Source organism: Pseudoclavibacter sp. RFBA6 (assembly GCF_002931575.1).
GTDB classification, from domain to species: domain Bacteria; phylum Actinomycetota; class Actinomycetes; order Actinomycetales; family Microbacteriaceae; genus Pseudoclavibacter; species Pseudoclavibacter terrae.
Map to the genome: position 1 here is coordinate 1 of NZ_PSUA01000004.1, position 115,085 is coordinate 115,085.

Sequence of the window (115,085 nt, forward strand, 5' to 3'; positions counted from 1 at the left end):
AGTGCTTGCTTCTCGGCGGTGCTAAAGGGCCGCTTGACTGGCAGCGTTGGTCGTGTTCTTCGAGGTGAGGCTCCGCCGCCCACGGCTCGCGTCTCCGCCACCCACGGCTCGCGTCTCCGCCACCCACGGCTCTTGTCTCCGCCTCGTGAAGCTTGCGGGGCGATCCGCCGCGCCGCATCCGCGCCGCATCCGTGCCGCATCCGCGCCGCATCCGCGTCGCTGCCAGTCAAATGGCCCTTCTGGGAAGTCCAGAAGGGCCATTTGGCTGGCAGTGCTTGCTTCTCGGCGGTGCTAAAGGGCCGCTTGACTGGCAGCGTTGGTCGTGTTCTTCGAGGTGAGGCTCCGCCGCCCACGGCTCGCGTCTCCGCCGCCCACGGCTCTTGTCTCCGCCTCGTGAAGCTTGCGGGGCGATCCGCCGCGCCGCATCCGCGCCGCATCCGCGTCGCTGCCAGTCGAATGGCCCTTCTGGGAAGTCCAGAAGGGCCATTTGGCTGGCAGTGACGACCGCTGAGACGACCGCTGAGACGACCGCTGAGACGACGGCTGAGCGACGCGAGGGGCCATTTGGCTGGCAGCGATCGACATCAGGCCGCGTTTCCGCCTGGGCGGGGTTTCTTCAGCCGCCGCGTTTCCGCCTGAGCGGCGCTTGCCGCTAGGCGTCGTTGGATCGCCCGCCGGTGCGGGTCGCGTCGCTCGAGGACGAGCTGGAAACGTGGCCCAAGGACGTGCCTGTGTGCGTGCGCGTGCTCGTGCGCGCATCCCGCGCATCCCGCGTATCCGCCTCCTCCGCCGCGTCCGCGGCCGTCTCGATGGGCTCGCCCTGCACCGTGGAGCGCTCGGACTTGCTGCGGTCGCCGCGCGTCTTGAGGAGGCTCGCGATGGTCGCGACCGCGATGGTCGCGCCGATGAACGTGAGCGAGAACCAGATCGGAATCTCGGGCACCCACAGCAGCGGCTCGCCGCCGTTGATGAACGGCACCTCGTTGACGTGCAGGGCGTGGAAGACGAGCTTCACGGCGATGAAGCCGAGGATGACGGCGAGGCCCTGGCTGAGGTAGACGAGGCGCTCAAGGAGTCCGCCGATGAGGAAGAACAGCTGGCGCAGGCCCATGAGGGCGAAGGCGTTCGCGGTGAACACGATGTACGCCTCGTTCGTGAGGCCGTAGATGGCGGGGATCGAGTCGAGCGCGAAGACCAGGTCGATGAAGCCGATCGCGACGATCGTGAGGAGCATCGGGGTGACCCAGCGCTTGCCGTCCTTCTTCACGGTCAGCTTGTCGCCGTGGTACTCGTCGGTGACGGGCAGGATGCGGCGCACGAAGCGCATGAACGCGTTGTTCGAGGGGTCGCCGTGGTCGCCCTTGATCTGCTGGTAGGCGAGGACGAACAGCAGCGCGCCGAACAGGTAGAAGACCCAGGAGAAGTTCTCGATGAGGGCGGCTCCGACGGCGATGAAGCCGCCGCGCATGATGAGGGCGATGACGATGCCGATCATCAGCACCTTCTGCTGGTAGATCTTCGGCACCGCGAAGCCGGACATGATGATGAGGAACAGGAAGAGGTTGTCGAGCGACAGTGCCTTCTCGGTCAGGTAGCCGGCGAAGTACTCGCCGCCGTAGCGCCAGTCGGTGACGAAGCCGATGCCGACGCCGAACAGCAGCGCTAGGCCGATGTAGAAGGCGGACCAGCGCGCGGATTCGCGGATGGTCGGCTCGTGTGGTTTCCGCACGTGGGCGAAGAACTCGTAGACGAAGAAGCCGATCGTCACGGCGATCGTGATCAGCCAGACGGTGGTGGTCACCTGCATGGGGGTACTCCAAAGGGGGGTTCGGTGTTCGACAGCGACACCAAGGTCTCCTCCGCTCGACCAGCACCTCGTGGGGGTGATGCTGGTGGAGCCGGCGCCCCGGAACGTGGAATCACGCTCGTATTGACGGGCACACCGCAGACGGGAGTACTCCCCTTGCTTCGGGAGATAGTAGACAGACTTCCGTAAAGGAAACCTGGGAGAACCCTTTCGAGCGGATGCGGATGCGGATGCGGTGCGGATGGGGACCCGCACCGCCCCGCTCAGATGGCTCTGGGCGGTGCCGTCGAGAGTCGCGAGTTGAAGCTCGGGCTGAGCACGGTGCGGTGCACGGGCCTCGACGGGTCGGCGATGCGCGCGAGGAGCGTCTCGACGGCGGCCCGCCCCAGCGACGATCGCGGCGGGGTCACGGCGGTCAGCGCGGGTGTGAACAGGTCGGCGACCTCGTCGTCGTACGCCACGACCGAGAGGTCGTCCGGCACGCTGAGCCCCCGCGCGAGGGCGACGTCGATGATCGCCATCGCCTCCCGGTCGGAGTGCACGAGCAGGGCGGTGACGCCGGCCTCGAGGACCGCGTCGAGCACCGCATCCACGGCCCCCGAGAAGCGCGGGTCGCGGCGGTCGGGCAGGATGCGCTCGACGTGCTCACCTGGCGTGAGGCCCAGCTCGCGGCAGGCGGCCGACCATCCGGCGATGATCTTGCGCGACGTTGGCGAGTTCCGCGAGATGAAGAGGCCCACTTTGCGGTGGCCGAGCTGCGCGAGGTGGCGGGCTGCGAGGACGGCGCCCAGGGCGTGGTCGGTGGTGACGGACTCCGCGGGTGTGCGGTCTGGGCCGACGACGGCATCGCGCTCGGCGAGCACGAACGGCAGCCCGGACTCGTGCAGCCACTCCATGACCTCGCGGGCATGGTCGGTGTCGGTGTTGGGGGCGACGACGAGACCGGTGACGCCCTCGTGCTCGACCATCCGCTCGAGCACGGGCCGCTCATCCTGCATCTCGTAGGAGGTGCCCCGCAGCAGCAGCTTCGCGCCCTGCTCGCGAGCCGCCTGCTCCATGCCTCGGATCACACGCGGCCAGTAGAAGTCGAGCGACGGCACGAGCACCCCGATGGTGTGCTGCGCGCCGTTCGTCGCCTGACGCGACTGCAGGGCCGGGGCGCCTTCGGGCGGGAGCACCGCGCCGCCGTGCACGCGCACCAGCAGGCCGTCCGATTCGAGCTGCTGCAGATCGCGGCGCAGCGTCACCGGGGTGACCTCGAGCTCGTCGGTCAGCTCGGCGACCCGCACCGCACCGGACGCGAGCAGCCGTTCGAGGATGAGGTCGCGCCGTTCGGCGGCGAGCCGTGATCCTTGTTCCATCATTCTGCGTCCCCCACAGCGTTCATGCCCCCGAAGGGCGGTGTCGAGTGCTCCTGGCGCACGGTGACGGTCATCGTTGACCGGTCGGCGACGTCGAGGTCGAGTCGCACGAGTCTAGGGCCCCACACGTCAGCGAGCATCGGGTCGTCGAGCTCGATCGGCGTGAGGGTCGCGGAGGCGGTGCCAGTCCAGGTGACGTGGACCCGCGTGCCGCCACCCAGAGGGGTGATGATGGCGCTGTCGTCACCTTGACTGTCAGGGGTGAGGGCCACGTCGCCGGCGAGCAGCAGCCGCAGTTGCGCCGGGGCGTGTGCGGCAGAGGAGGACGTCGAGTCGGCCGAGTCGGTCGCGTCGGTCGCGTCGGCGTCAGATGCGGAAAGTTGTGGCGAGGTGCTGTTCAGCTCCTCACGGACCGCGCTTGGCCACAACTCTGTGGAGCTCGCGGTCGTGGGTGCGGCGTCGTCGTCGGGTGAGAGTTGTGGCGAGGTGCTGTTCCCGGCGCTCGCAGATGCGCTGGGCCACAACTCTGTGGGGCTTGCGGGGACGGGTGCGGGTGCGGCAGCGCGCGCGGCATCGGCGGCAGCCCAGTGCCAGGCGTCGTGGATGCGCACCTCGGCGCGTTCGCGGTCGAGGGCCACCTCGCGGCGCCACGACTCGAGCCCATTGACGTCGTAGGCGCCGGCCAACTCGAGTTCGAGCGAGGGTCCGGCTCCCGTCTGCACGCTGACGACTTCCGCCGCGTACTCGCGCCCTGTCGGCTGCCCGCGCCCCGCGATGACCGGCACGTTGTGCCATTCGCTCTGCATGGGCCACAGCTCGTAGCGGCGCTCGCTGAAGGTGCGGGCGTCGTAGCTGGGGCGCCCGGCGTCGACGATGACCGGCACGCCGTCGGAGGCGACGAGGAACGTGCCGACGTCGTTGTGATTGTGGTTCTCGTCGTTGTGGCCGCCCTTGACCGCGACCGACAAGCCCGAAGACGAGCCGTCGTGCTCGCGGGCGACGAGCATCTGCGTGGAGGGGAGCCAGGTGGATGCGGGGGCCGGGGGAGCGGGTGGGGTCAGCTGCAGCCAGACCGCATCGGTGAGCCCGCGCAGCGCTCGCCCGAGCCCCTCGGCCTCGACGACCGCGGCCTCTGATGGGCGGCGGTGGGAGGCCGCGAACGCTTGCGCGTCCGCGTCTCCAGCGCGCACGGCCGCTCGGTGCAGGGAGTGCCATGGCTGGTCGCTGCTGGGCTTTGCCTGCCCGTCGGCGGCGTTCACGAACCAGCCGCCGCCGAGGTGCATGCGGTGCGGGAAGGCCACGGTCTCGCGCAGCGAGCGGATGCTGGGCACGGGGTCGAAGGCGCCACCGGTCGCGAAGGTGAGCAGGTCGAGGGCTTCGAGGAGGCGGCAGGCGCCGTTCCACCAGTAGGCGTAGCCCTCGTCGATGGCCCCGTCTTCTGGGAGCACGGCGACGTAGCGGTCGAGCCCTTCGACGACGAGTTCCAGGATGCGCGCGCGTTCGGCGGCCTCGCTCGGAGCGTCGAGCAGTCGGAGGGCGGCGACGAGCACGTTGCCGTGGATCCACGGGTTCCAGTTGTGCGCGTCCCCGTCGAGGCCGAGCCAGTGCCAGTCGCGGCGCCGCTCGAACGGCTCGAAGACGCGCACGCGAGCTTCGTGGCGGATGCGGGCCCGCACGCCCGGGTAGTGCGCGTCGAGCTGGTCGCCGAGCAGCTGGTCGATCCAGGCGAGCTGGCCGACGACTTCGCCGGCGCCGAGGTCGAGGTAGGGGTCGGTGAGTGTTGCGAGCACTGAGCCGTGCCGGGCGAACGTGTCGTCGTGGGCGGGCCAGCACCAGGTGCTCTGCTCGCAGAGCAGGATGACGCCGTCGACGACCTCGGTGAGCAGCGACGGGTCGGCCGCAGCGGCGACCACGGTGCGGGTCAGGCGTTCCTGGCGCGCGAAGGCGGGTGTCTCCCAGGCGATCCGATTGCCGTCGCCGTGGTACCTGGCGGCGTCGCTCGCCCGCGGTTGTGGCCATGGCGTGCCCTGTTCGGCGGTGGCGCGTTCGGTCATGTCTGCGAGGGTGCGCGCGTCGGGTAGCCCGGCGTGCCAGGTGGATGCGGGTGGCACGGGGAGCGCGTGGTCGGGATCGGCGATGACCTCGTCAAGGCTCCGGCCGTCGAGCTGCTCGTCGAGGGTGCGCGAGAGGGGGCCACGGAACGCGGTGTCGCTCTGCACGGGAATGTCCGTGGTGTCTGTCATCGTCGACCTACTTCTCGGGGGTGGTGCTCGCCGCTGCTGCGGTGATGGTGGTGCCGCACGAATCGATCGTAAACGATCATGTACGATCATAACCGCATTGTTGTGATCGAGATTGATTGCTACTCTTTCGAAACGTCACCACCCCGGGGTGACCACTCGAACCCCCGGACGGCAATTCAAAGGAGAATCCGTGTCCACTGCATTCACGCCTGAAGCGCCCGCCGCTGCGGTGCCGCCAGCGTCGCAGCGAGCATGGACCCGCGACGACTGGACCGGCTACGCCGACCGCCTCCTCGCGGGCGCCATGGCCTGGTCCTCTCCGGGCAAGGGGCGCATCACCCCTCCCGGCGCCGAGGGTGGCTACGGTCACGACATCGACGGCCTCGAGGGCTTCGCCCGCACGTTCCTGCTGGCCGGCTTCCGCATCGCGGGGGAGCGGGGTCAGGGCGTCGACGACCTCATCTCCTTCTTCTCCGAGGGCATTCGCACGGGCGTCGACCCGGACGCGGCCGACCGCTGGGTCCGCCTCGAAGAGCACCCGCAGGCCAAGGTCGAGGCGGCGTCGCTCGCCCTCATCCTCGATCTCACCCGCCCCTGGATCTGGGATGCGCTCGACGAGCTCACGCGGCAGCGCGTCATCGGCTACTTCGCCCCGGCCGTCGGCGACGACACCTACCCGCGCACGAACTGGCTCTGGTTCCGCCTCGTCGTGCAGACCTTCCTCCGCTCCGTCGGCGGCCCCTGGTCGCCGGAGGACGTCACCGCCGACCTCGCCCTGCACGACTCGTTCGTGCGCGCCGACGGCTGGCTCTCCGACGGGGAGGAGCGCTCCTACGATCACTACGTCGGCTGGGCGCTGCACATCTACCCGGTCCTCTGGTCGCGGATGCGCGGGGCCGGTGAGCTCGCGGGCGATCGCCTCGCCGGCGATGTCGCCGCTCTCGACCGCTTCCTGCAGGACGCCGTGCACCTCATCGGGGGTGACGGCTCGCCGCTCCTGCAGGGACGCAGCCTCATCTACCGCTTCGCGGCCGCGGCCCCCTTCTGGGTGGGCGCGCTCGCGGAGGTTCCCTCGGTCTCGCTCGGCGCGCTCCGCCACGCGGCGGAGAACGTCGTCTCGCACTTCGCCGAGCGCGGAGTGCCGGATGAGCGCGGCCTCCTCACGATGGGCTGGCTCGGAGAGTGGCGCCAGCTGGCGCAGGCCTACTCCGGCCCTGCTTCCCCGTACTGGGCCTCGAAGGGCCTGCTTGGCATCCTTCTCCCCGCCGATCACCCCGTCTGGGCCGCCGAGGCCGAGCCGCTCCCCGTCGAGCGGGGCGACTTCGTGCGCACGATCACTGCCCCCGGCTGGGTCGTGACCGGCACGAAAAGTGACGGGATCGTGCGCATCGCCAACCACGGCACCGACCATGCGAAGCCGGATACCCTCGTCGGCGACTCGCCCCTCTACGCCCGCATCGCCTACTCGAGCGCCACCAGCCCGCTGCTCGACGACGCCGCCTGGCACGAACCCCTCGAGCAGTCGGTCGCGCTCGTCGAGAGCGCCACCACGGGCAAGGACGCCACCGCAGGCACCGAGACCGCCACGCACCGCGCCGCGATGGAGCTCCTCGCGACGACCACCGACGGTGACGCCGGCGTGGCCGCATCCACCTGGCTCGCCCACACGCTGGTTCCGAACGCGAAGCAGCAGCGCCACGGCTCCGGCCTCGACGGCGAAGCGACGGTCGTCGCCCGCCTCACCGTCGTCTCGGTGGTGCGCGGCGCCGAAGAGGTGCGCCTCGCCCGCGTCACCGACTTCGCCGCCGGCATCGACGAGAACGACTGGATGCTGCGCTGGGGTGGCTGGCCCGTCACGAGCCGACAGGATGCGCAGATCACGAGCGCCCTCCGCGGCCTGACGGCCGGCACCACGGCACGGACGGTCACCCGGACGGACGCGAGCCCGCTCGGCGCATCCACCGCGGTGCCCGTGCTCGACGCCCCAGTCGAAACCGGCACCTGGGCCGCCGCCCACCTCACGCTGGCGGGCGCTGACCACACCCCAAGCCTCACCACCGGCGTCGATCTCACGCACGAGCTCGCCGCCATCACCTGGTCAGACGGTGCGCACAGCACCGTCGACCTCACCAACTACCGCCTCTCGTAGCCCGGGCGTCGGTTTTCAGGGATCCGAAGCGGGTCCCGTTCATTGCAGCAAAGGAGCAGCACCATGAAGAAGCGCACCATGATCGCCACTGCGGGCCTCGCCGCCGCCGCACTGGCCCTCACCGGATGCAGCGGTGGCGGGAGCGTCGACCCAGACGGCCCCATCACGCTGTCGGTGTCGGGCTGGAGCGTCGCATCCACCCCCGAGTTCCAGCTGCTGGCGGACGGCTTCACGGAGAAGTACCCCGACGTGACCGTCGAGGTCATCGACTACGACCCCGCCGAGTACAACACGCTGATCACGGCTGACCTCGCGGCCGGTTCGGGCCCCGACATCATCACGCAGAAGGAGACGAAGTTCGTCACCACCTTCCAGGAAGGCGGACAGCTGCTCGACGTGTCCGACATCGAGCTGCCTGAGGGCATCAGCGGCGCTACGTCGTACGAGATCGACGGCACCACGTGGGCGACCCCGTACCGCCAGGACTCGTGGGTGCTCTACTACAACAAGGCCCTCTTCGACCAGGCGGGCGTCGCCTACCCAGACGGCAGCTGGACCTGGGACGACTACGTCGAGAACGCCGACCTCCTGACGCAGAACCTCACCGCAGCAGGCTCGACCGCCAAGGGCGCGCACCAGCACAGCTGGCAGTCGACCGTCCAGGGCTTCGCCAACGCGCAGGCTGACGGCGATATCTTCAGCGGAGAGTACGACTACTTCGAGAAGTACTACGACAACTCCCTGAAGCTGCAGGACGACGGCGCGCAGGCCTCCTTCAACACGGTCACGGCCAACAAGCTCACCTACCAGGGCGAGTTCGGCAAGCAGAAGGCCGCGATGATCCCCATGGGCTCGTGGTTCGTGGCGACGCTCATCTCGCAGCAGGCGGCCGGCGAGGCCGACGACTTCGAGTGGGGCATCGCACCCGTGCCGCAGATGGATGCATCCACCGCCGGTCTCGAGAACACGCCCATCACCTTCGGTGACCCTGCCGGCTTCGGCATCAACGCCAACATCGACGAGGGCAAGACGCAGGCCGCCAAGGACTTCCTCGCCTACGCAGCAAGCGAAGAGGCAGCCACGAAGCTCGCCGGCATCGGCATCACCCCGGCGCTCCTGAGCGACCCCGTCGTCGAGGCGTACTTCGGCGTCGAGGGCGCCCCGCAGGACGAACTCTCCTCGTTCGCCGTGCAGACGCACGAGACGCTCCCCGAGAGCCCGACCAACTCGAAGACCGCGGCCGTCCAGAACATCCTGAACGACATGCACTCCTCGATCCTCTCCGGCTCCAAGTCGGTCAAGGACTCCATCACGGAAGCCGAGACCCGAGTCGCCAACGAAGTCGGCCTCGACTAACCCCTCTCGTCGGTCGGCCGGTGCTCTCTCACCGGCCGACCGGCACCTCTCTCCAGGAGAATCATGACCACCACAACGGAACCGGCGCAGCCCAAGGCCGCGCCGGAGGGCCTGTCGCCCGAGGCGCGCAAGCTGCGCAACCGCTCACGGCTGAAGCGGACGCTCGTCGGCTGGAGCTTCATCCTCCCGAACTTCCTCGGGTTCGCCACGCTGACGCTCGTGCCCGTCATCGTGCTGTTCTACATGTCTCTCACGAACTGGAACATCTTCGGCACGTCCACGTTCGTCGGCTTCGACAACTTCACCCGCCTCATGGGCGACGGCAGCTTCCAGGTCGCGTTCGGCAACACCATCTACTACTCGGTGCTGCACATCCCGCTCACGATCGTCGTGTCGCTCGGGCTCGCGCTGCTGCTCAACAACAAGCTCCGCGGCGTCGCGTTCTTCCGCACCGCCGCGTTCTTCCCCTACATCACGTCGATCGTCGCGATCGCGCTCGTCTGGAACCTGCTCTTCAGCCCGGACTTCGGCCCCATCAACGAGGGCCTGCGCCTCATCGGCATCGACAACCCGCCAGGCTGGCTCACCTCCACGGAGTGGGCGATGCCCGCCGTGGTCATCATCAGCACATGGCGCGACATGGGCTACTACATGGTGCTCTTCCTCGCCGCGCTGCAGACAGTGCCGCCCGAGCTGCACGAGGCGGCCCGCGTCGACGGCGCGAACGCCTGGCAGCGCTTCTGGAACGTGACGCTTCCCTGCCTGCGCCCGACGATGTTCTTCGTCACCGTCATGCTGACGATCAACTCGCTGAAGATCTTCGACCTCATCCTCGTGCTCACCGAGGGCGGGCCGGGCCAGTCGACGACCGTCATCTCCCAGTTCATCTACCGCAAGGGCTTCGAGGAGAACGAGTTCGGATACGCGTCAGCGGCCTCCGTCGTGCTGTTCCTGCTCTGCATCGTCGTCACGATCATCCAGTTCATGTGGAACAAGCGGAAGGACAGCTGATGTCCCAGACCATGGCAGTCGTCCTCCCCGAGGAGACCACGACCCCCCTCTCGACCGACCACGTCGAGCCCGCGAAGCCCGCCGGCAAGAAAGAGCACAAGCTCGCTCGCGCGCTGCTCTACGTCATCCTCATCGTCGCCGCGGCCGCGATGCTCACGCCGTTCTTCTGGATGATCATGAGCTCGCTCAAGGAGGCCAACGCGGTCTTCTCGGTGCCGGTCCAGTGGATCCCTGAGGTCTTCGTGTGGCAGAACTACGTCGATATCTGGACCAAGTCGGACATCATGACGTGGATCGGCAACACGATGATCCTGTCCGTCACCGTCACGGCCCTGCAGGTGCTCACGGGCTCGTTCGCCGCCTACGGCTTCTCGCGAATCAAGTTCCCCGGCCGCGACGTGCTGTTCCTCCTGTACGTCGGCACGATCGCCGTGCCGTGGCAGTCGTACATGATCCCGCAGTTCATCCTGCTGTCGAACGCGAACCTCTCGAACACCCTCTGGGCGATCATCCTGCTGCAGGCGTTCGGCGCCTTCGGGGTGTTCCTCATGAAGCAGTTCTACGAGACCATCCCCATGGAGCTCTCCGAGGCGGCCCGCCTCGACGGGCTCAGCGAGTACGGCATCTGGCGGCGCATCATGCTGCCGCTGTCGATCCCGGCCATCGCGAGCCTCTCCCTGCTGACGTTCGTGAACACCTGGAACGACTACCTCGGACCGCTCATCTACCTGCGCGACCCGAGCCTGTGGACCATGCAGCTGGGCCTCAAGAACTTCGTCTCGAGCCTCTACGACGTCGACTACGGCGTGCTCTTCGCGGGCCTCACCATCTCGGTGCTGCCCATCGCGATCGTGTTCCTCCTCGGCCAGCGGTACTTCGTCGAGGGCATCGCGACCAGCGGGATGAAGGGCTAGGCCATGAAGCGCATCTCGCACGGCGTCTACGCGACGGCGTTCAACGTCACCTACCTGGCGCTCGCCGTCAACCTGATGCTCGCGGTCATGAGCCTGCCGTTCCTCGTGCTGCTCGTGACCACCGACCCGTCGCTGTCGTGGCCGCTGCTCGCGGCGAGCGCGGCGCTCACAGGGCCGGGCATCGCGGGCGCGTTCGCGACCTTCCGTGCGAATGCGGAGGGTGACACCGACGTGATCCGCGCGTTCATCAGCGGGGTGCGCCGCACCTGGAAGCGGGCGCTCGTGATCTCGGCGGTCACGTCCGCCGTCGTCACGGTCGCGCTCGTGGATGTGTTCGTGCTCGTCCCGACGGGCATCGGCGTCCTCCTCGTGCCCCTGCTCGTCGTCGTCACGATCCTGACGCTCGCGACCGCGGCGGTGACGCTCGTCGCCATCACGCAGGCCGAGGACACGCGCCTGCTCACCCTGGCGCGCGCATCCCTCTTCCTCGCCGTGCACCGCTGGCCGCTGACCTTCGCGTCGTTCGCGATCGTCGGCGTCCAAGCCGCCGTGCTCACGGCGGCACCGGCCATCGCCATCGGCATCACCACCGCCGCCTGTCTCTACGTCGTCTGGGCTGGCGGACGCTACACCCTGCAGCAGGCACCCGCGCGCGTCGCGGCCTGATCGACCTCTCGAACTCTCACGAAGGAACACCCATGACTTTCGCGCCCGCATCCACCTCCGTGGAGAACGCGCTGGCAGCGGCCACGGACACCGTTCGACGCAACATCGAAGCGTTCGGCGCCGCCTACCCGGACGACACGACCAGCGACAACAAGTACCCGCTGCGCCCCGCGACCGACCTCTTCGCGGAAGGCGCGAACCGTGGCTGGACCACCAGCTTCTGGCCGGGCATGATGTGGCTCGCCGGCGACGTCACGGGCGACGCCGACTTCCACGAGGCCGCGCTTGCGCACGCCGCCGACTTCGAGCGGCGCCTGTACGCAGACGAGGACCTCGAGACGCACGACCTCGGCTTCCTCTACTCGCTCTCCGTCGTCACAGCGTGGAAGCAGACCGGCGACGAGCGTTGGCGCACGGCCGGCATCAAGGCGGGCGAGCGCCTCATGACGCGCTTCCTCGAGCCGGCCGGCATCCTGCAGGCCTGGGGCGACCTCAGCGACCCCGCGCAGCGGGGCCGCGCCATCATCGACAGCCTCATGAACATGCCCCTGCTCAGCTGGGTGGGCGAGCAGACGGGCGACCCCCGGTATGCGGATGCGGTGCGCCGGCACACGGAGCAGCTGCGCACGCAGATCTTCCGTGCCGACGACTCCACGTTCCACACGTTCTACTGGGATGCGGAGACCGGCGAGCCCCTGCGCGGCGGCACCGAGCAGGGTGCGTTCGACGAGTCGTGCTGGGCGCGCGGCGAGGCGTGGGGCATCTACGGCTTCGCGCTCAACTCACAGACGGTCGGCGACCCGCGGCAGCTCGAGGCGGCCTGGCGGTGCGCCGACTACTACCTGGCGCACCTGCCGAGCGACGGCATCCCGTACTGGGACCTCGTGTACGCCGAGGGCAGCGATGCGCCCCGGGACAGCTCGGCCGCCGCGATCGCCGCGTGCGGGTTCTTCGAGCTCGCCGCCGTCGAGCCCGACCCCGAGCGCTCCGCTCGCGCGCTCCAGGCGGCGCACGCGCAGATCGACGCGCTCATCGCCGAAGCCACCCCGCAGCCGCCCGAGTCGTCCGACGCGCTCCTCCTGCACGGCGTCTATGACCTGCCGAAGCTCGTCGGCGTCGACGAGGGAACCCTCTGGGGCGACTACTTCTACCTCGAGGCGCTGACCCGCGCCTCCCGCCCCGACTGGAAGCGCTACTGGTGAGCGGCGGATTGAGCGAGGGAGTCTCCGCATGAGGATCGTCACCTGGGACCGCGCTGGTGTCAGCGTGCCCGCAGCGCTCGTCGACTCGGGCGGCGGCGACCGGCTGGTCGACCTGTCCGGGGTCGTCGCCTCGACGCTCGAGCTGCTCACGGATGAGGGGGCGCTGGCGGATGCACGTGCCGTCGTCGACGCGGCTGACCCGTCCAGCCTTCCCGCGCGCGACGGCGAGCGACTGCTCGCGCCGGTCTCACCGCGCGTGCTGCTGTGCATCGGCTACAACTACCGCGGCCACGTGGTCGCGGGCGGAGAAGGCCAGCCCGACCCCGAGCATCCGGACGTGTTCGTGAAGACCGCCAACACGACGCTCGGGCCGGACGACGCCGTCGTCCTGCCGCCGCAGAGCGACGACGTCGACTACGAGGGCGAGATCGGGGTCGTCATCGGGCGCACGGCGGCCGCCGTCTCCGCGGAGGACGCCCTCGACCACGTCGCCGGCTACACGCTGGTCAACGACGTCTCGGCCCGCGACTGGCAGAACCGCACGAGCCAGTGGACCCTCGGCAAGTGCTTCGACGGCTTCGCGCCCATCGGGCCGGCGATCGTGACGGCCGACGAGATCGCGGACCCCGCAGACCTGCTCGTCGAGGTCATCCGCGACGGGAAGACGACCGTCTCGCAGAGCACGTCGACGCTCATCTTCCCGTTCGCGGAGATCGTGTCATACGTCTCGCAGTCCATCACGCTTCAGCCGGGCGACGTCATCGCAACCGGTTCGCCGCAGAAGCTGCCGGATGCCCTGCGAGAGCACCGTGCACTCGCCGACGGGGACTCCGTGCGCATCCGCGTGGCCGGTATCGGGGAGCTCGTGACGGTGTTCCGCAGCGCCTGAGAGCCGCGGCCGCTCACGCCGCTCACGCCGCTCACGCCGCTCCCGCCGCTACGGCGTCGGCGTCTCGCTCATCGAGGGGGTCGGCGTCGGCGAGTCGGTCATCGACTCGGTCTCCTCGGGATCGGGGGAGACCGTCATCGTGTCGTCCTCGTCCGCGGTCTCCTCGGTCGTCGAAGTCGGCACCCCGGTGTCGGGGGAGATCGGGCTCTGCACGACCTCGTCGCCACCGCAACCGGCCAGCAGGAGGGAAGCAGCGAGCGCCGCGGAGGCGGCGAGGGCAGTCCGTAGGGTCTTGGATGTTGGTGTCATGCATCCAGTGAAGACAAGCCACCTGGGAAGTCCGTTCCCCTTGACACGGTGACCTGCGCTCGTTCTCACCGACCTCATCCGCCCGGAGTCAATACTGACGGGAAACTCGGGTTGGGTTCCTAGCGTTGGCGCCATGAGCGAAGCGAAGCACGACTCTGAACGGCACGAAATCTGGACAGCCCTCGGGCAGCGGACGACCGAGCACCCCGAAGCACGGGGCGTGGAAGCCGACGAGGCCTACGACGTGCTGGTCGTCGGCGCTGGGATCACGGGGCTCACGAGCGCCGTGCTGCTCGCCGAGTCGGGCTTGCGGGTGGGCGTGCTGGAAGCGCATGACCTGGCCGCTTCTGCGACCGTCAACAGCACGGGCAAGCTCTCGCTGCTGCACGGCCAGACGCTGAGCTCGCTGCGGAGCAGGCGGGGTGATGAGGTCGCGGCCGCCTACGTGCAGGGCAATCTCGCCGCCATCGACTGGGCGAGGGCGTTCTGCGCGGCGCGGCAGGTGCCCATGCAGGAGCGCACCTCCATCCTCTTCGCTCGCACGGAGCAGGGCGTGAAGCAGGTGGCGCAGCAGCGGGAGGCGGCGGAAGCGCTCCGCCTTCCCGTGGGCGCCGAGGTCGCCGCGGAGCTGCCGTTCGAGATCCTCGACGCCGTCACCCTCGACGGCGGCCTGCAGCTCAACCCGTACGAACTGATCCTCGCGCTCGTCGAACGGGCGACCGAGCTCGGCGTGCACCTCTCCCTCAACACGCGAGTCACGGGCGTCGACCACCACCGCACGCACGTCGACGTGCACGCGAGCCGCGCCGGCCGCGACCTCTCCGTGCGCGGCGGGCACGTCATCATCGGGACCGGCTTCCCCATCGTCGACCGCAGCGCCGAGTTCACGACCCTCACCGCCTACCGCTCCTACGCGCTCGGCTTCGAGACCGGGATGCCGCTGCTCACCGGCATGTACCTGGGCCTCGACCGCGAGACCATCTCGCTGCGCGAGTACACCACCGCGGGACGACACCACCTCGTGGTCGGCGGGGCAGGCCACAAGGTCGGCGCCAGCGTCTCCTCCCGCGAGCGCGTGGATGCCCTCAGCCAGTGGGGTCAGGAGACGTTCGGGCTGGTGGCCCCCGAGAAGTACCGCTGGTCGGCGCAGGACTACGAGGAGCCGGACGCGGCACCGTCCTCTGGCGTCGCGAACCCGGTCCATCCGCGCATCCTCTACGCCACCGGTTACAACAAGTGGGGGCTCTCGAACGGCATCGCCGCAGCGCACGATCTGCGCGGCCGGATCCTCGACGAGCGAGCGGAATGGATGCACACGCTCTACGACCGGCGGGTCACCACTTCGAAGCTGGGCGGCCTGGTCGCCCGCGGCGCGGAGGTCGGCGTGACCGCGGTCGGCGACTGGGCGCGGGCGGAGCTCTCCTCGCCGGAGGCGTATCCGGCGGAGGGGGAGGGGAGCGTCGGTCGTTCTGGCGGTGTGCCGGTGGCCGTGAGCACGGTCGACGGGGTCACCCGCTCGGTGTCGGCGGTCTGCACGCACCTCGGCGGCGTCCTGCGTTGGAACGACGAGGACTGCTCGTGGGACTGCCCGCTGCACGCGTCCCGGTTCGCGCCTGATGGGACGCGGATCGAGGGGCCGGCGACGTCCGACCTCCCGTCTCGGGGCGTCGACGAGGCGTAGCCGCGCATCCCGGAGCACCGGAACGCGCGCCAGGGTAGCGGTGTCAGCGTCGTTGCGCCAGGAGAACGGCGCAATTGCTGGGCGGCGACAGACTAGAGGCACCCGTCGTCGGCTCCTGGCTCGATCCCCCGACTGGGCGTCCACGATGTGGGCCCCTGGGCCAGGGGCCGTCGTCGGGGTGATCTGAGCAGGTCAGCCCGATGCCCCCGACGCGAAGCCAGGTCCTATGCGCTCCCACCCGTTCCAGCTGCTCGCGTTCGACTCGAGCGCGCTGCGGTTGCCCACCGCGTTGCCTGCGGAGCCGCCGGTGGTCGCGGCGTTCCCGTCTTCCATCGATCTGATGGTCACGGGTGCCGTGGTGAGCGTGGCGGTGCTGTTCGTCGTCGGGGTCTGGGTCGCCGCGGCGATGCGGTTGCGCAGCGGACAGCGGATGTCACTGGATCTGGTTGGACGAGTGGAGCGGGCTCAGCGGATCAACCGTGCGGCCACCATCTCGACGCTGCTCGCCTCGGGCGCGATGATCGTGCTGCTTGTCGTGTGGGTGATCGTCAGCCTGGTCTGGCTGTCGTAGGCGCGGACCACACGGCCCGGGCCGGCCGGAAGGGAGAGCGGGAGCGACCTGGTGGGCCCTGCTGGCCCGCGCGGTCAGCGCGCGGGCCCGGGGATCTTCGCGCGCGTGCGACGGGCGACGACGGAGCTCACGCGACTGGTCGACGGCATCTCGCCGGTCGAGGCGCGACGGGTGGCCAGTTGCGCCTCGCCTTCGCAGCAGGCCGCGACGAGCGATTCGATCGCCCGCTCGAGCTGCACGTGCTGGCTGATCTCGATGCCGGTGTCCACGCGTGCGCCGCGGAGGACGACGTGCACGCCCTCGACGTCGACGATGAATCCGAGTGGCATCCCTTCGCGTTCGAGGGCGACGGTGCCTGCCGTGGTCTGCGTGAGTTCGTATCCGGTCAATGCGGAGATGGGAATCATGGGGGAGCTCCTCTGCCGTTCCCAGAAAGCGTGACGGGGCGGTCTGGGAGGAGCTTGGAGGTTCGCGGGTTTTCGACCGAGGTCGGCAGCTACATCGGCGAACGCACCACCATGACCAGGCATTTTGTCGCCAGCGGCGTCGTCGCTAGCTGATCCAAGAAATTTGCGCAAGCCCCTTGGGTAATCTGGTCGCACGGCAGGGCGTGACGCGGTTGACCGCGAGATGCGCGGCAAACTGGGCGGATGCGCGCACCGATCACCCCCTGGCGACGCCGGTTCCGTCGATGGCGCGAGCACAGTCGCCTCGTGCGCGTCTGGCGTCTCGCACGCACCGCAAATCCGGTGACGTTCACGGACAAGGTGCGCTCCAAGATGCTGCGCGATCGGCGGCAGCTCATCGTGACCTTCGCCGACAAGGCCGCCGTGCGGGGCTACGTGGAGGCGGCCGTCGGCGCGCGGTACCTCCCGAAGGCCTACGGGGTGCTCGACGACCCTCGCGAGCTGGAGGCCCTCGAGCTGCCTGAGTCGTACGTCGTCAAGCCGACGCACGGCTCCGGCGCCGTGGTCGTCGTCTCGCCCGCAGCGCCGGCAGAGGCGCGGCTGCCGGAAGCCAGATGGGGGTGGGTGTACGCGCACGTGCGTCCCGAGCATGCGAACCGGGAGCACCTCGCCGCCATCGGCGAGGGGTGGGTGTCGAAGCTGTACGGCCAAGGCCCCAACAAGGAGTGGGTGTACGGGCGGATGCCGCGCCGCGTGCTGGTCGAGGAGTTTCTCGTCGGCGAGGACGGCGCGGTGCCCGAGGACTTCAAGTTCTTCGTCTTCCACGGGGTGGTGCACTTCGTGCAGGTCGACGGCGGGCGGTTTGACGAGCGGACGCAGGACTTCTTCCGACCCGATTGGACGCACCTCGACATGTCCGGCGGTCTGCCCTGGCGGTCGCCGACTCCTCCTCGGCCCGCTCGACTTGACGAGATGCTGGAGATCGCGGCGAGACTTGGCGCGGAGACCGACTTCGTGCGCGTCGACCTGTACCACCTGCCGGATCGGGTCATCTTCGGAGAGCTGACGAACTACCCGGCCGGTGGCGACAGCCCCTTCGAGCCCGAGGGCTGGAACGCGGTCTTCGGCGAGCCCTGGAGGGTCCCGCGCCGCTACCGCTGAACCACACCCGCCCGCGCCCGCGCCCGCGGATCAGCGTGCGTCCGGGTGGCACCCAGGCGATCGCAGGATGCGCGGGGGAATGTGGGGTGCGTTCGGCTCCCGGCCGGGCACTCACGACCTCCACAGCACCGCGGCGGCTGCCGCACGGAAAGGACCACGATGTCGAACGCAGATGTTCACGGCTCGCATGATCTCGACGGCCCCGAAGAAGGAAGCGTCGGCGCAGGCGGCGCGACCGCTGACGGCGCGATCGACGAAGCCCTCGGCACGGACCAGCCCCTGACCTCGAACGAGGGCAGCGTCGGTGCGGGCGGCGCCAGCGCCGACGGGTCGCGCTCGGAGTAGCCGCAACCCACTTCACGCGACGAAGGGCCGGTCGTCAGCTCAGGCTGACGACCGGCCCTTCGTCGTGCCGGACCCGGAGCGGTAGTGGCCGCCAGCCTGCCCCGCCGTCGGCAAGCGCGGTCGTAGTCCTGGTGGTCACGGACGTCGTCCTCGCAACCTGCCGACCCTATCCAGACCGAACCGGTGACGTTCCGAACGTCCACTCACACTGCGTTCTCAGGCTCCGACCTCCGCGGGCGGATAGTGCCGTTGAACTGGCGTTTTCCTTCAGGGAGCGCGAGGGGTAACAGCAGGAGGCTGGAGGTTCAACCCCGTGTTTCGGCTGCGCGCACCGCGCCACGTTGGGTAGGCAGCTCGCGCCTCCGTGTCGAGCGAGCGACCCCAATGTCACCCCCAAGTGCGAGGAAGTCATGTTCTTTCACAAGCAGGAATTGCAGTTCAAGTCGAGTCCGTCGAAGCCAGATGCAGTGTTGGCGAAGCGGATGCAGGAGATCCTCGGCGGCCAGTACGGCGAGATCACCGTCGCGATGCAGTACGGCTTCCAGTCCTGGAACGCCCACGAGCCGGGCAAGTACCGCGACCTGCTCTACGGCATCGGTGCCGAGGAGTTCGGCCACGTCGAGATGATCGCGATCATGATCGCGCAGCTGCTCGAGAAGGCGCCCATCGAGCAGTCCGAGGCGGCCATCAAGGCAGACCCGGTCCTCGGTGCGGTCGTCGGCGGCACCGACATCCAGCAGGCCATCGTCGCAGGTGCCGGTGCACGCCCCGTCGACAGCAACGGCAACCCGTGGCAGGGCTCGTACATCACGGCGAGCGGCAACATGCTCGCCGACTTCACGGCCAACGCGAATGCGGAGATGCAGGGACGCGTGCAGGTCGCGCGTCTCTACAACATGACCGACGACCCCGGCGTGCGGGACATGCTCTCGTTCCTGCTCGCACGGGACACCATGCATCAGAACCAGTGGATTGCAGCGGCGAACGAGCTGCGCGCCGAAGGCAAGGAGGACCTGCCCGTGCCGAGCAACTTCCCGCTGAACAAGGAAGAGCGCGACGTGGCCTACCAGTACCTGAACTTCTCCGACGGCGCCGCGGCCAGCGACGGCACGTGGGCAAGCGGCCCGACCCCGGATGGGAAGGGCGAGTTCACGTACCACGAGGGGCCGACGACCAGCGTCCCCATGCCGCCCCCGACGGTGCCAGACGAGCGCTTCTACGGCACCACGCCTCTGCCCAACACGATGGAGAAGGTCGCCGGAGTGGTCAAGGACACCTTCAGCAAGAAGTAGCGACTCCCGTTCCAGTCCGCACGACGAAGCTCTGAAAGGAACACCATGTCCAACAACACCCCATTCTCCGTTCCGGACACGCCCCGTCACGGGGGTGCCCTCCCGCCCGACGGCTCCCCGCAGGTGCACGAGGACGGCACCGTCTTCGAGCCGGGCGTCACGGAAGATGTGACGTTCTCGCCCACCGGCACCGGCACCGGCACCGGTCGGGCCTCTGACGGCGGTGACTCTCGCACCGGCGCCGCGAAGGAACAGGCGTCGCAGCTCAAGGACACCGCGACCGACGAAGCGAAGAACGTCACCGCCAACGCCAAGGAAGAAGCTCGCAACGTGGCCGGCACTGCCAAGGAGGAGGCACGCAACGTAGCCGGCACCGCGAAGGAGGAGGCCCGCAATGTGGCCGGCGAGGCGAAGAACCAGCTCGCATCCCTCTACTCCGAGTCGATGCACCAGCTGAACTCGCAGGCCACGCAGCAGCAGGAGCGGGCCGCGACCGGGCTCAAGTCGCTGAGCGGCGAGTTCCGCAACATGGTCAGCAACTCGGAGGGCGACGGTCTCGCCACGGAACTCGTGCGTCGCGCCGCGGACACCACCGGGGCGGTCGGCGCCTGGCTCGGCGACCGCAACCCGAGCGGTGTGCTCGACGATGTCCGCTCGTTCGCGCGTCGCAAGCCGCTCGCCTTCATCGCGATCGCCGCCGTCACGGGTCTCGTGGCTGGTCGCCTCACCCGTTCCATGGCGGAGGCCGCGAAGGACGAGAAGGCGGATGAGCTCGGCCGGTCGCTCTCGGGGACGTCCGGTTCGCGGTCCAGCGGAACGGGCGCAGCCGATTCGCCAGCAGCCTCGAGCGCTGGCGCTGGCGGCCAGTCCGAGTCCTCGGGCGGTTCCGCCCGGCAGGGCACCACGTCCTACGGCGCGGGCACCTACGACGAGGGCATCGCGAATGATGTTCCCGTCGCTCCGCCGGTGCCGCGGCCTTTCGCCGACGAGCGTCCGCTCGAGAACCCGGTCGGCGACCCGCTCGACGACCCGCTGGGTGAGCCGCGTCGCGAGGGTGACGGCTTCCCGAACCGCGGAACCGGAATCTGAGGGGGCCCGCCATGACCAGCGAGTACCCGGCACCGCCGCCGCAGCATCCGCCGCAGAACCCCGCAGACGTGTCGCTCGGCGACATGCTCGGACGCGTCAGCACCGACATCTCGACGCTCATGCGCCAGGAGGTGGCGCTCGCGAAGGCCGAGCTCACCGAGACGGCGAAGAAGACCGGCAAGGGCGCAGGCCTCCTCGGCGGCGCGGGCTACGCCGGCATCATGGCGCTGCTGTTCCTGTCGATCGCCGCCTGGTGGGGCCTCGGCTACCTGATCGGCAACGCATGGTCGGCGGTCGTCGTGGCCGTCGTCTACGCCATCGTCGCGGCGATCCTCTTCGCCGTGGGCCGCAGCAAGCTCAAGGACGTCGAAGGCGCCCCGCAGGCGGTCGCCACCATCAAAGAGATCCCAGACACGCTCAACCCGAACGGAGATCACCGATGAGCACTGACCCAGACCAGATCCGCGCCGACATCGAGCGCACCCGCAGCACCCTCGGCTCCGACGTGGACGCGCTGGCCGACAAGGTGACGCCGTCCAGCATCGTCGATCGACAGACGGAGAAGGTGAAGGACAAGCTCGGTTCGGTGCGGGACTCCATCATGGGGGCCCGGGACGACGCCGTCGACTCGGCTCGCGACGCCGCCTCATCCACCGGCGACGGTGTCGCTGAGGTGAAGCGCCAAGCCGTGCGCACGGCGACGGGCAACCCGCTTGCGGTCGGGCTCATCGCCTTCGGCGTCGGCGCGCTGGTCGCGTCGCTCATGCCGGCGAGCGAACCCGAGAAGGAGGCGACCGGCAAGGTGAAGGATGCTGCCGAGCCGCTCGTCGACGAGGTGAAGGGCGCGGCTCAGGACCTCGCCCAGGAGCTGAAGGAGCCGGCGGCGGATGCGGTCGGCAGTGTCCGCGAGACCGCGATGGATGCGGCCGAGCACGTCAAGACCGATGCGCAGTCTGCGACCGACACGGTGAAGAGCGACGCGCAGTCCGCCGCGGACAGTGTGAAGTCCGACGCCACGTCGTCCGCCGAGAACGTCAGGGGTTCCGCGCAGGAGGCCCGCGACAACGTGCAGGGCGCTGGCTCCTGATGCGCTGACCCCCACAACCAGCCGAGGACCTCCTCGGCGCCGAACTGGCAGCGGGCCGCGCATCCACCCCCGATCGATGCGTGGCCCGCTGTCATTCCATCAGCATTCTCAGCAGAGCAGAGGTACACGGAGATGGCCACGTCGAACCCGTCCGCAGCATCCACCAACGAGAAGCAGGGCGCGCCCGACCCGGATGACGCGCGGAAGCCGGACTCGCCGACCGACATCAAGAAGCGGTCGTGGAAGTACGTCTTCACGAAGACGATCCGCGAGTTCTCGTCCGACCAGTGCACCGACATCGCGGCGTCGCTCACCTACTACTTCGTGCTGGCACTGTTTCCGGCGCTCATCGCCGTGTTCTCGCTGCTCGGTGTCATCGGTCAGGGCCAGTCGGCGGCGGATGCGATCCTGGGCATTGTCGACGAGGCGGCTCCAGGTGGCGCGTCCGACGTGATCCGTGGCCCCATCGAGCAGTTCGCGTCGTCACCGGCGGCTGGGTTCGCGCTCGTGTCCGGTCTCCTCGTCGCGATCTGGTCGGCGTCCGGCTACGTGGGGGCGTTCAGTCGCGGCATGAACCGCATCTACGAGATCGAGGAGGGGCGGCCGTTCTGGAAGCTGAAGCCGCAGCAGCTGCTCGTGACGCTCATCGCGATCGTGCTCATCGCGATCGCCGGCGTGATCCTGGTCATCTCAGGCCCGGTCACCGAAGCAATCGGCGGCGCGCTCGGCTTGGGCGAGACCGTCACGACCATCTGGTCGATCGCGAAGTGGCCCGTGCTGGCGTTCGTGATCGTCCTCGTGGTCGCCGTGCTCTACTACGCGACCCCCAACGCGAAGCAGCCGAAGTTCCGGTGGATGAGCATGGGCGCGTTCCTCGCGATCCTCGTGCTGGCGATCGCCACGGTCGGATTCGGGTTCTACGTCGCGAACTTCTCCAACTACGACAAGACGTACGGGTCGCTCGCGGGCGTCATCATCTTCCTGCTCTGGATCTGGATCGCCAACAACGCGCTGCTGTTCGGCGCCGAGTTCGATGCCGAACTCGAGCGCGGCCGCCAGCTGCAGGCGGGCATCGCGGCCGAACGCGAGCTGCAGCTGCCCCCGCGTGACACAAAGCGCAGCGACAAAGCCGCAGACAAGGAGGAGCAGGATGTCGCCGAAGGGCGACGGATCCGCCTGCAGCACGGCGACGAGCGCGCTGAGGGAGCGGGTGAGCGGACAGGGCGATCGAGACATCGGGATGATGCTGGTGACGACGACACGAGAGGCCGGTAGTCTCGGAGAAGGTGCCCCCCCGTGCCCTCGAGCTGCGTTCGTCGCTCGCTCCCCGCCTCAGACCAGGAGGAAGCTCCCGTGTCCCACCACGCCCCGTCCGAGCTGCCCAGCCGTCGTCGTCTGCTGTCCGCCACCGCGTGGAGTGCGCCCGTCGTCGTGGCGGCCGCGGCCGCTCCTGCGGCGGTGGCATCGGCGGCGCTCACGGGCAGGGTCCTCTTCGATACGACGAGCGCTGGCCGCTACGTGCGAGCCGCCGGGGCGACGGCCACATCGGCGAGCGGCACGGCGAACGTCGTCCTGACGGGCGGCGGCGGTGCAGCGTGCGCCAGTCGCCTGCTCGTCTCGTTTTCGTCGCAACTCGTGCCGGGCACGGGATACGAGCTCATCACGGCGAGCAATCTGACGGCTCGCGCGGTGAACGGATCGGGTTATCTGCAGCTGCAGCAGTATCTCCGCTCGGACGCCGCACAGGCGCCCGGGGTGCGAGGGCAGACCTTGACCGTCACGTTCGCGCGTCCGGTGCGCAACCTGAGTTTCGGCCTCGGCGGCTTCACGAGCGGCAATGGCGTGGGGGCCACCGGCATCCTCTTCACGGATGCGGCCTACCTGACCAGTGCGAGCACGTTCACGTCGGGCGCGCGGGGAGCGGACGTGCTCGGGGATGGCACCTCAGCGGCTCCTTGGTATGCGCGGCGCTTCAACGTCACGGATGTGCCGGTCACTGACGCCGACACCGTCACGAACATCCGGTCCGCCGGCCCGGTGTCGAGCTTCACTCTCCAGTACTACTCGCTTACGGCGAGGGCCTCGACGACTGACTTCCAGGGCCTCTTCCTCAGCAGCATGAGCTTCAGCGCCGCTTGCTGAGCTACTGCTCGATGCGGTTGATGAAGTCGCGAAGGTTGCTGACGACGGTCTCGAGGTCGGTGCCGGTGGCCTGCGCCAGCTGACCGGCGAGCCAGCCCTGGTTCAGCAGGGCGGCGCCGAGGATGTGGCTGTCCTCGATGCTCTCGTCGAGTTCGGTTGCCGGGGCTCCGAACGGCTCGAGGGCGAGTTGGAAGGCCAGCTCCTTGGTGACGGCGTCCGACGTGGCATGCTGCGCGATGATGGCGTCCAGCTGCACATGCATAGCGCGCACGGCTTGCTCCGGCACCTGAAGGCTCGAGCTGTGGTCGGTGATCGCACCGGCGGCGGAGTCGGGATCGTGGTCCATCTCGGTGCCTTTCGTCGCATGTCGGGGGCGAGCGTTCCTGGGGTGGGAGCCGCACGTCCTTGCGGTCGGCCCGCCCTTGCACATCGCCGTCTTCGCACGCGAGGGGAACAAGCACGGCGAGCAGCCGGCTTGCGAGCCGTATCCGACCGAATTCACCCGGTTCTTCACCACGTTCCGGTTCATGCGCGCACCGTCAGCCGACGGTGATGGGCCCCCGCGTGAAGGCGACCTCACGGCCATCCGCGGCGATCGACCGCCGCGCCCAGATGCGCGCTCTTCCGACGTTCTCGACCGACCGGAATTTGAGCTGGTTGTCCAGATTCGTCTGGGGTGCTGTCGCGGTGATCGGGCGCTGGTATCGGGTCACGTACACGGAGCATTCGACCCCGTCGATCCGAGTCGAACCCGAGCGCACCGGGGTCGACCATGCGCCGGAGTTGCCGCTCACGGGCTCCCAGGTGACGTTCGCATCCGAATAGAAGGTGATGCTCGCGGCGTCCAGCTTCGTGCGCGGGCTCGTGCCGGTCACCCAGAGCCCGCGGTCAGGGGGCGTGCCGCTGCCGTCGATGGTGAGGTGGTTGACCGTGATGCGGCGGGGCCGGATGCCCTGCGTCAGCTCTGTGGTCTGAGTGGTCGTGACCGCGACCCACCCCTGGAGTCCCTTCTCGAGCTCCTGCGACGCCGCCGCGAGAGGGGCGGCGACGGCGACTGCGATGACGGGCGTCGACCAGGCAACCGCTTTGAGGATCGCCCGGCGCTGAAGATCGGGGGAGGGCGTGGTTGATGACATGGGGAAGCTCCTGTGTGTAGGCGTACTGGTCGTCGGGGAGGGATGCGCTGCCGGGGATCGGGAGACCGTTGCGCGGGATCAGCCGGCGGCGAGCAAATGAACGACGTTCACCACCATATGCTTGCAACTACAATGAATGCAAATGCATGTAGTTTGGGGCTGGCGGCCTCAGGAAAACCGCGCCCGGGTCGGGATACTCTCGTCGGCCTTGCGCTGACTGGTCCCCCTCGCCCCAGGACGCGAGCCCACCGGCGAGGTTCTGAGGCCGGAGCGCAGGCCTCCCGACCCGGATCGACGCGAATTTCACGAGACGAGGTCCGCCCTAACGCACACAGCACCCATCCGTCTGCCGACGACGACCGACGCGGCGGGCGTGCCCCAACGACTGCACCGGCGGCCCGTCGCGCCGGCACCCATCGAGCTGATCGTCGCCGCCCAGGCACGAGGCGACTGGGATTCGGTCACGCAGCTTCTCGAGCAGCACCGGTCTTCGTTGCTTCGGACCTCGCGGGACGGGATGCGCGAGGTGGTGAACGCGCTGCCGGATGCGGTGCTGGAAGCCAAGTCGCGGTGGGCCACCGTGCGGCAGTACCTGAACTTCGCCCCGGACGACGGGCGGGTGCGCCCAGCGCGGTTCGATTTCGAGGCGGCGCAGCCGAACGATGCGGGCGAGCTCATCGACGACCTGGCGCAGTACACCGGGCGGACGGGCATGAGCGATTTCACGGGCGCTTCCGGGCGGCGGCGGCGATCGCAGCAACCGCCATCGAGGCGGTCAAGCAGGCGTCGCCGGCCGAGGTGAGGACTCTGCGCCCCCTCCTGCCGGGGCTGCGCATTCGGTGGCGATCAGTCTCCTCTTCGCGGGCGACGTCCGCGAAGCGCTCGTCGCGTTCGAGTCTGCCTACGCAGACGCTGTCGCGTTCGACAGAGACCGGATGGCGACCGCGGCGGCCGGGTCGATCGCGCTCATGCACAGTCTCACGGGGGACTTCGTCGCGGCACGCTCCTGGCTCAGGCGCCAGCCCGCCTCGCTGCGCGGTGAACTCGGGGGAAGCGGTGATTTCGAGGGCGGGTCTGGCGACGCTGCGACGTTCATGGGTGTGCTCGCGGCCGCGAACCTCGCGATTGATGAGCTGAACGTCGAGCAAGCGCGGGCGTGGCTTGCGAAGGATCCCGGCGATGAGGTCGCCCCCGAGCAGTGGGCGCTGCGCCTGGGCGTCGCTTCGCGCCTGGAGGTCCTGAGCGGGGGCCCGCTCGCGCAATCGCTGCGGAACCGTGCCGCGGTGCGCGCCGCCCCGCCCACCTCGCCGAGGGTGGGCTGTACGGGTGGGCGCTCCGCTTCTCCGACGTCGGCATCCGCATCGCGTTGCGCGATGTGCGCGGAGCCAGTGATGCGATCGCGGCTCTCGACGCCAGCGACAGCGAGCTCCACCGTCAAGCGGTATTGATCGCTCGCATCTGGAGGCTGGTCCGGGTCGGCGAACACGTGCGGGCCGTCGCCGTGATGGAGTCCGTGCCCGCCGAACAGCGCAGCCTGCGGGTCGGCATCGAGCTGCTGGCGGCCGCCACGATCATCCATCTCAGCGCCGGCGCTATGGCGAGGGCCGCAGAACTGTTCCGCACCCTCACGACGATGATCGCCGAACAGGGATTCAACGGGGTGCTGATGCGCTTCAGCGAGGAAGACTACGAAGCCCTGTGCGCGAGCAGCGGCGTGCGGCTGGAGGTTCGCCAGGCGAGGCGGGCGCTGGGCGGCGAGCTCCACACGACCGCGCAGGCCGCAGTGTCGGACATCAGGCTCACCGAGCGTGAACGCGTCGTGCTCCGTCACCTGCTCCAGTCAAGGAAGCTCAACGACATCGCCGCCATCGAGCACGTGTCACCCAACACCATCAAATCGCAGCTGCGGACCCTCTTCAAGAAGCTCGGCGTCTCCTCCCGCGACGACGCCATCGAGGTGGGGCGACGCAACCCGGGGCTGTGGCCCGACGTGAGACTGAGAGTTTCGGCTCAAGGCGGGCGTCGTGGTATCGAGCGTGACGCATGATGTGGGCATGCGATTCCTGCGCGTGCTTGCCCTCATCGTCGCCGTATCCGTTGGCCTGACTGGATGCGCGTACAACGACGACCTGCCCGGTCGCGAGGCAGGACCGGTGTCAGAGAGCGGCGTTGAGCTTCCGCCCACTAGCGGCGCCTTCGACTACCAGCTGGGGGAGCCCTACGAGGTTGACGGCAGCCTCGATGCCGTAGCGCTCGACTCGAGCCAGACACCACCGGAAGGCGTGTACGGGATCTGCTATGTGAACGGGTTCCAGACGCAACCAGGGGAGTCGGCCGAGTGGCTCTCGAAGCGAGGAGACCTGCTGCTGCGCGACGCTTCGGGCGCTCCGGTCGTCGACCCCGACTGGCCTGACGAGTACATCCTCGACCCCTCGACCAGCGAGCAGCGGGAGGGGATCCTCGCGGTCCTGGAACCGTTCATCCGCGGATGCGCCGCCGCCGGATTCGACGCCGTCGAGATCGACAACCTCGACACGTTCACGCGCTTCGACGGAGCGGCCGAGGTTAGGGGAGCATCGATCGATGAGAGCGGAGCGCTGGCCCTCGCTGCACGCTACGTCGAGATCGCACACCATGCGGGTCTTGCGATCGGGCAGAAGAACGCTGCCGAGCTCGCCGACCGAGGTCGCGAGGAACTCGGTTTCGACTTCGCGGTCGCAGAGGAGTGCGGTGCCTTCGACGAGTGCGCGATCTACACCGCGGCCTACGGGCCGCAGGTGCTGCAGATCGAGTACACCGACAACCTGCCGGGCGGCGCGGAAGCGGTCTGCTCGGACCCGCAGCGCGCTCCGCTCACCGTCATCCGCGATCGGGATCTCGTTGCCGCTGGGGCTCCCGGGCATTTCCGGCAGCAGTGCTGAGCGAACGCGTCTCGCTGTCCGGGTTATTCTGCTGAATTTTTCTCCGGGCGAGTGGTGCAGACCTGTCGAAATGTGGTGCGCGAGCCGAAAACCTTTCGGGAGACTTTCATCGGCCTGATCTGGGGTTTATTTCGGGTCATCACCGCTTCACCAGGTATCTATCTAGCTGAACTACTCATATTTGTCCGGGACGGACTAGGGTAATTGGACTCCCACCAGGTAAGGCCGCACCAGCGTCCTCACCCCTCGCGATGACGCAGCCGGTCTCGGATGCTTCGTCGCGCCCGAAAGCTGGTTCGTTCGCGGGAACGATCCGAAACGGACAGCATGAACGACGATCTTCGTCCCGAGACCGCCACCAACACCAGCCGCCGCAACGTCCTCACCGCCGCAGCATGGTCGGCACCCGTCATCGCCGTCGCCGCGGCGACCCCCTTCGCTGCAGCCTCGCGCTGCTCGGCCCAGAACGTCTCGCTCAACTGGCTCAACACCAGCGCATCGGGGCCGATCCCCGCTGAGAACACCAACGCCACGATCACCCGCAACTTCGTGTTCACCCAGACCGCGCAAACATCGCCGGTGCTCCCGAACCTCAACGTCTCGGTGACCCACAGCTTCAACGGCAACGCGCGCTCCGCGAACGTCACCACCTCCGGAACCGTGCAGGTGCTGGCACAGAACGCGACACGCACCACCCCGGGCGGAAACGGCATCGGCAACGTCGGCGGCACGGGCCAGCCCGGCTACACGGTCTCGCAGCGCATCACGGCGAACGCGGCGACCCCGGGAGTCGGCGCTGTCACGGCGAACGACTACCAGGACGTCACCATCAACTTCAACGAGGACGTCTCGAACGTGCGATTCGCTGTCGCGGACATCGACCGCACCTGGAACGCGACGACTCGTGACTTCGCCGACGGTGTCACCGTGGTCGCGACCACCTCGGCGGGCGTGAACGTCCCCGTCGTGCGCAACCCCGCACAGCCGAACGCCACGATCGTCGGGGCAGGCACCGCAACGGACCCGTACTACCGCAACGTCGACGGCAACATCTCCGAGGCGACCGCGGGTGGCAACCTCTCCGTCATCGCCGCGGGCCCGCTGCGCACCATCCGCATCCGCTACCGCAACCGCGGCTACCTGCTCACGCCCACCACGACGTCGAGCAACACCGACAACAACCAGACCATCTTCATCACCGGTCTGACCGTCGACCGCGGCGCTCGCCTCTGCTGAGCACCTTCGTCCGCTCCATCCGCTCTGTCTGATGCTCCGGCACAGGCAGAGCGGATGAGCCCGCCCTGTGATGCCCGGGATGCGCTCGTTCGCACGTCCGTCCGGGCCAAGGTCCCTCGACCGAGAGTTCTCAGCGTAAATTCATGACCAAGCAGCAGTTCGAACGCATCCGCGGTGTGTGGTTGAACACCGACCAGCCGGCTCCGTTCGCGCACGCCGCGGCCCAGACTGGCGTGCGATTCTCGAATGCCACAGTGCCAACGCGCATCAGCGTCAGCGCGCTCCGCGGCAGGGACTTCATCTCGATCTGGCTCGAGTGCTCCCCCGTGGAAGCGACCATCCTTCGCGATGTCCCGGAGCGGCAAGCGCGGACCGTGTTCGTGTTCGTCAACAGCGGGCAGGTTCGCCTCGACGTCGGCCACATGAGCCGGACGTTGCAGAAAGGGCACGTGGCGGCACTGAGGCCCGGTGTCGAGCCCATCAGCTTCACAGCGCTCGGTGATCAGAGCGACGTGCTCGTGTTCAGCATCAAGAGCATGCTGGGGCTGACGATGCGACGAGCTGATGAGGCTGCGATCCAGGTGCTGCCGGAGCCTTCGCTCAATGCCTTCGCGTTCGGTGCGTGCTTCGGCCTGGCCCAGGCTGTTCCGCCGAGGACCCGGCAAGCGGAACGAGAACTCGATGACGCAGCTGGCGCGGTCGCTCGTTCGCTCCTCAAGCAGTGGGTGGTGTCGCGGGAGGGGCAAGCGGACCTCTACCGGGCGGCAGTGCGCTTCATCCGTGTGCACGCCATCGACCAAGCACTGACACCTCGGCAGGTGGCGACCGAGTTCGGGGTCTCAGAGCGCAAGCTGCAGGCGCTGTTCCAGCAGGCGGATGAGACCATCGTCAGGGTCATCCGACGAAGCCGCGCTGAATTCGCCAGCATCCTGCTCGATGACGACCCGGGCCACGACGCGGCCGTCGTAGCGGCGAGGTCCGGCTTCACCTCGGCGAAGCTCATGCGTGCCGCACTTCACGAGCACGCGGGCGGCGAGGTCGACGTGCGCCGAGCCGTCGCGTGAGATCAGCGCGGCCGTCGATGTCGCCGCGTCGAGGCTGAGCGACCAGTCGGTTTGCGTATTTCGACGGCTATTTCCGCACCCGACCTCCTCCGCTCACGAGCGGAACCTAGTGTGCTCATGCACCCGGGCAGACCGGGTGCCTCCCCCCATCTCGTGGACTGCTGCGTTGACGCGCGTCCCACAATGAACGGATTTCTATGCCCGAGCGCTTTGAGCTCACCCCCGCCTCCGAATCCATCAACCGTCGCGGTGTCATGAAGGGCGCCGCGTGGAGCGTGCCCGTCATGGCCGTCGCGGTCGCGACTCCAGCGGCATCCGCGTCCGCCTGCGCGCAGACCTACGCAGGAACCGTGCGCTTCGCGGCCGTCGATGCAGCGCCCGTGAACTACACGCGCGGCACGGGTGCGAACGCAACCCTCGCCGGTGCGGCCAGCGTCGCACTGCCAGCCGTCAACGGCTTCACGACGGGAGCGGTGAACGTCACCTTCAGCAGCAGCTCGCTGACGAGCGCAGCCACCGGCGGCACCTACGCCCGCGACACGCGGAACTTCGCCGCCGATTCGACCGTCGCTCCCGGCAAGTTCGCCATCGTCCAGACGGTGACCGGCGCGAGCGTCGCGACGCAGAACCCGGTGCGCGGACAGACGGTCGACATCGCGTTCTCGCGACCCGTGACGGGGCTGTCCTTCAGGCTCGAAGGGATCACCGCGGGCACCACGTACAACGACGCGGTGACGCTCACCACGGTCACCGGTGCTGCGCTTGCTGCGACAGCCTCCTCCGTCGGCGCCCAGGTCGCCGGCAACGGAACCGCCGCGAACCCGTGGCGCTCGAACGCCGAGAATGCGAACCAGGGCACCATCACGGCAGCCAACTCGCTCGTCGTGACGATTCCGGGAACCATCTCCTCGCTCCGCCTCCGCTACAACTCGTGGGGCGGGACGACGACCACCGCCCAGGCGCAGGGCGTGTTCCTCGGCAACATGACGTTCACCACGCGCTGCAGCTGACGATCTCGCGCGACAGCTCGACACTACCGAGCACGACCGAGAGCGTCATGGTCGACGAGAGCCTCTGATCTCAGATCAGAGGCTCTCGTCGTGTTGCGGCGCATCGCGCTGCATCGCGCTGCATCGCGCTGCATCGCGCTGCATCGCGCTGCAGCGTCCATCCGATGCCGTGTCATCTGACCTAGATCCAATGGCGATCGCGGAGTGCCGTCAGAAGTGCGGCTCGATTGTGCACAGATTGCCCGCCTACCTTCTTGCGCACGTTGGCGATATGCGTGCGGATCGTGTGAGGGCTGATGTCGAGGGAACCGGCGATGTCCGAGATCGTCAGATCTGGATCGGCGGCGATGCGCTCGATGATCTGGTACTCCCTGCTCGTCAAGCCGTCGCGGGCATCATCGAGTGCCATGGCCCATCGGTTCACGCGACTGGTCTGGGCGGAATCGAGTCGCACGAAGGCCGACATGATGGCATTCACGATCAGCTCATCGGGCGTCTCGATATCGATGACCAGGTGAGCTCCGGCGAGCAGGGCGCTGCGCGCCGACTCGAGCTCCTGCGTGGTGCTGTAGAACACGACGCGGCTTCCCTGCGCGTTGAGCTGCTGGATCGTTCGAGGGATCTTCCTCGCGGGCAGGCTGCCGGAGCTCATGACGACAACAGCAAAGACATTGCCGGGGTCGCGAAGCTCGTCAGGCGTGACGACCGAGATGTCCACTCCGGGTGCGCTGGCCGAGGCCTTCCGCAGGAGCACGGCGAGCGCATCTGATTCGAGTGCGTCTCTTCCGCACACGGCCAGCCCGCGGCGACGCGTGCTCTCGTTCTCCTGCACGTTTCACTCCGCTCGCCCGGCTGGCCCACTGAGGCCATACTCTAGCGAGGACGCGACTGGAGGTGCGGATGCCCATCGAAGTTGACCTCGTGGACGACACCCCGTTCCTGCCGGGGGCGCTGAGGGCGCGCGCGGAGGTGCTGCAGGACCGCTTCCACGTGAAGGTGCACGCCCGCACATGGCTCGACTACGATCTCGACGCGGCCATGAGCGCTGACGTGGTGATCTTCAAGGCGGAGCTGCGAGATCATGTGCCAGCCGGCCTCAAGGTACGCGCGCTCAGGCGCCTGGGGGTTGCAGCGGTCGTCCTCCTGGCAGGGGAGAGCGAACCGCATCGCCTGCAGCTGGCCGGGGAGGGCGCCACGGCCGTGCTCAGCCGAGCGAGCGGCTATGCCACGCTCGAAGACGAGCTGCTCCGTCTGGAGGCGGACGGTGCGCGAGCGGTCGCCGACGACATCGACCCTCCTCTTCTGACGGACCGTGAGCTGCAGATAGCGTGCATCTTCGCCAGTCGAGCAGCGCCCTCGGCTCGCCACATCGGGGAGCTGCTGGATCTCAGCGGTGAGACGATTCGTGCCCACCTGCAGCGCGCGCGAGGCAAGCTCCAACGCTCGGGGCACGCGGTCGGCACCCGGAACTCCCTGCGCCTGGCTCTCTACGACGCGGGGCTCCTCTTCCCAGAGTCGTAGGCCAGGGCCTGTCTCTGGGGCACCGTCTTGGATGCTCGGCGGTGAAGAACTCTGGCCACTAACGCGATGTAACTAGCTTGTTTGGGTTAATTGCTCTCATGCTGAAAGTCCGCCGCATAGTCTCGGACCAATCGAGCGTCGCCCTCGCAGTGCGAAGGCAGGCACGAGCCCAGACCGCCGGAATTCTCTCCGGACGCGGTCGAGATCCCCCACCCTCTGTCGAGTGCGCCCTCGTGGCGCGCTTCACTGTCGCGCGCAAATTGGAGCACCACAATGACCGAGCAGACCCCCCAGCCCCAGTCCCTCAACCGCCGCAGCCTCATCAAGGCCGCAGCATGGACCGCCCCCGCCGTCGGCGTCGCCATCGCCACGCCGCTGGCCGCCGCCTCCATCAACAACGCCAGCATCGACTGGAGCGCGAGCCAGACGGACCTGCTCAGCCTCCGCGTCCTCGACTCCCAGACGGTGATCACCGCGCAAGCACTCATCACCGTGCCAACGCAGGTCTCCTTCATCAACGGTCCTGGCGCGATCTCGGCCCAGTCCGCGGTCGTCACGATCACGGTCGGGCGCCCCACGGGCATCAACCTCACGCTCGGCCGCGCTCGCGGCTTCGGCGTCTACTCCTACAACGGCGTCGTCACGACTCCCGCACAGCGCTCCGCGGTCTACCAGACCGCGGCGGGCATCCCATTCGGCTTCCCGCTCACGACCTGGAGCGGCACCCAGTCGATCACCGTCGCATCGAACGGAACGCTCAACATCCCCGTCGTCTTCGGCCTGGCCGGCGTGAACTCCGGTGTCGGCGTGAGCGCACTCGCCACCTTCCCCGTCGCGATCACGATCGTCGCAGGCGGTCGCACGTTCAACGATGCGACGAATATCTCGGTGCCGGTCGGCGCCGGGGTCCTCTAACCCCTCGATCGACAGCCGCGGGTGCTCACCCGCGGTCATGATGGCCTGCGCCTGGTCCCGAACCAGGCGCAGGCCATCTGCACATGCTCCGCCGAAATGCTCCTCTCATCTCGCCCGAGAAAGCCCTCCTCATGAGCACTCCTGCCGCCTCCCGACCACGACGTCCACACAGCGAAGTCGACTCCGGTCGTCGAGCGATCCTCCGCGGCAGCGCCTGGGCTGTTCCCGCCATCGCGGTGGCCGTCGCCGCCCCGCACGCGGCGGCCTCGACCGCCGAAAACCTCGGCGCATACTCGCTCACCGGCACATGCGGTGTCCTGGGTCTCGTCGGGCCTGGATTCCTCCTTCGGGCCTCCTCGACCTCATCCCTGCCGGCCGACACCACCGTCACCGTCATCGGCAGCGGCATCGCGAACATCGGGTTCTTCAGTGTCACCGGCGGGACAGCCCGCGTCGCCGTGCTCAGCGGCACGTCGAGGCAGATCACTCTCACGGCACCGCTGGCAGCAGACGCGACGCTCGCGATCCGGACAACGCTCTCCATCAGCGACGCCTTCACCCTCAACGCCGTGACGGCGCTGCCGACAGGGTACGTCGCAACCGGCGCCAAGTCCGCAGGCTCCGTGTCGTCGACGCGCATCCTCTGCAGCGGGACCTGACCGCGCGACGCGTCGCGGAAGAGCGCCTCGACGCATCCGTCGGATCCGACGGATGCGTCGAGGCGCTCTTCGCTCTGCCGGCTTTCCGCAGCCGCACCCACCCGAGTAGGTCGTCGTCAGCCCGTCTCAGAAGCTGAAACGGGCTGAGAGCGACCCAGCTGGGGGAGCGGGGTGGATGAGAGGTGTGCGCCTAGCGGCCCGTCGGCTGGTACTCGCTGACGGTGTCGGCGGCGAGGTGCTTCTTCAGATCCGCGATGCTCACCGTGTCGAGGAAGACGACCGACTGGTCGCCGACCATGCCGGTGCCGTTCGTGGGCAGCGTGAAGCTGCGGACGCTGCTGCCGCGGATGTCCCGCATCGAGATGCCCAGGTCGATCATCGTCTGGAGCGTGAAGGAGTCGTCGACACCGATATAGGGCGAGAACTTCGTGATGATCTCCTGCACCTTGCCGGGATTCGTCAGGGTCTCCGTGGTCAGCATCTTGTCGAGGACGGCCTTGACCCAGGCCTGCTGGTTGCGCACGCGCTGGTAGTCGCCGTCCGCGAAGGCGTACCGTTCGCGCACGAAGGCGAGAGCTTCCTCGCCATTCAACGTGATCGGGCCAGCTGCGAACTGGTGCCCAGCCTTGTGGGACGAGGTGAACGCAACGTCGTTGTTGATCGTCACGCCGCCGAGCGCATCCGTGATGCCCGCGAAGCCGTCGAAGTCGACCACCGCGACGTGGTTGATGCGCTGTCCGAGCAAGCCCTCGACGGTCTGCACGACCAGGGGAACGCCGCCGAACGCGAGGGCGGCGTTGATCTTCGCCTCGCCGTGACCGGGGATCGCGAGCCAGCTGTCGCGCATGATCGACATGACCTGCACGTCGCTGCGGTCTGCCGGGATGTGCACGAGCATCATCGTGTCGGAGCGGCTGCCGAGGTCGGTCATGATCGACGGGCTGCCGGGCGCGCGCGAGTCGCTGCCGAGCAGCAGGATGTTCACGGGGGCTCCAGCCTCGGTCTCGATCTGCGCTGGTCGGCCGGCTTCGTCTGGGAAGACGTCCTCGATCTTCTCGATGCCATCCCAGGTGCTCTTCACGTTCCACCAGATGATGCCAGCCGTCGCGATGGCGACGACGAGGACGCCCACGAGCGTCCACAGCAGGATCTTCGGGCCGCGCCGCTTCTTCCTCCCGTCTTCGCGGGAACCTCGGCGAGTGCCGTCGGAGCCACCCGCGGCGTCGTGCTCGAAGAGATCTGAGAGGGCATCGTCGTCGCTTCGAGGGCGCGACGAAGATTGGCCTGGGGTCTGCTCCATGCAGGCGAGTATGACACGGGGCGTGTTTCGGTCGCGATTCGCGCCGTCGGTGGTTGTCGGCCGACCGTTTACGTCCTGAAGCACACCGAACATGTTTCGGGCAGGAAAACACGCCCTCGATGCGGAAAAAAGACCGGGGTAACCCTTTCGTTATGCATGAACGTTGGGATAGTCTCAGCTGGCACCCAGGATCTCTATGACGAGCCACAGGCCCGTACAGAGAGCGGCCCGTGGCCGCGGAGACCCGAGCGCATAGCCGTAGCCCCCGAGCGGTGTGCGCACCAAGAAGTACTCATCTCTTATTGGAGCACACGTGACGCCACCTTCCTCAGGCCCAGCGACCGCGCAGATCCCGGTCGTGACGGCCGACGATCTCCGCGACAGCAGGTCAGTGCCCTCGGTCGAGCCGCACTTCGCGCAGGATACGGCGGAACCGAACGCGCGCCTTCAGCGCAGCAACAAGCGGCGAGCGAATTGGCGTCAGGGCTACGCCCGGCTTCTCGTCCTCACCGATCTCGCCGTTCTCGCCGTGGTCATGATGGCTGCTCAGCTCCTCTGGCTGGGCGGCGGCAACGCGGCGGTCCCGTCGGGCGCCAACGCGTTCATCAGCAACGAGGTCTCCTACTGGCTGGTCTCGGGCGTCATCGTCGCAGGATGGGCATGGATGCTCTCGCTCTTCGACACCCGCGACTACCGCATCCTCGGGTCCGGCTTCGAGGAGTACCGCGGCGTCTTCAACGCATCGCTGATGCTCGCGGGAATCGTCTCGATCTTCGCCTACCTCACCGCGTTCGAATTGGCCCGCGGCTACGTGCTCATCGCCTTCCCTGTCGGAACAGTCGCGCTTCTGCTCTCGCGCTGGATCGGACGCCAGTGGCTCGTGCGCCAGCGCAAGGGCGGCAACCTGCAGGCTCGCGTGCTGCTCGTGGGATCGCGCTACTCGGTCCTCGATCTCAACCGCGACCTCTCGCGTCGAGAGGCCGCCGGCTACAACGTCGTCGGTGCCTGCCTCATCGACGGCAAGAGCGGCGAGCTCGACCCCAACTCGCCCGACTTCCTGCCCGGCACCGACGTGCCGATCGGCGGCAATCCCGAAGATCTCGCCGGCTCCCTCGACGCCATCGGCGCCGACACGGTCGTTATCGCGGGCAACGACGTCACGTCGACGCAGTGGCTGCGCGAAGTGGGCTGGGACCTCGACCCCGACCGTCATTTCCTCATCGTCGCGCCTGGTCTGCTCGATGTGGGTGGACCGCGTATCGTCACGCGCCCGGTCGCCGGACTCCCGCTTCTCCACGTCGACTCGCCGAAGTTCACGCGCATGGGTCTCCTGCTCAAGCGAGCCTTCGATGTGCTCGTGTCGGGCCTGCTCATCCTCGTCCTGTCTCCGCTGCTCGTCGGCACGGCGATCGCGGTCGCGGCTACTTCGCCCGGCGGCGTGTTCTTCAAGCAGGAGCGTGTCGGCTACAGCGGCAACCGCTTCACGATGTGGAAGTTCCGCAGCATGCGCGCAGACGCGGAAGAGGTTCTGAAGAAGCTGCAGAGCGAACGACGCGACGCTGGCAACGACATCCTGTTCAAGATGAAGGACGACCCTCGCATCACCAAGGTCGGCAAGTTCATCCGCCGCTACTCGATCGACGAGCTCCCGCAGCTCTTCAACGTCTTCGGTGGCTCCATGTCGCTCGTCGGCCCTCGTCCGCCGCTGGACCGCGAGGTCAGGCAGTACGAGGACCACGTCCACCGTCGCTTCATGGTCAAGCCGGGTATCACGGGCCTCTGGCAGGTCAGCGGACGATCCAACCTCACGTGGGAGGAGACGGTTCGCCTCGATCTCTACTACGTCGAGAACTGGTCCATGGCAGGCGATTTCGTCATCCTCTTCCGCACGGCTCGCGCGGTCGTGGCAAGTGAAGGCGCCTACTAAACGGCACAAGCGATGCGAAGCGGCGGCACCCCTTTTCCCTGGGCGTGCCGCCGCTTTCTTGCGAGTGCAGGTTCGGGGCGCCCTGCCCGTCCGCTGAACAGTAGGCTTGCAGGATGGACCAGGGTACCGACGATGAGCGTCGTGAAGACGAGGAGCTCCTCGAAGCTGTTGTCGCACCCGTGGCTGCGGTAGCAGCGGTGCGGGACGACGAGACCGGAGAGCTGAAGGTACTGGCGCTCGACGACCGAGAGTGCAAGCCCCTGGTCTTGAGCGGCACGGCTTCAGTGATCTGGGATGAGCTCGACGGGGTCCGCTCGTTGCGGACCATCGTGGCCGATCTCGCGGCCGACTACGAGCTGGACGAGCAGGTCATCGGCGACCAAGTGGTCGCATTCGTGACGCAGCTCCTGTCAGCGCGCCTTCTGCAGACGCGCGATTCTGCCGGCGCATCCGCGTAGCCACGAACCGTCAGGCAGAGACAGACCTCAGCGCTCGTCGAAGGCCTGAAGGTCACGCCTGGCCTGCACGAGTCCGTGCATGCCACGGCTCACTCGACGCCACCAGGCTTGGCGGAGGGTGATCACGCCGTTGCGCAGGTCCGGGTCGATCGCTTCGAGATCCGCACGGGCGGGGAAGAACGCTCGCGCGGCGATGCTCGGCTTCTCGAGCAGGGGAGCCCGCTGGAGCTTCAGCATCCATCCCGTCATGGCGTGCTCGGCCTTGGCGTTGAGGCGCCAGAGCCTGAGGGCTTCGCTCGCGGTGGAGTTCGGGACGAGCGGCACGTCGTGGCCGAGATCGATGAGGAAGCGTCTCGCGGTCTGCGTGGAGTCGGTCCCGACCGCGTCCTGGAGGATCTGCTCGGTGAGCGATGCGGAGATCCGGCTGTCGGAGACGAACTCCGAATCAGCGCCTTCCATCGTCTTCAGCGCTTCGACGAGCTCGGCGTACTCCGTCATCTGCCGGGAATCCACTGATACCTGACCCTCCTCGCGCAGGGAGTGAAGTGCGAGGACCAGTGCGCTTCCGGCGAGATCTGGCGCCTCGATGGGGTGCCCCGCCACTTGGACCTGGATGCGATGCAGCCACAGTCGATCGAAGGCGACCCTGGGGTCGCCGAGGAAGCCTGGCCAGTAGTGGTGCACGTCGATGTCGTTGGGCCATGACTCGTGGATGAGCGTGCGTGAGTGCTGCTCGAGGAGCTTCGGGAAGTCCGGCCAAGGGCGCGGGGTCCACCCGTACTCGCCGAGCGCCGCTATGAGGTCCTTCGCGCGGTCCGGCTCGACGACGATGTCGACGTCGGTCGAGTGCCTGCGGGTGCGGAGGCCCAGATCGGCGGAGATGGGGCCCTTGATGACGAGCATGCGGATGCCGTGCTGCCGGGCCACGTGCTGCGCCAGGGCCGTCGACAGTGCAACTCCATCGCTCACGGAGAACGCGATGGTCCCGGCGTCCGGAGACGCGTCAGCTGCTGTCACTGCGGTCCTTACATGTGATCGGCGAGCCTGGAGGACCCGCCAGGGCGAGCATATCGAGGTCTGGGGCCGGATGTGCGTGCGTGTGGCTTGTTCTTCGTGGTTCCTCTACTGGATGCCGGCCAGGGGAGTGGTGCCCTGGTCCGTTCCAACGCCAGCGTAATTGGTAGGGTGGCCGCTATGACGAGAACACTGCGCCTCACACCCATTGGCGTGGACGTCGAGCTCCAGCTGGACGAGAGCATCTCTCCACAGTTCGAAGCCGACCTGCGGGAAGCCTGGACCGACGTCACGAGCGCGCACGGCGATGGGGAACCAGACGAGAGCCACCGTCTGGCGCTCACGCCCTTCGAGGTGCCTGAGCTGGGTGATGTCGTGCAGAGCACGCCAGAAGAGCTGGCCTCCCTCATCTCGACGATCGTGACGCTCGATGCGATCGAGCACAACGGCGGGCGCCTCGTGATGCTCCATGCTGCGGGCATCGCGCTCGATGACGGCCGCGTCATCGCCTTCGTCGGACCGTCCGGGCGGGGGAAGACGACGCTCGCGAAGACGCTCGGCCGCGAGTTCGGCTACGTCACCGACGAGACGCTCGCGATCGACTTCGACGGCAACGTGCTGCCGTATCGCAAGCCGCTCTCCGTCATCGTCGATCCGACCGAGCCGAAGGCGCAGCTGTCGCCCGCGCGGCTCGGGCTGCGGCCGCTGCCGAGCGCACCGCTCAAGATCGCCGCCATCGTCCTGCTTCACCGTGTCGAGGCCCACGAGCTCGAAGACGGGCCTCAGCTCTCTCCTGTCGCGACCGGCAGCGCCATCGGATGGATGGTCCCCGAGCTCAGCTACCTTCCCGCGCTCCCGGACCCGCTCGTGCAGCTCGCGCAGCTCATCGACTCCACGGACGGCGTGCGCCGGGTCACCTATTCGGAGGCGTCCCAGGTCGTCGCCCTGGTCCCTCAGATCCTCGACACGCACGGCGACATCCAGGCGTGGATGTCGGGGCACAGCGCGCCAGACGATTCCGCGGTGCCCGTCAGGCTCAGCGAAGATGCCTACCGCAGGGCGCCGGGGGTGCATTGGCTGCTGTTCGAGAACGAGGCCGTCACGCTCGAGTCGCGCATCGTCCGGCAGCTCGCAGGAATCGCTCCTGGCCTCTGGGAGCTCCTCGGTGACTGGACGACGCTCACACAGCTCACGGCCGAGCTCATCGCGCAATACGGCGAGGTGCCGGATGCGCGTCAGCTGGTCCAGGTCGCCCTCGACGGGCTCGTCGAGGCGAACCTCGTCGAGGTGAACCTCGTCGAGCAGGGCGAAGCCGCCGTCGTCGGAAGTCCGGCGGGGCAGTGAGCGGCGGGGAGCTTGCGAGTCCTCCGGCGAAGCGGGCTCCACGTTCTCGGCTCCGGCGAGTCACCTCGCATCCGCTGTTCCACCTTGTGGCCGCGTTCGCAGTGCTGGCCCTCGTGCAGGCGTTCCTCGTGAAGGTGTACGCCATTCCGTCGGCGTCCATGGATGACACGCTCGCCGTCGGCGACCGCATCCTGGTGAACCGTCTCGCGTACCTCGGCGAGGCTGCGCCCGAGACGGGCGACATCGTCGTGTTCGCCGCCTCTGACACCTGGGATGAAGCGCCCCCGGAGCCGCCGAGCGACCCTCTCCGGTTCGCTGCGAGAGCTGTGGGCGAGGTCTTCGGCATCGGTCAGGGCTTCTCGCACATCCTCGTCAAGCGCGTCATCGCCACGGGAGGGCAGACCATGGCGGTCGACCCCGGCACGGGCGGCATCGTCGTGGACGGTGTGGCGCTCGACGAGAGCTCGTACGTCGACCTCGATTTCGAGTTCGTCCCGGGGACGCTCGACTGCTCGACCTCGCCGGCATCACTGCGTTGCTTCGACGAGTTCACGGTGCCTGAGGGGCAGATCGTGGTGCTCGGTGACAACCGCACCAACTCGTCGGACTCGCTTGCCGCCTGTCGAGGTGGCGGCGTGGATGCGTCGTGCCTGCGCACCGTCCGCGACGGCGATGTCGTCGGAGAGGTGTTCTCGATCGTGTGGCCGCTGCCGAGGTTCGGCGGAGTCTGACCGGAGCCGCGTCGCGACGATCTGACGCGCGGAGCTATCTGACTCGCTGCTGGATGGGGAAGAGAGCTCCCTCGACCTCGGGACCGGCGGCCGCCTGGCGAACGGTCCAGGAGGCGTGACGCTGCGAGTAGATGCTCATGCCGATGCCGATCGTGATGAACGTCGGGAGGGTGATGAAGACCTCCCCGAGGCGGAAGGAGCAGAGCAGGATGACGATCGTGGCAGCTTCCACGATGCGCGCTTCAGGCGTCTGCTTGCCCTTCCCCAGGAACTGGAAACCGGCGAACGCGAGGAAGGCGAGCATGACGACGAGGAACGCGTAGCCGCCCTCGGTGATGAGCCCCCAGTAGGAGTTGTGGTAAAACCACGGGTCTCCCACGACTTGGACTGTCGCCTCGCCGAGCCCGTGACCGTACCAGGGGGCGGACAACGTCTTCTCGAGAGACGCCGCGTCGATGCGCTCGCGCAGCTCGTCCGAGCCTTCGCGGGCAGCGTAGGCACCGACCTGAGAGAGATTGTTCTCGGCGAAGAAGAATCCAGAGAGGAGCAGCCCGGCCAGCAGGATCCGGAAGAAGGGTCCGAGGAACCGCGCGCAGAGCAGCCAGATGAGTGCCGCGGCGAGAGCGGCCATAGAGGTGCGCGAGTCCGTGAGCACCACGGCAGCCGTGCCAGCTCCGGCGAGCGCGATCCGGGTCCAGGTCTTCGTGTAGATGATGAAGAGGAGAACGGTCATGATCGCGTAGGTGAACCCGGCGACGTTCTTGTCGTTGAGGAAGCCCGTCAGGAGTCCGCCGTAGGTATCCGGGGCGATGCCGGCGTAGAAGAGCGGGATGTTCGCGAGGAGGCCGACCGAGAAGCCCTTGAGTCCCGAGATGATGTCGATGCGTCCGCTGGCGATGAAGCCTGCGAGGAGCAGCATGATGAGGATGCGCCCCAGTCTCGTGACGTCGGCTTGGCCTGGACCTGTCGCGATGGCGACGATCGCGAGGAAGCTGACCAGGAAGATGCTGCCTGCCGTGAACCAGGTCGTGCCGCTCAGCTGCCTGGCGGGGCGGCGGAAGGCCGCGATGGCGACGAGCAGGAGGCCTGCGACGTCGTTCACCGGGAGTCCGATGCCGGGTGTCGCGATGCGGACGACGAAGAACATCATGAGCACGGCGTCGATGATGCGAGTGTTTCCGACGGCAAAGAAGGAATCCCGGACGAACGCGGGAGTTTTGCTGCTGGCCCCGGCCAGGGGAGAATTCTCGGTCACGTTCCGATGCTACGGTGTTGTCCCGGTGCTGACCAACAGCGCCGATGCAGCTCGATTCCGGGGGGAAGTCGAGCTGCGCACTCTCTGCTTTCCACCCGCAGCGCCGGCCGCCGCATAGGATGTGCGGAGATGGGCCACCGGGTTCCGAGTGCCCGCTTGCGGGGATCGTGCCTATCACCTCCTATTGGTGCCCAATGACTGAAAACCGAGGTGATCGGATGCGCGCGACTGAACCCACGCGTCCGCGAGTGGCTATCGCCCACGACTACATCACGCAGAGGGGCGGGGCCGAGCGCGTCGTGCTCTCCCTGAGTCGCGCGTTTCCTGAGGCGCAGATCTTCACGACGCTGTACGAGCCGGAGACGACGTTCCCGGAGTTCCGCGATCTCGACATCGTCACGTCAGCACTGAATCACATCGCTCCCCTGAGGAGGGATCACCGCAAGGCGCTGCCGTTCCTCGCCGCCGCGAGCTCCAGCATCCGCATAGATGCAGATGTCGTGATCGCGTCGACGACCGGGTGGGCCCACGGGTTCAACGCGACCGGGCGGACGATCGCCTACTGCCACTCGCCCGCGCGCTACCTCTACCTCAGCGATCAGTACCTCGGTGACGCGGGCCCCCTCTCTCCTGCTCGCCTCGGGTTGCGCGCGCTGACGCCGTTTCTCAAGAGATGGGATCAGCGGGCGGCCGCCCGTGTCGACACCTACCTCACGAATTCGTCGATCGTGCAGCGGAGAGTCGAGGATGTGTACGGCCGTTCTTCTGAGCTGCTCTTCCCGCCGCACAGCGTCGACGTCAGCGGGCCGCGCACTCCGATGCCTGAGCTGGAACAGTTCGTCGGGGAGGGTGGTCACCTTCTCCTCGTGTCTCGTCTGCTCCCGTACAAGAACGTCGATGCTGCGATCCGCGCGATAGCGGGGCTCGCCAACGAGCGCCTCGTCATCGTCGGTGATGGGCCCCAGAGAGCCGAGCTCTCGGCGATGCTGCCGGAGAACGCCCGCCTGGTGTCCGGCATCAGCGATGAGCACCTCCGTTGGCTCTACGCCAGGAGCCGGGCGCTCGTCGCGCCCTCGCATGAGGACTTCGGGCTGACGGTCATCGAAGCGGCGGCGTGGGGAAAGCCCAGCATCGCCTTGCGAGCCGGTGGGTACCTGGATACGGTCCTCGAGGGTTTCACAGGACGATTCTTCGCCGAGCCGACTCCGGCCGCGATCGCTGAGGCCATCGCGGCGTCTCGATTCCAGGTCTGGGACGTGCCCGCCATCAAATCGCATGCCCATGAATTCTCTGAGCAGGCGTTCGCGCAGCGTCTTCATGAGCTCGTCGACGGAGCCTCGTTCCCTCGTGAGGGCAGGTGACATGAAGGCAGTCGGTGATTCGTGGCTGGAGCCTCGTCCGATGCGCCACCAGATGGCGCTCAATGCATCCAGTTGTTACTGTGAGTTGTCCTCGCGCACGGGTGCTATTCCCGTGCGCGGAATGTTGTGTCTAGGAGAGGCGTACGCGCTGTGACGGTACTCGATTTCTTGCGTCTCACCGGCAAGAGCTGGAAGATCCTCGCTGTTGGAGCGATCGTGGGCCTGCTGGCGGCGTTCGGCTACACGCAGATCCAGCCCAAGGAATACGAGGCCAATTCTGCCGGGTTCGTCGTGGCGAGCGGAAACGCCGAGCTCGGCTACATCAACGGCTCCGAGGCCGCGATCGCCAAGGCGAACTCCTATATCCCGCTCATCACGAGCCAGCCCGTCTACGCGAAGATCGCGGAGAACCCTGACTCCGGGCTGGCGGAGGGTGAGACGCTGAACGGACGACTGTCCGCGACCGTTGCGCCGAACAGCAACCTCATCAACGTCCAGGCGACTGCCAGCACGCCTTCGTCGGCCGTCGCTCTCGCGAACGGCGCGCTGCAGGCTATGGCCGACGTCATCACGGAGATCGAGACCCAGGTCGGCGGCGGAGCCTCCGGGGTCACGGTCGTCGAGCTGCAGAACGCGGTCGAGCCGACCTCGCCTGTCAGTCCCAACCTCCGCAACAACCTCATCATCGGCGGTGCGATCGGCCTCCTCCTGGCCTACGCCTTCGCACTGCTTCGTCGCTCGCTCGACGTGAAGGTGCGCGACTCGAAGGACCTCGCCGCCGCCTCAGGCGCCGGCACGCTCGGGCGCATCCCGAAGTCGCCGCAGCTCATGGGCAAGAACCGCGGCACGAACGACGCCGACGCGATCGCGGCCGAGTCGTTCCGTCGCCTGCGCACCAACCTCCGATTCGCGAGCGTCGACGAAGAGATCCGCTCGATCGTCGTCACCAGCGCGAACGCAGGTGAAGGAAAGTCGACGGTGTCGACATCGCTGGCACAGGTCCTCGCCCAGTCGAACACACCCACGATCCTCATCGATGCCGACCTCCGACGCCCGACGGTCGCCACAGTGCTCGGCATCGATGGGAAGATCGGTCTCAGCGAGGTGCTCAGCGGGCAGGTGTCGCTCGAGGACGCGCTCGTCGGATCCAAGATCCCGGGCCTCTACGTGCTCCCGTCGGGTCGCATCCCCCCGAACCCCTCGGAGATGCTCGGCTCAGAAGCCATGAAGTCGATCGTCAGCCTCCTCTCCAAGGACTACATCGTCGTCATCGACGCCCCTCCTCTGCTGCCGGTCACCGACGCGGCCGTGCTCTCCACGCGCGTCGACGGCGTCGTCCTCGTCGCCTCCGCCGGACGAACGCGTCGCGAAGACGTCTCGGCGGCGCGCGACATGCTCAAGCAGGTGCACAGCCGCATGCTCGGCACGGTGCTCAACATGGTGCCCCCGCGCGACACCGCCGATGGGTACGAGTACCGCCGCAACCGCAGCTACTACGTCACTGCCGACAAGAAGGGCATGCCCAAGTTCAAGGCGGTCAAGGGGCACGCAGACCCCTCGGAGCAGTTCAGGGCCCAGAACGACGCGGTCCCGGCGCAGCGCGAATCGCTTGCGCCGTCGCAGCCCGCGCAGGTGCGATCGGCACCTGTCGTTCCGGCCCAGTTGGAGACTCAGTCTGCGGAACCGGTGAGCGAGCAGCCCCAGAGCCGCCGATCGCGCAGAGGCGCTTAGTGCCGAGCCTGCTCTTCGTCTGTCACGCGAACATCGCGCGCTCGGTCTCCGCCGAGTTCATCGCTCGCGCCCGCCTCGGGTCGGCGAGCGACTGGCAGGTGTCGAGTGCCGGCGTGCGGGCCCTGGTCGGCGAGGACATCGATCCCACGATGGCAGATGCCGTCCGTGGGATCGGCGTCGAGACCACCCCGCACGTGGCCCGTCAGGTCGATCTGGCGATGCTCAAGGACGCCGACCTCGTCCTGGCGTTCGAGGGCACCCATCGTTCGTGGATGCTCAGCGAATCGCCCAAGGCCGTTCGGAACACCTTCACGATCCGCAGCGCGGCCCTGCTCCTCGAGACGATCCCTCGCCGGGCCGCTCCGCTGCCCTACCTCGCACACACGAAGACACCTCCGGGTGGGGATGTCGACTTCGCCGACCCGTATGGGCGGGGCGAAGCGGCCGCCAGGCAAGCCGTTGCAGAGATCGATGCTCTGCTGGCCACCATCCTTCCGGGCATCGACGCCGTAGCGCGCACGGCCCGCCTCCAAACAGCCTGATCTCGAGGGAATGAACGTGAACACGTCACGCTGGCAGTGCGCGACTGCGACTTCATGCGATGCGAGGGCTGGCGCATGGTGAGGCGGCTGCTCATCGTGAGCCCGGACTTCCACGGGTACTGGCGCGCGGTCGCCGCTGCGTTCGAGTCGATCGGCTTCTCCGTGAGCGTGCACCGGTACGACAGCCACAGCACGGTCGTGGACCGAGTCCGCAACAAGCTGCAGCACGAGCTGCCGGAGGCGATGCGGTCGCGGACGGCTGAGGAGAAGGCGACGCTCCGTGCTGTCGAGCATCTCGGGTCAGAGCGCTTCGACGCCGTCCTCGTCATCAAGGGCGATCAGCTCGGCGATATCTGGTGGGAGTCGCTTGGCGCGAGCGGCGTGCGGTCGGCGACGTGGCTCTACGACGAGATCCGGAGGACCAGGTACACGCCGGAGTTCCTCGCCGCGACCGGCCCGGTCGCGAGCTACAGCCACGACGACGTGCGGCTCCTGAACGAGCACGGAGCGCAGGCAGCCTTCGTGCCGTTGGGGTTCGATGCGAGCCAGGGGTTCTCCCGCGTCGACGTGCCCGCGGTGACCCTCGTCGGCGCCCGCTACCCGAATCGCGAGCGGCTGGTGCGCGACATCCAGGATTCGGGAATACCCGTTCGCGCCTATGGGCGAGACTGGTCGCGGAAGCTCACTGATGTCGCCAGGACGCGCCGCTTCAGGTCTGCGGGAGTACCAGCCAGCGGGGACCTCGCTCGGGATGGCGCCTACGGGGTCATGGCGGGAAGCCTCGCCACTCTGAACGTGCACGCAGACCAGGATGGCTTCACGATGCGCACGTTCGAGGCGGCTGGAGTCGGTGGTCTCGAGCTCGTGGATCGGGCAGACGTGCACGAGTTCTACGACGTCGGCGAAGAAGTGCTCGTGTTCGACACCGTCGAGGAGATCGTCGAGCTGGCACGGCGTGCACAGCGAGAGCCGTCGTGGGCGGCTGGGATACGGGAAGCCGGACGCAAGCGCACGCTGGCCGAGCACACGCTGATGCACCGAGCCCGATCCCTGGAGGCGCTATGGGTCTGAACATTCCCGAGGACCTCGCCGCGTGGCAGCGATGGCAGAATTCTCGATCGATCAAGCGACAGATCATGTCCAGGGTGCGTCCGTCCTCCAATGCTCCGGAGTTCACCCTCATGGTCAACGGGCCGGAGCCGCGGCTGCTCATCCTCATCGACGTGCCGACGCCGAGCGCGGTTGCCGCCTACGCGGAGCCCCTGCGGTTCCTGGAGGGAGAGCAGATCGCGGTGCTGGCGCCCAAGGACCTCAGTGGCATGCTGGCCGGGCAGTGGACCAGTCGACGCCTCGAGGGCACCGCTCTGCCTCGGGAGCTCCGAAGCGTTCGAGCCGTCTTCGCGGCCGGACATTTCCTTCCAGCGGGAGCCATCGGCTACCGCTGGAGCAGGGAGCTCGGCGCACGCTTCGTCGTCGCCCAGCACGGACTGACGACTCCGTTCGCCCCACCCCTGGCAAGCGGCAGCCACCTCCTCGCGTTCTCCGAGGACGACGCGGAGTTCTGGAAATCTGGACGCGCTGATGTGACGCACGAAGTCGTGGGAGCCCAGCTGCTCTGGCATGCTGCCGGGCGTGGCCGCGCCCGGCCGGTGTCGCAGGGCCCCACGGACACGACACCCGTGTTCCTCGGACAGCTGCACGGCGCAGAGCTCTCCCGCTGGGCATCGGCGAAGACCGCCCGCACCTTCTGCCTGACGACCGGTGCAGAGTACCGGCCGCATCCGGCGGAAACCGACCGGCTCTCCCGTCTCCAGCATCGTTCCTGGCAGCGTCGGGGCGTGCGCTTCGAGAGCTCGGGGCTGTCGCTCGCGGACCTCGACCGGCCTGTCGTCTCGGTCTTCTCCACGGGCGTCCTCGAAGCCGCGGCCGCCGGCCGGCAGGCTTGGGTGACCTGCATCGACCCGCCCGAGTGGGTGAGCGACTTCTGGTCACGCTATGGTCTTTCGATGTGGGGCAGCGAACCGACTCCTGCCCCGCCTGTTCCCCCGGCAGAGCCAGCACAGTTGATAGCCGCGAGTATCGCGCGCATTCTGGAAGGAACAGTATGAGGATCTTGTGCGTCATCCCCGTGAGGGGCGGATCCAAGGGCATCCCCGGCAAGAATCGGCGCATCGTCGCCGGCAAGCCGCTCGTGGCGTGGACGATCGAGCAGGCCCTCCAGGCTCGTCCCGTGATGGATGTGCTCGTCTCGACCGACGACGAGGAGCTCGCCGCCATCGCTCGGGACGCCGGGGCACAGGTGCCCTGGCTGCGGCCCGCCCACCTGGCGGAGGACACGACGGCGACCGAACCGGTCGTCGAGCACGCCATCGCCGAGTACTCGGCAGCCGGGCGACGACCAGACGCCGTCATGCTCCTGCAGGCGACATCGCCGGTCAGGCTTCCAGGCACGCTGGATCGCGCCATCGCGCAGTTCATCGAGTCCGGTGTCGACTCCATGGTCGGCGCTGTCGCGCAGACCCCGTTCCTGTGGCAGCACGGAGCGGACGAGGGCGATCAGCCGAAGGCGCACTTCACCGTGGACGCGAGACCGCGAAGGCAGGAACTGGAGCGCACGCAGATGTTCTACCGCGAGACGGGCTCCCTCTACCTCACGAGGACCGAGACCTACGAACGAGACCACAACCGGCTCGGCGGCACCATCGGCATCTTCGAGATGGATGACGTCGAAGGGGTCGACATCGACACCGAGCTCGACCTCTCCATCGCAGACCATCAGCTCTCTCAGCTCCACCGTGACGAGGGCTCAGCCTCGTCACCGGAAACCGCAGCACCAACAGACAAGGACTCCGCTCAGTGATCATCGAGCGCAACCTCACCCCGTACATCGTCTTCGCTGAAGACTCAATCGTCGTCGGCCTCCAGAAGATCAGCGCCAACCAGCAGCGCATCGTGTTCTGCGTCGACGAGCACGGACGCCTCAAGGGATCGCTCTCTGACGGCGACTTCCGACGCTGGATCGTCGCGAACCCGACCGCTTCGCTCGACGTGTCGTGCGTCGAGGTCGCGAACACGAACACGCGCACCGCATCGGCGACCTCCACCCCGGCTGATCTCGCACCGCTGCTCGGGCACGGTGGCGTGAGCCACCTCCCGCTCGTCGACGCGACCGGCCACCTCATCGCCGTCGCCATCGACCGCAACGACGTCCTGCGCATCGGCAGCCACGAGATCGGCGCCGGTCACCCCGCGTTCGTCATCGCCGAGATCGGCAACAATCACAACGGCTCCGTCGACCTCGCGAAGCGACTCGTCGACCTCGCGGCGGACGCGGGCGCAGACGCAGTCAAGTTCCAGCTGAGGGACATGGACGCCCTGTACCGGCAGAGCGGAGCATCCACAGCCGGTGAGGACCTGGGCGCACAGTACACGCTCGACCTCCTCTCCAGAGTCTCTCTCCCAGCGGAAGACCTCTTCACGGTCTTCGACCATGCGCGCGACCGAGGCGTCGACCTCATGTGCACGCCGTGGGACTCGCCGAGCGTTCAGGCACTCGTCGACTACGGCATCGAAGGCCTCAAGATCGCGTCGGCGGACCTCACCAACCACGAGCTGCTCAGGGACGCAGGCTCGCGCGGCCTGCCGCTCATCCTCTCGACGGGCATGTCGCGGGAATCGGAGATCCTGGAGACCGTGAGCCTCCTGCGCTCGCTCGGCTCGAGCTTCGCGCTCCTGCACTGCCAGTCCACCTACCCTGCGCCGTTCAAGGACATCAATCTCGCCTACCTCGATCGCCTCGGCGAGATCGGCGACAGCATCGTCGGATACTCCGGGCACGAGCGCGGCTGGCACGTCCCGGTCGCCGCCGTCGCCCGTGGGGCACGCATCATCGAGAAGCACTTCACCGTCGACCGCACCATGGAAGGCAACGACCACACGGTGTCGCTCCTGCCAGACGAGTTCGCGCAGATGGTCGAGCAGATCAGAGACATCGAGCTGTCGCTCGGGGACGCGAGCCCGCGCGAGGTGTCGACGGGCGAGCTCATGAATCGCACGACGCTGGCGAAGTCCCTCGTCGCCGCCAGATCACTCCGCGAAGGCGAAGTGCTCCGTGCCGAGGACATCGCCGTGAAGAGCCCCGGACGTGGCCTCCAGCCCAACCGAATCGATGAGCTCATCGGCCGCAAGGCGAACCACGACATGGCGGAAGGCGAGTTCTTCTTCGAGAGCGACCTCACCGACACCGCATCCGTCGGTCGGGAGTTCGAGTTCCGCCGACCGTGGGGGCTGCCTGTGCGCTACCACGACTACAAGAAGCTCATCGAGAAGTCCACGCCGGACTTCCTGGAGTTCCACTTCTCCTACAAGGACCTCGAAGTCGACATGGACAGCTTCTTCACGGAGCCCCTCGACATGGACTTCACGACGCATCTCCCCGATCTGTTCGCAGGGGACTTCCTCGTGGACCTCGCGTCGACCGACGACGAGCACTGGGAGCGTTCGATTCGCGAGGTGCAGCGCACCATCGACACGACGCGCGCCCTCAAGAAGTGGTTCACGCGATCGAGCGAGCCGATCATGGTCGTCACCATGGGCGGGTTCACGAAGGACAAGCACGTGCCCGCCGAAGCGCGCACAGCCATGTACGACCGCATCGCAGACGCGGTCAAGCGTCTCGACACCGATGGCGTCCGGATCGCCGCGCAGACCCTGCCGCCATTCCCGTGGCTCATGGGTGGGCAGCAGTTCCACAACCTCTTCCTCGACCCGAACGACACCGCGGAATTCTCCGCGACGACCGGCACCAAGCTCTGCTTCGACGTGTCGCACTCGAAGCTCGCCGCCAACTTCCTGGGGATGCCCTTCTCCGAGTACACCGAGATCATCGCCCCGCACAGCATCCACCTGCACCTCGTGGACGCGACCGGAGTCGACGGCGAAGGCGTTCAGGTCGGTGACGGCGAGGTCGACTGGCCCCTCCTGGCAGGGCAGCTGGACGAGTTCGCGCCGACGGCGCCGTTCATCCCGGAGATCTGGCAGGGACACATCGACAACGGTCAGGGCTTCTGGACAGCGCTTGATCGGCTCGAAAAGTGGCTCTAGAGGCAGACGGCACCTCGCCGCGGGACACGGCAACCGACAGTGCGACAGGAAGGCCCCTCGCGCTGTGGGTCGTTCCGGTCGCTGATCTCGGCGGCGTGGCCCGACACCTCCTGGACGTCGTGCGGGTCGGGATCCCCGGGTTCGATCTCGTCGTCCTCTGCCCGGAGGGGCCGCTGGTCGCTCGACTCAGAGAGGCCGGTGCGCGCGTCGCAGTCGGCCGCCTCGGACCCTCTGCCGGTCTCCTGCGTTCGATCCGGACTCTGCGCGCCGCCGCCGCTCGGCTTCGGCCGGACGTCGTGCACTCGCACCTCGCCTACGCCGATATCGTCGTCGCCGCGACGCCCCTCCCGAAGGGCACTGTCCGTGTGACCACGGAGCACGGCATCGCAGGGGACGACAGCGTGTACCACAGCTCGTCCGCCAAGGCCCGGCTCATGGCGTCCGTGCATCGAGCACGCCTCGCCCGATTCGATGGAGCCATCGCGGTTGCCGAGGCGACGAAGCAGGCCATGCTCGCGAAGTGGGCTCCGAGCCTCGAGATCGAGGTCGTCCACAATGGAGTCGACCCCCTGCGGGGTCACCGCCACCGCTCGAGTGCCGCTGGGACGCGCGAGCTGCGCATCCTCGCGCTGGCCCGACTGTCGCCCGAGAAGCGCATCGACCAGCTCATCGCCGCCTTCGCTCGAGTGCACGCCGTCAGACCGGACGCGCATCTGACCGTCGCCGGGGTCGGAGACCTGGAGCAGGCGCTCAGACGACAAGCGCAGTCGCTCGGGCTCGAGAAGGCCATCGACTTTCCCGGTTTCGTCGACCCGGACGAGGCGATGGCCCAGGCCGACGTGCTCGCGCAGCTGTCGATCTGGGAGAACTGCTCGTACTCGCTGCTGGATGCGGCCAATCGCGGCATGCGAGTCGTCGCGTCGCGAGTGGGTGGAAACCCCGAGATCGTGACCGAGCAGGCGCTCGTGGATGCAGACGACGTGCAGGCGATCGCGGACGCCCTGCTCGACGAATCCGCGATGACGAACCTGACCGCCTGGCCGACAGTGGCCCACATGAACGCGGAGATCGCACGCGTCTACCTAGCTGCCGGAGCACCATCCGGCAGGGGAACGGTGTCGCGGGTGACGATCGCCACCAACAACGGCGATATCGGTGGCGGCGAGGTGATGCTGCTGAACATCGCGGAGACCCTGTCCTCGCTCGGCGTCGACGTCACCATCGTCGGCCCGCGCGAGCCCGGGGATCTCGTGGCGACGGCACGTCGTGAAGGCTACGACGTCGTCGAGCTCGATGCCAGCGGACGACGCGAGTGGATGCGAGCGCTCAGGGAATGGGATGCGCAGCACCGTCAGGGGGTGCTCTGGTGCAACGGCCTCGTGCCCGCGGTCGCGACTGCTGGCCACCGTGATCGGATCGTCCACCTGCACCAGCGTCCGCAGGGTGTGCAGAAAGCGCTCGAGACGATCGCCCGCCCGGGAGCGCTCACCACGATCGTGCCATCGAGATCGATGGCGGAGGCGATCCGCGGCGCAAGGGTCCTCCCCAACTGGAGCCACGCCGCTCCGCGCGCGGCGCACCGTGAACCTGACGACAAGATCGTTCTCGGCTTCCTCGGGCGCCCCTCGACGGACAAGGGCGTGGATGTGCTCGCCCGCGCACTCAGCGTCCTGGAGGCACGAACCCCAGGACGATACCGGCTGCTCCTTGCCGGGGAACCGCGATTCGTCTCGGCAGAGTCGCAGCGTCTCGTCGAGGCGGCGCTCCAGCCGGTCGCCCATCTGCTTGATCGACCCGGTTGGATCGACCCCGCCGATTTCTTCGCGAAAATTGACCTGCTCATCGTCCCCTCAGTCTGGCCCGAGCCGTTCGGGCTCGTCGCCACGGAGGCGATGTCGGTCGGCATGCCGCTGCTCGTCAGCGATGCGGGGGCGCTCGCTGAGATCGTTCCTCCCGAGACCGGAGACGTGTTTCCGGCAGGGGACGAGCGGGTGCTGGCAGACGCGATCGAAGCCAAGGTGGCTCGGGGACTGGACACCAACATCTCCACGCTCCAGCGCATCTGGGAGCAGCGGTACTCGCCAGCCGCGGGGCGACGCTCGGTCCAGCTGCTCCTCGCTTCGCTGCCGTCTTCCGCGCGCGGCTGAACAGAAAGACCCACGTCGACATGAAGCTCGTCTATCTGAACGACAGCGCCCTGCACATCACGAAGGACGGCAAGCTCGGCATCTTCGCGAAGTCCATGACCGGACTCGCCGAGTACGCCGAGCGCTGGCCGGGTGAGCTGCTCGTCTCTTCCCTGGAGGCACCGCGACTCGTCGAGGAGACGAACCGATCGAAGTGGGAAGACGACCCGCTCGCCGCGAAGCTCACGTTCGTTCCCCAACTCGACCCTGCCGGCCTGGAACAGCTGGGCACGGACCTCGTCCTGCACTCCGTCGTCGGTCCGCTGAGCGCGACGCTGCTCGATCGCGACTTCCGTGTCGTCTTCACGGACGACTGGTCTCCTGAGGTTCGTCTCGAGGTGGGCCTCGTCACGAGCAAGGGCATCCTCGACCGTGCGCGCATCCGTGCCGGTGCGATCCGGCGCACGCGGCGCCTGGACGCGCTCGCTGCTCGTGCCGATGGCTTCCAATGCAACGGCCATTCAGCGTATGAGCACTACCGGGGGGTCAACTCCTCGACGCACATGTTCTTCGACCACCGTATGAGAGCCGAGGACATCGCCAGTGCCCGCGACCGGGACGTCTGGTCGGGCGGACGGCCGCTGCGCATCGCCTACTCCGGTCGTCTCACTGAGATCAAGGGCGTGACTCACATCGCTCCCTTCGTGACCGAGCTGGAGCGGCGGGGCATCGACTTCGAGTTCACGATCATCGGCGGTGGCAATCTCGAAGAGGAGCTCCGACGAAGCAGCTCGCCGCGTGTCAGCTTCGCCGGGTTCATGGACTTCGAGACCGAATGGAAGCCGTTCGCACGGTCTCAGATCGACCTCATGTTCCTGCCTCACGTGCAGGGTGACTCCGCGAGCACCTACTTCGAGGCCATGGGCTCTGGAGTGCCGGTGCTCGGCTTCGAGAACCGGACACTGACTCCGCTCCTCGCGGCAGGCGGGGGAGGCTGGGCCGGACCCAACCCCGATGTCGCTGCCGCCGTCGACACTGTGGCGCGTCTCGTCGCCGACCCGTCCGAGCTGAAACTTCAGGCTCGGCGTGCATTGGAGTTCATGGAGACGATCCCCTTCGAGGAGACCTTCGACGGACGGGTTCGACACTTCGTCGCCACGGCGGGAACCTCTCCGAATCGCTGACACGAGGGCCGACTGCGGCGGGGCGGGCTCCGGGCCGCCCCGCGTCAGCGTCCGAATGCCGTGAGCGAACGGATGCGCTCGACGGCGCTGTACGACACCCCGCACCGGGCGAGGAGACCGTAGGCACGCGCGACGATCGCATTGTCTGCTCCTCGACGAGTCTGTGTGAGGTAGGCGACGACACGCTTGCTCGGGCCTTCGAGACGCCACAGTCTGATCGCGAGGGTCCAGCACTTCGGAGCGATCATCTCGTCGATCTCGGGAGAGAACCCCAGGTGCTTCGCGAGGATCTGCAGGTAGGCGACGACGAATCTCGGGCTCTGGTCCTGGAAGGCCTGATGGCCGAGCGATGAACCCAGCTCACGGAACGCGACGAGTGGCTCGTCGACGCACTCGAACTCGTGTTCGCGCGCCAGGCGGAGCCACAGGTCGTGGTCCTCGAAGAACAGGTCCGGGTCGTAGCCGCCGAGGTCTCGCACGGACGCTGTGCGAAGCAGCACAGACGGCGCGGGGAGCCAGTTGTAATCGCTCATCTGCAGATAGACCTTGCCCGAGCGATGCTCCGGCCACAGGTAGGCGCTCTTGAAGTCCTTCTCGAGCTCCACGTCGTGTTCGTCGACGCGGAGGGCGTTCGAATAGATCACGGCCACGCGCGAATCTGCGGCTCGTGCGACGGAGAGCTGGCGTTCGAATCTGGTGGGCAGCATCCAGTCGTCCGCCGAGATGTACGCGTAGAAGTCGGTATCGATGTCTGCGAGCGCGGCGTTGAGGTTCGCGCACAGTCCGAGGTTCGTGGCGTTTGCGCGCACCTCGACCTGCAGGTCGCTGTTCGCGAGGAACTCTTCGGCGGCCGACGCGGTGAGACCCGCCGGATCGTCGTCGATGAGGATGATGCGTGCGGGGCTCAGGGTCTGGTACTCGACGGTCTCGAGGAGCTTTGCGACGTACTCCTCGTGCTTGTACCCGACGATCACGAGCGTCAGGTCCTCGGCGATCACGCGCGTGACGCTTTGCGCTTCGCCGCAACCTCTGAGGCGACGGCGTGCAGTGCTTGTGGCCAGGAGGCGGTCAGCGATGAGTCGCGCTCTGCGACAGGTGATGGCCCGTCGGCGAGCGCGAGCTCGCTGATCTTCGCAGCCATCGCTTCGATTGTCGGCGCGGTGACGTGGATGAGGGGGGAGTACCTGCCCAGGTCCTGCTTCGTCTCCCATGCTGTCGTGATGACGGGGATGCCGAGGTGCGAGAACTCGAGCGTCGGATAGTTGGGGTGAGGGGCGAGCATGGCCGAGATCGCCAGATCGGCCGTCAGCATGAACTCCTGATACGCGGGCAGCGACATCTTGCCGAGCCGTTGGAGGGTCACGCCGCTCTCGAGCCGCAACGGTGGGATGGCCGCGTTGCCGGCGAGCCAGACTTCCCAGTCGTCGGCGAGCTGCGGATTCCTGGTGAAGGCCTCGTCGATCGCCAGCAGGCCGGCGTAGAAGAGATTGCGTTCCACGCTGGGACGGGCATAGAAGAACAGCCGCTTCTTCCGTCGGGTCGCCACGGGCGCGGTGCGGGGCAGGACACTGACGGCAGGTTCGAACACGAGCGCCTCTTCAGCGACGCGTGTGTGCCGGGACTCTCGGAAGAAGTCGTGGAGGATCGACGTGTTGAGCACCGGGATGAATCCGTCGGCGTCGTAGGTCGATGCAGCCCAGAGCTGCATGTCGCCGTTCGCGTAGAAGATCGGCTCGTAGTCCTGGATGAGATAGATGAACGGGTGCGGCGCGGCCATTCGTTGTATCGCGAAGGCATCCCACCAGGCGCTGGCGACCAGCACGTCCTCGTCGTGGAGGGGAACCTCGGCGCCCTCGGCTCGTCGAGACGTGAGGTCGAGGTGGTGGATGCGGGAGGCGTCGAAGTCGATGCCCTGGCCGCGAAGGAAGCCGACCACGTCGCCTTCGCCTTCGAATGACGCCGTGTGCACGAGGCGCAGGTCGAGATCGAGCTCTTGAGCGATCACGGCGCTGAGGGTGATGAGCGTCGCGATGCCTCCGAAGAATCCGCTGCTGTTGAAGAAGCCGAAGACCGACACGGCGGGGCGCTGCCCGCCCGCCGGCGGTGCCGCGTGCAGGGGCCGGAACGCGTGGAATTTCGTGGCGACGAGCTGCGAGGGCGTGATGGTCGCCGTGGCGGCGCCGTCGAGCCGTTCTCCGGCGCGAGCCTCGAGTCGCCCGAAGGCCTCGCCGCCTCGTCCGAGACCTGCTTTCGCGAGGTAGGCGGCCTTTCGGGTCGCTTTGAGTGCGACGTTTCGCAGGGTGTTCTTCGCCAAGTCGTGGTTCCTAACGTGGACGGACTATGCCGTGGGTTCGGTTGCTCTGGACTGCGCGCGCGCCGTGCGCAGCAGTCCGAGCTCGTAGTTCAGGGTGGCTTTGGCGTCGATGTCCCGACCGGCGAGCTGCCGGCTCGCGTTGACCACGAAGTTCGCGATGCTCGCGACCGCGAGTGCCGACGACAGTGTGGCGTCGCCGCCCCATTTCACGGCGTACCGCTGGCGAGCCGTGACGAGCCATTGGCGTCGCTTCGACGAGTCGGAGGAGCCGCCGCCGACGTGGGTGACGCGCACCGGATTCGCGACGAATGAGTTCACTCCGACGCGGGCCAGCCTGAGCTGGAGATCCACTTCCTCGGAGGTCATGTGGTACCGCTCGTCGAAGCCGCCGACCTGGCGGAACTCGGCGACGGGAATCAGCAGGGCGGCGCCGATCACCCAGTCGGCGCGGTCGACGCCGTCCTCCGCGAGGTCGGTGACGTGACCGACGGCGCGGTGCATGAAGGGCAGGTGGCGCCATCGCGCCAGCGGGCTGAGCCACTCGACCACGTGGTGGCGCACGCGCGGGAAGCGCCGGGCTGTCCACTCGGGCTCCCCACTCGGCTTCACGACCTGGGGGCTCACGACCGCCGGCTGCAGCGGGGCTGCGGCGTCGAGGAGCTCGCGCACGAAGGTGTCGCCGATCTCGAGGTCGCTGTTGAGCACGAGGATGAGGTCGGTCGTCGCTTTGTCTGCGCCCGTGTTGACTGCTGCGCCGAAGCCGCCGTTCTGAGCACGCCGGACGACTGTGACGCCCTCGGTGGCCGGGAACGCGATGGGCGATGCGTCGTCGGCGACGATGATCTCGGCGACGCCCTCCTGCTCGCGGAGACGATCGATCAGCGCGAGGGTGTCGGCGGGGTCGCCGTAGTAGGGGAGAACGACGCTCGCGTGCTCTCGGTCGATCGACGGACGGGTCACTGGGTACACCTCGGTGATGGTCGTTGAGAACTGGGCTGGACCGAATTCGTCGCTCACCGCGGCAGCAAGCTCGCGAGCCCTGCCACGGGCCTCGATCGGGTGTCGAAGCGCTGCGGCTGTCGCGCGGGCGAACCCGGGAGCATCGTCGACGACCGCTTCGATCCGGTCGGCGGCGACCACGCCTTCAGCTCCGACGGATGTGGTGACGGTCGGCACACCGTGCGTGATCGCCTCGATGGTCTTGAACTTCACGCCTGAGCCGGACCGAAGCGGGACGACGACGACTGAGGCTCGCCCATAGGCTGCCGCGAGGTCGTCGACGAAGCCGGATGCGGAGACGCCCTTGGCCTCGTCGAGCAGCGGATCGAGCCTGCCCTCCGGGTCGGCTCCGACGAGTTCGACGGTCGCGTCGGGCGTCTCGGATCGCACGAGGGGCCAGACTTCGCGGACGAACCATTCGGCGGCCTCGACGTTGAAGGCCCTGCCGAAGTACGCGAGGAAGACGACTCTGGGGGCCGTCGGGGTCGGGAGCGGCGTGATCGTGGTCGGCGTGCGCGGGGCGAGGGGCGGATTGACCACCACGACCTGCTCTGCCCCACGCTCGCGAAGGAGGCTCGCGTCCTTGGCGTTGAGGGTCAGTACCGTGTCGAGCGTGCGCAGCGAGTGCCGCTCGTTTCGTGCGGCGGTGCTGGCCGCTCGCTGCCAGCGTGCGGCCTCGCTTGGGCGCGTCTCCGCGTTGCGGGTGTAGAGCTGGGAGAGCACGTCGTGGAACGTGCCGTTGATGCGCGCGTTCTTGGCGACGCGGCGGATGTGCGGTGCGAGCCTGATGAACTCGAACCACTGGAGGTCGATGCAGTCGGCACGGCGCAGTTCGTCGCGAAACGCACGGTCGAAGTAGACGGCTGCGACGAACGTGAGTGGCGGCAGCGTCGGGTCGAAGCGCCGCAGGAGCCGATCCCCGACGCCGAGTGCTCTCGCGAGGAGCCTCTGCGGCGTGCTCTGGCCGTCGGCCCACCGCCCGATCAGTCGCACATCGAGCCGCGGGTCGGCGGAGTCGAGCGCCTCGAGGTTCGCCGGGTGGTCGGGGGCAGCGAGTGTCACGCTGCCTCGACTCAGGAGTTCCTGTGTGAGGCGCTCGAGGTAGACCCCGCCAGCGTGCCGCACTCCGGGATATGGGACGGCGCCGCCGAGGGTGAAGGTATGCATTCCGGGCGCCTCCGCGTCGATCACGGCGTGACGGGGTCGCTGTCGCTGACCTTCAGCAGGCCGAGTTCGACCTGCCGAGCGAAGTCTGCATTGCTGGAGCGGACTTGCTCGAACGTGCCGTAGCCGGCGACCTGGCCGTCTTTCATGTACGCGAGGGCATCCGCTTCGCGGACCGTGGAGAGTCGGTGGGCGACGATGACGACGGTCACTTCGCCCTTGAGCCCATCGATCGTCTCGATGATTCTGTGTTCCGTCTCGTTGTCGAGCGCGGAGGTGGCTTCGTCGAGCACGAGCAGGGACGGTCGGCGGTACAGGGCGCGGGCGATGCCCACGCGCTGGCGCTGCCCACCAGAGAGGCGAGAGCCGCGATCTCCGACCGAGGATTCGAGTCCGCCGTCGAGCGAGTCGACGAGATCCTGGAGCTGAGCTCGTTTCACGACTTCTGCCAGGAGCTCTTCGTCGATCTCATCCGATGCTGCATCGAACGCGATGTTCTCGCGGAGGGTCGTGTCGAGGAGGAAGACCTCCTGCGGCACCATGGCGACGTGGTGCTGCCACGCCTTGACCAGGTCGTCCTCCAGGTCGATGCCGTCGACGCTGAGTGTGCCTTCGGTGGGGCGGTGCAACCCGAGGATGATGTCGACCAGTGTGCTCTTGCCGGCTCCGCTGGAGCCGACGAGTGCAAGCGTTGACCCTGCGGGGATGCTCAGGTTGATGTCGGTGAGGACGTCGTCGGAGGCGTCAGCGTAGCGGAAGCCGAGGTGCTTCGCTTCGAGCGTCTTCGTGAAGTCGAGCGTGCCGTCGTTTGCGGCGGCCAGCTTGGCGCTCGCCTCGTATTCCTGCGCACGCTCGAGCTCTGAACAGACCTCGTCGAGTGCCGGTGCTCCGACGCGGAGGTTGGAGATGGAGGCCAGCAGTCGTGAGAGGGAGGGCAGCAGTCTGAACCCGGCCGCGCCGACGAGGCCGATCGAGGTCACGGCGGCGATGCCACCGCCCGTGTTCAGCAGGTACATGATGAGTCCGCCGAGGCCCAGGATGAACAGGGCTTCGAGGAGGTACTTCGGGACTTCGGCGAGGAAGCCGACGAGGCGCAGCGCCTGCGCGTGCTTGAGCTCGACTTCTTCGTACACGTTCACGAAGTGCGGCTGCGCGCTGCGGATCTTGATCTCCTTGACGCCGCCCAGCGCGTGCAGCGCCGCACGGTAGCCGTGCGTGGCCGCATCCATCTTCATGCGACCGGCTGCCTCCGCCTTCGGACGGATGACCTTCGCGAAGATGAACATGGCGATGCCGAAGTAGACGAACGCCATGAGCGTCTCGATGGGCATGACGATGAGCATCGACACGAGCAGAGCGACGATCGTGATGCTGTCCGTGATGGCGTTGAGCGCCGCGATGACGCCGAGTGAGTAGAGCTGGCCGACGGACGTACCCATAGTGCGCAGCAGATCAGCGGTGCCGCGGCCGAGGTGCAGGCTGTAGGGCGCGTGCAGGTAGTAGTTGAGGATGCGCGTCGCCGTGCGCGCCTGCTCGCGATTGATGAAGCCGAGGATCCACCAGCGGAACGCGATCGAGAAGATGTCCTTCAGCACGAAGCCGACGACGACGCCGCCGAGCAGGTACATGATCAGGACTTCCGGTTCCGGGTTTCCGAAGAGGTTGGCGACCGTTCCGAGCATGCCCTCGCTCGTCGAGCTGCCGGCGAGGATAGCCAGGAGCGGTCCGACGAGCAGCACCGAGCCCGTCTCGGCGAGCGCGACGATGACCGAGCCGATGAGACCGATGATCAGCTTTCGGCGGGCGCTCTTCGAGAAGATGAGCTGCAGTTTGGCGCGCAAGTTCGTAGTCACCTCAAGTGGACCTCGTATGTGAAGGAGCAACATCATCCGTTGAGCCCCGCACGGAGGATATCACCCGGGAAATGCATCGAGATTTCGTTGCGGAAACTGTTCGAGTCGACCTCGCGCAGACCGTTCGGACCAGGACCTGGAACGTCTCAGGTTCCCCGGCCTGACCCCTGCGGTCGAGGTCAGCTGATCCAGAGGTCGCGCGGGAAGGAAGCCAGGAGCGCATCAGGTTTCGCAGCGATTGGCGGTTCACCTCCGAGTGTCAGCGCTTCCTCGACGGAGCTGGCGGCGGTGAAGCCGGGTCGTCCGGTGCCGAGGTAGTAGTCCTCGTACTTGAATCGGTGCTCGGACCCCGGCAGCACGAGCCTGGCTGGGATGCCGAAGGCTTCCGCGACGATGATGCCGTGCAGCGAGGTGCCCACGACGAGCTCTGCGCCCAGCATCGCGTCCACGATCGACGCGAGCGGAGAGACAGGACTGACGAAGTTCCGGTGTTCTCGGTACCGTTCGAGCTCGTTCAGGTTCGGGATGACGACGTACTCGGTCTGCGTCGCCTTCTGCGTTCGCGCGGGCGGGAGGAGCTGCGGTACCAGCAGGCCCGGGTCGCCGTACACCTCCGGCACGTGCTCGACGCCGTGCTGGAGGAGGAACTCGCGCGTCAGGGGTCCGCGCACTGCTCGGACGTCGAGCTCCGCCGTGTAGGGGACATGCTGGGCATTGCCGTTGACCCCGGTGCCCCAGGCGACATCACCCGCTTCGGCGAAGTGCAGGATCGAGCCGACGGTCAGCAGACGCTTCCCGCTCTTCGAGGCCGATCCGAGAGCGAGGCTCCCGTGCTGCGCGCGCGTCAGCTGCGGACCGAGGAGGTCGCCGAAGTTGCGGACACGAGGCGCCCAGGGGAGGCGCATACCCCACTGCATGAGGCGCCGCGGGCGACCGTGGAAGGGTCTGCGCGGGTTCCAGTGCATGACCTGGACCCCGTGGACATCGGCCCCCACGTACTGGTCCCGGATCATGCTCTGCGATCCGTCCTCAGGAAGGCGTCCGCTGGCTTCGTCAGGACGTCCCTGGTGGAGGGGGCGAGTGCGGCGAGTTCCGAGTGCAGGGTCGGAGCATTCGCACCGAAATCGTCAGCGACGACCTTCAGCCGGTGGCGCCAGTCGAGAAGGCGGGCCGCGAGGCGGCGATTGTTCTGTGCGATCGCGGGAGTCCAGTTGCGCACGGCCTCGGTGACGGCCTCGAGGCCAGCATCTCGTTCGATCGTGGGCAGCTCGAGCGTCGCATCCGGCCAGAGGAGTTCCCGAGCGACGCGAGTCTTGGGGACGATGCCGGCGACCACGGCTCCCGAGCCGATCGCGTCGAGCCAGCGGCCCGTAAGGTACTCGCGCGTCGGATGCGTGTAGCTGGCCGGGCTGGCACCATTGCTGAAGGCGAGCACGTACTTCGCCTGGCGGTAGGCCCGGGAGACGTTCGCCTGGGATTCGGCGTCGGTGCTGCCGAACTCCGGCCGTCCGGCGTACCGGAGTCCGTGGGCGGCAGCGGCAGTCGCAGCTGCCCCGTCGTCTTCCCACTGCGGGGGCTGGCGGCCGACCCTCTGAAGGTCCACGACCTTCTTATCTGGATCGGGCGTGCCGAGCACGTCCGTGCCCCACGGCAGGCAGGAGACGGGGCGTCCGGTCTCGGACTGCCACTGCTCCTGGTCCTCGTGGTCGATGACGTAGAGGTGGTCGTAGTGGCGCGCGGTCTTCGCGGCCCGGGGGATCTTGTCCGTCCAGAAGCTGTCGATCGTCCAGCCTGCGATCCCTGCATATCTCCGACGAAGCTCCGGGGCCTCCAGGATGGCGTTGAGGTGCACGGGCGTTGGGGCGATCACGAGGCAGCAGTCGCCTCGGGAGGCGCGAACGCGCGGCAGGAGCGTCCGTGCCCGGAATGTGCGCGAGTACCCGGTGTCGGTGTACCGGTGCAGCTCCCCTCCGAACGACCGTGCTGCCAGCTCTGCCAGCACTTCTATCGGCGCCCAGCCGCGGCCGCCGGGTTGGGTATAGACGACATCCAGCGAAGAAGAGTGCACGTGGTGGCTCCTGGGGGGAAAGCGTCGCGTGGGCGTGGGGGAGTGGGGAACGATGTGGCGAGACTCGAATGTGTCACCGAGGTCTGTCGACCCGAGATGGCGGACTGGTACGGGTGAGCTGGGATGGGGGAGTTGGGGTGGCGCATCGTCCGAGATGGAGCGTCAGATGCACAGGTGATTCGACGCTAGCGCACGTGCGCGACCGGCGTCGACCCTTGTGCGCTTCTGCTTCGACGCCAGGAGTCGATCCGAGCCGTGAGTCGGAGACGTGAACTGTGAGGTCGGCCTGACTCGGGGTTACACCGGTGCTGCCGTGTCGCGGTGGTCTCGGTGGCGGTCCCACCAGCGCGTCAGCCCAGTGCGCCAGGCGGAACTGACCCGGACTTCGGCGAAGGCGTGCATGCCCCATGCGAGCAGCGTCACGGCGCCTGCTGCTGCGGCGGTGGCGAGATCGCGCCCCAGCACGGGCCAGAGCAGATCGATGAGGGCGTACCCCACGATGACGTGGACGATGTAGAGCGAGTAGCTGATCTTGCCGAGCCACAGCAGGGGGCGCACCCTGAGGATCGCTGTGCCCGTGCGGAGGGCGACGACCGTGAAGACCAGGCAGATGAGCGCGACCACGCCCGCGTAGACGGGCGAGTGCAGCAGCAACGCGGTCAGCACGGCGGAGAGCGCGGCGGGGAGCGCGAGCCATTCGATCCTGCTGTTCCTGCGCGACATGAAGAGGAGCATCCCCAGCGAGAACAGGGGGCCGTATTCCGAGAGCGTCGCGTTCACCACCACTCTCACGAGCACTGGCGCGGTCGAGATATCGGCGCCGCCTGTCGCCGTCGCCGCCCAGGTGGCGGCGCCGACGGCAACGAGCAGCCAGATGCCCACCAGCCAGCGCAGGAGGACGTCGTCGAGTCTGCACTTCGTGATGAGCAGGATCACGAGCACGATGACGTAGAACTGCATCTCGACCGCGAGTGTCCAGAACGCACCGTTGACGTCGGGCACGAGCAGCAGGCGCTGCACCATCGTGAAGTTGAGCAGCATCTCGAGGGGAGTGAGGTCCGTCCCCGGAACGTCCGCGAGGAGTCCGACGCCGATCGAGATGAGGACCGCGGACCAGTAGGCAGGGTACAGGCGCGCGAACCGTGAGATGGCGAAATCCGACGCACGCCGCGCCCGCTCAGCGGTCATGAGGATCACGAAGCCGCTGATGATGAAGAACAGCTGCACACCGAACTGCCCGTAGGCGAAGTTGACCGACGAAGTCGGAGCATCGGGGTACAGCGAGGTGAAGGTGGTCGTCAGGTGACCGACGACGACGGCCCCCGCTGCGAGACCGCGGAGGCCGTCGAGCTCGATGAAGCGAATGGACATTGCAGCTCCTGCCGTCGCTCGAGGTTACCCTGAGCGCGCCGTCGTGCATTAATCCATCTGGTATCGAGAGCGACTCCGATGCTGCCTCCATGCACTTCGAGTGAAGAGGAAATCACGCAGCTTGAAGCTCGGCCGAGTGCTACGTGGCGCAGCGCTTCGTGTGGATCTGCGGCTGCACGGTTCCCGTCTCCCCGATCGTCACGAGCTTGACGTTCGGGTACTTGCCCATGAGCACGCTCTGCGCGGCCGGAATGCACGTGGTCGTCGTGAAGACCACCGGGTACCCGCTGCGGGCAGATACGGCGAGAGCGACCGCGACGTCACCGGGGCTCGTCGGGTTGGCGATGGTGAACCCTGCGATCGTCGGCTTCCGCTGCGAGTACTCGAGGAGGAGCTCGGAGTTCAGTGCGAAGTCCTGCGAGGCGTTCACTCGATACGTGTGCGCCCTGCTGGACTGCAGCACCGAGAACACGTCGTCGGAGACGCTGGTGCTCGTGCCAGCCACCTTGATGGTCCCGATCGGCGCCTTCGTGATGTAGTCGATGACCGGCTGCCCGAGCGTGTCCGCCTCGGTCAGCAGCACGGGCGACTGCGTCAGCGCGGATCGGGCCGCGGCGTTCGCGACCTCGGAATAGCTGTTGGCATTGGCGACGAATGCACCCATGGCGCTGGGGAAGAACTTCTGCGCCACCGCCGCGGACGTCGCGGTGCTGCTCGCTCCGCCGACGCTCTGCACGGATGGCGTCAGTGCCGCGAGCTGGGCCTTCACGGAGTCCGTGAGGTTCCCGATGGCGTAGATCACGGGAGGCTGCAGTCGCTTGATCTCCGTCGCCACGTTCTGCGGGAGCAGATTCTGCCTGGTGTGCAGGACGGATGCCCCGAGCTTGGCGGCGGCGGGGGCCGCCACGAGGGAGTCCACCGACGACTCGCCGTCGGCGATGATGAGAGGCTTCCCGACGGTGTTGAAAGTCTTCGACGCCGAGACCGAGGTGATGAAGACGTTCGTGCCGTTGTGCCTGGTGGCGGTGCCCGTCGGCATCGGACCCGTGGGAACGTGGGCCGGTGGTGGGGTTGTGGTCGGAGTCGGCGTCGCGGTCGTCGTGGGGGTCGCTGTGGGTGTCGGGGCCGGAGTCGTGGTCGGCTGCGGCTCGGACGGGACCTGCTGGTCCAGGTTCGTGCTCGCGCTGATCTCACCCCACTTCGTGAGGTTCCAGGGCACCTTGTTGATCAGGCTCACGTCGCCGTAGGCGCGGTGCACGACGCCGCCGATCTTGTACGGGTTGAGCTTGCCCTGCGATGTGGAGGTGACGGGGTGCTGGAGGTTGAGCGCCATGGTCCAGTAGTTCTGGTCGGTGATGATGCCGCCGTACTCCTGGAGGTTCTTGACGACGACCTTCTCGAACTCCGAGAGTCCGAGTGCCGCGATCTGGGCGTTCGTCTCCTCGTCATCGGGCAGCCAGAAGCGCTGCCCCATCTTGGGGGCCTCGGCTTCGGTCAGCTTGCCGTCGCTCTGGTAGGCCGGCCACATCGCCTCGCCGGACTTCGTCGACGGGAACGTCCAACTCGTCACGTGATCGATGGAACCCGCGGCGATCTCCTCGGCTCCCGCCATGAGGAACTCGTTCATCACTCCTCCGACTGAGCTCGTCCCTCGCTCGGCCTGCAGCCAGTAGTTCTCGTCGAACCAGTTCACGTCCTCCGGGTTGTCCAGCGTGGTGAGGTATCCACCGCCCATGACCCAGCTGCCATCCGTCTGCTTCTTCGCCTGGTAGTAGCCGCGAACGATCCCCGTCGCCGTATCCACGACCGTCATCGACAGGTCGCCTCCGGGATTCGGTCCTCCCGGGACGGCGTAGTCCGGCAGCGCGACTCGGCCGTAGTTGGCATCCGTCTCTGCGATCGGTGCGATCTCGAAGCCGTACGTGCCACCCGTCGCCGAGGCAGTTGCTTTCCCCTCGAGCACGGGGTGGATGTCCTTGTAGGGGGCCGTTGCGAGCATTTTGACTCCGACCCAGTTCGAGTCGGCGAGCGAGCTGTCCACGGTGTAGATCGGGATCGTGAAGTTCTCGGTGTTGGTCGAGGTCTTGAGGCGCCCCTTCCATTGATCCGAGAGATACCTGTCCGGCAGCGTGTTGACGAATTGCGCGGTCTGCTCCGACAGGGCCGAGACGGGGGCGTCCTGCGGGTCGGTCGTGGCGTAGCTGCCCTTCGCGACGTACGAGGACGGGGACATGACGTCTTGCCCTGGCCGTCCGAATTCGGCTGCCTGCGCGGAGAACGGAACGGTGGCGGTGAGGGCTGCGGCGCAGACCGCGGCCGCCAGGAGGAGAGAGAGCTGTTTGCGCATGCGGAGCGTCCGTTCTACGTCAGCGGAGCGTGACTTTTGGGGGAGGTGCAGCGAGAACCGATCGGCGAACCGCCGGCCCACGAGTGCCCGGCCGGGGAGAGCCGAGGTCGCTAGGGTGAATTCTAGGGTGAAATCAACGTTTTCGACCGCTTCGCGTCAGACAGCGCACCGGGACCGTCGAGGACAGCGAACTGCACCGTCGTGCGATGTCATCCAGTGCGCTGGGCGAGCAATTTCGGCGAGTACCCTTCCTCCGCCCGCCGGTGCCCCTAAGCTCGCCATGTGAATGACAGCATCACCGTCCTCGGCCTCTTCGATCATGACGGGCTGCCCTCGCTCGAGGCGGGGTCATCGGGCAGTTCTGAGCTACGCGGCCCGTACTGTGCGGAGATCCTGGCTCGATACGTGAATGTCGAGACGGTTTCGATGCCGGCCTCGAGGGTCCACGTCAAGGTGAAGAACATCATCGAGCACCGGACCGGAGTGCCAGCGGACCTGGCGTTCAGGGGAGCCCGGGCCGCCAGGCGCGCGGACGCCGTCCTGGCTGTTCTCGAGGACAAGGCAGTCCTTCCCGCGACGCTCAAGCGGCGCGGTCTGACCGCATACGCAAGGACCCACATCGCGGTCGTCTCCTGCTGGTGGGCTGAGGAGCTCAGGTCAGGATCCCCCTCGCGGCGTCAGTCGATCGCTCGAGTGCTGCAGGGGGTGGACCGCGTGTTCGCCTTCTCGCAGAACCAGGTCGATATATTCGCCGGGTTCGGCGCAGGGGCGAAGGTCGTGCCGATCAGCTTCGGGGTAGAGCACACCAAGTACCTGCCGGACACCTCGGTCGAGCAGCGCTACCAGGTGTTCAGCGGTGGACTCGATGCCGGCCGGGATTTCGAAACGCTTGTCGAGGCGGCGCGTCTCCTGCCCCACATCGACTTCAATCTCGTCTCTCACCTCGATCGTTTCCGCGACCTCGATCTCCCGGCGAACGTGACGACGAGTGGGCCGAGCGACGGGCCGACGCACAAGCAGAATCTGCTCGCGGCCCAGCTCGTCGTCGTCCCCACGCATGATCTGGCGTACCCGACGGGACAGAGCGTGCTGCTTGAGGCCATGTCGTCCGGCAAGGCGTGCGTCGTGACGGAGACGGATGCGATGCGCGAGTACATCGACGAGGGAGTGAGCAATTTCGGCATGCCGCTTCATGACGCTCCAGGTGTTGCCCGCGTCATCGAGAAGTTGCTGTCTGATCCTGAGTCGCTGATCGCAGTCGGACGCGCTGCACGCGAGGCGGTGGAAGCCCGTTACACGTTCCAGCACATGTGGAAGTCGATAGCGGACCAGCTCGCACGTGACGTCCGGTAGCACCTCACACCGCTGACCGCTCGACGCTCAGAAGAGCATCGTGAACGTCAGCCGCAGTGCCTCCTCAGTGAGCACAGCCGCGGAGCTGAGCCCCGCAGAGGCGAGGAGAGCTCCTGGATGTGCCAGCCCGACCACGAGGGAACGGAGTCTGGGCAGGTGGGCGAGGAACGCATCCGGAACGCGTGAGCGCTCGGGCGACGGATGCTCTCGCCATCCGCGGAGCTTCGCCAGGAACCAGGCGCACCGCAGGAGGAAGACGAGCCAGATCGCGAGGACGACGGGCAGCATGAGGCCTGCGAAGAGCTGGATGCCGGAGTACGTGATCTCGTCTTCGCGGTTCTCCGCTATGAGCTGCAGGAGCGTCGACAGGCTCGCGCTCATGATCACGGAGATGGTCCAGGCGACGAAGCCGATGACGAGGGTGATGAAGCGCACGAAGAAGTGTCCGAACACGGAATCGTGCTCGTCGAGGTGGCTTCGGGGGGTGTGCAGCAGCAGCGCGATCGTCGCCGTCAGCGAGGGCATCGATCCGACGGCCACGACGAGCACCCACACGGGAACAGGCCAATCCGCCAACCACGAAGCGATGGTTGCGCCACCGAAGAGGACGAACCACGCCCAATTCCATCGCAGGGGGTGCGAGATGAGTACGGAGGGGAGGTGGTTCTCGAGCGCGCGGAGAAGACGTCGGGGTGCTGGCTCCGGCGGGAGAGTCATGCGGTCATGCTATTGCCCGATCGTGAGACGTCGAGTTCTCTCGGAGAGACCGCTTGTGTCTCTGGCTCCACGGCCTTCAGAGAACTTGCGACCCCCTCCCGGATGGAGGTGTCCACAGGGCAGTACTTCCCTCACATGGACCGGAACATCCAGGCTAACGTGGGTGCTCGTCACGTCGGCTCACGAGGGGGAACCAGTCGTCGGCTGACACGACGCGGGGGAGCTCTCCGCATGTATCGAAGGGGGAGAAGGCAATGGCAGCACCTGAACAAGCGGATGGCCGAATCGGCCGGATCGCAGAGCGACGCGCTCTGCTGAGCGCGGCCGCCTGGGCGGCGCCGGTCATCGCGGTCACGATGGCAGCACCCGCCCAAGCGGCATCCGGGACGGAGTCCCCGTCCTGACCGTCGGTCGAAGCGCTCCAGCGTCCGACGTCACGTAGCCTGGGCTGGTGATCGCACGCAGACGAGGGCCAGCGCGACGCGCGATCACCATCGCCGGCGCAGCGCTGGCCCTTGTCGTCGCGATCATCGCGGCGTGCTTTCCACTCTTCGTGTTCCCATCCACGGATGAGCCACGCGAGGTTGACGCGATCATCGTGCTCGGTCCGCCGCGAGAGGCGCGCATCCAGGCAGCTCAGCAACTCATCGCCGATGGGTACAGCGACACGCTGGTGATCGCGGTCGACGACTACGGCATCGACTCCGCGATCAACGTCGACGCCTGCTCCCTGAGCGACGGCGCCAGGTCTGCAGGCACTGTCACGCGCTGCCTCATCCCGGAGCCCTTCACGACAGCTGGCGAGGCCCTCATGGTCGAGCGCCTCGCGGCTGCCGAGGGTTGGGAGACGGTCATGGTCGTCACCAACGTCACGCACATCTCGCGCGCACGCATGATCTTCACCGACTGCCTCGGCGGTGGGGTGCTCGCCGTCGCCGACGGGACAGGAGTCGGGGACTCCACGTGGGCCTGGCAGTTCCTCTACCAGTCGGGTGCGTTCGTGAAGGCCCTCGTCTCGCCGACCTGCTGAGCTGGGCTGGGGCGTCGAGGGCGGCGAGCCTGTCGGCACCCCGGGGCGAGCACCGTCTCACGTGCAGGTGTCGGCCGAAAAGTCGCTCGACGCGGTCCAGAAGTCTCAGGTTCCGCTACTGATGCGTAGCGCTCAGGCGTGTTCGGTCGGGCATGACGAATCACATGACGCCGTCAGGCGCAGTCGATGAACCGGCGAGCGCTACCGACCGATGGGCCGGAATGGCGCGGATCGGGGCAGCTCCATCGCCGGATTCGAGCTGAAATGCTCGCAGACCGAATGCCTTGCAACACGGTCGGTTGACACCTCCAGCGAGTATTGCCGTGCTCCAAGGAAGAACAGAATCAGCCGTAGCTTGATGACTTCGCGGGGAGCACATCGCTGCCCGCGGGCTGGGACTTGACCAGCACAGCTACACGAGGAGTGAAACTTGACTTCAAACACTGAAGGCCGCCCCGAGAGCACCGTCGGACGCCGCGCGATCGTCGCGGGAGCCGCCTGGACCGTCCCGGTCCTGGCGATGAGCGTCGCCGCGCCCGCGCAGGCGGCATCTGGCAGCCGAATCCTGACCCCGTTCGACCCGAATGCGATCATCCTGCTCGAGGAGCGCATCGGCGCCGTCCAGGCGCTCTACGGTGGCGACATCGAGACGAGGCTCACGAGCTCCACCACGGGTCTGCCGATCTCTGGCGTGCTCGTGACCTACACGCTCGTTCCCGGGACCGGAAGCGCCTCGTTCACGTCGTACACCTCGGGTGTCTTCGTCTCGACGGACACCACCGATGCGGCGGGCCGCACCGACTCGCTCAACATCTACGGCGTGGTCGCGGGTGACGCGACGCTCGTCGTGACCGCTCCTGGCGCGAACACCCTCACCTACCCGATCCGTGTCGCAGCGACCTCGGTGCTCGAGTACGAAGCGACCGACGTCGACGACTCCACGATCGCCGCCGGTCAGACCTTCGTCCTGGGCTCGCGCATCGACCTCGACCTCGGCGTCAACACCGACAACGAGTTCCTGCCCATCTCCATCACACTGCAGAACATGCCTGAGTCGATCTTCGGCACCCCGGTCATGGGTCGTCCGACCGGAGAGCAGAACGACTCGCCCAACTGGACGGTCTCACGAGACGGCGACAACATCGTGCTCACGAGGACCGGGACGTTCACGCGTCTCGACCTCGATGGTACGGATGGCTGGAACTGGCTCACCTTCACGCGTCCAGCCGGCACGGTGGCGCAGACGTTCGCCATCACTGCTGTCCTCGCTGCGGAGAACCCGTACCGCAACGTGAACCCGTCCACGCAGACGTTCGACTTCCGTTACGTGTAGCGAGCGGATGCGTCGGCGCCTGGCGTCGGCGTGAGTGAAACCTAGATCGGGGTGCAGCTGCCACATGCAGCTGCACCCCGATCGGCGTTCAGGGGGCGTCATCACCTCGAGTTCTCAGCGGGTGGCACGGCGACGCGCTGGCTCGGGTCGAGAAGCACCTGGGTCAGGTCGTCGCCTGCGACGATGGCGAGGACGCGAAGGCCCGCCGCATGCTGCGCGCCGACCTGAATCCAGCTGAACGCGCGATGAGTTCCAGATCGAGGGCCCCGCCGGCCGTGTCGTCCAGTCGATCCGTCGCCAGGGAGAGCCGCGTCTCGCGGACCAGGTGCCCCGGGGTGGTGCCGGAGGATGAGAAGCTGCGATGCAGCTGACTCGTCGACACGTTGAGTCGCGTCGTGAGCTCCGCGACCGAGAACTCCGGGTCCGACGCTCGGTCTCTGACGATGTGCGTCGCCAGCGCGACCAGGTCGCGATCTCCGTCGCGAGGATGCTCGGCCTCCAGTGCCGTGATCCACACGGCTTCGAGCAGCTGCTCCAACCCGCGTCGCATGGCAGGGATCGCGAGATCTCCCTCGCCCAGAGGAGTGTTCAGCCAGGAGGTGGCGGTCACCACCAAGGTCTGCCGCGCAGCCGGGTTCGGTCTCAGGACTCGATCGACCGCGCGATCCTCGTCCGCGAGCACGCGGAGTCGATGCTGGCCCGTGCCGATGCAGAAGTGCGCGCTCGCAACGGTCGTCGTGATGCTCCGCAGATCCCGGCCTCGCACGGCAAGGACATCACCTGTCTCGATCTCGAACCCGCCGGTCGTGGTCTCGACACGGATGCGCTCCACCAGGGGGATGAACATCATGATCTGGGGTCGGGGGAAAGCGGGTTCGCGCGAGATGAGCTGGACGGGCGTGTGCCAGATCCGGCTCAGGAGAAAATCGCCCGTCGCGAACCGGTCAGTGAACACCTGCAGAGGCGCCTTGTGGGATTCGACGCTCCAGCCGTCATCGGTGAACCAGGCCTCCGCCTCGATCTCCGTGAGTGCCACGTCGGACTGCATGCTCATCTTCAGAACGCCCCTGCTTCTCGCCGCGCGCGTCACCCGCTCGATACCGGGTGGATCGCGGTGTCACTCGTCATCTCCTCGCCGTCTCGATGCGAACAGACGGTCACATCTGACGGCGCGAGTGAATGCTACGACACACGGAGGCGACCAGCGTGCGGTGTAGAGCGGACGTGGCCGAAGGCCCGAATATGCAGGCCACATCCGGGATACGGCCCCGTTCAATCCACTCGTTCCGCGCCACTGGGTACGGTAGGAGCATGACGACACGTCGCAACGAGGGGGCCGCATGACCGCGCTCGACCACAGCACCGTGCACTGGCGCAGAGTGTCGCCCAAGTACATCTGGTCCGAGCTGATCGGCGCGTTCTTCTGGGCGCTCATCTCTCTGGCCGCAGTCGTCGTGCTCCTGGTGATCCCGGAGGTACCCAAGTGGATCGCCGTCATCCCGGGCGTGCTGCTCCTCGCGATCCTCGTCTCCATCCCGTTCGAATGGCGTCGCGCGCGCGCGATCGGCTACCAGCTGCGCCAAGACGACCTCGTCTTCCGTCGCGGTCTCTTCTGGAGCCGCATGGTCGCCATCCCGTACGGCCGCCTGCAGCTGGTCGACATCCAGCGCGGCCCGCTCACTCGGATCTTCGGACTCTCCTCGCTGAAGGTCGTGACCGCAGCAGCCGTCACCAACGTGACGATCCCCGGCCTCGGATGGCAGGACGCCGAGAAGCTTCGCGACGACCTCGTCGCCCTCGCCGAGACCCGCCGAGCTGGGCTCTGATGAGCGCGCCGACACCTCCAGGCAACTGGCGGCAGCCGAGCCCGCAGCAGCCCATGGGCGGCGCACCGTACGGTGCCCCGGCGGGGGGTCCGCCGCCGGGACCGGCGCTCGGGCAGGGCTCCGACCTCATCGACGGCGAATGGCACAGGCTCCACCCGCTGACGCCGCTCCTCCGTGTCGGCGTGTTCGTCATCGCCATCGGTGCCTTCCTCATCAACCAGTCGTGGCAGACGATCACGAGCTTCCTCTTCCCGCAGCTCGACGAGTACAGCGGTGCAGAGTACGACCCGACCAATATGGTGCTCCGCAACGAGGGCTGGCTCCTGTGGGTCGCCCTCGGCATCCTGGCCGTCATCCTCGTCCTGGGACTCTTCAGCTACCTGTCGTGGCGCTTCTCGCAGTTCCGAGTCAGTGACACCACCATCGAACTGCAGACCGGCGTGCTCTTCCGCAAGAGCCGCCAAGCGCGACTCGACCGCGTGCAGGACATCAACATCCAGCGCCCTCTCGTCGCCCGCATCGTCGGCGCCTCGAAGATCGAGATCGGCGTCGCTGGCGAGAACGCGAACATCCAGCTCGTCTACGTGCGCACACGAGACGCCGACGGCATTCGCGCCGGAATCCTGCAGCGCGCATCCGGTGCGAAGCGCAACGAGCGCCAAGCCCAGGCGCAGGGCTACGCTTACGCCGGGCAGACAGGCGCACCGGGGTCAGCCGACGGCAGCCCGTCGGCGCCCGGATATGGTCCCGCTGGCGGCTCGAGCGACTCAGCGTCGCAGCCACAGCAGAAGCCGCCGACCGCAGAGCAGCTGCGCACACGAGCATCCGAATTCTTCGCCCAACGAGTCGAAGAGCTCACGAGCCCTGAACTCGCCCCAGGCGAGGCCGCACCGCAGTCCGTCGTGCGACTCCCACCATGGCGGCTCGTCGTCGCCAACCTCGTCAACCCGTGGCTCATCGTCATCCTCGTGGCCCTCATCGCCGGCCTCATCGTCACCTTCACCTTCGGGTTCTGGTGGCTCCTCTTCTCGATCCTGCCCCTCGGCGCCGTCTTCTTCGCCGTCACCGTCGGCCAGATCCTGCCGTCGCTGAACTACAGCATCGCGGCCACCCCGGACGGCGTCCGCGTCGGTCGCGGGCTCCTCACCACCAGCAACGACACGGTCCCACCCGGCCGCATCCACGCTGTCCAGGTCTCGCAGCCGCTCTTCTGGCGCCCGTTCGACTGGTGGATGGTTCGCATCACTCGAGCCGGCACCGAGCAGGTCTCCTCCGACGGGTCGCAGAACCAGGCGGCGCTGACCCGCAACCTCGTGCTTCCCGTCGGCACACGCGCGGAGACGGAACGCGTCCTCGCGCTGCTGCTCCCGATGCTCGTCGACGACGAGGTACGCCGACTCATCGAACTCGGCATGTACAGCAAGGGCGACGACGACTACTTCGTGACCGCACCAAGACGCGCCGCTTGGATGCGACCCTTCTCCTGGAAGCGCCACGGCTTCCGGCTCGACGCTCGAGCGCTCTACCTGCGCTTCGGGGCCTGGTCGCGCAAGCTCACGATCGTCCCCGCAGAGCGCATGCAGTCCATAGGGCTCGACCGCGGGCCGATCGGGTATTTCGCGAACGTCGTCAACCTCCACGCGCACACCGTGCTCGGGATGGGCGTCACGACGCGCATCGGCATGGTCGACGGCGACATCGGCATCCGCCTCTTCGACGACGTCTCCGCCGTCGCCATCCGTGCCGCGAACCTCGACACCTCCCACCGCTGGCGGGAAGCCGCCACGCTCAGCGCCATCGCAACCGCGCGCATGCGCGTCGCCGACGCGGCAGCGCGCGGCATCCCCGTCGACAGCCAGACCACCGCCGTCCTGCAGGCGGAACGCGAGTACCAGCATGCGCTCGCCCAGAGCGGTCTCCAGGAGACCTCGACTCCACCCGTCGCGCAGCCGCAGGCGGCACAGGACGCCGCTCCGGCCCCGGACCTCTCCCGTATCCCCGCCCAGTTCGGCTCCGTGGGAACCGCGACCGTGGGAGCCCCCGCGCAGCCCACGCGATTCGAATCCAACGAACCCCCGACGACGGATGCGGCGACGCCCGCGCCCAGGCCCTCGCCCCCGCAGATGGGACCCGTTCCGGGCGCGCCGGCGAACGGGGCCTGGGCGCCGGTCTCGTGGGAGCCCGTCGCCACGACGCCGGCCGCCTCAGAGTCTGGGATCGACACGACACCGACACCGATTCAGACCCCCGCGACGATCGGACCCGCACCGGTCGGTGCCGCGCCGCAGGTGCCGAGCCCGCCGCGCATCCCGACCCCACCGACCGGACCGGCGCCGTCCACTCCGTCGGTCCCAGGAGCCACCGCGCCGGCCGACCCGCTGGTCGGCGAGGCGCCGCAGCCGGGAGGCACCGCGCCGGCCGAATCGCCGATCGACGAAGCGCCACAACCGCTCACGCGTCGCCAGCTGCGCGAGCAGCGCCGGAACGGGATCATCCCGCCATCGGATCCAGCACCACACCGCGGGCAGGCTTCGGAGGACGGCGCGTGACCGGCAGAGAAGGCCGCCTCGGCATCGGCCTCGTCGGAGACTCGCCCACAGGACTCATCGTCGCGACCGCCCTCGCAGCGGCAGGCCACGCGCTCGTCGGCGTCGCCAACGAGTCCAAGGAGGCCAGCGAGCGCGCATCCGCGATGCTGCCCGGTGCCCCCAAGCTCACGCAGCGCCAAGCCATCGAGCGCAGCGAGCTCGTCATCCTCGCCTACGACGAGCTCGACCTCGAAACGCGCGTGCTCGAGCTGTCCGAGGCACGCGCCTGGGTTGCCGGGCAGCTCGTCCTGCACACCGTCGCCGGGCGCGGCACCGCAGTGCTCGGCACCGCCCTCGACCGAGGCGTCATTCCACTCGCCGTGCATCCCGCCATCGAGATCACCGGCACGAGCCTCGACCTGCACCGCCTCAAAGAAGCGTGGTGCGCCGTCACCGCACCCCGCCCAGTGCTCCCCATCGCGCAGGCCCTCGTCGTCGAACTCGGTGCCGAACCGGTCATCATTCAAGAACAGGACCGCCCCACCTACGCTGAAGCACTCCACACCGCGACCGAGTTCACCCGCTCCATCGTGAAGCAGGCGACCGAGCTGCTCTCCGGAATCGGCGTCGAGAACCCAGGCTTCATGCTCTCCAGCCTCGTCCGCTCAGCCGCAGACAACGCCCTCAGCGACGCCAACCCGCTTCCCCTCGACCCGCTCGACGGTACGCTTCCTGAGGCGGACCCGCGCTCGTAGCAGCAACCGCCGGTTCCAAGGAGGGCACTTGCCACACGTTCTGACCACGATCGCCGAAGCCAAGGAAGTGCTCCGGGAGATCGCGAAAAGCGACACCATCGCACTCGTCCCCACGATGGGCGCCCTCCACGACGGGCACCTCTCGCTCGTCGACATCGCCAAACGCAGCGCCACCAAGACCGTTGTCTCCGTCTTCGTGAACCCCATGCAATTCGCGCCAGGCGAAGACTTCGAACGGTACCCGCGCACCTTCGACGACGACCTCGCCAAGCTCGACGAAGCCGGCGTCGACTACGTCTTCGCGCCAGCCGTCGACGACATGTACCCCGACGGCGTCAAACAGACGCGCGTCGTCGGCGGATACGCGGCCGGACTCCTCGAGGCGGCGCACCGCCTCTCGCACTTCGACGGCGTCCTCACCGTCGTGACCAAGCTCTTCAACATCGTCCGCCCGAACGTCGCCGTGTTCGGCGAGAAAGACGCGCAGCAGCTGTTCCTCGTGCGCCGCCTCGTGCGCGACCTCAACCTCGACATCGACGTCGTCGGCGCGCCGATCATCCGCGAAGACGACGGCCTCGCCCTGTCCAGCCGCAACCGCTACCTCTCCACAGAAGAACGCGCCGCCGCGCTCAGCCTCGTCCGCGCCCTCACCGCCGCCGCATCCAACGGCGACCGCGGGATCCGAGAGATGATCTCCCAGGCTCAAGGGGCGCTCATGGACGAGAAGCTCGTCAAGATGGACTACGTGTCCATCGTCGACCCCGAGACGTTCGCGCTCGTCAACGAGGCCTACACGGGCAAAGCGCTCGTGCTCGTCGCCGCCAAGGTCGGCACGACCCGCCTCATCGACAACATGAGCGCGTACGTCGGCGAGTACCGCTAGTCCGCTACGACCCGCGCCGCACATCCGCACATCCCGACGCGCATCCAGCGCGTCGCTAGTCTAGAGATCCGCCGACCCAAGGGGAACACACATATGAGCTTTCGCATCCTGACGGTCTGCACCGGCAACATCTGCCGCTCACCGCTCGCAGAGCAGCTCCTTCGCGACGGCCTCAAAGACCTCCCGGACGTCACCGTCGAAAGCGCCGGCACCGGGGCCCTCGTCGGCAGCGGCATGCCGCAGCAGGCCCTCGCCCTCGCCGCCCAGTACGGGGTGACGGATGCGGAAGCCCACATCTCCAGGCAGCTCACGGAAGACATCGCCCGCGGCGCAGGCCTCGTCCTCGCGCTCTCCCGCGACCACCGGCAGCGCATCGTCGAGCTCGCCCCCTCCGTCGTGCGCCGCACCTTCACCCTGCGCGAGTTCGCCCACATCGCCAGCCAGGTCACCGCCGAGGACCTCGAGGAGACCTACGAAGCTCCAGGCGCCAGCACAGGCTCACGCCGCTCGCGTCGCGAAGCGCTCGACGGCGCCGGGGACGCGGCGGGCTCCGGAGCCTCCGACGGGGACATCGTCGCCGCAGCGCTCGCTGCGGCAGTCAGCGCGGCTGCACCGCTCCGCGGCGTCGTCGCCCCGCTTGAGAACGCGAGCGACTACGACGTCGTGGACCCGTTCCGCCGCTCCGACGAGACCTACCAGCGCTCCGGACGCGAGCTCGTACCCGCCGCCGAGACCATCGTCGCGTACCTCGAGGGCGTCGTCGACTGGGCCCGAGCCCGCGGCTGATCAGGGCGCTCGAGGGCGTCCGCCGATCCGCCTGTGCCGGGGAGGATCGGCGAGCAACGGCTCCGCGTCCAGAGGAGGCGTGACTGCCAGCGGGCGCGCGCGGTCGCAGCGACGCTCCCGCCACGTGGCGATCAGGTCACTTGCCGCAGCGAGCTCCCACGTCCGCTCATGACGAGAACCGTCGAGCAGCCGTGGTCGGCTGCACGGGCTAAGAGCAGGTCGCCAGGCTCGGGACGCTCACGCGGATGTCGTCGTTCGCCGCGTCCGCGTTGAGACGGGGCGACACCGTCACACGGTACGTCAGCGTCGTGAGCCCGGTAGTCCCCGCGACGAAGGACACCGTGTGGTCTTCGTAGGGCACGGGGTCGATCGGCCAGGCTGTGCGGTAGATCTGTGGCCACTCTGCGGAGGGCTCCCGCGTCGTGCCCTTGTACAGGCTCTGCGAGCCCGCGAGCACCTCGATCCGCATCCAGTTCGAGGATCCGTTCGGGTAGCCGTAGTTCGACTGGATTCGGAAGTCGAACTCGTAGGTGCTGCCCGCGATCGTCGAGATCTCCGCTGTCAGCGTCAGCGTCGCGGTACTCGAGGATGAATTGTTGTCGGACATGATGATGAACGTGGCCGGCGTGCCAGGCACCCAACCGACGGGCCCCGTGCTCGCATCGAAGCTCCCACCCGTTCGTGTCACCACCCAGCTCGAGAACTCGTTGAGGTGCGCGCAGCCGGAGGCCACGGCGAATGGCGTGGCTGCTGTCACCGCGATGATCGGCGCGCTCCATGCTGCGCCCTTGAGCATTGTCCTTCGTGACGAAGTCGTCATCCCTGTACCCCCTGATCGTCGGTGCGCGCGCGGAACCCTCACGCGCGAGTGCCGCCCCCCCTGGGGTGCTCGCATCCAGAGCCACTCTAGGCAGACCCAAGAGGGCGTCTAGCCCGTATCAGCGTCTATACCTCAGGGAAATAGTCCGCCTGAGACGCGCAGACCGAGCCCCGACGTCTTCGCGCCACCATCCGGAGGCGAGTTCGCGTGCGCGCGCCGAGTGCCCCAAACTGGAACCCTGCGTTCCCGCGCCATCCGACGCGGCTCCGGGCACGCGACCACGACCTCACCCACGAACCGCAAGGAGCCCGAATGGCTGACGCGCCCACCCAAGACGCACTCTCCGAGGCGGAAGCCTCCGAGCAGAAGCAGGTGCGTCTCGACAAGCGCGCGCGGATGCTCGAGTCGGGCATCGCCCCCTACCCGCTGACGCTCCCCATCACGCACACCATCGCCGAGGTGCGCGCCGCCCATGCAGAGCTCGAAGACGGCGCCTCCACCGGCGAGCGAGCCGCAGTCGCGGGCCGCATCGTGCACCTCCGCAACACGGGCAAGCTGTGCTTCGCGAGCCTGCAGGCCGGTGACGGGGCCCGCATCCAGATCATGCTCTCGCTCGCGGTCGTCGGCCAGGAGCAGCTCGACCTCTGGAAGGAGTACGTCGATCTCGGCGACCACGTCTTCGCAGCCGGTGAGGTCATCTCCTCACGTCGCGGCGAGCTGAGCATCATGGCCGACGAGTGGAAGATGGCGTCCAAGGCCGTCCGACCGCTCCCCAACCTGCACAGCGAGCTCAGCGAGGAGACGCGCGTCCGTCAGCGCTACCTCGATCTCATCCAGCGGCCCGTCGCCCGAGATGTCGTCGTCGCGCGCGCGAAGACCAACGCGTCCCTGCGGAAGACGTTCGCGGACCACGAGTTCCTCGAAGTCGAGACGCCCATGCTGCAGACCATGCACGGTGGTGCTGCAGCCCGCCCGTTCGTGACGCACTCCAACGCATTCGACACGGAGCTGTTCCTGCGCATCGCGCCCGAGCTGTACCTGAAGCGCGCCGTCGTCGGCGGCCTCGACCGCGTCTTCGAGATCAACCGCAACTTCCGCAACGAAGGCGCCGACTCTACGCACAGCCCCGAGTTCGCGATGCTCGAGGCCTACCAGGCGTACGGCGACTACACCTCGATCGCCGACCTCACGCAGGAACTCGTGCAGAACGCCGCCCTCGCCGTGTCCGGTTCGCACGTCGTCACGTGGACGGACGGCACCGAGTTCGACCTGGGCGGAGACTGGGACCGCGTGTCCATGTACCCGTCGCTCTCCGAAGCCGTCGGTGTCGAGATCACGCCATCGACGCCGCTCTCCGAGCTCCTCGCCCTCGCCGAGAAGGTTGAAGTCGAGGTCAGCCACCCCACGCACGGCAAGCTCGTGGAAGAGCTGTGGGAGCACTTCGTGAAAGAGCACCTCACGCGCCCGACCTTCGTCATGGACTTCCCCGTCGAGACGTCCCCGCTCACCGCATCCCACCGTTCCATCCCCGGCGTGGTCGAGAAGTGGGACCTGTACGTGCGCGGCTTCGAGCTCGCCACGGGCTACTCGGAGCTCATCGACCCCGTCGAGCAGCGCGCCCGCTTCGTCGAGCAGGCCGCCCTGGGCGCGAAGGGCGACGTGGAAGCGATGCGCGTCGACGAGGAGTTCCTCACAGCTCTCGAGCACGCCATGCCACCGTCGGGCGGCATGGGCATGGGGATCGACCGCCTCCTGATGGCGATCACGGGCCTCGGCATCCGCGAGACGGTGCTCTTCCCGCTCGTGAAGTAGGTCGCCGCCACCTGCCCCGCAGTGCCGAGGGCGGTGTTGTGGTCGTCAACCTCGAGAGATGACGACCACAACACCGCCCTCGGTAGTGGAGGCGAGTGCTCCTGTGCACTCTGCAGACAGCGGCGCTGTGTGGTGGCGGTCGAGCAAGCTCTTCGCGCGACTGCGGGTAGCGATGCTCGCCCGATCATCCTGAGGCCCCGCCGGCGTCCGCGCCTAACGACAGCAACTCCGCTCTGACATCGAACCGCGGAGTCCGCGGCGGGCGTATGGTCTTCAGATCGCGGGTTTGACGACCACAAGACCGCCCTGCGCGGAGGTACATGAAACTCGCGGCGGCGCGCCATGGTCGGCGCTGCCAGCAGACGGCTCAGCTCTCGGAGCTGGCGTGCTTCTGCCCGTCGAGGCGGTACTCGACCTCGGCGACGATCTTCCGGAGCGCGTAGATGGTGACCGTCCGGCGCTGACTGGGTGGGTCCCACCCAGTGTGGTGCGTGAATTCCAGCTGCTGCAGATCTTCGAGGGCGGTGGATGCGGCGCTGAGTCGTGGGGAGAGGTCGTCGTCGGGGTCTTCCCACGCGCGCATGAGCTGCGCGATCTGCTCGCCCGCCGCGGCGAGTGCCCGACTCGACTCCGCTTGCGCCTCGCTCCAGGACCGCTCGAGGAATGGCTCCTGCAGTTCGGCGATGTGCCGGACGATGCGGCTGAGGCTGTCGAGCTGGCCTTGGGCCGAGTTGCTGTCGAACTTCGACCGGAGTCGCCGCGCGTTGCCTCGCAAGTTGTCCTGGACTTCGCCGACGAGGGACTTGGCATCGGTGAGCTGAGTCTCGAGGCGACGAAGCGAGGCACGCCAGTCATCGAGCGCGTCCTGGGGGAGCTCCTCACCGGGGAGCTCGGTGGCGCGTTTGATGGCATCGGCGGCCGCGGTCTTGACCGTGCCGAGGGCCTCGAGCGCCTGCTTCGTGCCGGTCGTCGGGGGGATCAGCAGGTTCAGTCCCACGCCGATGGCTGCTCCGACGGCCATCTGCACGACGTAGCCGATCGAGAAGCCGTCCGGGTTCGCGCCGCCGACGACGAACACGAAGAGCGCCGCGATCGGGATGTAGTCGCGTCCAGCTCCGAAGGCGGGGATGCCGGCCAGCAGCGTCCCGACGCCGACGGCGACGGGAACGGCGAGCGCGACGGGGGTCCCCAGGGTGACGAGCGCGCCGGATGCGAGCACGCCGAGGAGCACTCCCACCACAACCTGGATGCTCGAGCGGACCGACCCAGCCACGGTAGGAACGCTTGCGACCAGCGCGCCGAGAGGTGCGTAGTAGGCGTATGCGTTTGCTTCCCCGGGGACGAGGTGACCGGCGTACCAGGCGAGGGTCGCCGCCGCTGCCGTCTTGGCGACGTGCAGGAGCCGGGACGGGGTGACGGCGGGGAGGAGGGCGCGGACGATTCTGTGCATCGACTCAACTCTGGCGGTTGCGACTTCGGGCACGCTCAGGGTTGACACGCGCCGAGAGTTCGGGGTGCGAAGCAACGGCGAAGGCGGGGCGGATGCCTGTGCATCCGCCCCGCCTTCGGTCCCGATTCGAGTCCTGACTATCGTTCGGTCGGGCTCCCAGAGCTCGCATCCGTGTCAGACGAGGATGCGGCAGAGCCCACGATGGGCATCTGGTTCGTCTGAGGTCCGGCGACGGGCACACTCATGACGGGTGCACGCCGCAGCCACGGGAACTTCGGCCGCTTCGGCTCACGCTCGACGGGCTCTTCGACTTCGAGGCCGTAGAAGTCTCCGATGTGGTCGACGAAGGCGGCGCGGCGCGCCCGCTCGTACGCTCGCTTCTCGCGTGCGAACGCGACGGCCGTCGCCCAGCAGGTGAGCAGGAGCACGATCGAGAACGGGAGCGCGATGCTGATTGCCGCTGTCTGGAGCGCGTTGAGTCCACCGGCCAGCAGCAGCGCCGTCGCGAGCACGGAGGTGATGACGGCGAAGAAGGCTCGCACCCAGTTCTTCGGCTCTGCCTGTCCGCCGGAGGCGAGCATCCCCATGACGAGGGCGCCGGAGTCTGCGGACGTGATGAAGAAGATGGCGATCAGGATGATCGCGCCGATGGTGAGCACGGTGCCACCTGGGAGCTGTGCGAGCATCTGGAACAGCGCACCCTCGACATCGACCGAGCCGTCGGACTGCACGAAGTCTGTCACGCCGTTCAACTGCATCCACAGGGCCGTGCCACCCAGTACTGCGAACCAGAGGAACGTCACGAGCGTCGGTACGAGCATGACGCCCGTCACGAACTCTCGGACGGTGCGGCCACGCGAGATGCGGGCGATGAAGACGCCGACGAAGGGCGCCCACGACATCCACCAGCCCCAGTAGAAGGTGCTCCAGGACGACTGCCAGTCGATTCCGGCCTCACCGGAGAACGCGCTGGTCGAGAACGTGAGGCTGACGAAGTTCTGCAGGTAGTTTCCGATTGACTGCACGAAGTCGCGCAGCAGGAACTGGCTGGGGCCGACGATCAGGATGAACAGGAGCAGACCGGCTGCGAGGATCAGGTTCGTGTTCGAGAGCCATTTCATGCCCTTGCCGACACCGGAGAGCACCGAGAACAGCACGAATGCGGTGATGACGGCAATGATCGCGATCGACGCGGTGGTCGACGGCTCGAGGATGCCGGCAGCGTCGAGACCGGAGCCGATCTGCAGGACGCCCAGTCCCAGAGAGGTCGCCACGCCGAAGATCGTGCCCACCAGGGCCACGACGTCGATGAGGTTGCCCCAGCCGCCACGCACACGACGGCCGAGGAGCGGTTCGAGGGCCCATCTCACGCTGACCGGTCGTCCGCGGCGGTGGATCGCGTACGCGAGCGCGAGCCCCAGCACGATGTAGATCGACCAGGCGTGCACGCCCCAGTGCAAGTAGGTCTGCGAGAGCGCCTGCTGGGCGAGCTGGTTCTCAGTGCCGCTCACTCCGGGCTTGGGCTCGATGAAGTGGCTGAGCGGCTCGCTCACGCCGTAGAAGACGAGACCGATGCCCATCCCCGCCGCGAAGAGCAGAGAGAGCCAGCTCAGGTTGGAGAACTCGGGCTTGTCGTCGTCCTTGCCGAGCTTGATGTCGCCGTACTTGCCGAAGCCCATCCAGAGGCTGAACGCGACGAAGAACGCGGCGATGAGTACGTAGTACCAGCTGAAGTTGCGGACGATCCACGATTGCACTGCGCTGAAGACAGTGTCTGCGGCGCTCGGAGCGACGATGGAGAAGCCGGCGAAGGCCAGGACCACGATGGCGGCGGGCCAGAACACCCACCGTTTGATCGCAGGCGGGGCTTGTTTGTCAGTGGCGGATGCAGCCGTCAGGCCAGGGGAATCTGGTGTGGGGGAGCTGGAAGTCACTGCGTCAATGGTACGCGAGCTGCGAGAAATCGCTAGTCGGCCTAGGTATCTAGGACGTCGAGGGTCAGGAGGGCTCGCTGCGGACCAGTTCGTGGACACCCGAGATGATCTCGTCGGGACGGAATGGATACCGCTCGATCTCTCGCTGATCGCTGATGCCGGTGAGCACGAGCACGGTGTGCAACCCGGCCTCCATGCCCGCGACGATGTCGGTGTCCATCCGGTCGCCGATCATGGCGGTGTTGTGCGAGTGGGCGCCGATCTTGTTGAGCGCCGAGCGGAACATCATCGGGTTCGGCTTGCCGACCACGTAGGGCTCGCGGCCGGTGGCCTTCGTGATGAGCGCCGCGATCGCACCGGTTGCCGGCAGCGGGCCGTCAGCGCTCGGACCCGTGGCATCGGGATTCGTCACGATGAAGCGCGCACCGTTGCCGATGAGGCGGATCGCCTTCGTGATGGCATCGAACGAGTAGTTGCGCGTCTCGCCGACGACCACGAAGTCCGGGTCGGTCTCGGTCATGATGTAGCCCGCTTCGTGCAGGGCGGTGAGCAGCCCGGCCTCGCCGATGACGAACGCCGAGCCGCCGGGCAGCTGCTGCTTCAGGAAGTCCGCCGTGGCGAGCGCGGAGGTCCAGAGCCGATCTTCGGGAACGTTGATGCCGCCCGCGCGGAGGCGAGCTGCGAGGTCACGCGCCGTGAAGATGGAGTTGTTCGTGAGGACGAGGTAGGGGGTGTCATCACGCTGCCACTGCGCGAGCAGCTCCACCGCGCCGGGCAGGGCTGCCTGCTCGTGCACGAGCACGCCATCCATATCAGTGAGCCAGCATTCGACGTTCGAGCGATCGACCATGCCCTCAGCCTAGGTGGACCCACCGACATCGGGGCGGTCGAGCCCAGACTCGCCGGGGCGGGGAGGGCATCGCGTAGACTCACTCCATCATGGACTTCTTCCTCAACGCACTCTGGTCGATCATCCCGACGGTGATCATCGGGGCCGCGTTCTTCTGGATCCTGACGTCGATCCTCTCCGGCGATCGCCGCGAGCGTGCCATGGCCGACAAGATCGAGCGCGAAGAACGCGCCCGCCTCGGCCTCCCGCAGCTCGACGCGAACAGCTAGCACCTCCCTCCTCTCCACCCTGACCTCCTCGCCGAAGAGGGGGTCAGTTCTCGTCGTCTGGACCCGACCCATGTCTTTCCTGCTCAACTGGGCGTCGCCCAAGCCCCTCGGCACGCCGTTCCGCTTCCTCCTGTCGTCGTCCCTGTTCTCCAACCTCGCCGACGGCATTCTCATCGCGGCGGGACCCCTGCTGGTCGCGAGCCTCACGCAGGACCCGCTGCTCGTCTCGTTGGCGCTTGTCGTGCAGCAGCTGCCCTGGCTCGTGTTCGGTCTCTTCGCGGGTGTCGTCGCGGACCGTCTGCCGCGGGTTGCGATCATCGTCTCTGGGGCGCTGAGCCGCGTTCTGATGCTTGCGATCATCGGCGTGCTGGTGCTGACCGGCACGATCAACCTGCCGATCCTCTATGTCGCCCTGTTCCTCGTCGGCTCGGCTGAGGTCTTCACCGACAACGCGTGGACGTCGATCGTCCCCGACCTCGTGCCGTCGAAGGAGCTCGGCATCGGCAACTCGCGTCTCATCGCGAGCCAGACCGTCATGAACCAGCTCGCTGGTCCCGCCATCGGGGGTGCAATCTTCGCGCTCGGGCACGCGATTCCCTACGGCGTGACGGTGGTCTCGCTGCTCTTCGCAGTGGTGCTCGTCTCCCGCATCACGTCGCCTCCGGTCTCGACCGCGACGACGGGCCCGATCGAGACGGTGCGCTCGGTTGCGCGCGTCCGCCGGGACATTGCGAAGGGCTTCGCGTGGCTCTGGCAGAACCCGCCGGTGCGCACCCTCGCGATCATCCTCTTCGCCTTCAACATCACGTACGGCATGACCTACGGCGTGCTCGTGCTCTACGCGAAGCAGCGCCTGGGGCTCGACGATGCGGGCTACGGTCTGCTGCTTGCGGTCTCCGCGCTCGGCGGCCTCGTCGGAACGGCACTCTACGCGAGGCTCGAGCGGCGGTTCTCGTACACGAGCCTCATGCGCGCCTGCCTGGCGCTCGAAACGGTGCTGCACCTCGTGCTGGCCGCGACTGCCAATGTCATCGTCGCAGGCATCACGATGTTCGTCTTCGGGATGTACACGGTCATCTGGGCGACGCTCGCGAGCACGATCCGGGGGCGTGCGGTGCCGAGTCGGATGCGCGGACGGGTTTCGAGCGTGTATTTCCTCGGGATGATCGGGGGGATGGCAATGGGCTCGTTCGCGGGTGGGCTCATCGGTCAGGGCTTCGGCATCGTCGCCACGATCTGGGTGGCGTTCGGGATGAGCGTCTGCATCCTGGCGCTGGTCTGGCGGTCGCTCGTCAACGTTGGTCAAGCGGGTGCTCTGAGGGAGCACCCAGATAGCTTCGGGGAGCGCGGCGTAACCTGATCGGCATCGTGCTGGATCGAGGACGCGGAGGAGGGTGCTGACGATGCCGCGTTCTCTCCTGCCTGCCCTTATCGCGGCCGTCATGATGACGATGCTCGCCGGATGCGCGTCGGGGCCCTTCCCGGCGGTCCAGTCGGCCCTCGATTCCTTCAATCAGACCCTGCGATCACTTCCAGGCGTCGAGGCGTCGAGCCTCGACCGGCCGCCCGTCGACGGGGCCGTGAAGATCGACCTCATCGTCACGTTGACCGACGACGTGACGGAGGCCGAGCTGGCCGATATCGGCGACTTCGCGTCGACGTTCCCGACCGTCCAGCTCGGCCAGGGCCAGTACCCCGGCGCAGTCGAGCTCCGCCTCGCAGGTTCGGCCTACTCGTACTTCGACCTGCCCACCCCTGAGGCCCTGCACGCGCAGCTCGCCTACTGGCGCCAACTCGTCGCGGTGGGGTTCGAATCGATCTCGACACGCACCTACTCCGCGCCGGTGACTGCCGGGATGCTCGAGGCGACCGACAGCGTCGCCGGTGACCCTTCCGCGGACCGTGCCTCGCAGCATGGCGAGTTCGCGCAGGAGGAGGCGCCTCCCACGAACTCGCCGGGGCTCTCCGCGCCGGAAGCGACCCCGACGGCCTCCAGCGCGCCCGCGCTCACCTCGGCGGCGCGGGGTCGACTTGTCGTAGTCGAGCTCTCGAGCGACGAGCGCGACGACGGCGCGCGCACCGCGCAGCTGCTCGACGCCGCCCGCTCGCTCGACGATCCCGGCGCCGCGACGGGGGAGTGGGACCTCATGGGGCTCGCCCCGTTCACGACCGGCCAGTTCGTCCAGTCCGCGCTGCCGACCGCTGACCAGATCGACTTCGTGCGCGAGACGAGGGCCGTGTTCGATGAGTCGGATCAGCTCGCGAGCGTGCACGTGCGAGTGGACGATTCCTCGGCGGGCAGCACGCAGGTGAACGTCACCGCCTTCGACGACACCATGGAGGGTGTCAAGTCCGCGGATGCGGCCGAAACGTTCCGCGAGACGGCCGAGTGGTCTGAGCTCATGCAGCTGGTTCCGGAGCTGCAGCAGGCCAACCGAGACTTCAGCGTCAACTTCGTCGGCAACAACCTCACCGGGCTCGGAGTGTTCGAGCTCAAGTTCGGCGTCCGGGACTGCGGCTTCTGGTCCGGATCGCAGTGGCCCGACCTGTCGCGGGACCTCGAGATGGCCTGGGCTGCCAGCCTGCAGGGCGCAAATGCTCCGACCGCCGCTGCACAGGTCTGCGCAGCACAGCGCTGACCTTCCTCCGGATCTGGTTTCGAGCTTAACCGGGTGGATCAAGGCGCGCATAGCCGATGCAGGGGGACAATCCCGGAAAATGCTCAATTATCCGGGTGTCGTCAAACTCGAGTTCTGGGGCTAGAGTCATGACCACCCATTTGGTAGGTGAATTGTCATGAAGTTGAGCTGGGGTGAACGGGATGCACGCAGCGACGCGTGAACTGCTGGTCAGAGAGCGGCTCCTCCGCGCGCTCGATGACGACACGGCTCGCATCACGCTCCTGCACGCGCCGAGCGGGTATGGCAAGACCACGCTCCTGCGCATGTGGGTCGATGCTGGCCGTCACACCGGGCGCCTGCTCTGGGTCACCTTCGGCGCATCCACGACGACGCGCAACAGCGTGTGGGAGCAGATCGCACGCGCCGCCCTGCGCGAGGGGCTGATCACCAGTCTCCAGTTCGACGACCTCCTGACGCTCATCAACACCGACGACTTCGAGAAGCGAGACCTCATCGCCGCCATGCGCGGCGAGGGGGCGTTCACCATCATCCTCGACGGCTACGAGCGCCTCGGCGACCTCGCACGAGTCATCGACGAGGACCTGCTGCGCGGCACGGAGCACGTGCCGGGCATGCGTGCCATCGTCGCGGCCCGCGGGCGAACGACACTGGACCAGCAGCGGCTGCAGCTGCAGGGCCGTGTCCACATCATCACCAACGTCGACCTCGAGTTCACCGAAGCGGAAGTCGACGAGTTCTTCACGCTCGTCGTCGGCGAGAGCCGCCACGCCGCGCCGCGGGACGTGTACGAGGCGACCGGCGGGTACGCGATCGCCGTCCGCGCCGCCATCCTCGAACTCTCGCGGTCCGGCCCCCGCGCGGCGCACTGGCGAGAGAACGCGCTCAACTCGACCAATCTCTCGGGGCAGCTGCCCAACGAAGAGCTCGCGAACTTCGCCCGCATCACCAGCGTCGTCCCCTACTTCGACACGTCCCTCGCGCGAATGCTCGTTCCGAACACCGACCCGGACGCCGCCATCAGCGTCCTCGAAGCGGACGGGTTCGGGAGGCACATCGCGTTCACGCGCACGAGTCGTGCGTTCCAGTACGTGACCGCGCTGCGCGAGGCGCTGCACGAGGAGCTGCGCACCGAATCGCCTGCCGAGTACAAGCGCGCGGCATCCATCGCCTCCGCCTGGCTCGGTGGGAACGGCGACCCTGAAGGTGCGCTCGACCTGGCCCTGGAGGTCGGGGACTACGAGCTCGCCTCGCGCATCTGCGCGCGCCTCCTCCTCTCCGTCGTCGAGGCGTACACGACCGACCGCTACGAGACGCGCCTTCGGCACCTCCCGCAGGAAGTCCTCACGGCGTACCCGATCCTCGCGTTCGTGCTCGGCCTCGCGCGCCTCGCCAACCCCGTCCTGCGCAGCGGGGCGAAGCCGCTGCTGCAGATGGCGGCCGGGATGCGCATCCCGAACGGCCTGTCACCGGAACGGCGCACCGAGTACCTCTGCTTCAAGGTCTTCGCGTCGCGGACACTCGGCCGGTACCAGGAGTCGGCGGAGCTCGCACGGCAAGTGCTCGACGCGGTTGCGGCGCAGGGGGCGGCAGGCTCGTCGACGACGCTCTCTCCGGTCTTCACGCGGGGTGCAGCGCTCTCCCTCTTCCTCGTCGGAGATGTCAAAGGGGCGCACGCGGCCGTCGCGAGCACGTTCGTCGTGCCGCAGTCGCAGAGCTCCCGCAATCTCTCGTTCTCGGACGCGGCAGGCTACAAGGCCATCGATGGTGACATGCCGGCGTCGAGAGCGATGCTCGCGCAGATCGATGACGGGGCCTGGACGACCACCAGCGAACGAGGTCACCTCGGCACGTTCGGGCACATCGCCCGGTCGTACGGATACCTCGAGGACCGGGAGTGGGCGATGGCGCGAGCCACCCTCGAAGACATCGAGCGCCACACCGTCACCTCCGACCTGTGGCCGCACCTCCAAGAGCCCATCATGCTCGCGAGGCTCGCGCAGGGCGAGGCACTCGCCGAGGCGAGACGCGTCGAAGAGATGCTCGACGGGCCACTCGCCACCCCTGGGAACGCCGAGAGCCTCGGGCTCTTCAGAGTGAAGGCGTTCCTGGTGGTGCTGTGGCTCGCGGCCGGGCGACCCGCGCGGGCGCGCAAGCTGCTCGACGGGTATGCGGCGGACGACTTCCGCACCCTCCCCGCGAGGGCGCTGCTCGCCCTCGTCGATGGAGACGCCGACCAGTCGATGCGGCTCGTCTCGCGCTCGCTCGACTTCGTGAAGACGCCGAGGATGCGCATGTCGGTGCACGCGCTCGGCGCAGCCGCGTCCCTTCGGGCGGGGGACCGGGACGTCGCACTCAGCATGGTCGGTCTCGCCTCGAGCCTCGGGCGCGAGTACGGACTCGTCTCGCCGTTGCTGCTGCTGCCGGACCGCGATCGCGAGGCACTCGCGACCCTGAGTCGCGAGTCGGGTGGCGCGGACGACGTGGCCATGTTCGACGCTCTCGACGTCGCGACCACCATCCAGGAAGTGAGTGCGATGCCGCAGTTCACGGAGCGCGAGCGAGTCGTGGTTCACGCGCTCGCACGGCATGCGTCACCGGCCCGGATCGCGGAAGAGCTGTTCGTCTCGCCCAACACCGTGAAGACCCAGTTGCGCTCCGCGTACAAGAAGCTCGGCGTGCATTCCCGGCCAGAGGCCCTCCGTCGCGCGGAGTCGCTAGGGCTCCTCCGCGACAGAAGTGACGACTAAGCCGTCTCCATCTTCACGCGCAAGCCACCTCGGGGTGAAGCCCGGGGTGGTTTTCTCGTTGCTGACAAGGTCATTGGTCAGTCGTTTATTTGTATCTACAAATTTGGGTGAAGTCCGGGGTGACTTCGCGGTGAAGAAGCCGTATCCGGGGTGCTATTGACGCGCCTGGCGCTCTCAACGGTGACGCCAGCGCAGGACGCGCCACTCCGGCGCGGAAGCACTCACCCCAATGCGCCGAAGAGGTTCCCCCTTGTCTGAAACCCCCAGCTCCCCAGTCGTTCCCGCCCCATCCACCGCGGCCGGCACATCCACCCGCCGCTCAGTCCTGCGCGCCGCCGCGTGGACCACGCCCGTCATCGCGCTCGCGTCCGCCGCTCCCGCATTCGCTGCTTCGATGTCCACGCGCGGACTACAGGGCTGGGTCGAAGTGCAGTGGTCCGACGGGCGCATCACCCTCGACGGTCGCGGCTCACGCCCTGATCGCGGGCTCTGGATCACCGACACCAAGGTCGGCGACCAGATCACGAACGTCTCGATCATCTTCTACCTGCGAGACACCGACGCGGTCGCGTGGGCAGTGCGTCCAGGCGACAGCGGCGCGTGGACCCTCCCCGTCGACCAGGGCATCAGCACGCCGTCGGACATCGGCGTGCCAGTGCGCGGCTTCAAGATCACCTACCAGCTGCCGATCACCGCCACGAACACGATCACCGAGCTCAACAACAACCTCGTGTTCCGGACCACGAGCAATGCCGTCTCAGGCTCCGCTCTCTGGGCACGGCGGTCTGTCAAGGTCAACGGCACCGACATCACGTTCCTTCGTGGCCCCGTCTCGCCGAACAACAGCTCGCGGTCGCGTTCAGCAGCGCCGGAGAACACCGACCTCGTCCAGGGGGCGTCCGCGCTCTGACGCGAACCAGCTGACAGAGACGCGCCGCCGCGCGGTCCGACCGGACCCGCGGCGGCGCGTCTCTGTGCCCCGGGTATGCATCCGCACGCCCAGGGCGAACAGGGGAGGGTTTCGGGGGTGGTCGCCGTTACTCTCGGTGTACACGGCCCCCGACCCTGTAGCCAGGTGTCGAGGTCAGGGAGTCGAAGGAGAAACGGATGTTCGAGAGATTTACCGACCGCGCCCGGCGCGTGATCGTCCTCGCCCAAGAAGAGGCGAAGATGCTCAACCACAACTACATCGGGACCGAGCACATCCTCCTCGGCCTCATCCACGAGGGTGAAGGGGTCGCCGCCAAGGCGCTCGAATCCCTCGACATCTCACTGCCTGCCGTTCGCGAGCAGGTCCAGGAGATCATCGGCCAGGGGCAGCAGCGCCCAACGGGGCACATCCCGTTCACGCCGCGCGCCAAGAAGGTGCTCGAGCTCTCGCTCCGCGAAGCCCTGCAGCTCGGCCACAACTACATCGGCACCGAGCACATCCTGCTCGGCCTGATCCGCGAGGGCGAGGGTGTCGCAGCCCAGGTGCTCGTGAAGCTCGGCGCCGACCTCAACCGGGTCCGTCAGCAGGTCATCCAGCTGCTGAGCGGCTTCCAGGGCAAGGAGCAGGTCGTCGCTGGCGCAGACCAGCCGCAGCAGGCAGCCCAGGGCTCCGCCGTGCTCGACCAGTTCGGCCGCAACCTCACGCAGGCCGCGCGCGAAGGCAAGCTCGACCCCGTCATCGGGCGCGAGAAGCAGATCGAGCGTGTCATGCAGATCCTGTCGCGTCGTTCGAAGAACAACCCGGTCCTCATCGGCGAGCCCGGCGTCGGCAAGACCGCCGTCGTCGAAGGCCTCGCCCAGGCGATCGTCACCGGCCAGGTGCCCGAGACGCTGAAGGACAAGCAGCTCTACTCGCTCGACCTCGGCTCGCTCATCGCCGGCTCCCGCTACCGCGGTGACTTCGAAGAGCGCCTCAAGAAGGTCACCAAGGAGATCCGCACGCGCGGCGACATCATCGTCTTCATCGACGAGATCCACACCCTCGTGGGTGCTGGTGCCGCCGAGGGTGCGATCGATGCCGCGAGCATCCTGAAGCCGCTCCTCGCACGAGGCGAGCTCCAGACCATCGGTGCGACGACGATCGACGAGTACAAGAAGCACTTCGAGAAGGATGCGGCGCTCGAGCGACGCTTCCAGCCCATTCAGGTGGAAGAGCCGTCGATCGCGCACACGATCAACATCCTCAAGGGTCTCCGCGACAAGTACGAGGCGTTCCACAAGGTGTCCATCACCGACGACGCCATCGTCGCCGCGGCCACCCTCGCAGACCGCTACGTCTCCGACCGGTTCCTTCCGGACAAGGCAATCGACCTCCTCGACGAGGCGGGCGCACGCCTCCGCCTCTCCGTGCTCTCGTCGCCGCCTGAGCTGCGCGAGCTCGACGAGAAGATCGCGATCGTTCGCGCCGACAAGGAGCAGGCCATCGAGCTGCAGGACTTCGAAGGCGCCGCGTCACTGCGCGACGACGAGAAGAACCTGCTCGGCGAGCGCCTCCGCCTCGAGAAGCAGTGGAAGTCTGGCGACGTCAAGTCGACCGGCACCGTCGACGAGGGTCTGATCGCCGAGGTCCTCTCGCAGGCCACCGGCATCCCCGTCTTCAAGCTCACCGAGGAAGAGACCGCGCGTCTCGTCTTCATGGAAGATGCCCTGCACCAGCGGGTCATCGGCCAGAACGAGGCCATCGCGGCTCTGTCCAAGACCATCCGCCGCACCCGTGCCGGACTCAAGGACCCGAACCGCCCATCCGGCTCGTTCATCTTCGCCGGCCCCACGGGTGTCGGAAAGACGGAGCTCGCCAAGGCGCTCGCGGAGTTCCTCTTCGACGACGAGTCGGCGCTCATCTCGCTCGACATGTCGGAGTTCGGCGAGAAGCACACCGTCTCGCGGCTCTTCGGTGCCCCTCCAGGGTTCGTCGGCTTCGAAGAGGGTGGCCAGCTCACCGAGAAGGTGCGCCGCAAGCCGTTCTCCGTGGTCCTGTTCGACGAGATCGAGAAGGCCCACCCGGACATCTTCAACTCGCTCCTGCAGGTGCTTGAAGAAGGGCGTCTCACCGACGGCCAGGGTCGCGTCGTGGACTTCAAGAACACGGTCATCATCATGACGACCAACCTCGGCACGAAGGGCATCTCCGGCGGCCCCGTCGGCTTCCAGCTCGAAGGCGACGCCTCGGTGTCGTACGACAACATGAAGTCGAAGGTCAATGAAGAGCTCAAGAAGCACTTCAAGCCCGAGTTCCTGAACCGCGTCGACGACACGATCGTGTTCCCGCAGCTCTCCACCAACGAGCTGCTGCAGATCGTGGACCTCTTCATCGGTCGCCTCAGCGAGCGCATGCTCGACCGCGACATGACCGTCGAGATCACCGAGCTGGCCAAGCGCAAGCTCATCAAGGTCGGTTTCGACCCGACGCTCGGCGCCCGACCGCTGCGTCGTGCCGTACAGCACGAAGTGGAAGACCTCCTCTCGGAGAAGATCCTCCGCGGCGAGCTCAAGGCCGGCGACCACGTCGAGGTCGACTACCCGGACGACGAGTTCGTGTTCAACGTCACGAAGCGCCTCGTCCCCGAGACGGTCGCAGCAGGCGGCGTCACCTCGCAGGCCGAAGGCATCATCGCCGACTCAGGCGAGGGCGACGCGCAGACCGCGTAACCCGCTCGCGCAGGGAGAACGAAGCCCCCGCATCCACCGGATGCGGGGGCTTCGTCGTGCGTGCGTTCCTGCGCCTGCCGGCGCGTCGCGGCGCGTGCCCGCGAGCTAGCGCGTGGCCTTCCGGAAGCCGTCCCAGATGTCCCAGACGCTGGTGGTGACGACCCCGAAGGCGACGAGAACCGAGACGATCGTCGTCACAGTCGCCGCACTGTCCGCGCTCGGGATGATCGTTGTGAAGAAGTCCGGATTCAGGAGCAGGCCGCGACCGAGCGCCGTGAGCAGCAGGGACATGAACAGGACGGCCAGCACAGCGTTCGCCCAAGCGAGAGGCAGCGTCACGCGCCCGGCCCGGTACAGGGCCACGCTGTAGACCGCTTCGAAGATGAACAGCACGAGCAGCCCCAGCGCCCACCACGGCCAGAGATCCTGGCCGAAGAACGACAGTCCCGGCTGGGTCGGCACGAATCCGACGAAGTGGTCCCACGCGATCGCGCCCGTCCCGAGCACGAGGAACACCAGCGACGCCACGAGTTCGGACGCTCCAGCCCCGGTCTGGCGGATCTCCGGAAGGTCGGCGACGCTCCACCTGCCGTCCCTTGTCGGGGTGTCGGTGCGGTCGAGGATGAAGAAGACGAGGGTCGTCCAGAAGGTGACGTGCATGATCACGCTGAGGATGATCACCACGACCTCCGCGATGATCTCGCCGATGCTGCTGCCGAGCAGCGTCTGCGCGATGGCGACCCCGAGCGCCGCGCATGCGGGGGTGATCCAGAGCAGCACCTTCAGCAGGCGCCACCACATGAGGTAGTAGCGCGGGCCGATCAGATACAGCTTCCTGTCCGTGTAGCTCGCGGCCAACAGCTCCGGGTCGCCGAGGTCCGTGAGCACGGCTGCTTCCGCGACCGTGGCCTGCTCGCCGGCCTCGGTGCGCGCATCCACCAGGTCCTGGATGGAGGCGCGCAGCTCAGCCTCGAGGTCCGCCCGCTGGTCGTCGGGCACTGTGCGCATCGCGGCGCTGACGTAGCGCTCGGTCAGGGTGTCGTTGATAGCGGTCATGTCAGGCCCCTTCTGGGAGATGCTCGATCGCCTCAGCGAGGGAGCGGAATTCCGTGGTCATCGCGGTTGCGAGCGCCGTGCCTGCCGGGCTCGCGCGGTAGAACTTGCGAGGGCGGGCCTCGTCGGTGTTCCACTCGCTCGTGAGGTGCCCCTGCTTCTCGAGTCTGCGAAGAAGCGGGTAGAGGGTGTTCGCGTCGGTGTCGAAGCCGCGGGATTGCAGTGCTTCGAGGAGGCCGTAGCCGTAGCCGGGTTCGGCGAGGAGGCGGAGGCACGCGAGCACGACGGTGCCCCTGCGCAGCTCCTGCAGGTGGATGTCGTGGGTCTCGTCGTCGCTCATGAATCACACCATAGTGTGTGACACACACTGTCGTCAATGGCACGGTGTTGTGAGTCGTATGAACCGAGCTTTCCAACCGGTGGCACCACGCCCGCCCGCACCACGGGCTTACGCTGGAGGGCGTGCCTGCATCCCCCTCTTCCTCGCCGAACGGCAAGCCGAAGAAGGAGGCAACGCTCGCGCAGGTGACCCTGCTGGCGCTCCTGCCGTCGTTCGTCTTCGCGATCGGCGAAGGCGCGATCATTCCGATCATCCCGACCGTTGCCGTCACGTTGGGGGCCGGTATCGAGCTGGCAGGCTTCATCGCGGGGTCGCTCATGATCGGTCAGATGCTCGGCGACCTGCCTGCCGGCGCGGTTGTCCAGCGTCTCGGCGAGAAGCGGGCGATGCTCGCGGCGCTCGCGGTGAGCCTGGTCGGCATCCTGCTGTGCGCGTTCGCGGTGGCCCCGTGGATGCTGCTCATCGGCGTCGTCGTCATCGGTATCTCGGCAGCCAACTTCAACCTCGCACGTCACGCGTTCCTTACGACCTACGTGCCACTGCGCTACCGGGCGCGCGTGCTGTCAACGCTCGGAGGGGTCTTCCGCGCCGGGTTCTTCGTCGGCCCGTTCATCATCGCCGGCATCCTCGTGCTGTTCGATGCGCCGCAGTACGGGTTCTGGGTGTTCGTCGTCTGTGGCGCCATCGCCGCGCTCATCCTGCTCTTCGCGCCCGATCCCGAGACGGTCGCGCGTCCCGCGCACTCCGCGAAGGCGGTGCCGGACGCTGGCGTCGGGGACGTCGGCGTGCTGCCACCGAAGCGACTGGGCGTCTTCGCCACCATCCGGGTGAACGCCGGCGTGCTCGTGCGCCTCGGGACCGGCGCCGGCATCATGGCCGCGCTCCGGGCCGCCCGCAACGTGATGCTGCCACTCTGGGCGCTTTCGATCGGGATGGATACCGCAGCGGCCGTGTTGGTCATCGGTGTGAGCGCGGGCGTGGACTTCGCCCTCTTCTTCGTGTCCGGCTGGGTCATGGATCGATTCGGCCGTGTCTGGGGTGCGGTCCCGGCGCTGCTCGGCTTGGGCGCAGGCTTCCTCGCGCTGGCGTTCACCCACGACCTCGCCGGTGACGCCTCTCAGCTGTGGTTCACGTTGCTCGCGATCTGGCTGGGCTTCGCGAACGGTATCGGCTCTGGCATCCTCATGACGCTCGGCGCCGATCTCGCGCCGCGGCAGGATCCGGCCCCGTTCCTCGGCGCGTGGCGGCTGATCACCGATTCATCGGCGGCGTCGGTCCCTGTGATCGTTGCGGCCGCGACGGCGCTGGTGTCGATCTCGTTCACGTCGGGGATGCTCGGCGTGCTCGGCTTCGTCGGCGCGGCCCTCATGGGCTGGCAGATCCCGAAGCACGTGCCGCGTCAGCGGCGCTGAGAGCAGGGCCCGCGTCAGCGGCGCTGAGAGCAGGGCCCGCGTCAGCGGCGCTGAGAGCAGGGCCCGCGTCAGCGGCGCTGAGCGCGGAACTCGCCCCCTCGCCCCCTTGCGCCCTCGCCCCCTCGCGCCGGCGTCAGAGTCTCGGGATGGAATCGTCGCTTCGTTCTGGGAATCTTCCTGCAACGAAGTGAGTTCAGCATCCCGAGTCGGGAATGCTCGCGATGCGGCGGTTACCGGGGCAGGCGGTCGAGGTAGTCGAGCAGGACGCCTTCGCGCATAGCCCAGGGGGAGACGTCGAGCTGCGTGATGTCGAAGACGTGCATGACCTCGGACAGGACGACGCCGCCTGCCACGATCTGCAGTGCACGGTCGGTCGTGATCCCGGGCAGCGCGGGCCGCGCCTCAGAGTGGAGCTTGGCGAGGCGCGGCACCCAGTCGTCGAGCTGCCACTTCTGCAGCGTCGTGCGCTGTCCCGCCCCGATGCCGTCGATCGACGAGCCGGCGAGGCGGGCGAGGGAGCGGATCGTCTTCGACGAGCCCACGAACTGGTCTGGGCGGGCGCCGTCGAACGTCTCCGCCGCCTCCTTGATGAGCTTGCGCGCGTACTTGCGCAGCTCATCCACCTGGTCTTCGGTTGGCGGGTCGTTGTGGAGGAAGTTGACGGTGCTGCGGCCGGCGCCGAGGGGCACGGAGATGGCGTGCTCGGAGAGCTCGTCGTCGCCGACGGCCAACTCGAGCGAGCCGCCGCCGATGTCGACGAGCATGATCCGACCGGCTGCCCAGCCGAACCAGCGGCGGACGGCGAGGAACGTGGTCCTGGCTTCCTCTTCGCCGGTCATGACCTGGAGGTCGATGCCGGTCTCCTTGTGGATGCGCTTCAGCAGCTCTGGCCCGTTCTTGGCTTCCCGGATGGCGCTGGTCGCGAGCGGCATGAAGTGGTCGAGCTTGCTCTTCTTGACGGCGTCGGCGGCTCGGTGCATGGCGTCCATGATCTTGGCGACGCCTTCGTCGGAGATCGAGCGGTCTGGCTGCAGGTACCGCATGAGGCGCAGGATGCTCTTCTGGGACGTCTCCGGCACGGGCTTCGCGCCGGGGTGGGCGTCGACCACGATCAGGTGGACGGTGTTGGATCCGACGTCGAGAACTCCAAGGCGCATGCCTGGATGTTACCCGTGCTGTCGCTCAGGGCGGCGTCCCCGCCTGCCCGCGCGTACGCTGGACGGATGCAGGAGATCACCATCAGGAGGGCCACCACGCACGACATCGTGGGTATCAGCGAGCTGATCCAGCCGCTCGTCGACCGGAACGTGCTGCTGCGGAAGGAGCTCATCACGCTCTACGAGGCGGTGCAGGAGTTCCGGGTCGCAGTCGATGAGCACGGCAGTCTGGTGGGGTGCGGCGCCTTGCATGTGCTGTGGCGCGACCTGGGCGAGGTTCGCACGATCGCGACCTCGGACTCCGTGCGTGGAACCGGCGTGGGGCACGTGCTCCTCGACCGTCTCATGGCTGACGCCCGCCACCTGGGCCTCGAGCGCCTCTTCTGCCTGACGTTCGAGACGAGCTTCTTCGAACGGCACGGCTTCGTGGTGGTCGGCGAGCAGATCGTCGACGCGGAGACGTACGAGATGATGCGCCGTTCCCCGGATGAGGGTGTCGCCGAGTTCCTCGACCTCGCGCACGTCAAGCCGAACACGCTCGGCAACACGCGCATGCTGAAGGTGCTCTGAGCGCGTCACTGACCTGCGCACCCGACCGCTTCGCCACGGCAATCGGTGCGCCTCACGGGAGTCGCAGGACCGGGTCCGTACCCTTGGCGAGTGAGTTCGACCCGCAGACCAAGCAAGGCCGTCTACCGCCGTCGGCGGCTGGCGCTCCTCATCGTCTGCGTGCTGGTCATCGGCCTGCTGATCTGGGGCATCTCGAGTCTTCTCGGGGCCAGAGGCGACGAGCAGGGCGGCGGGCCCGCATCCGTTTCCCCGTCCGCCTCTGCGAGCGTGTCGGCGTCCGCTGAGACGGGTGAGACGCCCGCCGCCACACCGACCGCCACACCCACGCCCACGCCGACGGGGCCGGCTGAGTGTGCGGCGCCGGAGCTGGTCGTCTCTGCGATGCTCGACGCCACCAGCTACGCGGCTGACGTCCAGCCGCAGCTCTCCCTCTCGATCGCCAACACGGGTGCGGAGCCGTGCGTCATGAACGTCGGCACCGCCGTGCAGGTCTATACGATCTCGAGCGGCGCCGACGTCATCTGGGTCTCGTCGCACTGCCAGACCGACCCGGCGGACGAGATCGTCACGATCGGTGCGGGCCAGTCCATCGCGGCCCCGCCCATCTCCTGGGTGCGGGAGCGCTCGTCGCTGGACACCTGTGGCACGGACCGGGCGGATGCTGTTGCCGGGGGTGCCTACTACCAGCTCGTCGTCAGCGTCAACGGCATCGCATCCCAGCCCGCCACGTTCGTCCTCGACTGAGCAAGGACCACTTCGGGGTTTCGCGATAATCCCCTGAACGTTAACCTTGAAGACAGTGTGAGCTGAGACGATCCTCTCGTTCCGCACAATCCTGTCCCTCCGTCGATCTCCAGGAGACTCATGACGACGCCCACTCGCAAGCGAGCAACCGCTGCCGCTGCCGTCCTCGGCACGGCAGCTCTTGTTTCCGCCTTCGCAGCACCAGCGGGGGCCGCCGTGCTGTCCCCGAGCTTCATCGAGCCCACCGCCGGCGCGAAGCAGATCAACCTCGTGGGCTTCAACGACTTCCACGGTCGCTTCCTCGACGCCGACCTGTTCGCGGCCACCGTGCTGCAGGCCCAGCAGGGCTTCGGCGAGGAGAACAGCCTCGTCATCTCCAACGGCGACGCCGTCGGTGCCAGCCTCTTCGAGTCGTCGATCCAGCAGGACCAGCCGACGATCGACGTGCTCAACACGATGGGCGTCGATGTCTGGACGCAGGGCAACCACGAGTTCGACCAGGGCATCGACGACGCGACCGGCCGCCTCGCATCCGCCACGAACGGCCCGGACCTGGCCGCGAACGTCACCCTCGCCGACGGGTCGTACCCGTTCGACACGCACGCGATCTTCGAGGTCAACGGTCTCAAGGTGGCCGTCATCGGCGCCGTCACCGAAGAGACCTCGGCGCTCGTCTCGCCTGACGGCATCGAGGGCGTCACCTTCGGCGACCCCGTCGAGGGCGTCAACAAGGTCGCCGCTGAGCTCACGGCCAGCAAGGCCGCCGACGTCATCATCGCCTCTTACCACGAGGGTGCGCCGCTCGACGACGCGCCGATCGCTGACAACGAGCAGTCGGACACCTTCCGCCACATCGTCGAGGACACGGCTCCCGAAGTGGACGCTATCTTCAACGCGCACACGCACCGCCAGTACGCGTACGACGCGCCCAACGGCGCATCGACCCGTCCCGTCATCCAGGCCGGCCAGTACGCGGAGAACATCGCGCAGGTCGCGCTCACCGTGGACGCCTCCGGCAACGTGACCAAGTCGGACAGCTCGATCGTCCCGACGCTCGAGGCGGTTCCCGAGGCGCTCGAGAGCGACCCGCGTATCGCTGAGATCCGCACGATCCGCGATGCTGCGGTCGCCGAGGCCGACGTGCTCGGTGCCGAGGTCGTCGGCACGCAGACCGGCGATCTGTCGCGCGGCAAGGAGTACGAGCCCGGTTCGCTCGTCGTCGCCGAAGACGGCACCACGTCCGGTGGAATCGTCACGACCGCCGACAACCGCGCGGAGGAGTCGTCGCTCGGCGGCATCATCTCGCAGTCGATGCTCGAGACGGTCGCAGCCACCGGACGCGACGTCGACGCGGCGATCATGAACCCGGGCGGTCTGCGCGCTGACCTGCTCGACGACGACGGTCAGATCACCTACAAGGAGGCCGCGACGGTCATCCCGTTCGCGAACAACCTCTCGGTCGTCTCGCTCAAGGGCGTCGATGTGAAGAACGTGCTCGAGGAGCAGTGGCAGCTCACCGCTGACGGCGAAGTGCCTTCGCGCCCGTACCTGCAGCTCGGCCTGAGCGACAACTTCACGTACATTTTCGACAGCTCGCGTCCCCGCATGGACCGCATCGTGGGCCTCTCCATCGACGACGAGCCCGTGCAGCCGGACGAGACCTACAACCTCGTCATGCCCACGTTCCTCGCAGCCGGTGGCGACAACTTCCACTCGCTCGCGAACAATGTCGGCGTGCAGGACACTGGCCTCATCGACCTCGACGCGTTCGTGACCTGGATCCGCAGCGAGACCTCCGCTTCCCCGGAGGGTGTCACGCCCGACGTGAAGCGCAACGGCTTCGAGATTCTCGGGCTCCCCGAGAACAACACGTTCGTGGCAGGCGAGACCTACACGCTGACCGTCTCGAAGTTCAACCTCACGTCGCTCGGGTTCACGCAGAACCTGTCGATCGTCGGCTGGATCGGCCAGATGGAGCTCGGCGCGCAGACCGTCGACCTCTCGACGCCGAACCAGGTGGAGTTCACGTTCACCGTTCCGGAGAACGGCATCGCCGAGACCTCGGAGTCGCGGCTCGCGTTCCTCGCCAGCCAGTCTGGCGCGGTCGCCTCCCTGCCGGTCATCGTCCCGCCGCTGGTCGAGCCGACCCCGACGGCGACGACGGAGCCGACGGCCACGGCTGAGCCGACGCCGACGGCGAGCGCAACGGCGGCGCCTGTTCCGACGACGACGTCCCCGGCCGCTGATGGTGGCTCGCTCGCCACGACGGGTTCCGACGAGAACGCCATGTTCGCGGCCATCGCAGGTGCACTCGCACTGCTCGTGGCCGGTGGAGCCGCGCTGCTGCTTCGTCGCCGTGCTGGCAGCGACGCGTAGTCCTCGGACGCAGCGCTGAGTCGGCCGACGGCTGATTCGCGAAAGGCCCGGAGCGGATGCTCCGGGCCTTTCGCATGCGCGCTGCTGGAGGGCCCAGCCGTTCGCTCGCACGCAGCTGCGCAGGACGGCGAACGGGTGCCGCGGAGGCGGGGGCTTCGTCAGTTGCCGAGCGCCGCGGTGAGTGCGCGGTCGATGCTCCCGATCGAGGGGTCGACGACGTGCGCCAAGCCCATGCGCTTGGCTTCCGCCGCGCGCAGATTCGCGGATGCGACGCGGCGGATCTCGCCGGCGAGGCTGACCTCGCCGAAGACGACGGTGCCGTCGCGGACCGGACGGTTGCGGATGGAGGAGGCGATGGCGATGGCGATGGCGAGGTCGGCCGCCGGTTCCTGGAGCTTCACCCCGCCGACGGTGGAGACGTAGACGTCGTACTCGGACAGCTTGTGCTTGGTGCGCCGTTCGAGCACGGCGAGCAGCATCGCGACCCGGCTCGTGTCGACGCCGTTGGTGACCCTGCGCGGGTTCGGGGCGTTCGTCTTCTGCACGAGGGCCTGGATCTCGACGGGCAGCGCGCGCCGCCCCTCGAGCGCGACGGTGACACAGGTTCCGCTGACCGGCTCGGGCCGCTCGCTGAGGAACAGGCCGGACGGGTCTGGCACCTCGGTCATGCCCTCGCCGGTCATCTCGAAGCAGCCCACCTCGTCCGTCGGCCCGAAGCGGTTCTTGATCGTGCGCACGAATCGCAGTGCCGTGTGGCGGTCGCCCTCGATGTGGGCGACGACGTCGACGAGGTGCTCGAGGAGGCGCGGGCCGGCGATGGTGCCGTCTTTCGTGACGTGGCCGACGATGATGACGGGCACGCCCCTGGTCTTGGCAACGCGGATGAGGGCTGACGCGACCTCGCGCACCTGGCTCGGCTGCCCCGCAAGCGAGTCGACGGTGTCGCTGGAGACGGTCTGCACGGAGTCGACGATGATGAGGCCGGGGTCGAGGCGCTCGATCTGCCCGAGCACGGTCGACAGGTCGGTCTCGCTCGCGAGGTACAGGGTGTCGTGCAGGGCATTGGTGCGCTGGGCGCGCATCCGCACCTGGTTCACCGATTCCTCGGCGGACGCGTACAGCACGGTGGTGCCCTTCGCGGCGACCCGGGAGGCGAGCTCGAGGAGGATCGTGGACTTTCCGACGCCAGGCTCGCCGCTGAGCAGGATGGCGGCACCTGGAACCAGCCCGCCGCCGAGGACCCGGTCGAACTCGCCGATTCCCGTCGGGCGGTGCGCGACGTTGTCGACGGGCGCCTCGGTGATGGGCCGTGCGGCACGCGACTCGCTGATCGTGGCCGCCTGGATGCGCCCGGCGGTCTGCGATTCGAAGCGGTCGACGAGGGTGCCCCAGGCCTGGCATTCGGGGCACTGCCCGAACCACTTCAGCGATGCGGCACCGCATTCGGTGCACTTGAACGCTGGCTGCTGCTTGGTCTTGGGAGGCATGCGTCAAGGCTAGGTGCGACCACCGACAACGGGCCCCAGCACGCGCTCACGGCAAAGAGTCCCTATCCTGAGGAGGCTCACCGCCGTACGCGCCCCCTGCGTGCACCCCCGACGCGGGGAGCCACGTCTGGAGGATCAGTGACGATACGAACGCGCGCCCGCACGACGACGGCCCTGCTCGCCCTGGCGGCGATGACCGGACTCGCAGGATGCGCCCCCGGCCCGATCATCGAGGACGGACCGGGCGAGGCGGGCACCCTGGAGGTGCAGAAGGTCAACCCGGCCGACTTCGCTGGCCAGAGCATGAGCTACGTCTACTTCACCGACGGCCCGGATGAGGCTGCAACGCGTGAGCTCATCGCCTCCTTCGAGGAGGAGTACGACGTGACCGTGAACCTCGAGGTGCTGCCGTACTCGGACCTCGTCACGAGTGTCCAGGCCCGCCTCTCCGGCGGCAATGCGCCTGATGTGGTGCGGCTCACCGGCCTGACCGACTTCCGCGCCGACCTGCTCGACCTGCGCACCTACCTCGGCGAGGACTATGCCGAGGAGTTCGTCGACGGCCCCGTGAAGGGCGTGCTCGGGGAGCACGGCGAGATGCTCGCCGTGCCGTCGGATCTGACCCTCAACGGGCCGTTCATCAACGTCGACCTGTTCAACGAGGCCGGGGTTCCGCTGCCCGATCCAGAGGATCCCTGGACATGGGACGAGATGATCGACGCGGCCACGAAGGTGCGGGACGCGACGGGAACCGAGTACGCGTTCGCGATCGACAAGTCCGGGCACCGCATCAGCACGGTCCTCAGCCAGTACGGCACCGCGCTTGTCGGCGACGATGGCGCCGTCCTCGATGAGGCGAAGGCGGTGGAGGCGCTCCAGCCGCTTGTCGACATGATGGCGGACGGGCGCATGCCGCGTGACTTCTGGCTCGGCTCCGGCAGCCGCTACGAGGGTGCGAACGACATCTTCCTGGCACAGCAGACGCCCGTGTACCTGTCCGGGAACTGGCAGGTGGGGCAGTTCGCCGACAACGCCGACTTCACGTGGTCCGCGGCACCGAACCCGTGCGCCGACGAGTGCGGTGGCTTCCCCGGCGGGAAGTACATGGGCGCGCTCGCGGAGGGCCCGAACCCTGCGCTCGGCGCGTTCTTCGTGCAGTACATGAACACGACCAAGGCGCAGCAGAAGTTCATCGTCGCCGGCGGCTTCCTGCCCACGCGGGTTGACCTCACCGAGCGCGGCGTGCAGTACCCGGTCCGTCAGGAGGACATGGACGTGTTCTTCGCCGACCTCGCTCGCACCCCGGACCTCGGCTATGAGGCCAACAGCCAGCCGTCGTACACGGGCGCGTCGCTCGAGCTGGTCGACCAGCTCGCGCTGGTCGTCGCGGGGGAGAAGGACACGACGTCAGCGGTCTCCGACTTGCAAGCGAAGTCCGAGCAGCTCGTCGAGGAGCTGCAGCCGTGACCGCCGACCTCAGCGCCACGACCGACGCACAGCGCGTCGTCCAGCCACCCGGTCCGGATCGGCGACCCGGGAAGCAGCAGCGCGGGTCGACGAAGCCGTGGCAGCTGCGGCTCGCTCCGTACCTCTTCCTCCTGCCCAACATGGCGATCTTCGGCGTCTTCACGATCTGGCCGGCGATCAACGGCTTCAACAACTCCCTGTACTCCTCGTCGAACGGGCGCACCTTCCGGCGGGAGGGGCTCGGCAACTACACGCGCATCCTCACCGACCCTGAGTTCTGGGGCGTGGTGGCGCAGACCGCCGTGTATGCGGTTGCGTACGTCGCCCTCTCAGTGGTCCTCGGCATCCTGCTCGCCGTGCTCGTCGAGCAGCAGCTGCGCGGGCGCGCGTTCTTCCGGGCCGTGTTCTTCATCCCGGTGCTCGTGTCGCCGGTCGTCGCGGGCCTCGTCTGGAACTGGATGCTCGAACGCGAGGGCGGGCTCGTGAACACGGGGCTCGGGATGCTCGGCGTCTCGCCCGTGCCGTGGCTCGTCGAGGGGCCGTGGGCGATGGTCGCCATCGTCGGCGTCGGCGTCTGGCTGCAGGCCGGCTTCTATATGCTCATCCTCATGGCCGGGCTGCAGAGCATCGACCCCACCCTGCACGAGGCGGCCTCCATCGATGGGGCCTCGCGGTGGCAGCAGTTCTGGGGCATCACCCTGCCCCTGCTGCAGCCGAGCGTGCTCGTCGTGGTGGTGCTCGCCACCATCCACGGCTTCCAGGCGTTCGACTACATCTTCACGCTCACGGGCGGCGGCCCGATCGGGGCGACCACGCTCATCGTGCAGTACATCTACGAGAACGCGTTCGTGTCGCCCATCCGGTACGGGCTCGCCGCCGCCGGCAGCGTGCTGCTGTTCCTCGTCGTGTTCTCGATCACGCTCGTCAACTACTTCATCGGCCGAAAGCGAGACGCGGTATGACCACGGACACGGCCCTCCTGAACTCCGTCGGCACCCAGAAGCCGGGCAAGCCGACGTGGACCACGACGAGCTCAACGCGCGTCACCTCCACGGACGCGCTGCGCGTCGTGATCCTCATCACGTTCGCGCTGCTCGCCCTCATCCCCATCGTGTGGCTGCTGCTCGGGTCGTTCAAGACGCAATCGGAACTGGCCGCAGGCGCGAGCACGCTCTTCCCATCGTCCTGGTCGTTCACGAACTACACCGAGGCGCTCACCCGCTTCAGCTTCGGCAGCTACCTGCTGAACAGCGTCGTCGTCACCGTCGCGGCGACGGTCCTGACGCTCGCCGTGAACTCGATGGCCGCGTACGGCCTCGCGAAGTACAACTTCCGCGGCAAGACGTTCCTGTTCATCGTGACCCTCGCGACGATCATGATCCCGCTGCAGGTCATCCTCATCCCCGTCTACCAGGTGGTGGCGTCGCTCGGCCTCGTCAACTCGCTGTGGGGCCTCATCATCCCCGCCGCGGCGACCCCGACGGGTGTCTTCATCCTGCGCCAGTACATGCTCTCCATCCCGGACGAGCTCATCGAGGCGGCCCGCATCGACGGCGCTGGCGAGTTCCGCATCTTCGCGTCCATCGTGCTCCCCATCTGCCGGCCCGCGCTCGCGGTGGTCGCCATCCTGTCCGTCATGTGGCGGTGGAACGACTTCCTGTGGCCGCTCATCGTCGCGCAGAGCGAGTCCGTCTACACGCTGCCCGTGGCGCTCGCCCGGTTCAACGCGGAGGAGACGGTGCCGTTCAACCTGATCCTCGCGATGAGCGTCGTCAGCATCCTGCCGATCGTGGTGCTGTTCCTCTTCTTCCAGCGCCAGGTGACGACGGGGATCGCGAATACGGGTCTGAAGTAGCGCGCGCCGCCCGGTTCGGGCAGTATCAGAGCGTGTCAGCGCGTCGCGTGGTGTGCGCCGTGAACCCGTCGGCGGGGCAGGGCGTGCCCGGCGACCTCGGCCGCAGACTGGCCGGGGGAGTGGGCGGCGGTCCGCTGCCCGACCTCGAGGTGGTGCTGGTGACCGCCGGCTCCATGCCGGAGCTCCGGGGTCGCGCCGCCGCCGAGCTCGCGCACTCGGGCGGCGTGGATGCGCTGGTCGTGATGGGCGGCGACGGCATGGTCTCCCTTGGGGCGGGTCTCGTCGCGGGCACGGGAGTGCCGCTCGGGATCGTGCCGGCCGGCACGGGCAACGACTTCGCGCGCGGCGCTGGGATCAGGCGGGGTGCGCCCGCCGTCGGGATCGAGCGGATGCTGACAGGCCTGCGCACCGGCGAGGTCGGCATTCGCGAGGTCGACGTGGTGCGCTTTGCTCTCGACGGTGTCGAGCACGTTGCCCTCAACTCGGTGAACATCGGGTTCGATGCGGTGGTGAACCGTCGCGCGAACGAGCTCCGACGTCTGCCGGGGACGGCTCGCTATATCGCCGCCCTGCTGGATTCGGTGCGGAGCTTCTCGCCTCGCGAGTTCGGCGTCTCGGTCGACGGCGGTCCTGCGCGCGGCGTCGCCGCCGAACTGCTCACGATCTTGAACGGGTCCTCGATCGGCGGCGGCATCAGGGTCGCGCCCCATGCGGTCGTCGACGACGGCGTCCTCGACCTCTTCATCGTCGGACGGCTCTCGAAGCTCGGGCTGCTCACCCTGTTTCCCCTCGCGATGGTGGGCCTGCACACGCGGCTGCCCGCCGTCTCTTTCGAGCGGATGCGGCGCGTCCGCGTGCAGGTGCCGGCCGGCGTCCTCGTGTACGCCGACGGGGAGGAGCTGCGCGGGCCCGCCCGGGGCGCGTGCACGCTCGATGTGCGGGTGGACCCGGGCGCGCTGCGCCTCGTCCAACCCCAAGGGCCGGCCTGACGCGCCGTCGTCGACCGCCGATTTGCATTCGACCCCATGGGTCGTACTAAGATTCCCCACGGTGACGTGTCCGAGCGGCCGAAGGTGCAACACTCGAAATGTTGTGTAGGGGCGACTCTACCGTGGGTTCAAATCCCACCGTCACCGCCACTCGAAAGGCCCCGACTTCCCTGCGTTCGCAAGGAAGCCGGGGCCTTTCTGCTGCCCTCATCGCGACGGCTCTGCCTCGTGGTGGAAGGAAGTCGAGGAAGCCGCGGTGATCCGCCCGCGGATGAAGATGATCGCCAGGAGACCGAAGAGGATCACCGCGATGTTGCCGAGCCCCGCGAACGCCGTGAGCGGCCCGGCGCCAGGGTGCGCGGTGAGCAGGAAGATGCTGGGGTCAGTGCTCGCGTGCAGGAGGATCGGCCAGATCAGGTTGCCCGTGACGCGGAGCGCGAGGTACATGCAGATGCCGAACGCGAACGTGTAGAGCACCTGGACCGCCGTCGTGAGGAGATCCTGCCCATCGAGCAGATTGCCGGAGTGCATCGCGGCGAAGAGCGCAGCTGACACGAGCGCCGTCGCGATCTCCGAATGGCCCGCCTTGCGCATGAGGTTCACGACGTACCCGCGGGTCAGCACCTCCTCGGCGAAGCCGATGCACAACCCCGTGACCAGCCAGGCCGCGACCAGGCCCAGGCCGGCCGAGTCGTCGTCGAGCGCCGCGAACCGGAGCACGTTGAAGATCAGCACGACGGCCACGGCGATCCACATCCACCCCCTGCCCCGAATCGGTTGCGGTGCGAACAGCTCGCGCAGCCACCCGAGCGAGATCGCGAAGGCCACGAGGAGGAGGCCACCCAGGGCGATCGGCAGTGCGAAGCCCACGATGAGCGCGCCCGCCGAGCTGGGCTCGAGGCCATCCAAGAGCGGCAGGAACAGCAACCCGCCCAGCTGGTACAGCACGTAGTAGGCGACAACCAGCGCGACGGCCTTCCACCACCCGCCCCGCTCCCAGAAAGCTCTCCAGCGGGATACCTCGGGTGCGTGTCCGGGGTCGTCGGTTCGGCCGCTCATGGGCGCACTCCAAGAGTTCGGGGGAGGGGCCGCCTGGGGCTTGGCTCGGCCTGAGCACCGAGCCTAGTGAGCACAGACCCTACTGAGCACGGGGCACGCAGGAGAGCGAACTTCACCAGCCGTGCGTGTTCATCCACTCGCGACGCTGGTCGGCTTCGTCCCTGCTGATGTCTCCGCGCCAGGAGTCATGCTCGGCGAGCTCACCGCCCTCAAGTGTCACGAACGCGAAGCAGACCGGGCAGATCGCCCTGCCGTGAGGGAAGCCGTCGGCGAGCGGCGGTGCGGGGGTCGCTTCGGTTCCGCCTGCCGGGCAGCGCGGCGCATCGGCGTTCACGTCGCTCCACAGGATGCTCGAGCCCGTCCGATTGTGCAGGCCGGCGTGCCCGGCCCGTCTCGTGCAGATCTCGCCGTCGCGGCGGCTGAGGCACAGCATGCGAGCCGCACCGGGCAGCTGCGCGATCGGACGGTTGCTCATCGCTCTCCGATGAGGTTGAGCTGCGTGCCGTCGATGTCGACGAGGTAGCCGACCCTGCCACCCCATGCTTCCCGGGCGACCGGATGCAGGCGGGGGAACCCGACGCGCCCCTCTGGCACGCCCGTCGCCAGAATGGCCGCGTACAGCGCGTCGACGTCGGCGACCCGGATGCTGCACATCGCGGCGCTCGAGTACGGATCGACCTTCGGATGCGGGAAGAACTCGAGCACGACGGTTCCCCTCGCCAGGATCATCCACCCCTCGTCGAGGAAGCTCCGCTCGAAACCGAACGAACCGTAGAAGTCTGCCGTCGCGTCGAAGTCTCGGGACGGGAGATTGGGCACCGCACGGTCACGCATCCGGCCAGCCTACGGCCGCGAATCGTGGGTCTCCACAGGACCGGCGGGCTCTCGCACACCCCGGGTATGCTCTGTCTGCTGCGTTCCGCGCGGCGACAGAACACCTAGGAGAACACCGTGCCCGTTGGCCTGCTCGCCGTCGTCGACGACATCCTCACCGCCGCGCTCAAGGCCTCGGCCAAATCGGCGGGTGTCGTCATCGACGACGCCGCCGTCACCCCGCAGTACGTGCAGGGCATCACGCCCGCCCGCGAGCTGCCGGTCGTGTGGAACATCGCCAAGGGCAGCCTCTTCAACAAGTTCGTGATCATCATCCCGATCGCCCTCCTGCTGACGGCGTTCGCTCCATGGGTCCTGCCGTTCCTGCTCATCATCGGCGGCGTGTACCTGTGCTTCGAGGGCGCAGAGAAGGTGACCGAGTGGTTCGGGCACCACCATGCGCTCGACGAGGATCACCCGCGCGACGAGAAGAAGCTCATCTCCGGCGCGGTGCGCACCGACCTCATCCTGTCGACCGAGATCATGCTCATCTCGCTGTCGAACCTCGACCCCGACCTCGGTTTCTGGATGCGACTCGCCGCGCTCGTCGTCATCGCTCTCGCCATGACCGCCCTCGTCTACGGCGCCGTCGCCCTGCTCGTCAAGATCGACGACATCGGCCTGCACATGGCGACCCGCAGCGACCGCCGCACGCGCCACCTCGGCGTCCGCATCGTCCGCTCCATGCCCGCCGTGTTCCGCTTCATCAGCATCGTCGGCACCGTCGCCATGCTGTGGGTCGGCGGCCACCTCGTCATCATCAACGTCGGCGAGGTCGGCTTCCACGCGCCGGCGGACCTGCTGCACGAGATCGAGCACGCGCTCATGAACACCGGCCCCGTCGTCGTGTGGCTCGTCGACACCCTCATCTCCGCGATCGTCGGACTCATCGTCGGCCTCGTGGTCGTCGGCGTCGTGCTCCTCGTCGGGCGCATCCTCCCGAAGAAGTCGCAGGCCGTGACCGCCGCTGCCACCCCTGCGCCAGCAGGTGAGTCACCGAAGCCTGGCGCCCACTAGCCGTTTCGAGTACGCGCTGCCTGTGTTTGCAACCTCCCGGGGCGTCCCGAGGGGTGGAAGAAGCACAGGCAGCGTTCGCGTTGGTAGCTAGCGCTCACGGCGCAGAAGACCGATGAGCTCGTTGTAGGTGACCGTGAACCCGGAGCGCAGGATGCACCAGACGAGCGTGGCCGCGATGGCGATCGTGATGCCGGCGCGCAACGTCGCATCCATCGGCACCAGCCTCGACTTCGTCGACAGGCCGTTTTCGCGTATCTTCGCTAGTCGTTCACGTTCTCGACAGCAACCCTGAGAAGGTCGTGCATCCACACGGGTAGGCACGTCGCTTCCAGAAGGAGTCACCGCCCATGTCCGACCTGACCTTCCAGCTCATCGCGCTCGCGATCTACTTCGCGGCCATGGTGGGGATTGGGCTCTACGCCTTCCGACAGACCAAGGACCACGAGGACTACATGCTCGGTGGCCGCAGTCTGAGCCCGGGGACAGCGGCACTGAGCGCCGGCGCCTCCGACATGTCCGGATGGCTCATGATGGGTCTCCCAGGCGCCATCTTCGTCTCCGGCCTCTTCGAGGCTTGGATCGGCATCGGCCTCCTCATCGGCGCCTACCTCAACTGGCGTTTCGTGGCTCCGCGCCTGCGCGCCTACACGGAGGTCGCCAGCAACTCGATCACCGTCCCGAGCTACTTCGAGAACCGCCTGCACGACAAGTCGCGCGCGCTGCGCATCGCCAGCGGCGTCGTGATCCTCGTCTTCTTCACGTTCTACATCTCTTCCGGCATGGTCGCAGGTGGCGTGTTCTTCGAGAGCAGCTTCAGCGGCGACTACCTGACGGGCATGCTGCTCGTCGCCGGGGTCACACTCGCCTACACCCTCTTCGGCGGCTTCCTCGGCGCGACGTTCACCGACGTCGTCCAGGGCCTCATGATGCTGGTCGCGCTCATCGCGATCCCGGTCGTGGCGATCATCTCGCTCGGCGGCTTCGGCGGGGTCAGCGAGGCCATCGTCGCCTCGGGCGTCGACCACACGGGCCTCATCCCCGAGGAGCTGAGCTGGCCCGTCATCATCGGCATCATCTCGGCGCTCGGCTGGGGCCTGGGCTACGTCGGGCAGCCGCACATCATCGTGCGCTTCATGGCGCTGCGCGACTCCCATTCAGCGATCGCCGGTCGTCGCATCGGCATCTCGTGGATGTTCCTCTCGCTCCTCGGCGCCGTCACGGCAGGGCTCGTCGCCGTCGCCTACGTGCAGGAGAACGGCGTCGATGTCGCAGATCCCGAGACGGTCGTCCTCCTCATGGCGCAGGTCCTCTTCCACCCGCTGGTCAGCGGGTTCATCCTCGCCGCAGTGCTCGCGGCGATCATGAGCACCATCTCGAGCCAGCTCATCGTCTGCTCGTCTGCCCTCGTCGAAGACCTCTTCATGGTGGTCGCCAAGAAGAAGCCGAGCGCGAAGACGCTGGTGCTCGCAGGCCGTGGAGCCGTCCTGGGTGTCGCCCTCGTCGCGGGTCTGCTCGCCATCAACCCGTCCGACTCGATCCTCGCGCTCGTGGGCTTCGCCTGGGCTGGCTTCGGCGCCGCGTTCGGCCCGATCATCCTGCTCAGCCTCTACTGGAAGAAGCTCACCAACTGGGGTGCGCTGGCGGGCATGGTCGCCGGTGCCGCGACGGTCTTCATCTGGTCAGCGCTCGGCACCGACCTGTACGAGATCATCCCGGGCTTCATCCTGAACCTCGTCGTCTCGGTCGTCGTCAGCCTCCTGACGCACAAGCCGGGAAGCGCAACCGATGTGGACGTCGAGCGAGAGTTCGCGGAGACCGGCGCGCTGGCGGTCGTCAAGCCGCAGAAGTAGCCGCCTCTCGCGGCCCGGCGCGGTCGGTGCGATTCAGAGTCTGGGCGTGCGGGGAGGCTCCGTGCGGCGCTCGCCCGTCGCCTCGAAGGCCGCGGCGAGCCGCAGGAGCGCCGTGTCGTCGTAGGCGCGGCCCGCGAAGGTCAGGCCGACCGGCATCCCGATGTCGGCCATCGTGCCCATGGGCACGGTCACGGTCGGGATGCCGAGGTGCCGGATGGCGAGGTTGCCGTTCGCGACCCACACGCCGTTGCGCCAGCCCAGGTCGGCCGACGCTTCGTCGACATCCATGTCGGCCGGCCCCACGTCGGCCACCGCCGGGAAGGCGACGGCGTCGAGGCGCTGCGCGAGCAGCCACTCGTCAAGGTCGATGCGCCGGGTCTCCTCCAGGCCGCGAACGCCGCCGGCCAGCTCCGGGATGTCGGTGAACGAGGCGACGGGATGCTCGCGCACGTGCTCGGGGTACGTCGCGATGTCATCGTCGAAGCCCGTGTAGCGGTCGGGGAGTGCGCCGTCGGGGTGCGGGAAGATGCGGGTGCCATCGACCTGCGTGAGCGAGTTCAGCTTCGGGTCGCCGTTGGCTGCGAGGAAGTCGTCCCAGCCCCACGCCGACAGGTCCACGATCTCGCGCTTCAGGTACTCGGGGGAGACGAGTCCGCGCGTGGAGATCTTCGGGGCTCCGGGTCGGTCGCCCTCGTAGTTGGACACGACGGGGAAGTCGACCTCGACGACGGTCGCGCCGGCCGCCTCGAGGTCGGCGCGCGCGGCCTCCCAGAGCTCGACGATGGATCGACGCGTATCGATCTTCTGGCCTGTCGGCCCTCCGACGCCGGGCTCCTCGGACGTGCCGGCGTCCGGGTCCGCGTTGATGTACATGCGGGGCACCCCGATGCGGGTGCCCGCGAGCGTAGCGCGGGCATCCGCCTGGTTCGAAGGCAGCAGGGCCGCGTACGAGGCCGGCCGCACCTCGGAGGCGCGGGGGATGCGCACCCAGGGCTGCGCTCGCCAGAAGTCTCCGCGGGTGTCGTGGTCGTCGGCGACGACGACGTCGAGCACCTCGAGCAGGTCTGCCATCGACCTCGTGTGGGGCACGACGACGTCCATGGTCGGGACGAGTGGCCAGTTGCCGCGCACGGAGATGATGCCCCGTGACGGCGTGTAGGCGCAGAGCGCGTTGTTGGACGCGGGCGCACGCCCGCTCGACCAGGTCTCCTCGCCGAGGCCGAATGCCGCGAAGCTGGCCGCGGTCGCGGTGCCGGATCCGTTCGACGAGCCCGACCCGAAGGCGCTGGTCAGGAACTGGGCGTTGTACGGGCTCTCGGCCCGGCCGTACTCGCCGCGCTGCATGCCGCCGTTGGCCATCGGCGGCATGTTCGTGAGGCCGAGGCAGATCGCGCCACCGCCCCGTAGGCGCTCGATCGTGAACGCGTCCCGTTGCGCGACGAGGTCCGCGAACGCGGGGCTGCCGGATGCGGCGGTCAGGCCCTTGACCAGGTAGCTGTCCTTCGCCGTGTAGGGGATGCCGTCGAGCGGTCCGAGCAGCTCGCCGGCCGCGCGACGTGCATCCGACGCTCGAGCCTCGTCCAGCGCCGCCGGGTTGCTGACGACGACCGAGTTCAGCGCGGGACCCGCCGCGTCGTATGTCGCGATGCGGGCGAGGTACGCCTCGGCGAGCTCCTCGCTCGTGACCTCGCCGTGCTCAAGGGCGGCGCGCAGCCGCGCGATGCCCGCCTCGACGACGTCGAAGCTCATCGCGGGCCCCCGTCGGCACTCGGGGTGTCGAGGCTCGGCTGCTGCTGGGTGATGCAGTGGATGCCGCCGCCGCGAGCGAACAGCTCTCGCGCATCCACCGACACCACCGTGCGGCCGGGGTAGACGGACTCGAGGACTTCTCGCGCTCGTGCATCCGCAGCCTCGTCGTCGAAGCCGCACGCGACGACGCCGTCGTTCGTCACGAGGTGGTTGACGTAGCTCCAGTCGACGAAGCCCTCCTCGTCCCGCAACGTGCTCGGTGCGGGGATGCCGACGATCTCGAGCTGGCGGCCGGCAGCATCGAGCTGGCCGGCAAGATGCTCGCGCAACTCGGCGACCACGGCGTGGTCGGGGTGCTCGGGATCTTGTTGCTCATGCAGCAGCAGGGTGCCGGGCGCGGTGAGGGTCGCCACGATGTCCACGTGCCCGTTCGTCCCGAACTCGTCGTAGTCGCGGGTGAGGCCGCGCGGCAGCCAGATCGTGCGGGTCGCGCCGAGCGTCCGAGCGAACTCGGCCTCGACGCGCGCCATGTCGGCGAGCGGATTCCGGCGTGGATCGAGCTGCACCGTTTCCGTCGCGAGGATCGTTCCCTCGCCGTCGACGTGGATGCCGCCACCCTCGTTCACGAGGAGCGAGCTCACGAGCTCCGCGCCGCTCGCCTCCGCGACGATGCGGCCGATGCCCGCCGACTTCTGCCACTCGGCCCAGGCCGGGGCGCCCCAGCCGTTGAAGATCCAGTCGACGGCGCCGAGCACGCCTGGCCGTTCGTCATCGGCGACGAACGTGGGCCCGATGTCGCGCATCCAGAACTCGTCGAGTGGTGCCTCGAGGATCTCGATCTCGTCGCCGAGCATGCGGCGCGCTCGGGTGAGCTCGCTGGGGTCGACGACCATCGTCACGGGTTCGAAGCGCGCGACGGCATGGGCGACCGCGGTCCAGGCGGCGTACCCTGCCTCGCGCTGCGCGGCGGTGTCGCCGAGCGTGATTCCCTCGCGGGGGAAGGCCATCCATGTGCGATCGTGCGGCGCCGTCTCAGCGGGCATCTTCCAGGCCATGTCCGGGTCCTCCAGGTTTCGGTGCGACCTTTGTTGATCAAGTGATCAACAAGTGCTCGAAGAGTACGTAGACTCGGGACATCGTGTCAAGAGCCACCAGGAAGCCAGCCGCCGAGCGCCGCGCCGACATCACCGCGGCCGCGACCGCCCTCGCGCTCGAAGAGGGGCTCGCCGGCGTCACCATGCGCGCCGTCGCCAGTCGCATCGGGGTTGCACCGGCCCTGGTCGCCCACTACGAGCCGAACATGGACGAGCTCGTCACCTCGACATTCCGCGCAATCGTCGGCGGGGAGCTCGACGAACTCGAGGTGGAGCTCGCGCC

At 67.7% G+C, this 115,085-nt stretch carries 102 protein-coding genes and 1 tRNA gene (1 of these 103 running past the window's edge); 68 read left to right on the forward strand and 35 right to left on the reverse strand.

What is annotated here, in order from left to right:
- Positions 1–652: 652 nt before the first annotated feature.
- The 3 genes from C5C17_RS02345 to C5C17_RS02355 all read right to left on the reverse strand — a co-directional run bounded on the left by C5C17_RS02345 (position 653) and on the right by C5C17_RS02355 (position 5,411).
- Positions 653–1,807 (reverse strand): TerC family protein, encoded by a 1,155-nt coding sequence (locus C5C17_RS02345; RefSeq protein ID WP_104251786.1) that lies wholly within the window; start codon positions 1,805–1,807, stop codon positions 653–655.
- Between the two features lie 263 nt (positions 1,808–2,070).
- Positions 2,071–3,171 (reverse strand): substrate-binding domain-containing protein, encoded by a 1,101-nt coding sequence (locus C5C17_RS02350; protein ID WP_104251787.1) that lies wholly within the window; start codon positions 3,169–3,171, stop codon positions 2,071–2,073.
- Positions 3,168–5,411, reverse strand: a complete 2,244-nt coding sequence (locus tag C5C17_RS02355; protein WP_104251788.1) for a heparinase II/III family protein — start codon at positions 5,409–5,411, stop codon at positions 3,168–3,170. Before C5C17_RS02355 ends, C5C17_RS02350 begins: the two co-directional genes overlap by 4 nt.
- A 190-nt stretch (positions 5,412–5,601) precedes the next feature.
- Between C5C17_RS02355 and C5C17_RS02360 the strand changes: the two genes are divergently transcribed.
- From C5C17_RS02360 to C5C17_RS02390, 7 genes are all read left to right on the forward strand, one after another.
- Positions 5,602–7,560 carry a DUF2264 domain-containing protein gene (locus tag C5C17_RS02360; protein ID WP_258065832.1) on the forward strand — a complete coding sequence of 653 codons (1,959 nt, stop codon included), beginning with the start codon at positions 5,602–5,604 and terminating at the stop codon, positions 7,558–7,560.
- A gap of 63 nt (positions 7,561–7,623) precedes the next feature.
- On the forward strand, positions 7,624–8,916 hold the full coding sequence (locus tag C5C17_RS02365; protein ID WP_104251789.1) for an ABC transporter substrate-binding protein: 1,293 nt from the start codon (positions 7,624–7,626) through the stop codon (positions 8,914–8,916).
- Between the two features lie 63 nt (positions 8,917–8,979).
- Positions 8,980–9,927 (forward strand): carbohydrate ABC transporter permease, encoded by a 948-nt coding sequence (locus tag C5C17_RS02370; protein WP_104251790.1) that lies wholly within the window; start codon positions 8,980–8,982, stop codon positions 9,925–9,927.
- Positions 9,927–10,841, forward strand: coding sequence for a carbohydrate ABC transporter permease (locus C5C17_RS02375; protein ID WP_208851778.1), 915 nt, complete (start codon positions 9,927–9,929; stop codon positions 10,839–10,841). The genes C5C17_RS02370 and C5C17_RS02375 overlap by 1 nt, the downstream gene beginning before the upstream one ends.
- A gap of 3 nt (positions 10,842–10,844) precedes the next feature.
- Positions 10,845–11,507, forward strand: a complete 663-nt coding sequence (locus tag C5C17_RS02380) for a ferredoxin-NADPH reductase (RefSeq protein ID WP_104251791.1) — start codon at positions 10,845–10,847, stop codon at positions 11,505–11,507.
- Positions 11,508–11,539: 32 nt separating this feature from the next.
- Positions 11,540–12,709 carry a glycoside hydrolase family 88 protein gene (locus tag C5C17_RS02385; RefSeq protein WP_104251792.1) on the forward strand — a complete coding sequence of 390 codons (1,170 nt, stop codon included), beginning with the start codon at positions 11,540–11,542 and terminating at the stop codon, positions 12,707–12,709.
- Between the two features lie 28 nt (positions 12,710–12,737).
- Positions 12,738–13,598, forward strand: coding sequence for a fumarylacetoacetate hydrolase family protein (locus C5C17_RS02390; RefSeq protein ID WP_104251793.1), 861 nt, complete (start codon positions 12,738–12,740; stop codon positions 13,596–13,598).
- A gap of 48 nt (positions 13,599–13,646) precedes the next feature.
- On the opposite strand, the gene C5C17_RS02395 is transcribed toward C5C17_RS02390, so the two are convergent.
- Positions 13,647–13,907 carry a hypothetical protein gene (locus C5C17_RS02395; RefSeq protein ID WP_104251794.1) on the reverse strand — a complete coding sequence of 87 codons (261 nt, stop codon included), beginning with the start codon at positions 13,905–13,907 and terminating at the stop codon, positions 13,647–13,649.
- Between the two features lie 133 nt (positions 13,908–14,040).
- Here C5C17_RS02395 and C5C17_RS02400 point away from each other — a divergent pair, with 133 nt between their 5' ends.
- Positions 14,041–15,588: an FAD-dependent oxidoreductase gene (locus C5C17_RS02400; protein WP_104251795.1), complete on the forward strand. Its 1,548-nt coding sequence runs from the start codon at positions 14,041–14,043 to the stop codon at positions 15,586–15,588.
- 226 nt (positions 15,589–15,814) lie between these two features.
- On the forward strand, positions 15,815–16,159 hold the full coding sequence (locus tag C5C17_RS02405; RefSeq protein WP_104251796.1) for a hypothetical protein: 345 nt from the start codon (positions 15,815–15,817) through the stop codon (positions 16,157–16,159).
- A gap of 74 nt (positions 16,160–16,233) precedes the next feature.
- Here C5C17_RS02405 and C5C17_RS02410 read toward each other — a convergent pair whose 3' ends face one another.
- The gene (locus tag C5C17_RS02410; RefSeq protein WP_104251797.1) at positions 16,234–16,566 is read right to left on the reverse strand and encodes a hypothetical protein; all 333 of its coding nucleotides are present in this window, start codon (positions 16,564–16,566) and stop codon (positions 16,234–16,236) included.
- A gap of 243 nt (positions 16,567–16,809) precedes the next feature.
- Here C5C17_RS02410 and C5C17_RS02415 point away from each other — a divergent pair, with 243 nt between their 5' ends.
- The 8 genes from C5C17_RS02415 to C5C17_RS02450 all read left to right on the forward strand — a co-directional run bounded on the left by C5C17_RS02415 (position 16,810) and on the right by C5C17_RS02450 (position 23,682).
- Entirely contained in the window at positions 16,810–17,727 is a 918-nt protein-coding gene (locus C5C17_RS02415; RefSeq protein ID WP_104251798.1) for an ATP-grasp fold amidoligase family protein, read from the forward strand.
- A 159-nt stretch (positions 17,728–17,886) separates the two neighbouring features.
- A complete protein-coding gene (locus tag C5C17_RS02420) occupies positions 17,887–18,072 on the forward strand; it encodes a hypothetical protein (RefSeq protein ID WP_104251799.1) in 186 nt (61 codons plus the stop codon).
- Positions 18,073–18,482: 410 nt separating this feature from the next.
- Positions 18,483–19,364 (forward strand): manganese catalase family protein, encoded by an 882-nt coding sequence (locus tag C5C17_RS02425; RefSeq protein WP_104251800.1) that lies wholly within the window; start codon positions 18,483–18,485, stop codon positions 19,362–19,364.
- Positions 19,365–19,409: 45 nt separating this feature from the next.
- Positions 19,410–20,453: a hypothetical protein gene (locus tag C5C17_RS02430; RefSeq protein ID WP_104251801.1), complete on the forward strand. Its 1,044-nt coding sequence runs from the start codon at positions 19,410–19,412 to the stop codon at positions 20,451–20,453.
- Between the two features lie 11 nt (positions 20,454–20,464).
- Positions 20,465–20,896, forward strand: a complete 432-nt coding sequence (locus tag C5C17_RS02435) for a phage holin family protein (RefSeq protein WP_104251802.1) — start codon at positions 20,465–20,467, stop codon at positions 20,894–20,896.
- Entirely contained in the window at positions 20,893–21,540 is a 648-nt protein-coding gene (locus tag C5C17_RS02440) for a DUF3618 domain-containing protein (RefSeq protein WP_104251803.1), read from the forward strand. The genes C5C17_RS02435 and C5C17_RS02440 overlap by 4 nt, the downstream gene beginning before the upstream one ends.
- 132 nt (positions 21,541–21,672) lie before the next feature.
- Positions 21,673–22,815 (forward strand): YihY/virulence factor BrkB family protein, encoded by a 1,143-nt coding sequence (locus C5C17_RS02445; RefSeq protein ID WP_104251804.1) that lies wholly within the window; start codon positions 21,673–21,675, stop codon positions 22,813–22,815.
- Positions 22,816–22,893: 78 nt separating this feature from the next.
- Complete coding sequence (locus tag C5C17_RS02450; protein ID WP_104251805.1) at positions 22,894–23,682, forward strand: hypothetical protein; 789 nt, start codon at positions 22,894–22,896, stop codon at positions 23,680–23,682.
- A 1-nt stretch (position 23,683) separates the two neighbouring features.
- Here the strand turns inward: C5C17_RS02450 and C5C17_RS02455 are convergent, their stop codons facing one another.
- Both C5C17_RS02455 and C5C17_RS02460 read right to left on the reverse strand, forming a co-directional pair.
- Positions 23,684–24,028 carry a hypothetical protein gene (locus C5C17_RS02455; protein ID WP_104251806.1) on the reverse strand — a complete coding sequence of 115 codons (345 nt, stop codon included), beginning with the start codon at positions 24,026–24,028 and terminating at the stop codon, positions 23,684–23,686.
- A 193-nt stretch (positions 24,029–24,221) separates the two neighbouring features.
- Complete coding sequence (locus C5C17_RS02460) at positions 24,222–24,818, reverse strand: hypothetical protein (protein ID WP_104251807.1); 597 nt, start codon at positions 24,816–24,818, stop codon at positions 24,222–24,224.
- Positions 24,819–25,191: 373 nt separating this feature from the next.
- Here C5C17_RS02460 and C5C17_RS02465 point away from each other — a divergent pair, with 373 nt between their 5' ends.
- The 7 genes from C5C17_RS02465 (at position 25,192) to C5C17_RS02495 (ending at position 31,049) form a co-directional block, all read left to right on the forward strand.
- Complete coding sequence (locus C5C17_RS02465; protein ID WP_104251808.1) at positions 25,192–25,620, forward strand: hypothetical protein; 429 nt, start codon at positions 25,192–25,194, stop codon at positions 25,618–25,620.
- Between the two features lie 37 nt (positions 25,621–25,657).
- Positions 25,658–26,266, forward strand: coding sequence for a hypothetical protein (locus tag C5C17_RS02470; RefSeq protein WP_104251809.1), 609 nt, complete (start codon positions 25,658–25,660; stop codon positions 26,264–26,266).
- A complete protein-coding gene (locus tag C5C17_RS18870; RefSeq protein WP_104251810.1) occupies positions 26,263–26,865 on the forward strand; it encodes a helix-turn-helix transcriptional regulator in 603 nt (200 codons plus the stop codon). The genes C5C17_RS02470 and C5C17_RS18870 overlap by 4 nt, the downstream gene beginning before the upstream one ends.
- A gap of 7 nt (positions 26,866–26,872) precedes the next feature.
- Positions 26,873–27,739, forward strand: a complete 867-nt coding sequence (locus C5C17_RS02480) for an endo alpha-1,4 polygalactosaminidase (protein WP_104251884.1) — start codon at positions 26,873–26,875, stop codon at positions 27,737–27,739.
- A gap of 327 nt (positions 27,740–28,066) precedes the next feature.
- The gene (locus C5C17_RS02485) at positions 28,067–28,975 is read left to right on the forward strand and encodes a hypothetical protein (protein WP_104251811.1); all 909 of its coding nucleotides are present in this window, start codon (positions 28,067–28,069) and stop codon (positions 28,973–28,975) included.
- Positions 28,976–29,118: 143 nt separating this feature from the next.
- On the forward strand, positions 29,119–30,039 hold the full coding sequence (locus C5C17_RS02490) for a helix-turn-helix transcriptional regulator (protein ID WP_104251812.1): 921 nt from the start codon (positions 29,119–29,121) through the stop codon (positions 30,037–30,039).
- A 197-nt stretch (positions 30,040–30,236) separates the two neighbouring features.
- On the forward strand, positions 30,237–31,049 hold the full coding sequence (locus C5C17_RS02495) for a hypothetical protein (RefSeq protein ID WP_104251813.1): 813 nt from the start codon (positions 30,237–30,239) through the stop codon (positions 31,047–31,049).
- Positions 31,050–31,230: 181 nt separating this feature from the next.
- Here C5C17_RS02495 and C5C17_RS02500 read toward each other — a convergent pair whose 3' ends face one another.
- A complete protein-coding gene (locus tag C5C17_RS02500; RefSeq protein ID WP_104251814.1) occupies positions 31,231–31,881 on the reverse strand; it encodes a LuxR C-terminal-related transcriptional regulator in 651 nt (216 codons plus the stop codon).
- A 68-nt stretch (positions 31,882–31,949) separates the two neighbouring features.
- Here C5C17_RS02500 and C5C17_RS02505 point away from each other — a divergent pair, with 68 nt between their 5' ends.
- From C5C17_RS02505 to C5C17_RS02515, 3 genes are all read left to right on the forward strand, one after another.
- Positions 31,950–32,570: a response regulator transcription factor gene (locus C5C17_RS02505; protein WP_104251815.1), complete on the forward strand. Its 621-nt coding sequence runs from the start codon at positions 31,950–31,952 to the stop codon at positions 32,568–32,570.
- 273 nt (positions 32,571–32,843) lie between these two features.
- Positions 32,844–33,485: a hypothetical protein gene (locus tag C5C17_RS02510; protein WP_104251816.1), complete on the forward strand. Its 642-nt coding sequence runs from the start codon at positions 32,844–32,846 to the stop codon at positions 33,483–33,485.
- Positions 33,486–33,616: 131 nt separating this feature from the next.
- Positions 33,617–34,144 (forward strand): hypothetical protein, encoded by a 528-nt coding sequence (locus C5C17_RS02515; protein ID WP_104251817.1) that lies wholly within the window; start codon positions 33,617–33,619, stop codon positions 34,142–34,144.
- Between the two features lie 190 nt (positions 34,145–34,334).
- On the opposite strand, the gene C5C17_RS02520 is transcribed toward C5C17_RS02515, so the two are convergent.
- Positions 34,335–35,444 carry an LCP family protein gene (locus tag C5C17_RS02520; RefSeq protein WP_104251818.1) on the reverse strand — a complete coding sequence of 370 codons (1,110 nt, stop codon included), beginning with the start codon at positions 35,442–35,444 and terminating at the stop codon, positions 34,335–34,337.
- Positions 35,445–35,757: 313 nt separating this feature from the next.
- Here C5C17_RS02520 and C5C17_RS02525 point away from each other — a divergent pair, with 313 nt between their 5' ends.
- Positions 35,758–37,371, forward strand: coding sequence for a sugar transferase (locus C5C17_RS02525; protein ID WP_258065836.1), 1,614 nt, complete (start codon positions 35,758–35,760; stop codon positions 37,369–37,371).
- Positions 37,372–37,484: 113 nt separating this feature from the next.
- Entirely contained in the window at positions 37,485–37,829 is a 345-nt protein-coding gene (locus C5C17_RS02530) for a PqqD family protein (protein WP_104251819.1), read from the forward strand.
- Between the two features lie 27 nt (positions 37,830–37,856).
- Here C5C17_RS02530 and C5C17_RS02535 read toward each other — a convergent pair whose 3' ends face one another.
- On the reverse strand, positions 37,857–38,846 hold the full coding sequence (locus C5C17_RS02535; RefSeq protein WP_104251820.1) for a nucleotidyltransferase family protein: 990 nt from the start codon (positions 38,844–38,846) through the stop codon (positions 37,857–37,859).
- A 177-nt stretch (positions 38,847–39,023) separates the two neighbouring features.
- Between C5C17_RS02535 and C5C17_RS18475 the strand changes: the two genes are divergently transcribed.
- Positions 39,024–40,187 (forward strand): ATP-binding protein, encoded by a 1,164-nt coding sequence (locus C5C17_RS18475; protein ID WP_181028447.1) that lies wholly within the window; start codon positions 39,024–39,026, stop codon positions 40,185–40,187.
- An 86-nt stretch (positions 40,188–40,273) separates the two neighbouring features.
- On the forward strand, positions 40,274–40,918 hold the full coding sequence (lepB, locus tag C5C17_RS02540) for a signal peptidase I (protein ID WP_181028448.1): 645 nt from the start codon (positions 40,274–40,276) through the stop codon (positions 40,916–40,918).
- Between the two features lie 34 nt (positions 40,919–40,952).
- Here the strand turns inward: lepB and C5C17_RS02545 are convergent, their stop codons facing one another.
- Positions 40,953–42,173 carry a hypothetical protein gene (locus C5C17_RS02545; protein ID WP_104251822.1) on the reverse strand — a complete coding sequence of 407 codons (1,221 nt, stop codon included), beginning with the start codon at positions 42,171–42,173 and terminating at the stop codon, positions 40,953–40,955.
- Positions 42,174–42,391: 218 nt separating this feature from the next.
- On the opposite strand from C5C17_RS02545, the gene C5C17_RS02550 reads away from it, so the two are divergent.
- The 9 genes from C5C17_RS02550 to C5C17_RS02590 all read left to right on the forward strand — a co-directional run bounded on the left by C5C17_RS02550 (position 42,392) and on the right by C5C17_RS02590 (position 54,220).
- Positions 42,392–43,534 (forward strand): glycosyltransferase, encoded by a 1,143-nt coding sequence (locus C5C17_RS02550; protein ID WP_104251823.1) that lies wholly within the window; start codon positions 42,392–42,394, stop codon positions 43,532–43,534.
- A 150-nt stretch (positions 43,535–43,684) separates the two neighbouring features.
- Positions 43,685–45,265 carry a polysaccharide biosynthesis tyrosine autokinase gene (locus C5C17_RS02555; protein WP_104251824.1) on the forward strand — a complete coding sequence of 527 codons (1,581 nt, stop codon included), beginning with the start codon at positions 43,685–43,687 and terminating at the stop codon, positions 45,263–45,265.
- Positions 45,265–45,807 carry a hypothetical protein gene (locus tag C5C17_RS02560; RefSeq protein WP_181028449.1) on the forward strand — a complete coding sequence of 181 codons (543 nt, stop codon included), beginning with the start codon at positions 45,265–45,267 and terminating at the stop codon, positions 45,805–45,807. Before C5C17_RS02555 ends, C5C17_RS02560 begins: the two co-directional genes overlap by 1 nt.
- Positions 45,808–45,882: 75 nt before the next feature.
- The gene (locus C5C17_RS02565; RefSeq protein WP_104251886.1) at positions 45,883–46,878 is read left to right on the forward strand and encodes a glycosyltransferase; all 996 of its coding nucleotides are present in this window, start codon (positions 45,883–45,885) and stop codon (positions 46,876–46,878) included.
- Positions 46,869–47,915, forward strand: a complete 1,047-nt coding sequence (locus C5C17_RS02570) for an RNA-binding protein (RefSeq protein ID WP_104251826.1) — start codon at positions 46,869–46,871, stop codon at positions 47,913–47,915. Before C5C17_RS02565 ends, C5C17_RS02570 begins: the two co-directional genes overlap by 10 nt.
- Positions 47,912–48,667 carry a cytidylyltransferase domain-containing protein gene (locus tag C5C17_RS02575; protein ID WP_104251827.1) on the forward strand — a complete coding sequence of 252 codons (756 nt, stop codon included), beginning with the start codon at positions 47,912–47,914 and terminating at the stop codon, positions 48,665–48,667. Before C5C17_RS02570 ends, C5C17_RS02575 begins: the two co-directional genes overlap by 4 nt.
- A complete protein-coding gene (locus C5C17_RS02580) occupies positions 48,664–50,910 on the forward strand; it encodes an N-acetylneuraminate synthase family protein (RefSeq protein WP_104251828.1) in 2,247 nt (748 codons plus the stop codon). The genes C5C17_RS02575 and C5C17_RS02580 overlap by 4 nt, the downstream gene beginning before the upstream one ends.
- Before the next feature lie 95 nt (positions 50,911–51,005).
- Positions 51,006–53,057, forward strand: coding sequence for a glycosyltransferase family 4 protein (locus tag C5C17_RS18315; RefSeq protein ID WP_258065837.1), 2,052 nt, complete (start codon positions 51,006–51,008; stop codon positions 53,055–53,057).
- Between the two features lie 20 nt (positions 53,058–53,077).
- Positions 53,078–54,220 carry a glycosyltransferase gene (locus tag C5C17_RS02590; protein ID WP_104251829.1) on the forward strand — a complete coding sequence of 381 codons (1,143 nt, stop codon included), beginning with the start codon at positions 53,078–53,080 and terminating at the stop codon, positions 54,218–54,220.
- A 44-nt stretch (positions 54,221–54,264) separates the two neighbouring features.
- Here C5C17_RS02590 and C5C17_RS02595 read toward each other — a convergent pair whose 3' ends face one another.
- The 8 genes from C5C17_RS02595 to C5C17_RS02625 all read right to left on the reverse strand — a co-directional run bounded on the left by C5C17_RS02595 (position 54,265) and on the right by C5C17_RS02625 (position 66,336).
- On the reverse strand, positions 54,265–55,218 hold the full coding sequence (locus tag C5C17_RS02595) for a glycosyltransferase (RefSeq protein ID WP_181028450.1): 954 nt from the start codon (positions 55,216–55,218) through the stop codon (positions 54,265–54,267).
- Entirely contained in the window at positions 55,215–56,534 is a 1,320-nt protein-coding gene (locus C5C17_RS18480) for a glycosyltransferase (RefSeq protein WP_181028451.1), read from the reverse strand. Before C5C17_RS18480 ends, C5C17_RS02595 begins: the two co-directional genes overlap by 4 nt.
- 24 nt (positions 56,535–56,558) lie before the next feature.
- The gene (locus C5C17_RS02600) at positions 56,559–58,700 is read right to left on the reverse strand and encodes a glycosyltransferase (RefSeq protein WP_146079052.1); all 2,142 of its coding nucleotides are present in this window, start codon (positions 58,698–58,700) and stop codon (positions 56,559–56,561) included.
- A gap of 20 nt (positions 58,701–58,720) precedes the next feature.
- Complete coding sequence (locus C5C17_RS02605; RefSeq protein ID WP_181028452.1) at positions 58,721–60,538, reverse strand: ABC transporter ATP-binding protein; 1,818 nt, start codon at positions 60,536–60,538, stop codon at positions 58,721–58,723.
- A gap of 191 nt (positions 60,539–60,729) precedes the next feature.
- Positions 60,730–61,563, reverse strand: coding sequence for a polysaccharide pyruvyl transferase family protein (locus tag C5C17_RS02610; protein ID WP_104251833.1), 834 nt, complete (start codon positions 61,561–61,563; stop codon positions 60,730–60,732).
- Positions 61,560–62,618 carry a glycosyltransferase family 1 protein gene (locus C5C17_RS02615; protein ID WP_146079053.1) on the reverse strand — a complete coding sequence of 353 codons (1,059 nt, stop codon included), beginning with the start codon at positions 62,616–62,618 and terminating at the stop codon, positions 61,560–61,562. Before C5C17_RS02615 ends, C5C17_RS02610 begins: the two co-directional genes overlap by 4 nt.
- Before the next feature lie 297 nt (positions 62,619–62,915).
- Positions 62,916–63,989, reverse strand: coding sequence for an acyltransferase (locus C5C17_RS02620; RefSeq protein WP_104251835.1), 1,074 nt, complete (start codon positions 63,987–63,989; stop codon positions 62,916–62,918).
- A 139-nt stretch (positions 63,990–64,128) separates the two neighbouring features.
- A complete protein-coding gene (locus tag C5C17_RS02625) occupies positions 64,129–66,336 on the reverse strand; it encodes a cell wall-binding repeat-containing protein (protein WP_104251836.1) in 2,208 nt (735 codons plus the stop codon).
- A 282-nt stretch (positions 66,337–66,618) separates the two neighbouring features.
- Here C5C17_RS02625 and C5C17_RS02630 point away from each other — a divergent pair, with 282 nt between their 5' ends.
- Complete coding sequence (locus C5C17_RS02630) at positions 66,619–67,689, forward strand: glycosyltransferase family 4 protein (protein WP_146079054.1); 1,071 nt, start codon at positions 66,619–66,621, stop codon at positions 67,687–67,689.
- A gap of 27 nt (positions 67,690–67,716) precedes the next feature.
- Here the strand turns inward: C5C17_RS02630 and C5C17_RS02635 are convergent, their stop codons facing one another.
- Positions 67,717–68,406: a hypothetical protein gene (locus tag C5C17_RS02635; protein WP_104251838.1), complete on the reverse strand. Its 690-nt coding sequence runs from the start codon at positions 68,404–68,406 to the stop codon at positions 67,717–67,719.
- A gap of 254 nt (positions 68,407–68,660) precedes the next feature.
- On the opposite strand from C5C17_RS02635, the gene C5C17_RS18485 reads away from it, so the two are divergent.
- The 3 genes from C5C17_RS18485 (at position 68,661) to C5C17_RS02645 (ending at position 70,769) form a co-directional block, all read left to right on the forward strand.
- The gene (locus tag C5C17_RS18485; RefSeq protein WP_181028453.1) at positions 68,661–68,810 is read left to right on the forward strand and encodes a hypothetical protein; all 150 of its coding nucleotides are present in this window, start codon (positions 68,661–68,663) and stop codon (positions 68,808–68,810) included.
- 47 nt (positions 68,811–68,857) lie between these two features.
- Positions 68,858–69,436, forward strand: coding sequence for a YdcF family protein (locus C5C17_RS02640; protein ID WP_181028454.1), 579 nt, complete (start codon positions 68,858–68,860; stop codon positions 69,434–69,436).
- Between the two features lie 430 nt (positions 69,437–69,866).
- Complete coding sequence (locus C5C17_RS02645) at positions 69,867–70,769, forward strand: hypothetical protein (protein WP_104251840.1); 903 nt, start codon at positions 69,867–69,869, stop codon at positions 70,767–70,769.
- Between the two features lie 163 nt (positions 70,770–70,932).
- Here the strand turns inward: C5C17_RS02645 and C5C17_RS02650 are convergent, their stop codons facing one another.
- A complete protein-coding gene (locus tag C5C17_RS02650) occupies positions 70,933–71,823 on the reverse strand; it encodes a helix-turn-helix domain-containing protein (protein WP_104251841.1) in 891 nt (296 codons plus the stop codon).
- A 286-nt stretch (positions 71,824–72,109) separates the two neighbouring features.
- Between C5C17_RS02650 and C5C17_RS02655 the strand changes: the two genes are divergently transcribed.
- From C5C17_RS02655 to C5C17_RS02675, 5 genes are all read left to right on the forward strand, one after another.
- A complete protein-coding gene (locus C5C17_RS02655; RefSeq protein WP_104251842.1) occupies positions 72,110–72,595 on the forward strand; it encodes a PH domain-containing protein in 486 nt (161 codons plus the stop codon).
- Positions 72,595–75,144 (forward strand): PH domain-containing protein, encoded by a 2,550-nt coding sequence (locus C5C17_RS02660; protein WP_181028456.1) that lies wholly within the window; start codon positions 72,595–72,597, stop codon positions 75,142–75,144. Before C5C17_RS02655 ends, C5C17_RS02660 begins: the two co-directional genes overlap by 1 nt.
- Entirely contained in the window at positions 75,141–75,878 is a 738-nt protein-coding gene (locus C5C17_RS02665; protein ID WP_104251844.1) for a Rossmann-like and DUF2520 domain-containing protein, read from the forward strand. The genes C5C17_RS02660 and C5C17_RS02665 overlap by 4 nt, the downstream gene beginning before the upstream one ends.
- A gap of 28 nt (positions 75,879–75,906) precedes the next feature.
- Entirely contained in the window at positions 75,907–76,761 is an 855-nt protein-coding gene (gene panC / locus C5C17_RS02670; protein ID WP_104251845.1) for a pantoate--beta-alanine ligase, read from the forward strand.
- A 93-nt stretch (positions 76,762–76,854) separates the two neighbouring features.
- Entirely contained in the window at positions 76,855–77,547 is a 693-nt protein-coding gene (locus tag C5C17_RS02675) for a low molecular weight phosphatase family protein (RefSeq protein WP_104251846.1), read from the forward strand.
- Positions 77,548–77,755: 208 nt separating this feature from the next.
- Here the strand turns inward: C5C17_RS02675 and C5C17_RS02680 are convergent, their stop codons facing one another.
- A complete protein-coding gene (locus tag C5C17_RS02680) occupies positions 77,756–78,343 on the reverse strand; it encodes a hypothetical protein (protein WP_104251847.1) in 588 nt (195 codons plus the stop codon).
- A gap of 336 nt (positions 78,344–78,679) precedes the next feature.
- Between C5C17_RS02680 and lysS the strand changes: the two genes are divergently transcribed.
- Positions 78,680–80,179, forward strand: coding sequence for a lysine--tRNA ligase (gene lysS / locus C5C17_RS02685; RefSeq protein WP_104251848.1), 1,500 nt, complete (start codon positions 78,680–78,682; stop codon positions 80,177–80,179).
- 367 nt (positions 80,180–80,546) lie between these two features.
- Here the strand turns inward: lysS and C5C17_RS02690 are convergent, their stop codons facing one another.
- The 3 genes from C5C17_RS02690 to C5C17_RS02700 all read right to left on the reverse strand — a co-directional run bounded on the left by C5C17_RS02690 (position 80,547) and on the right by C5C17_RS02700 (position 84,413).
- Positions 80,547–81,629 (reverse strand): hypothetical protein, encoded by a 1,083-nt coding sequence (locus tag C5C17_RS02690; protein WP_104251849.1) that lies wholly within the window; start codon positions 81,627–81,629, stop codon positions 80,547–80,549.
- A 137-nt stretch (positions 81,630–81,766) separates the two neighbouring features.
- Complete coding sequence (locus C5C17_RS02695; protein ID WP_374953888.1) at positions 81,767–83,563, reverse strand: BCCT family transporter; 1,797 nt, start codon at positions 83,561–83,563, stop codon at positions 81,767–81,769.
- 64 nt (positions 83,564–83,627) lie between these two features.
- The gene (locus tag C5C17_RS02700) at positions 83,628–84,413 is read right to left on the reverse strand and encodes an HAD-IIA family hydrolase (protein ID WP_104251851.1); all 786 of its coding nucleotides are present in this window, start codon (positions 84,411–84,413) and stop codon (positions 83,628–83,630) included.
- An 89-nt stretch (positions 84,414–84,502) separates the two neighbouring features.
- Between C5C17_RS02700 and C5C17_RS02705 the strand changes: the two genes are divergently transcribed.
- The 6 genes from C5C17_RS02705 to C5C17_RS02730 all read left to right on the forward strand — a co-directional run bounded on the left by C5C17_RS02705 (position 84,503) and on the right by C5C17_RS02730 (position 93,710).
- Complete coding sequence (locus C5C17_RS02705; RefSeq protein WP_104251852.1) at positions 84,503–84,682, forward strand: hypothetical protein; 180 nt, start codon at positions 84,503–84,505, stop codon at positions 84,680–84,682.
- A 70-nt stretch (positions 84,683–84,752) separates the two neighbouring features.
- Positions 84,753–86,042, forward strand: a complete 1,290-nt coding sequence (locus tag C5C17_RS02710; protein WP_104251853.1) for an MFS transporter — start codon at positions 84,753–84,755, stop codon at positions 86,040–86,042.
- A gap of 43 nt (positions 86,043–86,085) precedes the next feature.
- Entirely contained in the window at positions 86,086–87,321 is a 1,236-nt protein-coding gene (locus C5C17_RS02715; protein WP_104251854.1) for a hypothetical protein, read from the forward strand.
- Between the two features lie 182 nt (positions 87,322–87,503).
- Positions 87,504–90,071, forward strand: a complete 2,568-nt coding sequence (locus C5C17_RS02720; RefSeq protein ID WP_146079055.1) for a LuxR C-terminal-related transcriptional regulator — start codon at positions 87,504–87,506, stop codon at positions 90,069–90,071.
- A gap of 250 nt (positions 90,072–90,321) precedes the next feature.
- A complete protein-coding gene (locus tag C5C17_RS02725) occupies positions 90,322–90,981 on the forward strand; it encodes a hypothetical protein (protein WP_146079056.1) in 660 nt (219 codons plus the stop codon).
- A 197-nt stretch (positions 90,982–91,178) separates the two neighbouring features.
- Complete coding sequence (locus C5C17_RS02730; protein WP_104251857.1) at positions 91,179–93,710, forward strand: ATP-dependent Clp protease ATP-binding subunit; 2,532 nt, start codon at positions 91,179–91,181, stop codon at positions 93,708–93,710.
- 105 nt (positions 93,711–93,815) lie between these two features.
- On the opposite strand, the gene C5C17_RS02735 is transcribed toward C5C17_RS02730, so the two are convergent.
- Positions 93,816–94,766 carry a permease prefix domain 1-containing protein gene (locus C5C17_RS02735; RefSeq protein WP_104251858.1) on the reverse strand — a complete coding sequence of 317 codons (951 nt, stop codon included), beginning with the start codon at positions 94,764–94,766 and terminating at the stop codon, positions 93,816–93,818.
- Position 94,767: 1 nt separating this feature from the next.
- Positions 94,768–95,103: a PadR family transcriptional regulator gene (locus C5C17_RS02740; protein WP_104251859.1), complete on the reverse strand. Its 336-nt coding sequence runs from the start codon at positions 95,101–95,103 to the stop codon at positions 94,768–94,770.
- 122 nt (positions 95,104–95,225) lie between these two features.
- On the opposite strand from C5C17_RS02740, the gene C5C17_RS02745 reads away from it, so the two are divergent.
- Positions 95,226–96,515 carry an MFS transporter gene (locus C5C17_RS02745; protein WP_104251860.1) on the forward strand — a complete coding sequence of 430 codons (1,290 nt, stop codon included), beginning with the start codon at positions 95,226–95,228 and terminating at the stop codon, positions 96,513–96,515.
- A gap of 230 nt (positions 96,516–96,745) precedes the next feature.
- On the opposite strand, the gene C5C17_RS02750 is transcribed toward C5C17_RS02745, so the two are convergent.
- The gene (locus tag C5C17_RS02750; RefSeq protein ID WP_104251861.1) at positions 96,746–97,672 is read right to left on the reverse strand and encodes a Ppx/GppA phosphatase family protein; all 927 of its coding nucleotides are present in this window, start codon (positions 97,670–97,672) and stop codon (positions 96,746–96,748) included.
- Between the two features lie 66 nt (positions 97,673–97,738).
- Between C5C17_RS02750 and C5C17_RS02755 the strand changes: the two genes are divergently transcribed.
- The 3 genes from C5C17_RS02755 (at position 97,739) to C5C17_RS02765 (ending at position 101,362) form a co-directional block, all read left to right on the forward strand.
- Positions 97,739–98,242: an amino-acid N-acetyltransferase gene (locus tag C5C17_RS02755; protein WP_104251862.1), complete on the forward strand. Its 504-nt coding sequence runs from the start codon at positions 97,739–97,741 to the stop codon at positions 98,240–98,242.
- Positions 98,243–98,332: 90 nt separating this feature from the next.
- Complete coding sequence (locus C5C17_RS02760; protein WP_104251863.1) at positions 98,333–98,986, forward strand: hypothetical protein; 654 nt, start codon at positions 98,333–98,335, stop codon at positions 98,984–98,986.
- A gap of 120 nt (positions 98,987–99,106) precedes the next feature.
- A complete protein-coding gene (locus C5C17_RS02765; RefSeq protein ID WP_104251864.1) occupies positions 99,107–101,362 on the forward strand; it encodes a bifunctional UDP-sugar hydrolase/5'-nucleotidase in 2,256 nt (751 codons plus the stop codon).
- Between the two features lie 158 nt (positions 101,363–101,520).
- Here C5C17_RS02765 and radA read toward each other — a convergent pair whose 3' ends face one another.
- The gene (gene radA / locus C5C17_RS02770; protein WP_104251865.1) at positions 101,521–102,849 is read right to left on the reverse strand and encodes a DNA repair protein RadA; all 1,329 of its coding nucleotides are present in this window, start codon (positions 102,847–102,849) and stop codon (positions 101,521–101,523) included.
- Between the two features lie 138 nt (positions 102,850–102,987).
- Here radA and C5C17_RS02775 point away from each other — a divergent pair, with 138 nt between their 5' ends.
- From C5C17_RS02775 to C5C17_RS02795, 5 genes are all read left to right on the forward strand, one after another.
- On the forward strand, positions 102,988–104,316 hold the full coding sequence (locus C5C17_RS02775; protein WP_104251866.1) for an ABC transporter substrate-binding protein: 1,329 nt from the start codon (positions 102,988–102,990) through the stop codon (positions 104,314–104,316).
- Positions 104,313–105,278: a carbohydrate ABC transporter permease gene (locus tag C5C17_RS02780; RefSeq protein ID WP_258065839.1), complete on the forward strand. Its 966-nt coding sequence runs from the start codon at positions 104,313–104,315 to the stop codon at positions 105,276–105,278. Before C5C17_RS02775 ends, C5C17_RS02780 begins: the two co-directional genes overlap by 4 nt.
- A complete protein-coding gene (locus C5C17_RS02785; RefSeq protein WP_104251867.1) occupies positions 105,275–106,171 on the forward strand; it encodes a carbohydrate ABC transporter permease in 897 nt (298 codons plus the stop codon). Before C5C17_RS02780 ends, C5C17_RS02785 begins: the two co-directional genes overlap by 4 nt.
- Before the next feature lie 32 nt (positions 106,172–106,203).
- A complete protein-coding gene (locus C5C17_RS02790) occupies positions 106,204–107,160 on the forward strand; it encodes a diacylglycerol kinase family protein (RefSeq protein ID WP_146079057.1) in 957 nt (318 codons plus the stop codon).
- A 60-nt stretch (positions 107,161–107,220) separates the two neighbouring features.
- A tRNA-Ser gene (locus C5C17_RS02795) sits at positions 107,221–107,310 on the forward strand.
- 57 nt (positions 107,311–107,367) lie between these two features.
- Here the strand turns inward: C5C17_RS02795 and C5C17_RS02800 are convergent.
- From C5C17_RS02800 to C5C17_RS02810, 3 genes are all read right to left on the reverse strand, one after another.
- Entirely contained in the window at positions 107,368–108,219 is an 852-nt protein-coding gene (locus C5C17_RS02800; RefSeq protein WP_104251869.1) for a CPBP family intramembrane glutamic endopeptidase, read from the reverse strand.
- 112 nt (positions 108,220–108,331) lie between these two features.
- Positions 108,332–108,694, reverse strand: coding sequence for a hypothetical protein (locus tag C5C17_RS18875; protein WP_258065841.1), 363 nt, complete (start codon positions 108,692–108,694; stop codon positions 108,332–108,334).
- Complete coding sequence (locus C5C17_RS02810; protein ID WP_104251870.1) at positions 108,691–109,053, reverse strand: bleomycin resistance protein; 363 nt, start codon at positions 109,051–109,053, stop codon at positions 108,691–108,693. The genes C5C17_RS18875 and C5C17_RS02810 overlap by 4 nt, the downstream gene beginning before the upstream one ends.
- A gap of 117 nt (positions 109,054–109,170) precedes the next feature.
- Here C5C17_RS02810 and C5C17_RS02815 point away from each other — a divergent pair, with 117 nt between their 5' ends.
- The gene (locus tag C5C17_RS02815; protein WP_104251871.1) at positions 109,171–110,109 is read left to right on the forward strand and encodes a DUF808 domain-containing protein; all 939 of its coding nucleotides are present in this window, start codon (positions 109,171–109,173) and stop codon (positions 110,107–110,109) included.
- Between the two features lie 87 nt (positions 110,110–110,196).
- Here C5C17_RS02815 and C5C17_RS18880 read toward each other — a convergent pair whose 3' ends face one another.
- Positions 110,197–110,322 carry a hypothetical protein gene (locus C5C17_RS18880; protein ID WP_258065842.1) on the reverse strand — a complete coding sequence of 42 codons (126 nt, stop codon included), beginning with the start codon at positions 110,320–110,322 and terminating at the stop codon, positions 110,197–110,199.
- Between the two features lie 134 nt (positions 110,323–110,456).
- Here C5C17_RS18880 and putP point away from each other — a divergent pair, with 134 nt between their 5' ends.
- A complete protein-coding gene (gene putP / locus C5C17_RS02820; protein ID WP_104251872.1) occupies positions 110,457–111,959 on the forward strand; it encodes a sodium/proline symporter PutP in 1,503 nt (500 codons plus the stop codon).
- Positions 111,960–111,992: 33 nt separating this feature from the next.
- Here putP and C5C17_RS02825 read toward each other — a convergent pair whose 3' ends face one another.
- Both C5C17_RS02825 and C5C17_RS02830 read right to left on the reverse strand, forming a co-directional pair.
- Positions 111,993–113,708, reverse strand: coding sequence for an amidase (locus C5C17_RS02825; protein WP_104251873.1), 1,716 nt, complete (start codon positions 113,706–113,708; stop codon positions 111,993–111,995).
- Positions 113,705–114,763 carry an agmatine/peptidylarginine deiminase gene (locus C5C17_RS02830; protein ID WP_104251874.1) on the reverse strand — a complete coding sequence of 353 codons (1,059 nt, stop codon included), beginning with the start codon at positions 114,761–114,763 and terminating at the stop codon, positions 113,705–113,707. The genes C5C17_RS02825 and C5C17_RS02830 overlap by 4 nt, the downstream gene beginning before the upstream one ends.
- Before the next feature lie 83 nt (positions 114,764–114,846).
- Here C5C17_RS02830 and C5C17_RS02835 point away from each other — a divergent pair, with 83 nt between their 5' ends.
- A protein-coding gene (locus C5C17_RS02835) for a TetR/AcrR family transcriptional regulator (protein WP_104251875.1) crosses the window boundary here: on the forward strand, positions 114,847–115,085 show its 5' end (the start). The gene runs 397 nt beyond the window's last position; only the first 239 of its 636 coding nucleotides appear in the window; the start codon lies at positions 114,847–114,849; its stop codon lies off the right edge, out of view.

Excerpts from the sequence above, each read along its gene's own strand:
- C5C17_RS02345 (WP_104251786.1), bottom strand. The coding sequence starts at position 1,807 with ATGCAGGTGACCACCACCGTCTGGCTGATCACGATCGCCGTGACGATC.
- C5C17_RS02350 (WP_104251787.1), bottom strand. The coding sequence starts at position 3,171 with ATGATGGAACAAGGATCACGGCTCGCCGCCGAACGGCGCGACCTCATC.
- C5C17_RS02355 (WP_104251788.1), bottom strand. The coding sequence starts at position 5,411 with ATGACAGACACCACGGACATTCCCGTGCAGAGCGACACCGCGTTCCGT.
- C5C17_RS02365 (WP_104251789.1), top strand. The coding sequence starts at position 7,624 with ATGAAGAAGCGCACCATGATCGCCACTGCGGGCCTCGCCGCCGCCGCA.
- C5C17_RS02370 (WP_104251790.1), top strand. The coding sequence starts at position 8,980 with ATGACCACCACAACGGAACCGGCGCAGCCCAAGGCCGCGCCGGAGGGC.
- C5C17_RS02375 (WP_208851778.1), top strand. The coding sequence starts at position 9,927 with ATGTCCCAGACCATGGCAGTCGTCCTCCCCGAGGAGACCACGACCCCC.
- C5C17_RS02380 (WP_104251791.1), top strand. The coding sequence starts at position 10,845 with ATGAAGCGCATCTCGCACGGCGTCTACGCGACGGCGTTCAACGTCACC.
- C5C17_RS02385 (WP_104251792.1), top strand. The coding sequence starts at position 11,540 with ATGACTTTCGCGCCCGCATCCACCTCCGTGGAGAACGCGCTGGCAGCG.
- C5C17_RS02390 (WP_104251793.1), top strand. The coding sequence starts at position 12,738 with ATGAGGATCGTCACCTGGGACCGCGCTGGTGTCAGCGTGCCCGCAGCG.
- C5C17_RS02395 (WP_104251794.1), bottom strand. The coding sequence starts at position 13,907 with ATGACACCAACATCCAAGACCCTACGGACTGCCCTCGCCGCCTCCGCG.
- C5C17_RS02400 (WP_104251795.1), top strand. The coding sequence starts at position 14,041 with ATGAGCGAAGCGAAGCACGACTCTGAACGGCACGAAATCTGGACAGCC.
- C5C17_RS02405 (WP_104251796.1), top strand. The coding sequence starts at position 15,815 with ATGCGCTCCCACCCGTTCCAGCTGCTCGCGTTCGACTCGAGCGCGCTG.
- C5C17_RS02410 (WP_104251797.1), bottom strand. The coding sequence starts at position 16,566 with ATGATTCCCATCTCCGCATTGACCGGATACGAACTCACGCAGACCACG.
- C5C17_RS02415 (WP_104251798.1), top strand. The coding sequence starts at position 16,810 with ATGCGCGCACCGATCACCCCCTGGCGACGCCGGTTCCGTCGATGGCGC.
- C5C17_RS02420 (WP_104251799.1), top strand. The coding sequence starts at position 17,887 with ATGTCGAACGCAGATGTTCACGGCTCGCATGATCTCGACGGCCCCGAA.
- C5C17_RS02425 (WP_104251800.1), top strand. The coding sequence starts at position 18,483 with ATGTTCTTTCACAAGCAGGAATTGCAGTTCAAGTCGAGTCCGTCGAAG.
- C5C17_RS02430 (WP_104251801.1), top strand. The coding sequence starts at position 19,410 with ATGTCCAACAACACCCCATTCTCCGTTCCGGACACGCCCCGTCACGGG.
- C5C17_RS02435 (WP_104251802.1), top strand. The coding sequence starts at position 20,465 with ATGACCAGCGAGTACCCGGCACCGCCGCCGCAGCATCCGCCGCAGAAC.
- C5C17_RS02440 (WP_104251803.1), top strand. The coding sequence starts at position 20,893 with ATGAGCACTGACCCAGACCAGATCCGCGCCGACATCGAGCGCACCCGC.
- C5C17_RS02445 (WP_104251804.1), top strand. The coding sequence starts at position 21,673 with ATGGCCACGTCGAACCCGTCCGCAGCATCCACCAACGAGAAGCAGGGC.
- C5C17_RS02455 (WP_104251806.1), bottom strand. The coding sequence starts at position 24,028 with ATGGACCACGATCCCGACTCCGCCGCCGGTGCGATCACCGACCACAGC.
- C5C17_RS02460 (WP_104251807.1), bottom strand. The coding sequence starts at position 24,818 with ATGTCATCAACCACGCCCTCCCCCGATCTTCAGCGCCGGGCGATCCTC.
- C5C17_RS02480 (WP_104251884.1), top strand. The coding sequence starts at position 26,873 with ATGCGATTCCTGCGCGTGCTTGCCCTCATCGTCGCCGTATCCGTTGGC.
- C5C17_RS02485 (WP_104251811.1), top strand. The coding sequence starts at position 28,067 with ATGAACGACGATCTTCGTCCCGAGACCGCCACCAACACCAGCCGCCGC.
- C5C17_RS02490 (WP_104251812.1), top strand. The coding sequence starts at position 29,119 with ATGACCAAGCAGCAGTTCGAACGCATCCGCGGTGTGTGGTTGAACACC.
- C5C17_RS02495 (WP_104251813.1), top strand. The coding sequence starts at position 30,237 with ATGCCCGAGCGCTTTGAGCTCACCCCCGCCTCCGAATCCATCAACCGT.
- C5C17_RS02505 (WP_104251815.1), top strand. The coding sequence starts at position 31,950 with ATGCCCATCGAAGTTGACCTCGTGGACGACACCCCGTTCCTGCCGGGG.
- C5C17_RS02510 (WP_104251816.1), top strand. The coding sequence starts at position 32,844 with ATGACCGAGCAGACCCCCCAGCCCCAGTCCCTCAACCGCCGCAGCCTC.
- C5C17_RS02515 (WP_104251817.1), top strand. The coding sequence starts at position 33,617 with ATGAGCACTCCTGCCGCCTCCCGACCACGACGTCCACACAGCGAAGTC.
- C5C17_RS02520 (WP_104251818.1), bottom strand. The coding sequence starts at position 35,444 with ATGGAGCAGACCCCAGGCCAATCTTCGTCGCGCCCTCGAAGCGACGAC.
- C5C17_RS02530 (WP_104251819.1), top strand. The coding sequence starts at position 37,485 with ATGGACCAGGGTACCGACGATGAGCGTCGTGAAGACGAGGAGCTCCTC.
- C5C17_RS18475 (WP_181028447.1), top strand. The coding sequence starts at position 39,024 with ATGACGAGAACACTGCGCCTCACACCCATTGGCGTGGACGTCGAGCTC.
- C5C17_RS02550 (WP_104251823.1), top strand. The coding sequence starts at position 42,392 with ATGCGCGCGACTGAACCCACGCGTCCGCGAGTGGCTATCGCCCACGAC.
- C5C17_RS02565 (WP_104251886.1), top strand. The coding sequence starts at position 45,883 with ATGGTGAGGCGGCTGCTCATCGTGAGCCCGGACTTCCACGGGTACTGG.
- C5C17_RS02570 (WP_104251826.1), top strand. The coding sequence starts at position 46,869 with ATGGGTCTGAACATTCCCGAGGACCTCGCCGCGTGGCAGCGATGGCAG.
- C5C17_RS02575 (WP_104251827.1), top strand. The coding sequence starts at position 47,912 with ATGAGGATCTTGTGCGTCATCCCCGTGAGGGGCGGATCCAAGGGCATC.
- C5C17_RS02590 (WP_104251829.1), top strand. The coding sequence starts at position 53,078 with ATGAAGCTCGTCTATCTGAACGACAGCGCCCTGCACATCACGAAGGAC.
- C5C17_RS02600 (WP_146079052.1), bottom strand. The coding sequence starts at position 58,700 with ATGCATACCTTCACCCTCGGCGGCGCCGTCCCATATCCCGGAGTGCGG.
- C5C17_RS02610 (WP_104251833.1), bottom strand. The coding sequence starts at position 61,563 with ATGATCCGGGACCAGTACGTGGGGGCCGATGTCCACGGGGTCCAGGTC.
- C5C17_RS02620 (WP_104251835.1), bottom strand. The coding sequence starts at position 63,989 with ATGTCCATTCGCTTCATCGAGCTCGACGGCCTCCGCGGTCTCGCAGCG.
- C5C17_RS02625 (WP_104251836.1), bottom strand. The coding sequence starts at position 66,336 with ATGCGCAAACAGCTCTCTCTCCTCCTGGCGGCCGCGGTCTGCGCCGCA.
- C5C17_RS02635 (WP_104251838.1), bottom strand. The coding sequence starts at position 68,406 with ATGACTCTCCCGCCGGAGCCAGCACCCCGACGTCTTCTCCGCGCGCTC.
- C5C17_RS18485 (WP_181028453.1), top strand. The coding sequence starts at position 68,661 with ATGGCAGCACCTGAACAAGCGGATGGCCGAATCGGCCGGATCGCAGAG.
- C5C17_RS02650 (WP_104251841.1), bottom strand. The coding sequence starts at position 71,823 with ATGAGCATGCAGTCCGACGTGGCACTCACGGAGATCGAGGCGGAGGCC.
- C5C17_RS02655 (WP_104251842.1), top strand. The coding sequence starts at position 72,110 with ATGACCGCGCTCGACCACAGCACCGTGCACTGGCGCAGAGTGTCGCCC.
- C5C17_RS02660 (WP_181028456.1), top strand. The coding sequence starts at position 72,595 with ATGAGCGCGCCGACACCTCCAGGCAACTGGCGGCAGCCGAGCCCGCAG.
- C5C17_RS02675 (WP_104251846.1), top strand. The coding sequence starts at position 76,855 with ATGAGCTTTCGCATCCTGACGGTCTGCACCGGCAACATCTGCCGCTCA.
- C5C17_RS02680 (WP_104251847.1), bottom strand. The coding sequence starts at position 78,343 with ATGCTCAAGGGCGCAGCATGGAGCGCGCCGATCATCGCGGTGACAGCA.
- lysS (WP_104251848.1), top strand. The coding sequence starts at position 78,680 with ATGGCTGACGCGCCCACCCAAGACGCACTCTCCGAGGCGGAAGCCTCC.
- C5C17_RS02690 (WP_104251849.1), bottom strand. The coding sequence starts at position 81,629 with ATGCACAGAATCGTCCGCGCCCTCCTCCCCGCCGTCACCCCGTCCCGG.
- C5C17_RS02700 (WP_104251851.1), bottom strand. The coding sequence starts at position 84,413 with ATGGTCGATCGCTCGAACGTCGAATGCTGGCTCACTGATATGGATGGC.
- C5C17_RS02705 (WP_104251852.1), top strand. The coding sequence starts at position 84,503 with ATGGACTTCTTCCTCAACGCACTCTGGTCGATCATCCCGACGGTGATC.
- C5C17_RS02710 (WP_104251853.1), top strand. The coding sequence starts at position 84,753 with ATGTCTTTCCTGCTCAACTGGGCGTCGCCCAAGCCCCTCGGCACGCCG.
- C5C17_RS02715 (WP_104251854.1), top strand. The coding sequence starts at position 86,086 with ATGCCGCGTTCTCTCCTGCCTGCCCTTATCGCGGCCGTCATGATGACG.
- C5C17_RS02720 (WP_146079055.1), top strand. The coding sequence starts at position 87,504 with ATGCACGCAGCGACGCGTGAACTGCTGGTCAGAGAGCGGCTCCTCCGC.
- C5C17_RS02730 (WP_104251857.1), top strand. The coding sequence starts at position 91,179 with ATGTTCGAGAGATTTACCGACCGCGCCCGGCGCGTGATCGTCCTCGCC.
- C5C17_RS02735 (WP_104251858.1), bottom strand. The coding sequence starts at position 94,766 with ATGACCGCTATCAACGACACCCTGACCGAGCGCTACGTCAGCGCCGCG.
- C5C17_RS02740 (WP_104251859.1), bottom strand. The coding sequence starts at position 95,103 with ATGAGCGACGACGAGACCCACGACATCCACCTGCAGGAGCTGCGCAGG.
- C5C17_RS02750 (WP_104251861.1), bottom strand. The coding sequence starts at position 97,672 with ATGCGCCTTGGAGTTCTCGACGTCGGATCCAACACCGTCCACCTGATC.
- C5C17_RS02755 (WP_104251862.1), top strand. The coding sequence starts at position 97,739 with ATGCAGGAGATCACCATCAGGAGGGCCACCACGCACGACATCGTGGGT.
- C5C17_RS02765 (WP_104251864.1), top strand. The coding sequence starts at position 99,107 with ATGACGACGCCCACTCGCAAGCGAGCAACCGCTGCCGCTGCCGTCCTC.
- radA (WP_104251865.1), bottom strand. The coding sequence starts at position 102,849 with ATGCCTCCCAAGACCAAGCAGCAGCCAGCGTTCAAGTGCACCGAATGC.
- C5C17_RS02785 (WP_104251867.1), top strand. The coding sequence starts at position 105,275 with ATGACCACGGACACGGCCCTCCTGAACTCCGTCGGCACCCAGAAGCCG.
- C5C17_RS02800 (WP_104251869.1), bottom strand. The coding sequence starts at position 108,219 with ATGAGCGGCCGAACCGACGACCCCGGACACGCACCCGAGGTATCCCGC.
- C5C17_RS18875 (WP_258065841.1), bottom strand. The coding sequence starts at position 108,694 with ATGAGCAACCGTCCGATCGCGCAGCTGCCCGGTGCGGCTCGCATGCTG.
- C5C17_RS02810 (WP_104251870.1), bottom strand. The coding sequence starts at position 109,053 with ATGCGTGACCGTGCGGTGCCCAATCTCCCGTCCCGAGACTTCGACGCG.
- C5C17_RS18880 (WP_258065842.1), bottom strand. The coding sequence starts at position 110,322 with ATGGATGCGACGTTGCGCGCCGGCATCACGATCGCCATCGCGGCCACG.
- putP (WP_104251872.1), top strand. The coding sequence starts at position 110,457 with ATGTCCGACCTGACCTTCCAGCTCATCGCGCTCGCGATCTACTTCGCG.
- C5C17_RS02825 (WP_104251873.1), bottom strand. The coding sequence starts at position 113,708 with ATGAGCTTCGACGTCGTCGAGGCGGGCATCGCGCGGCTGCGCGCCGCC.
- C5C17_RS02830 (WP_104251874.1), bottom strand. The coding sequence starts at position 114,763 with ATGGCCTGGAAGATGCCCGCTGAGACGGCGCCGCACGATCGCACATGG.